Here is an 81,992-nt window from a genome sequence, read left to right as displayed (position 1 = left end):
CCCCCCCCTGGGCATGGCGCGGCGCCGGCCAGGAAAACGCCGATGGGCGACTGGCGGTATGCTTGGCCCACGCGCAGATATCCCGGTGCGCGTTGCCCATTTTTCCAATCCACGCCGCCATGATCCGACACGCCCTCGCGCTCTCCCTGCTGCTCTCTCCCGCCCTGGCACTGGGCGCCTCCACGCCGGACTACATGGGCCAGTACGACCGCTGCCTGCGCGACGCGGGCGTCACCAACAACGGCACCGTGGGCGCCTGCGCGGAAGGCGTCTCGGCGGCCGCCAAGCGGGAAATCAACGCGCTCTACGCGCGGATCCAGGCGCGCCTGGCCAGCGATTTCCCGCAAGACGCGGCCAAGCTGGAACAGACCCAGAAGGCCTGGCTGGTCTATCGCAACGGCCAGTGCGACCTGGCCGGGGCGCATGTCGGCTCGCCCATGTACGAGTACTGCCCGATGCTGCTCAATATCAGCCGCGCCGCCGAACTGCGGGAACTGGCGGGCGACTGAACGGCACGACGCGCCGGCGCTTGCCGTGTCGCGGCGGGATTGGTAACTTTGCGGTGCTCGGCCTCGCGTTCCCCGTTTTTCGCACAGGACAGCGCCCGCCATGACCATCGTCGTATACGCCGCCAACGCCCGCACCCTTTGGGAAACCATCCAGGCGGACATCGCCCCCATCAACGCCCGCACCACCACCAGCGGCAACAGCTGGCGCAAGGACGACAGCGGCCGCGCCACCAAGATCTACCGCGCCACGCCCACCGGCCAGCATGACGAACGCGCCTACTTCGTCGGCACCGTGCGCACCGGCCAACTGATGCTGCTGGACCTGCTGCCCGGCAGCGAAGCGCTGACCTGGCCGCTGTTCGGCGCCCTGCATGGCCACCTGTCCGGCATGCTGCTGGCGACGTATCCCGACGCCATCCTGTCGCTGAACCTGTTTCCCAACAAACCCACCGACGCATAAGAAACCACGCTGTGCTGCTGTTATCCGTATGTGTACTGGCCGCCGCGTCGCTGGGCGTGCTGACGTGGCGCATCGTGCGCCGGCCCGCCGGCAAGACGCGCGGCGACATGGCCCGCTCGGCCGCCGCCGGCGCCGCCCTGTTCGCCGCGCTCGGGCCGCCGATAGGCACCCTGGTCTTCGCGCTGTTCATGGCCATCTCCACGATAAGCGTCGAGGCGCTGTTCACGTCGATCTTCCTGGTGCCCTGGTCATACCTGTACGGCGGCGTGCCCGCGCTGCTGTGCGGCCTGGTGGCGGGCGCCTGCCGCCCCGCCGCCGTGTCATGGCGCTCGTATTGCTGGCCAGGGTTGCTGGGCGGTCTCTACGCCTTCGTTTTCCTGCTGGGCTTTGCGGTGCGCGACTACACCCTGCCCGAGCTGAGCTTTCCGCTGTTCCTGGGCGGCCTGCCCGGACTGATAAGCGGCGCGGCCTGCGCGCGGGTGTTTTACGGCAAGCCGCAAGCCCCCGCCACCGCCGCCACCTGATCCATGCCTGCCCCACCCTGTTCTCCAATCACCCAATGGAAACACCCATGACGATCTCCCTGCCCCGCCTGTTCGCCGCCCTGGCCGCCAGCCTCTGCGCCGGCGCCGCCCTGGCCGCTCCCGCCACCTCCGTCGCCACCGCACAGGCCAAGCTGTCCGCCATGACGCCCGCCTCGAAAATCGAGTGCCACGCCGCCGGCAGCAACGGCGCGCAATGCAGCGCCGACGGCTACACCGTGATGTACCTGGACAACTGCGGCGAAGGCGCCGCGTTCGGCTCGATCGCCGCCGACGGCGGCGTTGATTTGAATGACCGCGTCGACGGCCAGGGCAAGGTTGTGGCCCACGTGATGGATCGCCAGTTCGTCTGCATTCCCGCCATGGTGCGCAAGGGCGAGGAACAGCGCCACTACGTGATCGCCGTGCCCACCGCCAGCGTGCCCGCGTGCCGCGGCAATGACCTGTGCAAGGACGCCGACCTGCCGGTGGAATGGAAACAGGCCAAGCGCGGCCAGGCCTGCGAACGCACCAAGGCGGGCGACTACCAGGGCGACTGCGCGGCCGGCTGGGTCGACGTCGGCCAGATCGACCAGTACGAAACGCTGGCCCCCGCCAAGCCGGCCCGCTGAACGCCATGACGCGCCGCCTCGTTCCGTATGTCCTGCCGCTGCTTGCGGCGCTGTCGGCTCCGGCCTGCGCGCTGGCCGCGAACGTCGTGGCGCAGCCCGATCCGCAAGCGCGCCAGCGGGTGGACCTGAGCGTGCGCATCGAAGGCGCGCCGGGCCCCTTCGAGCGCATCGACGGCCACGCCGACTACCGGGTCGAGAATCCGGACTGCGTGCCTCTGACCGCCGTCACCGGCGCCACGGTCGTTCCGGAGCAACGCGTGCCCGTCGCGTTCGAGCCCGCCGCCGATGGCGGCTATCGCGCCGAGATCCTGCTCGACCGCTTCCGCGACGAGGACTATTACGGCCAGGGGGTATGCCATTGGGCGCTGGTCGGCGTGGCCGCCGATCTGCGCCATGGGCAGGTCGACTTCAGTCCGGCGATCCACCTGGCCGACATCGCCGCCGGCCGCGACGTGGTGAAGCACTTTTCGAACAAGTCATACGCCAACGCCGGCAACGCGCGCATCGACATCGGCGCCGACAGCGCCAGCGCCTTCAACGATCCGCAGGCGACGTTCCGCATCCGGCTGCACGCCGCGGCGCGCTAGGCCGCGCCGGCCATCATGTCCCATCAATTGCCGGCGGCGCGGCGCAGTCTGTCCAATTCGGCGCGGTTCAGGCGCTTGGCCTCGTCCTCGGCGTAATCGCGCTCGCCCACTTCGTACTTGCCGTCATACAGGCAGCTGCTGCGGCTCACCCGGCATTCGAGGCTGACGCGCGACGAATCGGGACCGGATGACGACGCCGGCGCCGACCAGACATTCAGGGGGGAGGAGGAAGAACAGCCTGCTGCGAGCCCGGCAAGCAACAACATCAATGCGCCGCGGCCAAGTGATTGAATCGACAACAATTTACCCTCGCTCGACAAGAAAAGCCTGAGGCCTCTTTATAACAAGCGAGGGAAATACGGTACAGACGCTGCGGTACAGACGCTGCGGAACAGACACGTTAGTCCGGGGCCTATCCTGCCTCTGTCGGCCGCCGTGCCGCTCCGGCGGCATTCAACCCTTCCGCCCCATCAAGATTAATCAACCGATTGATCAACCACTTGATTAATAAGGACATTCCAAAGGGAGCAAAATGAAAAAACCCCGAGACACAAGCATGTCTCGGGGTCGTGGGACAGTGTCGGCGCGGCGCCAATCACCATCCGAATAGGGTTGGTGCGAAGGAGGGGACTCGAACCCCTACGCAATCCAATGTTCATGCGGCTTTGCGGCCTCATGTTGTCCGTAAGCTGTCATTCAGGCGGGAGGGCCATGAGCCCTTCCGCCTTTTTTCGTTTGGGATCTGAGCGCCGAACCTATACTGGACCTTCCCCCTGGTCAGGAGCGCATCATGTGCGGTCGCATCGTCCAGAAGTCAGGCCCCATGGACTACGTGGAGCGCCTATTCCCCAATCCCCGCCGGATCTTCTCCGACCCGGCCGGGCCGGACTACAACATCCCGCCTGGCAGGCAGCCGCTGGCAATGCACCAGCTTGCCGGCGAGTTCGAAGTCGAACGCCTGCCATGGGGATGGCGCCCCAACAATTCCAAGTACCTGATGTCGAATGCCCGCCTGGACAAGATCCTGGCCGGCGCGTGGCCGTGGAAGATGCTTCTCGGGCGCGGGCGGATCCTCGTGCCGGCGGATGGCTGGTATGAATGGAAGCCGCTAGGTGACGGCCCCAAGCCCCCCCCCAAGCAACCCTACTTCATACACGCGAAGGACAATGCCCCCCTGTTCTTCGCTGGCCTGAGCGACTGGAAGCCAGGCGCCGAGAAAGACGAGGCTCACGGCTTCGCTATCGTCACCAACGACACCGCGGGAGGCATGGTCGACATCCACGACCGTAGAGCGGTCGCGCTCCCTTCCGACCTGGCGCTGAAATGGATCGACCCCGACCTGCCCACCGCGCAGGCGGTCGCGCTGCTCTCGCAAGCGCTGCCCGAAACCGCCTTTACCTGGCACCCAGTACGTCAGGAAGTGGGCAATTCCAAGTACAAGTTGCCCGATGCAATCGACCCCATTTAAAGCGGAATATACTGGATATAAATACAGTGTTTTCCGCTATGCCGTTCAAAGACCCCTTATCCGCCGAGCAGCTGCGCGCCATCCGTGAACGCCAGCCATGGAATCCCGATGTGATCGCCCTTCTGTGGGAGGTCAAACGGCTGCGCTCGGCCCTACTGCGTCTGCATCAGGTGTCCGGCGACCTGAAGCGGCCGGCAAGCCTCATGGGTGAGATCTACGACGACCTGATGGCAAGTCTGGCCGCAGAACCCTGTGTTATCGAGCGCGACCAGATGACGGCGGAGCTACTGGAAGAGCCGCACACACTGCGCAAGGGGTTGGGGCCACGCTAGACAAGCACTTAGTCCCTTGCGGTCGATGCCACAGGTATGGGGAAAAGTTAATGCCCGCCCGGCGCACCCCGAGCTGCCAGCAACAATGACAACAACAGAGCAAATGTGACAAAATGCGTAATTCCGCCGGTCAACATCGCGGCATTTCGCCGACCGAAACTCGCCCATGCAGCGAGGCCCCCATAGAGCAAACGATGATTTGGAAGTTGCTGAACCGCCGTCAAGCTGCGCGTCTAACTCTGCCTCGCACCTTCACTCGAGACACAATGTACTCGTTGATTGATGCGATGCTAGACCAAGGCGAGGACTGCCGACACTCACATATCCTGCTCGACTTCAGCAAGCTTGAGCAGATCCAGGTGGGTGGAGTTGCCACTCTTAGCAATATGATCGAGGCATCTCGCAAGGCAGGGGTCAAAGTCAACTTCACAGGCGTGGCGGGTTGCAAAGCCGCACCGTTCCTGGAAGGCTCCGGCTTCGTTGCCCAGTATTGTGGAGGTGCGTCAGTAGGAACGAAACGGAATGCTCCGCACGCACCATTGCGTCTTGTGGAGTACAGTCGGAGCGCGAGCTACCTACTAAGCGAATTAGTCCCTTGGTTAGGGTCGGTCCTCAAGGTGGAGGATCGGGCGCTGGCTACCATCAAGGTGTGCTTCGAAGAAATCTTCAACAACATTGAAGATCACTCTTCAGTCAACGTAGGGTGTAGTTGCGCGTACTTTGATAGGGCAGCGAAGCAAATCACTATTTGCATCTCTGACATTGGCGTCGGAATCCCAAAAAATGTCCGGTCGAAGATGGAAATTGGGACAGACCAAGGCGCGATCGCCATGGCCTGCCAGCAAGGTTTCACGACGCAGACCACACCGCGCAACATGGGTGCGGGGCTGCACGTTTTGATCACCAACGTTGTGGCTCGTAACGGCGGCTCTGTCATCATTCATTCAGGTTCGGGGATATACTCTTGCGTAAGGGAACGAGTTGGCGTCGTCAAGAGAACGGGGCGAGCCGCCAGAGGCTTCTACCCAGGAACCTTGATCTATGTCACCTTGGACACGGCTCAATTCGTACCCGATGAAACTGAGGAGAAATTCGAATGGGAACTATCCGAGTTCTAGAGCACGTCGATCAGTGCTACAACAGTGCGGATGGTCAGGTCATACATGATGTCGTCCTACGCGCCCTGCGCAGTGACGAATCGGTGACCGTTTCCTTCTATGGAGTCGACTCGGTGCCGTCTTCCTTCGTCAATTCGGCGTTGATTGCGCTGCTCAAGGATCTTCCGTTCACCACAATCAAAGGGCGCTTGCGGTTCGTTGATACGAACGCACAGATCAACGACATGATCAGGTCGCGCTTTGCATTCGAGGTTGAAAAGAGAAATCGGCCCCTCGACACGACACATTAGTTTGGACCCCAAGGCCGCATCAAATGCGGCCTTTTTCTTCCCTCCGATTGTTACGCGCGCTATTGCCCCCTACCTGGCAGCCGCCGGCTGTCGCAAAGCCGGCGCCAAGACTCGTTCCCTCTCAACACTTGGCGCCGAACAGACGCCGGCGTCTGGTCTACCTGCGCAGCGGAGTCGAAATAGATCGGCCGTGCATGGTCGCAGTACTCAACGCCCACTCTGGCCGGGGCCGCGCACCCACCCAGACTTAAGCCGATCAGAAACAGCATCATCGTCCATACGGGCCACTTCGTCCTCCACATTGCGCACCTCCTGGCGGGCTTTCGCCGCCTGTTCGTTGATTCGGTCGTTACGCTCCTGGCGCTCGTCCGCGCGGCCGGCGCTGCGCCCACGCAGGTAGACCAGCACCACTGCGGCAACTGCCGCCGCCGAGGCGATGACGTAGCCCCAGGTCCGTTGCATGAATGCAGGCATGGTCAAGCCTCCAAGGCTGCCGTGGCCTGGGCATACAGCGCCGGCCAGGTCTGCGTATGCGGGCGTCCAGGCCGCCAGGTGCGCAGGTACAGCGCCCACGCCGCGTCCGCGTCGCCGACCGGCGGCAGCGCCTTCGGATCGGTCCAGAGCAGCAGCCGCGCCACGCCGGCGGCCAGCACGTCGTCATACTCCAGCGCGCCGTAGATCGCATCCGGGTCGCCGGCCACACTGCGCGCCTTGCACAACGCCGCCAGGTGGTCCTTGCTCGCCGCGTGCAGGAACACGCCCCAGACGCCGCCGCGGCTCGCCCGCGTACCCTTCTCGAACTGCCAGAAGCCGCGGGCCGGTCCACCGATCTGGCGCCGGTGCACGAAGCGGCTTTCCTGCAGGCCGATGGCCAGCAGCATCACCCGCGCCTCGGGCGTATCCATCCGCGCCGGCAGCAGCGCCAGCCCCAGGTTGAGGGCGGTATCGGTGATCATCTTCAAATCCATTGTTCAGCCCTCCCCGCCCGACCGCAGGCCCAGCAGCTTGGCTCGCGCTTCGGCCAGCCATTCCAAAAGCCCCTTTTGACGCATGCTCGCCATCCACCGCATGTACGCGCCCAATACCCACCACGCTGGTAGACCTGCAAGCAGCATGCTCGGCCCCAGGACGTAGAACTTCGCCAGCAGCGCGTCGTCGGATCCGGCGCCATGGTGGGCCAACCAAGTCATGGCATCCATCAGGCCAGGCTTCCACGCGATGACTGCGCCGGCCAGGGCCGGCCCAAACATGAAGGAACACGCGACCGTGCAAACGGTGCGAACGGTGAACTCCCGCGCGGTGCGGGGCGGCATGATCAGCAGCCCGAGCATTGCGGCCACCGCGGCGGGAATGCCGTAAGCCATTGCGACCTTCAAGGCCGCCAAGCCACCCAAACCGGTGGAACTCGGTTCCATTCGAATACTCCCTTGATGGGTTCGCATTGCTGCCTCCCGTTGTGTGGACGAAAAAAAACCCGCCGAAGCGGGCATCTATTTGCAAATCAAGCCGATCAGAGAGAGACCGGCGGCCGAGGCTCTGCCATGAGGATGACGCCATTGGGCGTGACCCCCGCAATCTCGCCGCCACTCTCGCCCCACGCCTCGTATTCGCCTGGCGCCAGTTTCACGGCGTCGGATGGCATGCCGTCCTCGCCGTGCACCTCCAGTGAATAGAATCCCTTCTTTTCCTCGCTGTAGTACATATCCATCTTCTTCCCCTATCGCCCTATAACTCGATACCTGACCACGACATTCCACGGCGTCGACGTGGACGAATTCCCACGCCGCAGCGTCACCCCAGTGGTGGTCAATGTGTCCGTCATCACGGAGCAGCTAACCTGTGTCGGAGCAGGCGTTTCCACGGATATAGCGATACTCAGTGCATTAGCCGTGAATGCCATAGGAAAGGTCACCACCGCATCTGACGTGCTGTTCGCAGGTAACGTGACGAGCGCGACAACCCCCCACTGCTCAATGATCCCACTCGGCAGAATCTGGAATCCGTTGAACGTGGCCGAATAGTTAGTACCCTGAAATGCCGCTCTCAACGACGCGGGGCTGAGCGTCGTGTCACTACTGGTGAGCCCCTGAGCCTCCGGCGTCGTAGCGCGCCGAGAGATCCCAGAAACCAATGTTGTTGCCGGAACCGCGGCGACGCCAGCGACGACGGATTGCACAAACGCTGTGGTCGCAAGCTTCGTCGAGTTATCCGCTACGACAGGCGTTGGTGCGGTTGGCGTCCCGGTCAGCGCCGGCGACGCCGCCAGCGCGGCCACGAACTTGGCCTGCAGCGCCGTCAGGTCGCCGTTGTCCAGCACGTCCTGGCCGGCCTTGTCGGCGATGTACTGGCCGATCATGGCGGCCACGAACGAGGCCTGGCGCCAGACGGTGTTGAGTTCCTTCGATTTGGCCGTGCCGGCCGAGAAGCCGCCCAGCCTGGCGCCCAGCGCCTGGTAGTCGGGGGGGAGCAAGCACGTTGGCGCCGGAAACGGTGCCGAACGGAAGAATCTGATTGATAGCCACTGCTATCTCCTATGTTTGTATGATTTCACCCCAAACCCCGACATCGAAACCAGCGATGTACTGATTGCCGACATCGAAGCCAAATAATGGGCCATCTTCATCCGGGACAATGTAGTAATTCACTCGAACGCCTTCTGGCTTGATCGGGATGTACCCGCCAGTGAGCAGCGCAAGAAAGATGGCCGTCGGCCGTTCCCCCGACACACCGATATCGATGGACATGTCCCCGTTGTCCTGGATGAACACATAAGTGCCCGTGCCCCCAAAGATTAGGTTCAGAATGGCCGCAGACCCTTCAAGGGTGCCGCCCCAGTGATTCGCACCAATCTTTGCGCGAATTAGAAGACGGTAGGTCTCGTCGTCCAGCGACGTCACGCCACTGTCAGGGTCAAACGGCCCCTGCCATACCCCTTGATCGAAGCCCAGGCCATCCATATCGAATGAAAAATAGACCCCTTCCAGTGGTGTTCGCACGTTGCGTGAAATACCCACCCACTTCCCAACCGCATCAAGTTGGACGCCAATGGCTAGGTCGAGATCGTATGCGGCAACCATCTGCCCGTAGCTTTCCTGCGCGCTAACGAAGCACCGAGAAACCGCTTCGACCATGGCAGAGAATTTTGGTCTTCCTCGATGGAAGGCGGTAATAAGGTCCAGGTACTTTTCAACGTCTGCCATGTCAGGTCACCGTTAGCGTCACGTCGGCGGCAGTCATGCTGGCGGCTTCATTGAAAGCGAGAGCGCAATCGGGCGTTCCCGCTCCTCCAGGCCCACTCAGCGTGAGTGCGGCCAGCTTGAACGCCACACCACCCCCAACAGCGTTCGCGACAGAGAGTGCGTCACCCCACTCTACCGACCCGCTGGCGCCGCCGCCTATCTCCAAGCCATTGACATAGTCGGCGATCGCTTGCTTGATTGAATCGCCGACGGTTGTGGTGTAGCCCGTCAGGGCCTTGATCGTCACCTCGACAGTGATCGCAGCGTCCGTCGGGCGGAAGAAGCTAATCGGATGTGCGATCCCATAGATGTCCGTCACGATCTCGGTCGTGGTGCCATAGGTGCCCGTTCCCGGTGTCTTTTTGGCTGCGATAGCCTCGGCGATTTCCATGGCGCCGCCACCGTCAACCACCATCGAGATGCTGTGAGACGGGATGCCGTTCGAATCTGTCGAATTCGTATCGTTCTCGTAGGCCCTGTACCGCACTACGCCGTCCACCGATGCCACGGCACCGACGGTGCCTTCCAGCACAGTGCGCGACGGAAGCGCTACTGAAACCGCTTGGCGCTTGCGCAAGGTGGCGTCAAATTCTACGGGCTGACCTGGCGTAGCCGCCGTCGGGTTGATCACCGTCTGCCAACCTCGCGTCGGGGTGGCGATCTTCGTCAGCGAACCCGACGGCGCGCTGATTGAGCCAATCGTTGCGCACCTCGCAGTGACCGTGATCTGACCAGACAGCGGAATCGTCACAGATGCGGGCAAGTTCCATCGGTTTTGCAGCTGGGCGTCCTGCACCACGCCATCGGTGATGATGGCGCCGGCTTGGCCGACAATGTCCACGTCGCAGGACGAGAACGAAGCGGCCGCGCGCGCGATACCGTTGATCTTGACGTTGCTCGAAAGCGCAGCACCTTGGGCGCTAGACGGGCTGAACGAGGTGAAAACCTGAATGGCGGCATTGTTCGTGTCGTTGATCGCCATGGCAATGATCGACAGAAACTGGCCATCCTGGCTATCCGGCTCAAGGTAGACATCGGCACCAAAGATCGACTGATACTGCGCCTTCAAGAAATCCAAGATTTCCTGATACGACGGCGCCGAAATGCCTGTAGCGGAAATGACCGCGGCGGTGCTGGTGATCATAGTGTCGTCGTGATGGTTGTTTGGCCGTAGGCCGTGCTTATAGTCGCGGCGACAGATAGCGCGCGCGTATCTGCGTTCCTGGTGCTCGAATAAGCATCGATCTGGGTGACCCCTTGGGTGTCCAGAATTCGCGCCTGGATGACGCTGTCATAGCTGTCCTGAGTGTACTTTCCCAGCACGTCGGTGCGCCATGGCGTCCCCTCCCTGTTGTCCAGGAACCACTGCCCGGTGAAAAGCTCCAAGCGGGTCAACACTGCCTGGGCCACAGTCTCAGGCGAATCCCGGTAAAAGTCGGCCTGCTGCTGGCCAAACGAGTAATCCCCGTCGGCTGTCAGTCGTCTATATCGCATTGCTGCTCCTAGTTCACCGAGCCCGAATTGCCGCTGCCCGTCTGCACGCCGTTGTGGGTATGGCGGTCGTCGATCACCTTGCCGTTCGACGTCAGCGTGCCGATGAAGTTGATCGCCCCGCTGATGGTGGTCGCAACCCCGCTGGCGATCGATCCAATCATGCCGGCTGTCCAGGTCAACAAGCCGTTGATAGTCACGGCTCCCGAGAACGTCGCCAGCGGCGCCGTAACGTCAAGACCACCGGGCGCCACGATGCTGATCTTCTGCGTCCCCGGGTTCAATTCGAAAAAGGTTGATCCGTCATTGCTGCGCAACTGCGTCGCCGCGGTGCTGACGTTGCTGATCATCTTGGCCTGGGAGAACGGACCCACCAGGGCGAATCCGTCAGCCATGTCGTGCATGCGCGGCTCTGTCGGCGCCTGCGCCTGGCCGGATTGCCACCAGGCATCGATCGCGCGCGCCGAGAACACCACGATGCACTCGTCGCCGGCAGCGATGGGGAAGGTCAGCGTGCAGCCGCCGCCGCGCGGGAAATAGACCGGAACATCGACCAACAGCGGGTACTCCACCGCTGCCACGCCGCCGTCAGGAGCTTGCTGCACGCCCTGGATTGCCGGCTGTACAGAGACTGTCCCTTGCGCCGCATCGAAGCCCTGCACGATGCCCGGCAGAGATGTCCAAATCCCTGCGCGCGTGCCCCGGAAGGCCGCGCGCAAGGCTTCTTCGGGGTCGCTATATCGCTCTCTGCTATCCATTCACAAACCCCAATAATGCCGCATTCGGCGGTCCCGGATCGTCACGCGCGAGGCAGACGATTTCTGAATACCATTCCTGCCCCCTGGTGTCGCCTGTATGGTTCACCGACAGCACGCGGTAGAACCCGTCGGCGTCTGTCTGCGGGACGAAATTGACCGCCGTGTAGTCCACGGATATCACTGCATCCTGAATGGACGCGTTATCCAACTGAATAAGGCGTCCCGGCGCGATCGCGGGATTCAGCAAGCACCGCACACTGATTCCACCGTTCAGATTCTTCTGAGGCATGCCAACCATGCCAGTCTTGGACGTCAGAACAGTAGCCTCACCGTCGATGTAGCCGTACAGAGGCACGATGTTCAGCTTGCCGTCCTGCACATACCAGCTGCTGTTCAAAGCCTGAGCCAGCACCTGTAAGTGGTCGCGGATCATGCCAAACATCGCTTTTCCCCGCGGCGCTTCCGTGCTTGGGAACTCTGGAGCGAACCCAGCGCTAATTCCGTAAGGCCTCAGTGCCTTCAGAATCGCGTCGTACATATGTTGGATCTTCCAACCTGCCGCGAGCGTCGTGTTGATGACGCCGAAGTTGTAGGCTTTGTCCCCGTCCACTGCGGCTAGGTCCAAATAGGTGTTCAGCGTATCCTCTCGGCCCAAGCGCTTTTGCACTATGTCACCTGAAAATATGGTGCTCATCGCGCCGGGGTAGCCGGCCTGCAACTGAACGCGCGTGAATTCGTCCCTGACCCTGAATGCGGTCTGGCTGGAAAGATTGTTCACTCGAATGCTCGCGCGGTGTGGCGTGCGGATGTCCCCACGGATAACCGCGAAGCGCAGACGGAGTTCCGAAATGTCCAAGCCATTGCCGGCGTCGTCTGCCAGGATGAGGGATGCCTGGCGCAGCCACTGGTCTGCCATGCGCTACTCCGTTATGAAATACAATTTTCCCTCTGTTCCGAGGTCGGAATAGTCGGGTACTGCAACGATGTCACCGTCCACCAGCACGACCAGCCGGCCGCCAATCCCCAGGTGGCGAAACTGCCCGAGAAGGTCGGCGCCGGTCACTAGCGGGATGCCGGACACGAGCGGTACCGAATTCGCGTCAGCGACGTCCAGCACCCATCCCGTGCCACTGCGCCACATCAGCGCCAGGTTGTAGATGATGCCCGCGAGCGTGATCGTGAACCGCTGGGAATCTGCGGATAGGGGAATCTCGTAAGCAGTCATAGTCCAATCGCAGCGCCGATCGACCCGGCCTTGTACAAAATGCTCTCGTTCACCTCCTTGGGCTGCTTGACGCCAGCATTCACGGGAGGGGCCGTATCAACGGGGTAGGCCTGCGCGACTTTTGGTGGCACCCTCACCGTCGTCACCTGCACGATGATGACTTGCCGCAGCTGCGCCTGGACCAACAAGATGTCGTTGGTCTGCTGGTCCGTAGTGACCTGCAGCGACCGGATCAGCATGTTCTTGTACGCGCGGCGCTTGGTGATCACGTCGAATGGCTGCCGCTGTTCCTGCATTTCCAGCAGCCGGCGGTAGACCCCGTCAACGCTCACCAGGCCACCGTCCCGGATGATGTCGAAGATGTCGCGTGATCTGGACCACCCATACCGGATGACCAATTCCGCGGGCATCTTGAATGAGTGGTCCGAGATCGCCGCGCCTTGCTCGACCGGGTGGTCGGTAATGGCGACCTCGTCGCGGTGGACTTCCTCTAGGGAGACCTGCGGAATGACCTCACCCAATGCCCGATTCGTGCGCAAGAAGATGTCGGAAAGGATGTCGCCTATCACTGCACCGCCCCTCTTAGGTTGCGCACTAGGCGCTCATTTACCGAACCCTGCTCCCGCGCTACGGCCTGGCCGGCTGCCTGCGGATCGGATACCCCATGGATGTGGATATCCGTCTTCTGGCTCACCTGCGCGCCTGCACCGCCGACAAGCCCGGAAGAGCCGATAGCCTCGTCGATCTGATCACGGCTGTACGGGTTGTATCCGTTCTCGTGCTGGATGATCCCCCGCATCAGCATCGACAGGGCCGCCGGGTCGGTCTGTACATCAAAGCGCTCATTGGGATCTATACCCATGAAACCAGACAGAAATTGGATATAGCCCTCGGTATTGTTCTCTCCGGGCGGAGCATATTTACTGATCAAACTCCGGAGATTGTCCAGACCCCTCGACCCGTCCAATCTCAGCTGGTTGGCGAGGGCTTGCAAACCTTCGCGGGCGGTCTTCCACTTGGCGAACCGTCCCTCACCGCCCTCGCGCGTGGCGCCGCGCTGCCCGACGAAGTTCAGGTTGCCGGGGTTGTTGTTCCGGATACCGCGCGCTTCGCCAGATCCAGCATTCCGCGCGCGGCGGTCTCGGATAATCTGCATTGCGCCGGGGCCATCACCAGACAGGAACCGTTCGACGATGCCTCCGATGTCCTTGGCCTCTTGGATTGAGCTGTCGATGTACTTCTTCGTGTCATCGAAGCCCAGGAACTTCGCCAGCTTGTTCAGGGCATCCGCCAGTTTGTCGACTGCCGCGACCGCCTGGTCGATTTCCTTGGTCCAATTGCCCCAGTCGATTAGAGACTTGCCGCCGTTCTTCCAGACCTGATAATCGTCAAACAGCAGCGCCAGCGCGCTGGCCAACGCAATGACTCGACCCACAGGCGACATCGAGAATGCCAGGCTCAGCGCGCGCCAAGCCACAGCGATCAGCCCAATAGTCTTGAGCAAGTCCTTCGACGCTTGGTCTGCGCTCTGGAACCACTCCACGACCGCGCGGCCGGCATCCCAGATACGCCGTGCAATTCCCAGCAGGATTTCACCCACCTTGACCAGCACCTGCACCACTTTGACGATCCCGCCGCTGATGTCGTCGAAATTGGACACGATCCACTGGCGGAAGCGCCGAATCTCGTCTGACAAGCCGCCAGCGAGTTCCGAACCGGCTTTCTTGAACAAGATGTCGGCCGCTGCCCCGAGCGTGCGCAGCTCGACCATAAAGCCGTGCGCCGCCTTCGCCGCCTTGTCTGAATCCAGATCGGCCGCGCGGAGCATGTCCCGATACTGGCTGCTGAACTCGCCCAACTCCTGCTGCAACGCCATCAGGGTCCGTTCGTCGATGCCGAGGAAATCGGCATACGCCTTGGCCCGGTAATAGGGCATCTGCTTGAGCCGGGCGCCGAGGTCCGTCAGGATCTCGCCGGTATCCCGTAACTTGCCATTGGCCGTCTGCGTCTGCACGCCCAGGCCGTGCAGGAACGAGGCAGCGCCAGGCGACGACCGCATGAAGCGGCCCAGCGATTCCACTGCGTCGCGCGCGCCAGCGCCAAACTGGCGCGCGGCGAAGTCCAGAGCCTGGATGGTCTCGACGGACGCCTTGCTGCGCTGAGAGGCGAAATACAGCTGCTCCAGGCTGTCCGAGATCTTGGCAACGCCAGCGACGACGGCGGTCGCCGCAGCAGTGATGGCGGCGCCCAGCGCCACCGCCTGCACTGTGGCCGCGCCAATGGTGTCGACAAATCGCTTCTGACCCTTCTCGTCGATCTTGAAGCCGAGGCCAACCAGAAACTCTTTGATCACATCTGCACTGGCTGCCATATCAGGTCTCTTCCATTTGCCGCGCGTGGGCCCGGTTTTCTTCCATCACGTCCAGCGCATCGTTCATCAGCGCGATGTCGGCAAGATCGATATCGCCTGATTTCAGGCTTTCGAATTGGCACATGCCCTTAATCACGGGGCGCAGCAACCAATCCTCACCCCCTGGAAGCGATTCCCAGCGCACTCCCGAACCCGCTACTTGGCGGGAAGACTCGCGGGGAGTGCGCCGAAAATATTTCCCAGGTTGTCCTGGATCACCTTCGCGGCCAGTTGCAGCATCATGCCCAGGTCGATGTCATCGAACGTCAACTGGCCGGCACGCCACACGGGCGCCCAGGTGTTCGGCTCCGTTTGGCGGCTGACCACCCCCAGGCACGTGCCCAGCACATATTCCGCGTCCGCGTCCGCCATCTGCGCCACGGCGTCGGCCAGCGGGGCCAGCGACTTCGCGAAATCCTCTGTCGAGGGAGCCGATCCGCCCAGGGCGGACACCAGCCCCGTCAGGGCCGGCGCCACCCGGCGGGCGACGTGGAACTGCTGCATGGCGCTCAGCCGGCCGGACCGGTAATTCTGGCCTTTCAGAGAGATTTCCATCAGTTGTAGGTCCCCAGGTTGCGGTCAATCTTGATAGCGTCGAACTGCCACTCGACAATGCCGCCGTCCTTGGCGTAGGTCAGATCCGGCGCGCGCTTGAACGCGACGCCGCGCGCGATCGCGATGTCGCCCGACACCGAGTTGCGCACCGTGATCACGTTCTTCCCGTGCAGGACGCTGGATAGCGTCTGCGCGTCGTACTGGATCATCAGCGCCTGGTTGATGGGGCTGGTTTTCAGCAGCCGCACCGTGATCTGGCCGGACTTGTCGGCATGCAGGCTGTGCATGCCTTCACCATCCGCTCCGATGGTCATGGTGTTCTTGTCGGCTGCTGCCGCGATCGTGATGCCTTCTTCCGCCGTGGCGGCGCCGTACCCCATATTGACCACACCGGTCGGGCCGGCCAGCGTGGCCTGTACGTCGATGAACGAATAGGTAGCCATATTGGCGAGCTCCGATTACCGGTTGAAATTGGCGATGACGTCGACGCTGTGGATCGCGCCGGCCAGCTTGAATGCGCCCTGGATGACGGGTGCCTTGCGCGCCTCGCGATCGGCCTGGGACTGCGTGGCCACGGGCGGCGCATACAGGTAGTAGCCGCTCGACAACGTGTCGCCGCGGCTCAGATTCCCGAAGCCATCCGCATTCCACACACCGGGCGCCACCAACCCATTCGCGACCGTCTGATCGGCAGCCGCCGCGGCAGCGGTCAGCAGGTCGTTGACGCCCGCATCGGTTTGCGGGATCTTCGTCGTGCTGGTGTACAGGCGGTTGTACAGGGCTGTTTGCAGGTAGTTCTGGAACCAGTCCGTGCCGTGCACTTCGTCGAAGAAGTACCCGTTCGCCATCACGCCTTGCTCGATGATGGCGGTGTCGTTGTCGTAGTTCACGAACACGTTGCAGTTCTTGCCCTCCAGCGCGTTCACCTGGGTCGTGGTCAGCGTTTCCGCCGTCACGCCCGGCTCCTGCTTGAACTTCAGGGTGATCGTCGTGCGATTGCCCAGGAAGTTGACCGTGAACGCGCGGCCATAGATCGACGCCGACGCGTAGGGGCTGGACGACGAGTATTGGCAGAACGAGCGCTTGTACTTGGCCGCCTTCAGTCGGCTGGCGATGTCGGTGGCGACGGTCGGGTCCAGCACCGCGGTGGATTGGGTCGTCACGCCGTGAATGCGCGTGGGCGACGCCGCCTCGATATATGCCGCGACGCTCAGGTGGGCGTCGTCCGTAATCCCCGTCGCGGCGGCCTGCAGCCCATACCAGTCATTCGACATGTCGGCGAGCTTCTGGACCGCCTCGAGGTAGGTTTCGGCCGCGATGCCAGGCACCGGCACCGCCGACAGAGCCTGCGTCAGGCCCAGAAGCCCGGAAACGTCCTCGCCGGTGGTGTTCGCGGTTGCATAGCCCACCATCGAAGTCGCGCCCGTGGTGGAGCTCGTTACCACGAAACGGCCATTCACGCCATCCCAGACCATCGTGGCGCCCGTCAGCTTCGCTGTCACCTTGGACGCGACGCCGTTCAGGTTCGTCTCGGCGGACAGGTCCAGAGCGGTGACGGTCCTTTCGGTGCCGTCGATGGTGATCTTCATGGACCCCGTGGTGATATCCGTGAAGTTCGACATATCCTGGTCGCCGGGCGAGCGCACCGCGCCGCGCAGCAGGCCGGCCGTGGCCGTCTGTGCCCAGCGACCGATAAAAAGCGGGTTTGGCTGGGGAGACTGCGAAAAGAACAGCACCGCAGCGAGGTACTCCGGCGCCGTGGTGCCGAAATCGTTGGCCACGTCGTCGATGTCGGAGTATTCGCGGATCCGTTCATTGACGTCGATCACCGGCGACGAGCCAACAAGCAGAAGCGCGCCAAAATCGCGGGTGCCGGCGGCGAGCGGTGACATGACGATGTCGACCTTGACGATACGGCTGATGGAAAGCCCTTGGCTCATGGATGACTCCAGGAAAAGAAAGAGCCCGCTCGGCGGCGGGCTTGAAGTGGTTCAGTTCGGGAACTACGGGACTACGACATCCGCGCCCGGTCCCGTATCCGATTGGATAGCGGCATCGGCACCCAGCAAGTTCAGCACCGCGTAATCGCGGCGGATCACACGGCGGAAGCGCATAGGCAGGTCATAACGCTTCAGCCAACGCTGGTTGACCAGCTCTGGCGCTGCGATGGCATCCCCCGCCTCGACGAACGAAATGCCTTGCACGCTGATCTGCTCGCCGTTCTGGGGCATGTACGCACCGTCGCGCAGCAGGTCCGCATAGCGCATGGCGTTGGGCCCGTAGAACGTCGCCAGGACTTCCAGATCCTGGTGCCGCGTCAGCCTGTCGCGGCCATCGCCGGACGGGTTGTGCTGGATGGCGGGATAGTCCTGCGAGCGCGTGCGCGGCGTCACCCCCACGGCGCACCAGTCCACATTGACCTCCGGGGTCTGCGGCACCGTCGGCTGCCAGCGCGGCCTGACCAAAGCGCCCGGCAGGCCGGTGATGCCCTTTACGTAAGCTTGGAACACCAGATCCAGGTCAAGATCCTGAAGCGGAGGGGACACCACGGCCGGCGCGAGGTAGCCGCCGGTCGCCGAGGAATTAGCCATTGCCAGCCCCCTGAAGCGGAATCAGATTGCAGTAGGCTTCGACAAAGCCGTCGCCGTACCGCGAGTAGTTGTTGACGTTCGTCACCGTGTACCGCGAGCCGTCCCAGGTCACGACGTCTGCATCGATCCCTGGTGCACTCTCCAGCAATCGGAACTTCGTGACTACCAAGATCGAGCCCTTCACGCGCGAGCCGGTCGCCATGCGCACCAGCAAATCGCCGGAATCGCTTGTCACCACGCCGATGAATGGCGTGTCCGTGCCCACGTTCACCGCCAAGCCGTCATCCCCTACGGTCTGAGCATTTCGCGTACAGACGAGCGAATCGAAGAAGTCCGGGTCAAGCAGGACATCGGTTACGTCAAGGAACGGCATGGATGAACCTATTTCTTGCGGACCACATAAGTGACCGAGTTGCGGAGCTGCCCCGTATCGAGCAACGGCTTTTCACCAGTTCGGCCCCGCTTCTTGCGGTCGGCCAGCGTGCGCGGAGCCAGGGGGTCAAAGGGGCCGTCCTGAATCTTGGCCCTGACCGAGCTCTGCGCCCGCAGGCCGGCGCGCACCAGCGCGCGTTCCACGCCCGCCGCATTGCCGTCCAACGCTGCCTTGGCGCCGCCCCGGAAGTCCTCAACGATCTCCGGCTGCACGTTCTCGACCCCCGGGACCAAAAACGGGCGCGCCGGGATGTTCGCCTTGGGACTGCCGTTGTCCAGGATGTATCCAATCTGGGCGTTGGACAGCGGCGTATCTCCCTCGCGCTCGGGCGCGCTGTCGGGAATGCCCACCAGCACGTCCTTTTTCACCAGCTGCGCCATGGCGGCCAGCACTTGCGCCAACTTGTCGGTCGTGACGGTCATGCTCATAGCTGGACACCACCGGCACCGATCATGCGGGCATAGAAAAGCAGCTGCGTGCCGTAGGTCGTGGCGTTCCAGAATCCACCGTCATCAAGGGTCACCGCGCCGGCGTCATAGCTGGCGCTGACCTTGTCGACCGACTTGGCCGTCACCGGACCCGTCACAGCCCCCGGCGCGCCGCCGGCCGTGGCGGTCTTCTGACTGCGCGCGGCCAGAGCGAGCTGGTGAGCGGTGAACAAGGCCACGCCATATGGCCACAGGTTGCCCCACCGACATTCGGGCAGCAAGGATTCCGCCAGGGTGCCGAAGAACGACACCTGACCATCCGTATAGACGGTCGTGTCAGCGAATTCAGGAAAGTCCTGGCGGAACTTTGCTACGTCCATGGTCGGTCCTTACTTGGCGGTGCTCTTCCCAGAGGCTTTGCCGTCATCCTTGGGAGTGGACGGGGCATTCTGCGCGGCCTGCTCGCGGTCGGCAAGCGCCTGTTCGCGCGTCGCCAGCTCGGCTTCGCGCACCTGGATGGCCTGCTCGCGGTCGGCGATGACGGCTTCACGCGCATCAAGCGCGCCGGAGCGCGACATCAGCGCCTTTTCCTTATCAGCCAGGTCCGCCAGCAGCGCTTCAGCCGCGGCGCTGGTGTCCGGGTCCACCGTCGGTTCGTCGCCGATGTGAGCCTGCACATACCAGTGCTTCGCGGTTTCCGCATCCACGGTGTGGTTGCCGACCGTGAAATGGCGCTTTTCACCGCCGATCTGAACGGTGAATTCGCGGTTGACGTAGATCTTCGGCATGCCGTTCTCCTTAGATGCCGTCGCGGTAGCCCAGCGTTTCCGGGTAGACGAATTCCACGGCGCCCAGGCGGCCGAAGTAGGTCGTCAACTGGTAGATGCTGCGGTATTCCAGCGGCGTGCGTTGCAGCGGAACCAGCGGGAAGCGGACGCGCTGTTGGTCCTGCGTGTAGACCATCATGCGGTTGGCGTTGGCGGCGCCGCGCTGATACAGCCACTTCAGCGGCTGAATATCGAGTGGACGGCCGTTGACGCTGTTAGCCAAGCTGTTCTGGCGCAGGAACTCCAGCACGGAGATGTTGCCCGCCGAGGACACCAGCGTACCGACCAGCTTGGAATACTGGATCGGAGGCAGCAGCAGCTTGCTGGGGCAGATCGCGTAGCCGGACGCGGCCCACGTGCTGTTGATCAGCTCGTTCACGTCGTCCAGCATTTGCTGGGGCGTCGCCGTTGCCCAGTTGCCCGTCTGCGCATTGGTCGAGTTCGTGACCTTCGGGCTGTTCACCAGGCCGTACAAGCCCAGCGTGGAATCACCGATGTAGACCTGCTCATCGATGTCCATGTTGTGCTTGAGCTGCATGCCAGCGTACTTCTGCTGGTCGACGGGGCGGCCGAGCTTCTGCGCCGATTCCAGCTCGGGGATGGTCCAGCCCAGTTCCATGCCCCACAGGGTCAGCGGGCTGGCCGTCTTGCCGATGTCCAGGGCCAGGCCTTGGATGGAGTTCGCGTCCTTGCCGATCCAGCTTTTGCCGGTGGGCGAAGGACCGCCGGCGGCGGCGAAGCTGGAGTTGGTGAACGACGAGGTTTCGTCGGCGATCGAGACGTCCTCGCGCAGGTCGATGTCGCGCGACCAGGTCACGGACGCCAGCGGCGCGTGCAGCGTCTGGTCCAGGCGTTCCAATTCGCCGATCAGGAAGGCGCCGGCCGAGTCGATCGTCTGGCGATCGAAGGTGATCATGTTGTCCGTGGTGCGCGCGCGCGTCAGACGGCGAGTCGCATCCATCACGGCCGCCAGTTCGGTTTTGCTCAGGTTCATGTTTGCTCCGTAGGGGCGAAAAAAGGCCACCCGAAGGTGGCCCGTTCCCGTGATGGGGATCAGTTGCGGAAGGAGATCTCGACGTTGCCGTCCGCGTCAGCGGCCGACATGAAGATGGCGTTGATCGCAACGGTGTTGGTGCTGTCGGCAGCGCCTTCGAAGCCGCCCAGGGGCTTGCCTGCGGCGGCAGCGGCCACGCGGACGTACACCTGACCACCGTTCACCACGGTGGCGCCGCCGTTCAGCTTCACGGTGATATAGCCGCGACGCAGGACGTCACCAGGGCCGGACGTGGGCGGAGTTGCCACCCCCAGGCCGTCGGTGCCCGAATTGGTCGGGAACGGGCGGACCAGGACGCCATAAGCGTCGGTGGCCGCCTCGCCGCCGGCGAAGGGCACGAACTTGCCTGCGGCCATCTTGCCGACCAGGCCATAGGCCGAAAACGGAAGGGAAGCGTTCAGGATCTGGGTCTCAACGACCGAGTTTTCCTTGCGGCTGACATCGCCCGGGATGCCGGACGGCATGCGATAGACATATGCGACCATGATGGTGGTTCCTTATTTGTTGCCCGTCCGGGCGTCCCAGAACTTGCGGTTCTGCTCGTTGATGCTGCTGACCGTGGAGGGCCGGCCGAAATCCCGCGTGCTGATGCCGCTGCGCACGCCGGAGGTGTTGTTTTGGTGCCGGCGCAGTGCAGCCGCGCCGTTGAAGATCGTCGACACTGACGAGGCATCCATCGTGCTGAACTCCGGCGCGCGGCCGGCGAGGAAGGGGTCGATAGCCGCGCGCCCCGCGTCGGTCGCATAGGCCGTTTCCAGGGCCTTGCGCTGGCAGGCGCACACCGCATCGGCCGTCTTGGCCTTCTTGCTGTCGAAGGTCGGCAGCTTGATGCCGGGCGCCAGGATTTCGGCACCAGAGCGAACCGTGGCCATGTCGCCGGTGTAGGTTTCGCCCTTGGCTTCGGTGTTGTGCTCAGCTTCTTCGGCTTCCAACACCGTGTCCTTGGTTTCTTTGTCGTCGTCCTTCTCATCCATCTTGGCTTCCATGTCGCCGACGCGCTTGGTCAGCTTCTGGACTGCGCCCAGGATGGCATCGAGGGTGGCGCCGTCGCCGGTCTTGGCCGACTTGTCGTCGTCCTTGCCCTTGTCGTCGTCATCGTCGCCGTCGCCGTCGGCGTCCGCCGTTTCAGCGTCTTCCAGCGCCTCTTCGAGCGCGGCTTCGTCCTTGGACTTGAAGGCCGCTCGGATGCGGTCCCAGGTACTCTTTTTCTTGCTCATATCGCTTTCCTTATCTCCGATTGCGCAACGCGGGCCGCAACGGCCACGCTCTACCAGCGCCACATGGTTGCCAATGATGTTGCGCTGTACCCCGCGCCCGGGTTCAACCTGTTCGTAGTCCGCGTCGTAGCCACACGAGACCTCGCGCAGCGGCTTCTTTCCCGGCTCCTTGGGATCGAACCGCACTGCGTCGATGGCCATCCGATCGGTGATCAGCATGTCCGCAAGGACGTAATCCGCGTCCAGGCCTTCACCGCGACGGACGTTCTGGGTGATCCCGACCGCGAGCTGGCGCCACGTGTCGGGCGTCACGAACTCGGCCGGGTGGTCCATCGTCACCGGCTTGCCTTCAAAGCTGGCCAGGGTCTCGGGACGAAAAACCTCTTCAGGCGTGCGCTCAATGCGGATGATCCCGTCGCGGCCAGCCTCGACCGGCACTTCGCCCTCGGCGTACAGCAGTTCGCCAATGCGCGCGATCGGCACGCCCTCGCACAGCAGGAAGCCGTCGTTCGTGACGGACTGCCGCGCGCCTAGGCGCTCGACCGTGTAGAAGCCGCTGGCCATTCGGTCAGTGGTGTGCATGCTCATTCCTTTGCCAAGATCGGCTCCGCGTAGCAGCGGCAATTCCAGATTTCGCCCGGATGGTGCCGCATCCAGACCGGATGCTTGTCCGTGCCTTCGTTGACCATCGGCGGGTCGTTCCAAGCGCAAACCTTGCCGTTCATATGCCGGTGGCCAGACCGGACGTCGGTGTCACCGACCGTCCGCCAGATGTAATGCGTGCTGCCGATCGAAAGCGCGCGCGCCTCGGTGAGCTTTGCCGCAGTCCTGGCCACTTCGGTTCTGGCGATCAGCATGGCGCGGCTTTCGGCAACCTCGCCAGACCGGCCGATTTCCTCAGCGATCTCGGCTGCGCGCGTGCTGTCCTGCAACCCTTCGATCGTCAGCTTGTGGACGCGCTCGGCGGCCTCCAGCGGCAGGGACTTGATCAACTCGACCTGTTCGGCCAGCAGGGACTGCATGACGCGGCCGGTGTCAGCGCCGCGGATCTCATCGCGCAACGCCTGCGATATGTCCTTGCTGCGTTCCAGAAAGGCGTCACGGTCGCGCCGGTTTACCTCGGTCAGCATGCGCAGCGACGCGCCGCGCGCCCATTCGTCCAAGGCCCGGGAGTAGGACTCCAGAATCGAGGTGATGGGCGGCACGGCGGCGGGGTCACCAGCAGGGAAGCCGTCGATAATCGCCCCGATGTTGCGGGCGACCTTCTTCAACTGCGCCGAAAACTGGACCTCCGCGCGCCGGGCATTGACCGGGTCACGCCGGCGCGGCTGCTTGCGTCCCTGGTGCTTGTCCCTGGTTCTGGCCGATACCGAGCCCAGATATGTCGACCTCGCCAGGGTCTGGCGGCTCGTCGTCTGCGGCATCAATTTCTTCCTCGGTGATCGTGGTGAAGACGCCTGTCTTGTGCCCCGACTTGCGCAGCTCAGACAGCGCCGTCTTGCGGCCGATGATGCCCTTGTCGTAGGCGTCACTGACGGCGCCTTCGACGTCCTTGGCGATCGTCGCCTTCTCGGGGTCAGTCAGTTGCCAGCACGAACGGAACTCGAAACCAAATTTGTCGTCTGGCGGCCGGCCAAGCGATGACCGGTGGATCACGTCCAGCAGCACGCTCATGCCCGCGCGCAGCTGCTTGTCCTGGCCGTTTGCCACGTTGTCGTAATAGGTGCGCAGGTCTGAATCACCCGAGGCGTTCAGGCCCGCAGGGGACTGCCCAAAAAGTCGGACCAGCGGGATTTGCAGCGCACCGGAAATCTGCTGTCCGAACTGCAACAGCACATCGTCCAGTCCGGCGAACGAATACTGATGCGCCTCGAATTCGTCCTCAGCGTCCATGAGGGTCATCCCCTCGTTGGACTGAAAGCGGCGGATAAAGTCGATTTGCTTCATCAGCCCAGCCTCGGCCGGGCCACCCATGGACAGGATTTCGCGCAGCTTCTTGACCTTGTACGTGCGCAGGTGGGCCTTGTAGACCAACTGCGCTGCGCCCTCGGTGGTGCTGTCGAACGCCAGAAGGCGATCCCACAACCGTTCCAGCACCGACTGGCCCCACAGGTTCTCGGCGACGCGCTGCCAGTACGGCAGCTTCAGACCTTCCAAGCGGATCACGCGGCTGTAGTGCACGCGCTTGCCACCCAAGGCGGGCGCGGCGATCAGCACGTCGTAATACTCCGGCTTGCCCAGGTCAGGGCCGTATTCACGGACCAGATGGGTAAGCGACGGCTGCACCAGCCAGCGGTCAAGGGGCAGCAGGCCCTTGAACTGGTCCTTGGTGATGGTGTCCAGCTTGAGCGGGGTGGTCACATCCTGGCCATCGATCAGCAGCACTGCTATGGCGCCGCCATACAGCCGCGACCACTTCACTGTGTCGCACAGCGCGTCCCAGACCTGGTACTGCTCGATGGTCGACTGGATGCGCTCGACGTCGTCGGGGTCGATATCACTGGCCAGCTCGATGCCTGCACGCGTCATGTCTTCTGCGACGGCATCCACGGCCATACCGCAGATCCAGGACGAGCGATAGGCCGCCTCCATCTGAATGCGGTTGCGGCTGACTAGGTCGAACGTGTAGCGCCCTTGGGACGCCTGGTTGTTCGTCTGGATTCCGACGCGCGCTTCGATGTTGGCGAAGGAATCGCGGGCCGGCGCGGTGACTACGGCCGGAGCGTCTTTACGCGCAGCGACCTTTCCGAATGAGCGACGGCCCATGGTTTTCCTTATGCAGCGAGGCGCGCCCAGATATCGAGCGCGCGGGAGGCAGGCTGGTACGCGATCATGACCGCGTCAGCCAAGTTCGGAGACTTTGAATTGTCAGGTTGCTTGTTGACCAGGATCTTCCCGGACGGCGTCTTGCCATAGGTGGGCTGAGACAGCTCCATCACCAGCGCCGCTCGATCAGGCAGATCAGGGTCGATCGACACCAGCTCATCGGCGTTGAACTCCATTCCCTCGACGACAGCCCGGTACGTGGCCTGGAAGCGCATGCGCAACGACCACCAAGCCTGCGCCTTTGCGTTCGCGAAGAAATCACGATTGAGACGCTTGGGCACCATCTCGCCGTCCGGGTCGTGAACCTCGCCTGAACCTCGGAACGGCTCGACCATGATCTGGCGCTTCGCCGCAGCTTGGCGCTGCTCGTTGATAACACGCGAGTCGCCGCGCACCCCAGAGCCTAAACCGTCGGCGTCGTAGTCCAGCAGCTCATAGTCGTACTCGTCGCAGTAGCCCATAGCCTTGACGACGGTGTCGAAAATGTCGCTGCCCTTGCCAGACCACTGGTGCAGGTGCTGAAGCACGATGCCATGGCGCCCGGCGAAGGCGTTCTTGTCCCGGCCTTCGTCGGCCACGTCCAGCCCAGCCCGGCGGGCGCCTGACGGCGTGATTCCAAGCTTGATATGCGCTCCGACAGCTGCCTGGACCCAAGCGGACGGGATCAACACCCCTTCGACCGAGGCGGCATAGTTGATGTCAATCTCCTGTGCCACCGTCACCGGGTCAAGGTCGCGGATCTGCTTTTCGTACCACGCGTCGTCCTTCCGGGGGTCATCCCGCCAATGGAAGGTGAACACCGGAATCTTGCCGCTGTGCCGGCGCTGTGCGAACGGATTTGCTGACCCGTTCGGCGTGCTGATGTCCTGACGGCAGTTCGTGGTGGCCGCCAGAGAGGCCTCAACGAGCTGGGGACGCTCCAGAAATGCCGATTCGTCCACGATGTAAAAGCTGGCGCGATCACCGCGGCCAATGTTGTCGCCCGCCTCGCCGGTGATCACTGAGCCCGATCCCGGGAAGTGGATCCGCATATGAGCGGTGTGCAGCCGCTCGTCCCAGCCGGCCCGAAACTCCGCGGGCAGAAGCTTCAGGAATGCGCGCGCCTTCCAGAACAACGACTTGGGCGAGCCGATCTTGTCGACGTACTCTTCCTTGCGCGAGCCGAAGCCGACTGCTACGCCATCGCGAAACAGGCATACCGTGTCGGCCAGGGCAACCGTCAGCCAGGACATACCCATGTCGCGGCTTTTCTCGGTAATGCCCGGCTCCTGACGCTCCCAGCGCTCCATGAACCAGTGGACCCATTCCTCTTGCCGAGGGAACAGCAGCAGCGGAACGCTGGACGGGAGTCCGCGCTCAACGTTGCGAGGGTCAAACGTCATTCCCCAGTCAATGATGAACTGGGCCGGGTTCTGGGCGTAGAACGCCTTCAGGTGCTTCAGCTGCTCCGGCACCGCGCGAATGCGCTTCAGCCTTTCTATCCGCCATTCGAACACCGCGTTGTAGTCGGGGTTGCGGAAATCGAACGGGAAAGGCAGGGGCATCAGTTCATCAGCGCACGATAGGCGGCAGCAGCAGCGTTCGGGTCATCGGACACCACCGTCATGCCCTGCGCCGAGGCAGGCGCGGCGGGCGGCGGCGGTTCAGGGTTGTTCAAGCCGTAGATGTCACGCTCCAGGCCGACCAGCACCTTCAGCGTCTCTCCCAGCTTCTTCATGCCATCGACGCGTGCGCCGAAGGTCAGCACCTTTTCGTATACGGCGGCGCGCTTCCTTGCCCCGTCCTCGCCCTCTTCTCGTAGGAACTCGCCCAGCTGGCCGAAAAGCTCTGGCTCATTGGTGTGCGCTTCCAGTTCAGTGAAGAGCGCCATGCAGAGGTTGTGAGCGCGCGTCACGCTGCGCCGTTGCGTCAGCATCACGGAGGCCAGCTGTTCGCTGCTCTCCTTGACGACCACCGCGTCCTGCTCTTTGCGGTTACCGGAAACCTCCGTGGTAACCGCTTGCTTGGTAACCAGCGCTTCCGCCTTCGCGCGGATCTGTGCGGAGAGGTCGCGCTCCCAGCCATCGCGCTTGGCGCGCTTGGCGATCGCGACGTGCGATATGCCCTGTCGCGCCGCGATCTCGCGCACGGACAACAGGCCAGATCGGTAGTCGGCCTCGATGCGCTCCCAGTCGGGTTTCTTTTTCGCCTCGGTCATAGGATGGTTCACGGTATCGGGTTTGCCCCACATAGCTCGGCACTTGTATAAGCTCATTCGATACCCAGATCATCCATAATTAGGCGCCAGCTCGGTTGAGCGCCGGACACGAGGAAAATCATATGAGTAAGGATGGGGACTACGACGACGGAGACCTTTGCGAGGAGGATAAGGAAAAGATCGAGATCGAGGCTGAAGAATGGGAGACGATGAACGACCCCTATTCCGATGACGAAAAAGACCAAATGGGATCGGAGGAATTCTTCAGGCAAGACGCCTGAAATAAGTCGTTCTCCTGATTGTGAACGAAATTTTCACCCCACAAGATTCTCGCAAGTTATTGTTCTTTAAAGGATCGTTTATGGCCACTAAAAACCACACCGTACCCTACCCAGGCCATCTGAACACACCCGAGCAATGCGAAGCCGAACGCGCTCGCTGGGACCGAAAAGTCTCCACAGCAAAAGAGAAAGGCTGGGCTTGTCATGGCGCATGGAACGACCATCTCACCCAGATCGATCATCGGCAGCTCGACCTGCTGACCGCGGACATACCCGTTCGACCGGGATACTCGCGTGGGAAAATTTGAACGATGTTAGTTTTCTCCCACAGAGCAGAGGCCGGAGCATGACGTCTGCCAGCGGGTGCCCATGCGGCCCGGCGGACGGTTCTCTCTGGCCCCTGCTCTCTGGAAACAAAAAACCGCCCGGAGGCGGTCCATGTCCAAGATCAATGCGTTAGATTTTCTCTGCGATGGCGCGGTACAAGGCCATCCCAGCTTGGTAACGATTATTCCTTAAGCGCGATGTGTTGAGGTTGCCCGATAGAAGGCGGTGACTACTGCCGCTATGCACGACAGCTGCGCCATATTGGGCCAACTCGACGTGCCAATCTACTTCGCGCGATCTTTGTCCATTTGCTGCAACATCCGGGACAAAGACCCGGATGTTGCAGGCAAAGTCATCAGGATCGCCACCTTCTTGTGCCGCAAAAAACTTAAGGGATAGCCTCACTTCAGCGCTACCCAATGGAGTGACGAATTGTCCAATTGAAGGCAATTCACCATCAGCTTTGAACTCAAGCCGGGGGGAGTCTGGCGATTCGACTGCGAAACAATCAGCCAACTCCACCATCGCATTCTTTGCTTTCCCGATCAATTCCCTCACTGCGTCGGTGAATCGCAAATTCCCCCAGCTGGACTCATCGAACGGGTCTTTATCCACTTCAGACATGCGTCACTCCTGTCGATTGAAGAAACGCAATTGTGCCCGACCCGATTACAAATTGAAAAAGCCCCGGCTTTCGCTCGGGGCTCATTTCTTTCGGACGCACGACGCCCGCCATGGGCATCGGGTCACGTCGTTAGACGGTAGTCAAGTTGTCTTGACGCCGATTATGCACGCGGCTGGTGTATTGCGCAACAAAATCCTCGAAATTGCCGACGGCGCGCACCAGGATGTCGTCGTACTCGCGCAACCTGATGCCTTGGGCGCGGCACGTGGCCTTCCAGTAGGCCCGCTGGACATAGTGGGCCCGCAGCAGCTCGCGATGCTGGTGCAACATCCGGTAGACGGCGTTGCGCCAGGCCGCCTCGATGAACGCGCCGTCGGCCTCGTCCACCTCCATCTGCGGCTCCTCGACCTCGGCCAGCTTGCCGGCCTGCTTGGCCAGCATGCGGCAGATCTCGTAGGTGGGCGACACGCCGTAGCCGCCGCGGCTGCGCATCACCTCCCCCCCAATTCTCCAGGCGTTCGTGGAAGTCGAGCGGCAGGCGGTCCAGCAGCAGTTTGGGAATGGTCATGGCGCGGTGCGCTCCTCGTACTTCGAACAACGTTGGCCGATCTCCTCGCCCAGGGCGCAGCGCAGGACGCGCCGGCCGCCGAAGGGGTTGGTGATCAGGCGGATTTCCTTGCAGCCGGCGCAGGTGCGCGCCGGCGGGGGTTCTTGGCGGCGCTCCAGCAGCTTGGCCGGGTCGCCGCGCTCGGCTTGGTGTGTCCAGGTCATCGAAATACGCCCCGTGCGCGCGGGTAAGATGGAGAATTCAACTTCTTCACAGGTGAACCATGACTGTCCCCGTTTCCATCTTCTCCGGCGGCTCCAACAATGAAGACTTGATCAGCCGCGAACCCGGCGTCGAACATCATGTCGACGGCTACGAAGGTTTCGTCGCGCTGACGGCCCACCGCCCCGATGCGGTGCGCACCCGCAGTGTGTACACCGGTCAGGTCCGCGCCACTGAGGCCGAGGCCATGGAAGACGCCAAGCAGTTGGTGATCTCGATCGACCCGGATCAGTACGTCTAGTCCGCTCATGCTTTGCGCTCCTGCGCCACGGCGCCAAAGAGGTCGGTCTGCGGTTGCTCGACGGCCAACGGCGTGACGACTGCCACCAGCCGCGCGCCAAACTCGTCCGGCTCGGCCCGCCGGGCGCTGATCTCGCGCACCCAGGCGTCATCCTGGAAAACGACGTCCTTCAGGCTGTCCAGCACCACCTTCTGGGCGTTGTCCAGGTCCAGGCACTGCACGGTGTCATCCCAGGCCGCGCCCTCCTTGCGCATGCGCTTCTGCCAGTCCTGCGGGCGGTTCGGGTACAGGGTGAACTCGACTCGCACCCGGCCGGCGATCGGCTTGCGTACACCGGCCACCAGCGCCAGCTTCTGCACCTGCGCCTTGTAGGCCTTCGCCTCGGGCGTGACGTAGGTGCTGGTGAACGCCGGCTTGCCGCGCGGCGTTACCGTGCGGCTGGCCCAGTAGCGGTTCGCGCTGATCGGGTACGGCAGGGTCAGCAGCACACCGGCCGGCCCTTGCGCGCGCGCGAAGCTGTCCGGGGGTGGCGAAACACCACCCCCTTCCCGCGGCATGGCGCATCCGCCGCAGGCAATCGCCAAGACTTCGGCGCGCTTCGCCAGCGTGCCGGCCATCGGGTCGTAGGGGTCGGTGAGGTTCGGTGAAGCGTTCATGCGAGGGCTCCGATCATGTCGATGGGGTGGCGACGCTTGTCGCTGGTGAATTGCAGGCTGTCGGCGTGGCGCCAGAGGTTGATGCGTCCCTCCCACTCGCCGTGCCGGTTCTTGTCGCAGATGAGCATCGTGTCCGGCAGGTCGAGCGTGTCGGCGGCCACCTCGCCGTCCTTCCGCAATTCGGCCTCGGCGATACGCTCCTTGCGCTTGTTGCGCCACACTGTGAGCATCTGGTCGACCTGGTCGACGATGGCGCCGGAGCCCTTGGCGGAGAACTTGCCGGGGATGGCGTCCTCGTTCTCACCCTTCTTGGCGTGGTGCACCAGGTGGATGTGCATGCCCAGGTCGCGCGCCAGCGTGCACAGCATGTCCACGAAGTCCTTCTGGCCGTTGTAGTCGTCCTCGCCGCGGACGCACTTCATCAGGCTGTCGATCACCAGGTGGCGGACCTTCAGGCGGTCGGCGCAATAGCGCGCCACGGCGTAGAGCATGGCCGGCTTGACCGTGCCCTGCTGGTCGTACAGCCACAGGCGGTCCCGCGACCAGTCGATGAGGCGGTCGACGGCCTGCACGCTCGGGTGGCTGTTCATTGCGGTCTGGCGCAGCATGCGCTTGAGGGTCGACTGGGGCTTCATTTCGAACGAGGCGATGCACACCCGCTCGTCCTGGCAGGCGAAGCCGATGCAGGCCTGGCCCAGCAGCTCGCTTTTGCCGTGGCCGTTGATGCCCTGCCAGAGCGTCACTTCGCCCGGGCGGAAGCGCAGCAGGTCGTGCGTCTTGGCCCAGGGCAGCTTCGCGCCCGTGATCTGCTCGCCGTGCTCGACGGCGCGCGCCAGCTCGTCGCGCCAGGCCTCGGCGGCCAGCACCTTGGCCTGGGGCTCGGTTTCGGCCATGTAGGCCTCGAAGTCGACGTCGGCGGGGCTGATGATCTGGCTCATGCTGGGAATTCCTCGATGGTGGCGCCGGGCTGCCAGATGGCCAGCCCCCAGTCGCCGGACGCGATGACCTTGGCGGGCGAGCATTCGGCCAGGCGGCGCAGCACCTGCAGCGCCCGGGCCCGCGTCGGCGCCAGCAGGTGCACGACCGTGCCCACCACCGTGCGCAGGTCGAGCGTGGCCACGTTCTCGTCGTCGTGGATGTGGATCTCGGCATGACCGACCCACCGGCCATCCGTCATGCGGCCGATCATGGCCTCGGGGTGGGTGAAGCTTCCGTGGCGCTGGCCGGCTGGCACGCAGGCCACCCAAACGTCGGTCGGCCGGTAACCCGCCATGCGGGCAACGATGAGGGTCTGGTGTCCGATCACGTTGCCCCCACCCACGGCTGGTCCGCTCCATTGCCCGTCAGCAGGCTCAAGGACGCCGGCGGCATATCGTCCTCCCATCGCCGGCCGTTCAGGTACGTTGCCGGCGCTGGCTCGTAACCGCGCTTCCACTGGTCGGTTTCGCACATGGCCTCCACGTGCGCCACGATCTGGTCGGCAATCGACTCCAGGCCGTGCCGCTTCCAGCGCTTGCAGCAATCCGCCTTGTCAACTTTCCGCGGAGACCTGGGCCAGGAATTCCAGAACCGGACGAAGCCGGCGGGCACGTCGGCGACAGCCGGCAAGGGGTTTTCTTTACTCCCTTCCTTATCCACTCCACTCCCTTCCGGGGGTGAGGACTCGTCGAGCGCTCGACGAGTGGGTGCTGAATCACCTGGCTTAAACGGGGGGTGCTTGTAGGTCGGGCGCTCGATTTTCTGGTGGTGCCAGCCCGTTACGTGCAGGAAGTCTTTGTTTTCAAAGGAGTAATAGGCGATCAGACCATTCGACGACAGCTCGTCGAGCAATCCCTGAATACTCGACGACATGATGTCGTCACCAGGGAACACGTTGGCCTTGATGGTCTTCGCGCTGGCCACATGGTTGCCTGCGTCGTCGCAGAAATTCCACAGGCCGATGAACAGTAGTCGAGCCATCGGCGAGCAGTTCATCACCTGCTCACTGGTCCAGAATTCGGGTTTGATCGAGCGGATGCGGGCCATTACGCGGCCTCCTTGAACTTGTCGTTGTTGGCGGCCATCTTCTGGGCGCGCACGGGCTCCCAGCGCGTGTAGCCCCAGTCCCTGGTGGCGCGCTTGACCTCGCGGTCAATGCCGCTCTGGTCGTAAAGCGTGTGGCAGTGGTAGCAGCCGGGAACGGTGAATTTGTCGTGGACCTTCAGGCCCGTGCCCTTGCCCTCGTTCTGGTGGGCAGGCACGACCGTGGGGTCGCCTTCGTAGCTGCAGCACCCGGCGAATTGCAGGTAGCAGCGCTCGCCGCGGCACGCGGCCAGGTACTTCGGTTCGTGGCCGGGGCGCTTCTTCGGCGCGCGGCGCTTGATGGCGGCACGCTGCAGCGTGGACTGCCGCACCAGGGTGGCGCTGGAGCCGCTGGAGAGCCGGGCGCCGGTGGCGCGCAGCGGGGTCTTGCGGGTCAGGGGTGCGGAGCGCTTGAGCATCACAGACCATCCCCACGCAGCGCGTGCGCCGAGACATGGCACACAGGGTACAAGGACAGCCAGACGGAAAGGGCGACCGCACAGCGCGCGAACGTGGGCCGGCCATAGAACTCGTCCAGGTCCATCGGGGAATCGAGCCAGGCGCCGATCTGCTGCGCGCGCGGGGTGGTGTCGTCCCACATCAGCGCACCCACCCGGGAACCTCGATGGGCTCCGACCAGATGATATCGTTGTGGGCGCCCCAGGCGTTCATCAGCTCGATGAGGTCGCCCATCTTGCGCTGGCTCATGCCGCTGGTGTGTTCGCCCAGCAGCACGTCGCCGCCGTACAGCCCCCTAGCCGTGCGCTGCTCCTTGACCAGCGCGGCGGTGAAGATGTCCTTCCATGCCTCTTTAGGCAACCACTGCATGACGCCATTGACGGGCCATTGCCGCTGGCGCGCAACGTCGGCCAGCATGGCCCACATCTTGCGCTTGGTCGCATCGGAGGCGGTGGGCTCGGCCGGCGCGCCGAATATGTAGCCATCCGGCGCCGCGTCGATGTCGCGGTGCGCGCGCTGGCGCGTGCGGTGGTTCAGCGGGTAGCACATGCCTACCTCGCCCCGCAGTTGCCCAGGCTCAGCCGGGCCTTGCAGCAGCGCGAGCCAATCTCATTGCCGCGCGCCAGATAGTCCATGTAGCCGACCTCGACGATCGTCAGGCCCAGGGCCCGGCACATCGAATCCAGCTTCTCCAGCGTGATGCCGGTGGCGCCAGAACAAATCTTGGACGGCATGCTGGCGTCCCAGCCCGTCTCATCCAGCAGCTTTTGGCGCTGGGCCTGGTTGGCCATTGCCAAGCGCAAGGCCGTCTCGATGATGTGGGGACCGGACATTCCGGCCGGTTCAATGGGAATCATGGCTACTCAAAAGGAAAGGAATGCCCTGGAATTGGCCGCCGGGCACACTGGCGGCATGAAAAATCTGACCGAAACCGAAAAGCTGCTGATCACCGCCCAGGACATCGCCCGCCGGACGTTCGTTGACCCGTCCGAAGCCGCGGTGATGTCCATCTTTGAAGAGCTGCGCGCCGAGCGCGACCGCATGGCCTGGGCCACCGATGACCGCGTCGGCGCGACGGTGCATTGAGCAATGACGGCCCGAAACTGGCGAGAACCCCATCCTGCGGCTACGATCGGCGTTGCCCGGTCTGTCCGGGCGTGGCGACCAACCACAACCAACTTTTCCCACAGGAGGGGTTCTCATGAAGCATGTGCAATACTCGAGCCACAAGGAGTTCTTCATCGAAATCCTCAAGGCCCAACCCGGGCTGCTCGGAACGACCGGACACGGCGAGAAGGCCGGCCAGAAAATTGCCGAGACAGCGTGGGCCTTCATCGACGAGTTCCAGCGTCAGTACGAGGAGAAGGTGAAGGGCTGACGCCGTTCACGATCTGCCATGCAGCAACGGCCGCCTCCGCCACCTGGCGGGCGGCCTTCACCGGATCGTCTTCACCGCTACCGCGAACGGCCACCATTGCAGCTTCGACTGCCCCTGCCACCACGCTGTGCTGGATTTCTTTGGGCAGAGGGATGTGGTTCAAGTCAGACATTTCTTTCTCCTGGATAGGTCAGATATCGGTAGGACCGATGGGGATGCGGTTGTCCTTGGGATCGGGATCACGCATGGCTCGGCTCCTGCTGAGCCGGCGCGGAGTCGGCCAGCTCGGGCCAAATGCGGGCGTAATCCTCGGGCCAGTGCTCGCGACGCGTGCATTGGCCGCCAGTTGCCACTTCGATAGGGCCGCCAAACTCGACCGGAATCGGTCGTTCGCCTCTGGCCCAACGACTGACATCAGGCGCGTGCGCACCGATTGCCTTGGCCAGGGCCGCCTGGCGGCCACGCTCTTGAGATAGGTATTCGGCTAATTTCATGAGCCGATATTAGCCTTTTGCTAATTCTATCGCAAGAAGAATATGAGCCTTTTGCAAATTCCAATCGTTAGCTATTGGCTATCAAATAACGGCATGCTTATTGATGACATCCGCAGGGCCAATCTGGCTCTACTCGTGAAGGAAGCCGGAGGCGTTGGCCGACTGGCCGAGCGTTTGGAACGCGACCAATCGCAGGTCAGTCAATGGCTGAACGCGTCGAAGAATTCGGCCACCGGCACGCCGCGCGGCATGCGGGGCGCGACCTGTCGTTTCATCGAACAGAAGATGGGTAAGCCGGAAGGATGGTTAGATCTCAACCAAGGTGACAACTTGGACACCGGAGGCTGGCCATTCCCCCGACTTACAAAGGCGGATTACGATCAGCTCACGCCCGTCCAGAAGGAAGCGATCGAGGATTGGGTTATCAACCAGGTACGCGCCTTCAAGAGTGTCCCCGCCATCAAAAGCAGGGACTCAGAAAAGGCCGCCTGAACCGCGGCATCTAACTCTGGTCTCCTGCTGCGGGAAATTTTGAGAGGAATGTGACGGAATGAGAAAGACGATTCTTTATGTTCCACTGTGGGGAAGGCAATTGCCATGAGCTACGTCCAGAACAGCCTGATGCCCAGAGAGCATGTTGTCTACCAAGGACAACTGAGCATATGGTGCATGGTCCCGTCGATCATCGTTGGCACGATCTTGCTCGCGGCATACGGTCTCGGGCTACTCGTCTTTCTATTGCTGTACATCCGGTACATTTCTACGGAGCTGGCCATCACTAACCGAAGAGTGATATCCAAGACGGGTTTCATCAGTCGAAGCACTGTAGAGCTCAGCCTCCAGAAGATTGAGAGCGTGCAAGTCGACCAAGGCATCCTGGGCCGAGTTTTCAACTTTGGGTCAATCGTATTGGCGGGCGCAGGAACTCCGCGAGCCCCGATCACAGGCATATCCAATCCGATGGCATTTCGAAGGGCGTTCCTGGACGAACAGGAGTCGCCACCACCAACCGCACCTCATCCCGCGCGAGGCTTCAGCGCCTACAGTGAGCCGGATTTCTTGGATGCCGAACCTACAGTCATGCGGAATCGCCGCGGATCCGGTCGAAGGGAACCGCCCCAGTTGCGATAGCGCTCCGCTGACTTCTAGGACGCCCGCTCTATGGTGCCAGGCTGCGGGATGATGAGGCGGGGGGGGGCTGCGGTCGCGATAAGTGTCGTCGCAACCAGAACAGGGCGGGCGCAATGATGTACGGCACATGAATGGAAGCTCAACAACAGGCGCCTGATGCGTCGATAGCACTTTTTCACAGGAGAGGCAATAATGGCAACAAAACCCGGCAGCGGCGGAAATTCGAAGACGCCCACCCCCTCCCGCGACAGCGGTTTCGGGCAAGACAGGCAACCGCACTACATTCCCGGCCGAGTGCAGGAGCGCATTGAACGCGGCGACAACAACACGGTGTCACGCGTTCAGCCCCGGAGAGATGGCGGCGGTAACGGAAGCGGCTCAGGCGGATCTAACGGAAGATAGGCAAATGAGCGACACAGCCGATGACATTCAGTACGATGCAAAGTTCAGCATCAACTACCATCGCAAACGCGAGAGCTTCTTTCGTGTCTTGGATGCTTCGTCGAAGGCTGTATCCCTTATTGCCCTGGCATCCATAGGATTTGATGCGAACCTGTTTACCGTAGCCGCCGCGGTTGTCAGCAGCATATTTACGATAGCAACAATCGTTGTGGATTGCCCTGGCATGGCTGGGAGGCACGGGAGTCTAGCCAACCGTTTCAACGCGGTTCTTTCAAAGGCCGTGCTCCTGAGCGATGACCCCGACAAAGTGAGCCAGCTTCGGCACGAGTTCCACCTAGTGGAAGCAGACGAGCCTCCACAGTTACGCGGCCTAGTGCAGCTTTGCCAGGATGAGCAGGATGCTGCTGAAGGAAAAACGGTCAGCAGGGACTGCCTCTCCATGAAACGACGAATACTTGCCCAATTTGGATTCGGTCAACGCGATATAGATTTTTGTCGACCGGGCGGTACCGTGTAGTAGTCTCAGCCACCTCCGGGTGGCTTTTTTGCGACGTGGCGGCAAAGAATGTTGATTTAAATCCGCCGACGCGCTTGACGCGCATGAAGATGGAGGATCCTACCTAGGAGACCTCCATGAAGATCATCACCATCACCGGCCCAGCGCCGGGCTATACGGCGCACGAACAAGGACGCCCTATTGCTGCGTCTGAGCGGCTAGCCGATTTGCGGGCTCCCCTCCTAGCAATGCTACGCGACAGCCCCAGCAAGATTGTGTACCAGCGCCCTAGCTGGCCAGGGCGAACCAGTCCCGTGACGCTACTGGATTGCAGGCCCGGCCGCGGCTATGTCGGCGGCCCCTGGGATCGATGACACCTCTCGAAGAATAGCCAAAGTCACCAACCGCCTCCGGGCGGTATTTTTTTGCCCGGTTACAAAATAATTAGCCTTTTGCTCATATTTCGGTTGTCCTGAACATTAGCTATTGGCTAATATTCTCCCAACACCTCCCCACCCCGGGGAGAACGGGAGAAACAGCAATGCAAGTCGAGCAATCAGTTCTGAGCGTACTCAGCGCCGCCCAAGCGACCGGGAACGCTGTAGTCCTGACCGGGCAGTTGGACCGGAAGTTGTACGAGAAAACCAACAAGGTTCTGGAGGCTGCGGGCGGGAAGTGGAACAGGAAGGCCCGCGCCCATGTTTTCGACGGCGACGCCGCGGATCGTCTGGATCAGATCATCTTGACGGGCCATGTCGAAGTGCCCAAGGACGAATTCAACTTCTTCCCCACGCCTCCTGACGTCATCCGCGTTCTGCTCGATCTGGCCGACGTTCAGCCCGGCATGGCCGTCTTGGAGCCCAGCGCCGGCCATGGAGCCATTGCCAAGGCGTGCGCCGATATTGGAGCTCACGTGGATTGCATCGAACTGATGGCCGCAAACGCGGTGGTCCTGCGTTCCGACGATCGCCTCTGCGTGCGTGAGGTGGATTTCCTGTCGGTCCCCGTGGTTCAGGGTTACGACCGCGCGGTGATGAACCCGCCGTTTCTGAAGCAAGCCGACATCAAGCACGTTAGTCACGCGCACCTCTTCCTGAAGCCGGGCGGCCTGCTGGTCGCGGTCATGAGCGCGGGTGTCAGGTTCCGTGAAAACAAGCTGACCACCGACTTCCGGACGCTCGTCGAGCAGCGCGGAGGCAGCATTTCTGCGCTGCCTGACGCCTCGTTTAAGTCGTCCGGGACCATGGTCAACACCGTCGTTGTGACGATTCCGGCCTGATCCTTCCCCACCCGCCCCGGGTGCCGGGGCAAGGAGAACAGCATGGAAGCCAAGTTGATTGAGCGAATCGCGCTCGATGAGGAGTTTCAAGCCGCATGCCAGCGCTACGCGCACGGAAACGGTTCTTCGATGGCAATTGCCGGTGCGGCACTGCGCGCCGCAGGCATGCCCGAACTGTTGCAGGCCGCCGTACTCGCCCGCGACTACCTCCACCGTAATGGCACGCGTCAGGGCGATGTGCCGCTCGCCCTGACCGAAGCCATCCGCGCTACTGGCGTGGCCTAACCCCAACACCCGCCCCGGGTGCCGGGGCAAGGAGACAACCATGGAACAGCAAACCAAGCCGACGGCGACCGATGGCGAAGCCGTGCACGTCATGCGTCAGTACGGCGGCTCGTTCATCAAGCAGTTGGCGCAGTTGTGGCTTACGGCTGACCCGATCAATCAGGCCCGCGTGGCGGAGGCGTTCCGGCCGGAATTCGACCGTTACCGCGTGGATGCCGCGGCCCTGGCGCATTACCAGGGCCTGGCGCGCGAGGCTGAACTGGCGTCGAGGAACTGACCATGAACGCCCGCCAAGCCTTCGAGCGCCTGGGTGATGACCCGTCGCGCACCGCGTCGCCCTTCACGCTTGCCTACGACCCGCCCGACGAGGAAATGCTGCGCGTCACCGAGGACCAGGCCTTCCGGACTGTGCTGGCGTGTCTCTACAACCAGACGGCCGGCGCCTACGGTCAGTCCGCCGCCATCTGGGCCGAGTGCCTGATGGATCAACTGGGCAAGCTGCAAATCGGCACGTCCATCACGTTGCTGGATGGCGAAACCGTGCCGAGCGTGGGCATGAACATCCGCACGCTGCTGCGCCAGTACATCCACGCCGAGGCGAACCGCCTGCTGGCCGAGATGGACCCGGACGAAGCCGAGGACTGCCTGTGACCGCCCTCCTTCAATTCATCGCCGGCGGCCTGGCCGCGGCGTACCTGATTGGCCTGGTCGGCGACGCTGCGATGGCCCTGCACCGGAGAAATGCATGACGACGAAACGCACGCCCAATGGTTGGAATGCCCAGCCGGTGGCAGCGGCTCCCGCGATCAACGACGGCGGCCCGGCCTTCCCCGCGCTGTACGAAGGCAGCACGCGCCCCGACGCCATGGGCATGACCCTGCGCGACTACTTCGCGGCCAAGGCCATGCAGGGCGAAGTCGCGGCCTGCCACGAAAAGCGCGCCGTTCCCGAAGAGGTCGCCCGATACGCCTACGCCTACGCCGTGGCCGACGCCATGCTGGCCGCGCGAGGTGCCCAATGACCACGTACCACCTCGTCAAGGGCATCGATCTGGAAGGTCCGGCCGGCTGCACGGTAGTCGCGGCGCTTCTCATCGAGTTCACGCATCACAAGGCCGAGCCCGACGTGGGCGCGCCCGAGCATCTGACCATCGAAAACATCGACGTCCTGATTGGTGCCATAACCCACGAATTCAACGGCGATTACAGCGATGCCGACCTGGTCGCGGACTGCTGGCAGCACCTGGCCGATGAGAAGGAGCGCATCGAATGCGAGCGCGCCGACATGCAGCGCGATGAGCGAGGTGCCCAATGATCCGCAGCCTCCTGCGCGACCGCGACAACCGCGTTGCCGCCTACGTGGTGGCCGGCCTGCTCACCGCCCTGATCTTCGGCTACGGCGAGCGCCAGCAGACCGACGCCAAATCCAACCCCTACCCCACCTGCGAAGGCTGCGGCAAGACCGCTGTGGCCGCCAAGGAATAGCGCCATGGACCCGGACGACGAGGACGCAGCGCTGGCGCACCAGCAGCAACAAGAGCAGCAGCAATCCGAAGCACCACCCCCTGAAAGGAAATGACCATGAAGTTCGAAAAAGCCGTGAGAAAGAAGGCCAAGCTACGGCTGGCACTGACCGGCCCCAGCGGCTCCGGCAAGACCCTGTCGGCCCTGCTTCTCGCCAAGGGCATCGGCGCCAGCATCGCCGTCCTGGACTCGGAACGCGACAGCGCGAGCCTGTACGCCGAGCCGATCAGCCTGCCGGGCGGCGTGGTGATCGAGCCGCCCGAGTTCGATTCGCTTAGCCTGGGCGCGCCGTACACGCCCGAGCGCTACATCGAGGCCATCCGCGCCGCGGAACAGGCCGGCTACGGCACGCTCATCATCGACAGCATCACGCACGAATGGAGCGGCGTAGGCGGCTGCCTGGAGCTGGTCGACGAGATCGCCCGGGCGAAATACAAGGGCAACAGCTGGTCCGCCTGGAACGACGTCACGCCGCGCCACCGCGCGCTGCTGGACGCCATTCTGCAGAGCCCGATGCACATCATCGTCACCCTGCGCAGCAAGACCGAGACGGCCCAGCAGGAGGGCCAGAACGGCCGCAAGACCGTGGTCAAGCTGGGCATGAAGGCCGAACAGCGTGACGGCTTCGAATACGAGATGACCGTGGTGCTGGACCTCACCCACGACGGCCATTTCGCCATGGCCACGAAGGACCGCACCGGCCTGATGATGGGCCGCGATCCCTTCGTCATCGACGAATCGGTCGGCACCAGCCTGCTGGCCTGGCTCGAATCTGGCGCCTTCGTCCCACCGCCCCAAACCGGCATGACCGAGGACGCACTGGCCGCCCACCTGGCCGCTCTGGATGACGCCACCACCATGGCGGAACTGGTCGACGCCTGGAATGCCGCCCAGAAGGCCGCGCGCACCGCCAACGACGGCGCCGCGCTCGAACAACTCACCCGGCGCAAGGAAGGCCGCAAGGCCGCCCTGGCGCCTGCGCAGGAGGCCGCGTAATGGCATCGGTCAACAAAGTGATCCTGGTGGGCAATCTGGGCCGCGACCCGGACGTGCGCTACAGCCCCGACGGCGCTGCCGTCTGCAACGTATCCCTGGCCACGACGTCGAGCTGGAAGGACAAGACCAGCGGCCAGAAGCGCGAAGAAACCGAATGGCACCGCGTGGTCATGTACGGCCGACTGGCCGAGATCGCCGGCGAGTACCTGGCGAAGGGGCGCGCGGTCTACATCGAAGGCCGCCTGAAGACCCGCAAGTGGCAGGACAAGGACACCGGCGCTGACCGCTACAGCACCGAAATCGTGGCCGACCAGATGCAGATGCTGGGCGGCCGCGAAGACGGCGGCAGCGGCGGTGGCGGTTACAACGACGCCCCGGCGCGCCAGCCGCAGCAGCGCGCCCCGGCACAGCGCCCGGCGCCACAGCAGCGTCCCGCGTCCCAGCCAGCGCCCGCCGCCGGCCGGTCAGACCTGGCCGATATGGACGACGACATTCCCTTCTGACGGAGACAACCATGAATATGCCCCTCTACACGCTCGCCCAGGAGTACCGCGCGCTCGCCGTGCGCCTGGCCGAGGGCGACTTCGACGAGAAGGCCATCGCCGACACCATGGAAGCCAGCGGCCTGCCCGAGCAGATCGGCGAGAAGGCCCAGGGCTGCGAGATGGTCGCGCGCACCTTCGAAGCCGACATCCCGGCGATCGACGCCGAGATCAAGCGCCTGCAGGAGCTGAAGAAGGCGCGCCAAGCCCGCGCCGATGCGCTGCGCGACTACCTGCTGCGCAACATGATCGCCAGCGACATCCAGGTGATCGAGTGCCCGCTGTTCCGCCTCAGCGTGGCGAAGAACCCACCGGCTGTCGAGGTGTTCGACGAGAAGCAGATCCCGCAGGACTACTTCACCAGCCCGCCGGCGCCGCCGCCCCAGCTCGACAAGAAGCTGATCGGCCAGGCGCTGAAGGATGGCCACGACGTGCCGGGCGCCCGCCTGCGCCAGGGCCTGCGCCTGGCTGTCCGCTGACCCTTTCCCCAACGTAGCACCCTGGAGCCCTGCCCCATGTACAGCATCCAAGAGCAAGAGTGCCGCATGCACTTCGATTCCAACACCAAGAAGGACGACCAGCCGTCCGCCACTCTGCAATTCACGTACCGAACGAGCAACGACGTGCTGTCGGAATTCAGCCCCGACTTGAAATCGTCCCTCTACCGCCGCCCGCGCCAGGACGAAGGCGATATGGCCGACAACGCCGACCCCCGCCTCGACGACCCTGGCTATCTGCCGTGCCTGAAGTTCCCCAACATGCAGAACAAGGTAGCACTGTCGGAAAAGGTCGTCGGCGCGACCGTCATCGTGCACCACGGCATCGGCGGCAAATCCGACCTGGCCATGGAGGAATGCACCGTCAGCAAGTTCCGCCTCGATCCGCAGGAAGGCGGCACCGTGGTGGTGTCGATGGAGGTCGACTGCGTGCCCTCCAAGGAACAGGCCGGCGAGCTGCACATGAAGCAGAACCAGGATGTGGTGGTGTCCATCGTGCCGCCCGAGGCCAACGACGGCCAGCTGCCGCTCTAACCATTTCCCAACGCAGTACCCCATAGGAGCAGTCCATGACCCGAAGCATCAACGATCACGTCGTCAATCCCGCCAACGATCAGCTCACCATCACGGTGACGGATGAACCCGGCGCGGGCGGCGCCAACCACCTGTACATGATCGAGGGCTTCGACACCGAGTCGAACGCCTCCGATCCGTTCACCGCGCGCCACGGCCAGCCGGCCAAGCACGCCACCATCCTGTTCCAGAACGGCCCGATTGCCGAGGTCGACGTCAACGGCATCACGCAGGAGGTGCTGCTGGCGATCGTCGCCGACCGCCTGCGCAGCTTCCAGGCCGGCCCGTTCTCCTGCCGCGAGAACGCGCTGGCGCTGACCAAGATCGAAGAGGCCATGCACTGGCTCCAGCAGCGTACGCTGCGCCGCATGCGCGCTGGTGTGGAAGGCACGCACGCGAAGGCGACCGGCGACGGCGCGTAACCCTTTGGCCGGCCCGGCGGCGGGACTCCCTCCCCCATCCGACCGCCGCCGGTGCCCGGCCTCCATATACCGAGAAGACCATGACCGAACCTCTCAAGATCCAGGAACTGGAGAAAGTTGGCTACGTGGGCAGTTGCCAGTACAGCCCGTCCAGCTACGCCAGCCACATGGACAGCCGGTGGAGCACGCCGACGCCCGAACGAGTCGCGGCACACGCCTTGAACAAACTGGAAGAGGCGCGCCAGAAGGACGTCGCCGCGCATGAGCTGAACATCCCCCGGATTGAGATCAACAAGGCCATTCACGAGCGCGTCACGGCCATGATGGCCGAGATTGGCATGCCCAGCAGTTGGAGCGAGCCTGACCGCAAAAGCCGCTCGCGCTATCCCAAGTCCATCCGCCATGACGCCGGATACCTGCTGGACCTACGCCGCGAAGCGAAGACGAGCGACGGCTTCGAGTACGCCACCACCACCTATGAAAGCCTGAAGAAGAGGTACGAGGAATACGCCGAGGATGCGAAACGCCAGGCCGAGCTGGACCGCACCAAGGCGCAGCGCGAGCGCGAGGCCGAAGAGTCGAAGCGCCGCGAAGACATGGAACTGGCCGGCATCCTGCTGCGCTACGGCCTGGACGTCATGTCGTCGTGGGCCGATGTGCTGGAGGCGCTGCGCGCGAAGGACAAGTACCTGGACCTGGCCATCGCAGGCCAGCGCACGCGCGGCGACTGGAGCGGCGGCACGTGGCAGGTCCGCAACGCCCTGGACCGCTTCACCATCGAGAGTGACACCGACAAGGACATCGTGGTCGACCTGTCGGACTGCCTGGCCGACTTCGAGGACGGCCGCGTGTTCCGGGATACCACCTGGAACTACGACCGCCTCTTCGGCATGGTGAAGGACGAGCAGCTGCTGAAGGACGCCCAACTGGCCAACGACAAGTCGCGGGGCTACTGACCATGACCCACGCCCGCAAGCCCCGCCGCAAACAGTACCGGCCGCGCCCGGCAGTCATCCCGATGCTGGTGAAGTCGCAGTACGCCATCGGCCCGCTGGAAGACTGGTTGCGCCAGATAGAGATCCACGAAACCGTCGACTCGGTGCAGGGCGAAGCGATCCTGCGCAGCGACGGCGACGGTTTCGCCTATCCCGCCGCCGGCGCGGTGGACGGCGTCGCGGACTTCTTCGAAATGTGGGCGACGCGCCACAGCAAGACGCTGGATGTCTCCGCGCTGCGCCAGGTGGCCGTGCGCCTGGCCAACGGCGCGCCGATCGATCACCCCCTCATGGAGCGCGTGAAAGCGCTGCTGCCAACCCTACGCCGCATCGGCGCCCTCATGAACCGCGACGACGCCGAGGATCTGATCCGCCAGACCCAGATCAAGGCCGAGCTCGAAGCCGGCGCCGCGCGCGCCCAAGGAGCCTGACATGCCCAACCCCCAATCGCGTCTGCTCGCTTTGGCGGCAGAGGCCAAGCAGCAATACCTAGCTGAATGCGCAGCCGGTGGAGAGCCGGCCTACCCCGCATGGATCGAAGACGCGCTGGCCGTGTGCGGCGGTGGTCAGTACGACACGGCCGCCCCTGGCGTATCCACGGTGGAGGATGAGCGCCAGGCGTTCGAGGCTTGGGCAGAAGACCAGGGTTTCGTGCTGGACTGCGACTTCTTCGAGGTCAGCGGCCAGTACTATGACCAGGACGATACGCAGCTTGCCTACGACATCTGGCGCGCCGCCCGCGCTTCCGTTGCCGCTCCCGCTGCTGGCGATGCGCTGGAAGTGGACCCGCTGCAAGGCGCGGCGAACTGGCTGGTGCAGGCGCATAGCCAGCCATGCCCGATCGTCCTGAGCGCATGCCTGATGATCGGCTACAACCGCGCCCAACGCCTCTACGACGCCGCCATTGCAGCCCAACGTAAGGGGGGTGCGTGATGGCCATGACCAAAAAAGAGCGCGAGACGTTCGCGGCGCTTGAACAGCGCTTGCGAGTCACGGCTGCGCTGCGCTGGACCGAGCCGGTGGGTCCCGACACCAAGCCGCCCGAGGCCGGCGCTTACGCCACCGGCTTTTTCATCAACGTCCACACCCGAGAGGTTGGCGCGGGGTGGACCTCCTCGGTTGTTCATGGCCGTGGCGAGCTGCCGGCGCCCGGAACGTACCGCTCTGGCTCCCAGGGCGGCCGCAGTCTCTACAGCTCGCGCTTGCTGGCGCTGCGCGCGCTCCGGCACCAGGTCGAGACGTCCGCCGCAACCTGGCTGGCCGATATCGACCGGAAGATCGAAGCAGAGATTGACGGCCAGCAGAGCGGCCAGGGCGCGGGGAGGTGACTATGGCATCCACTGCAACCTACCGCTGCGACTGCTGCGGCGGTCCGTTCACGGCCAGGACAGCCGACCGGCGCCGGGGCTGGGCGCGCTTCTGCTCCAAGTCCTGCAATGCCAAGCGCCAAGAGGCCCGCACCGGGCAGCACCGCGCATACATCAACCGCACCAATGGCGACGACGGCGATTGCTTCCCGTCGCCTGCCGAAGGGGATATTCAATGACCAACCACCCCAACCCGAACAGCGCCGCCCAGGCGCCCGAGCAAGACGATATCGTGCAGCGCCTGCGCGACCAGGCCGATATCGACGCCGCGGAACACGCAAACCCCGACGTAGTGCAGCTTACGCATGACGCCGCCGACTCCATCCTGGAGCTGCGCGCGCAGCTCGCAACGATCCAGGGCCACGATGACGAACTGATCGGCGGCGTCGCGGGCGGCCTGCCGCGATGGCTTGTCGAGGCCTGCCGCCGGGTCGAGAACTACATGAACCAACACCATCCGGGCCCGTGGGAGGTCTGCGGCGTCATGCGGCGCCAGTACCCCGGCCAGCCCAAGCTGCGCGCCCCTGTAGCCGATGAGCGGGCAACCAAGGCGCTGAATCGCATCGAGCGACGCGCGTCGGATGACCAGCGACAGCGCGATTTGGATGATTTGACTGTCGTCCGGAACGCCCTGCAAAGCTCCCACGTATCCGATGAGCGGGAACTGCGCGCGGCAGCGCAAGCCACTTGCGACGCATTGAAAACCGTTGCGCGCTTCGCTGTGGAATCGCTCGATGATCGGGATGCGCTGGTTGCCGCAAGCATTCGCCTGCGCGCTGCCCTGGCAAGCGCCCCTGTAGCCGAAGACAAATGCCTTACGTGCAGCGGTCATGGGATGGTGGGCGGTCTGACTCCGCATTCTGGATACGACGCCAAACCGTGCCCGGATTGCGCCCCTGTAGCCGGGGGGGGGCGCAGGAGGCCGCCGCGAGCGTTGAACCCTACGGCTGGGTTTGCGAGCGGTATATCGGGGCGAGCCTCGATGGTCAGGAAATGTATTCGACCCCGAGCTTTACGCGGGAGCGGCCATATTCGACTGACCGAACGATTGTGGAGCTCTATGCCGCGCCCCAGGCCAGCGCCGAGGCGTTCGACTTCGTCGCCCATCTGGCGCGGCAAGCCGAATTCTCGGCCCACACCTTCGGCCCCGGCGCTCGCGTGGCCGGCGTCTGCGATCACATCCGAAAGGAACTGATCGAGGTCGAGACGAGCGGCGGCGACCTGAAGGAATGGGTCGACGTCATCATCCTGGGCCTGGACGGCGCATGGCGCAGTGGCGCCACACCGCAGGAAATCATCGCGGCCATCGTCGCCAAGCAGGCGAAGAACGAGGCCCGCACCTGGCCGGACTGGCGCACGGTGGACCCGAACAAGGCCATTGAACACCAGCGCACCGCCGCCCCCTGCACCTGCCCCAGCGGTGACGGCTCCCTGCGCCATCCCTGCGCAGCACATCCCGCCAAGGCCAGCGGAAACGGAGGTCAAGAATGGTCAGATTCGTGACAATCTCCCGCGCCTCGGCCATCACGGGCTATACAGAGGATGCGATCCGCTCGAAGATTCGAGACGGAATCTGGCGGGAAGACAAGGAGTGGATCCGGGCGCCGGATGAACGCATTCTCATAGACATGGAGGGCTACGAAAAATGGGTAGAGACGGGAGGGGTGTTAAAGCCGCCTCGGAAAGCAGTATCGAAATCACGTTCCAGTACAAGGGTCGCCGCTGCCGTGAGCGGATTCCTCTCAAGCCCACGCCCGCTAACCTGAAGCGGGCCGAGCAGCACCGGGCGGCAATTCTGCATGCGATTTCGACGGGCGTTTTCGACTACGCCGCCACATTTCCCAATAGCGCACGCGCCGGAACCTACGCAGACACGCCGGGACAGATCCTATCGGTTGAAAAGTATCTGGACGGATGGCTCGACGCCCGGAAGCCGACCTTGAAATCCAGCACGTACCAAGGGTATCGGAGCATTGTGCTCGGACTGCTGATCCCCAAGTTCGGCAAAGAAATGCTCGGCGACCTGAAATGGCCCGCAATTAAGTCCTGGCTCGCAGGCCTTGGCGGCGACAAGCCGGTGAGCAATAAGCGACTTTCCAACATTCAAAGCTGCCTCCGGTCGGCGCTGAATGATGCGGTCGAGGACGAGCTACTAGACGAGAACTGCATGCGGGGTCGGCACTACAGCAGGCAGGCCCAGCCGGTTGAGGAAGGCGACGACGATGAGGTCGATCCGTTCACGCCCGACGAGCAGGCGGCGATCCTGAGCGAGTTGCCGGAACAGACCCGCAACTATGCCCTCTTCGCCCTCTGGACGGGACTTCGGCCCAGTGAGCAGATAGCACTGAACTGGTCAGACGTAGATTTTGCCCGCGGCGTTGTGCTGGTGCGCAAAGCCATCACACGGGCCGCTAAGGGAGTAGCAGAGCTTCCTAAAACGAAATCCAGCCGGCGGGAGGTCAAGATATTGGCGCCGGCCCTGGCGGCGATCAACGGCCAGAAAGCGCACACCTGGGTAGGCGCAGAACCTCACGGGGAATTATTCCGGAACCCGGGAACGGGAGAGCGATGGTCGAGCAGCCAGGCGGTTCAGAAAGTCTGGGCCACGGCGCTGAAGCGCGCGAAGGTGAGATATCGACGCCCGTATCAGATGCGCCACACGTTCGCCAGCATGATGCTATCGGCGGGCGAACACCCCATGTGGGTAGCGCAGCAGATGGGCCACAAGGACTGGGCCATGATCATCCGCGTATACGGGAAATGGATGCCTTCAGCTGATCTGAACGCCGGCGGCAAGGCCGTCGATCTGTTCGGGGAAAAGCTGGCATTAAGCAGTCATTCCGGAGCCAAATCAGCCCCAAAACAGCCAAAAACAATGACAGGTTAAAAACCTAAGTCATTGTTTTTGCTGGATAAGGTTGGTGCGAAGGAGGGGACTCGAACCCCTACACCTGTTACGGCGTCAGGACCTAAACCTGGTGCGTCTACCAATTTCGCCACCTTCGCGATAGGCCAAGCCCGCTATTGTAGCTTGCTTGTTAAAATCTTGCGTCATGAATCCGCGCCTCGATGCCCTGCACCCCTACCCGTTCGAAAAACTGCGCGCCCTGCTGGCCTCGGCCAGCGCGCAGCCGGACGGCCTGACGCCCATCAACCTGTCGATCGGCGAGCCCAAACACGCCGCGCCGGAGCGCGTCGCGCAGGCCATCCGCGACAGCCTCGGCGGGCTGTCGGTGTACCCGTCGACCAAGGGCGATCCCGCGCTGCGCCAGGCCATCGCCAACTGGCTGGCGTCGCGCTACAGCATTCCGGCGCCGGACGCCGAGACCCAGGTGCTGCCGGCGCTGGGCTCGCGCGAAGCGCTGTTCGCCTTCACCCAGACGGTGATCGATCCGGCGGCCGGGTCGGTGGTGATCTGCCCCAACCCGTTCTACCAGATCTACGAGGGCGCCACGCTGCTGGCCGGCGCCACGCCCTACTACGTCAACGCCGACGCGCTGCGCAATTTCGCCTGCGACTGGAACCAGGTGCCGGACGAGGTCTGGAAAAAGACCCGCATGGTGTTCGTCTGCTCGCCCGGCAACCCGGCCGGCAACGTCATGACGCTGGACGAATGGGAAGACCTGTTCGCCCTGTCCGACCGCCACGGCTTCGTGATCGCCTCCGACGAGTGCTATTCCGAGATCTACCTGGACGAAGGCAATCCGCCGCTGGGCGGCCTGCAGGCGGCGCGCCGCCTGGGCCGCAACGACTACCGCAACCTGGTGGCGTTCTCCAGCCTGTCCAAGCGCTCGAACGTGCCGGGCCTGCGCTCGGGTTTCGTGGCGGGCGACGCCGCGCTGATCGGCCGCTTCCTGCGCTACCGCACGTATCATGGCAGCGCCATAAGCCCGCTGGTGTCGGCGGCCAGCATCGCCGCCTGGACCGACGAGGCCCACGTCAAGGACAACCGCCGCCTGTACCGCGAGAAATTCGAGGCCGTGCTGCCGATCCTGCGGAACGTGCTGGACGTGCAGCGTCCCCAGGCCTCGTTCTACCTGTGGGCGGCCACCCCGGGTTCGGATACCGCGTTCGCGCGCGACCTTTATGGCCGTACCGGTGTTACCGTGCTGCCGGGCAGTTTCCTGGCGCGCGAGGCGCACGGTGTGAATCCCGGGCAGGGGCGCATCCGCCTGGCCCTGGTGGCGCCTTTGGCCGACTGCGTGCAGGCGGCCGAACGCATCGCCCATTTCGTACATACTTCTGTTTGATCAACCTTTTTTGAAAAGCTGAGCCGCTATGACTCTCGACCTGCAGACCACCATCGAAAAAGCCTGGGACGACCGGGCCAACCTGTCGCCCTCCGACGCCAGCGCCGAAGTGCGCGAAGCCGTCGAACACACCATCGACGGGCTGGACCTGGGCCGCCTGCGCGTGGCCGAGAAAATCAACGACGACTGGGTCGTGCACCAGTGGATCAAGAAGGCCGTGCTGCTGTCGTTCCGCCTGTACGACAACGCCATCATGGGCCAGGCCCCGCTGCAGTTCTACGACAAGGTGCCGCTCAAGTTCTCGGAATACGGCGACAACGCCTTCAAGCAAGGCGGCTACCGCGTGGTGCCGCCCGCCGTCGCCCGCCGCGGCGCCTTCATCGGCCGCAACGTGGTGCTGATGCCCTCGTACGTCAACATCGGCGCCTACGTCGATGAAGGCACCATGGTCGACACCTGGGCCACCGTCGGCTCGTGCGCCCAGATCGGCAAGAACGTCCACCTGTCCGGCGGCGTCGGCATCGGCGGCGTGCTCGAGCCGCTGCAGGCCAACCCCACCATCATCGAAGACAACTGCTTCATCGGCGCCCGCTCGGAAGTCGTCGAAGGCGTGATCGTCGAAGAGAACTCGGTGCTGGCCATGGGCGTGTACCTGTCGCAAAGCACCAAGATCTATGACCGCGCCACGGGCAAGATCACCTACGGCCGCGTGCCGTCGGGCTCGGTGGTGGTGCCGGGCTCGCTGCCCTCGGCCGACGGCTCGCACAGCCTGGCCTGCGCCGTCATCGTCAAGCGTGTCGACGCGCAGACCCGCGCCAAGACCAGCATCAACGATCTGCTGAGGGCGTAAATGTCGGCCACGGTTGTTCTGGATCTGGTCAAGGACCTGATCGCCCGTCCGTCGGTCACCCCGGCGGACGCCGATTGCCAGGCGACGCTGGCGGCGCGCCTGGCGCCGCTCGGCTTCACCTGCGAAACCATCGCCCAGGGCGGCGTCACCAACCTGTGGGCGCGCCGTGGCAACACCGCGCCGCTGGTGGTCTTCGCCGGCCACACCGACGTGGTGCCGCCGGGCCCGCGCGCGAAGTGGGAAAGCGACCCGTTCGTGCCCACCGAGCGTGACGGCTACCTGTACGGCCGCGGCGCCGCCGACATGAAGAGCTCGATCGCCGCCTTCGTGGTGGCGGCCGAGGAATTCGTGGCGGCCCACCCGCAGCACGGCGGCTCGATCGCCCTCCTGATCACGTCCGACGAGGAAGGCCCGTCGATCGACGGCACCGCCATCGTCTGTGACGCGCTCAAGGCGCGCGGCGAGCAGATGGACTACTGCATCGTCGGCGAACCCACCTCGGGCGACGTGCTCGGCGACACCTGCAAGAACGGTCGCCGCGGCTCGCTGTCGGGCACGTTGACGGTCAAGGGCATCCAGGGCCACGTGGCCTATCCGCACCTGGCGCGCAACCCGGTGCACCAGCTGGCGCCGGCGCTGGCCGAGATCGTCGCGATCGAGTGGGACCAGGGCAACGAGTACTTCCCGCCGACCACGTTCCAGGTCTCGAACCTGAACTCGGGCACGGGCGCCACCAACGTGGTGCCGGGCGACGCCGTGGCGCTGTTCAACTTCCGCTTCGCCACCGCCAGCACGCCGGAAAGCCTGCAGGCGCGGGTGCACGAAGTGCTGGACCGCCATGGCCTGGAATACACGCTGGACTGGGAACTGGGCGGCGAGCCCTTCCTGACCCCGCGCGGCTCGCTGACGGATGCGCTGGTCAAGGCCATCCGCGAGGAAACCGGCGTGACGGCCGAGCTGTCGACCACCGGCGGCACGTCCGATGGCCGCTTCATCGCCAAGATCTGCCCGCAGGTCATCGAGTTCGGCCCCTGCAACGCCACGATCCACAAGGTCAACGAGCGCATCGAGCTGGCCTCGCTGGACCCGTTGAAAAACATCTATCGGCGCACGCTGGAAAACCTCCTGCCCGCCAAGTAAAAAGCCTCTCATGTATCAATCCGCCCGCCAAGAACTGCTGACCCTGCGCGACCTGATCCGCTATGGCGTATCGCGCCTGAACGCCGCCCAGGTGGCGCTGGGACACGGCAGCGACAACGCCTGGGACGAGACGGTCTATCTGGTCCTGCACGCGCTGCACCTGCCGCTGGACACGCTGGAGCCCTTCCTGGACGCCCGCGTGCTCAGCGAAGAACGCAACCGCGTGCTGGAGCTGATCGACCGCCGCGTCACCGAGCGCGTGCCGGCCGCGTATCTCACCAACGAGGCCTGGCTGCGCGGGCATCGCTTCTACGTGGACGCGCGCGTCATCGTGCCGCGCTCGCCCATCGCGGAGCTGCTGGACGAAGGCCTGTCGCCCTGGGTGCAGGACGCGCAGGCCGTCGACAGCGTGCTGGACATGTGCACGGGTTCGGGCTGCCTGGCGATCCTGTCGGCGCTGGCCTTCCCCTATGCCCAGGTCGACGCCGTCGACGTGTCGCCCGACGCGCTCGAGGTCGCCCGCCGCAACGTCGACGACTACGGCCTGGCCGACCGGCTGGCGCTGCACCAGAGCGATCTGTTCGACAACCTGCCGGAACGCCAGTACGACGTGATCGTCTGCAACCCGCCCTACGTCAACAGCGGCTCGATGGACGTGCTACCGCAGGAATATCGCCACGAGCCGCAACTGGCCCTGGCCGGCGGCACGGATGGCATGGACCTGGTGCGCCGCATCCTGCAGGCCGCGCCGCGCTACCTGTCGGAGAACGGCGTGCTGGTGCTGGAGATCGGCCACGAGCGCGATTTCTTCGAAGCCGCCTTCCCTGAGCTGTCGCCGGTGTGGCTGGATACGGAGGAAGCCTCCGACCAGTTGCTGCTGCTGACCCGCGAGCAGTTGACGACGTGATCCGCGCCTCTGGATTGACCCTGCGCCGCGGCACCAAGGTGCTGCTGGACGATGCCGAATTCGTGGTGCACCCGGGCGAGCGCGTCGGCATCGTCGGCAAGAACGGCGCCGGCAAGTCATCGCTGTTCGCGCTGCTGACCGGCGCGCTGGACCTGGACGCCGGCAACCTGGCGCTGCCGGCCGGCTGGCGCATCGCCAGCGTCGAACAGGAACTGCATGCCGACGACCGCCCCGCGCGTGAATTCGTCATCGACGGCGACACGCCGCTGCGCGCGCTGCAGGCGCGCCGCGCCGAACTCACCGACGACCAGGGCACGCAGATCGCCGAGGTCGAGGCGGCGCTGGTCGAGGCCGGCGCCTGGAGCGCGGCCTCGCGCGCCGAACAGCTGCTGGCCGGCCTGGGCTTCAAGCCGGCCGAATGGAGCCAGCCGGTGGCGAGCTTCTCCGGCGGCTGGCGCATGCGCCTGGCGCTGGCGCGCGCGCTGATGGCGCCGTCCGAGCTGCTGCTGCTGGACGAGCCCACCAACCACCTGGACCTGGACGCCATGCTGTGGCTGGAGAAATGGCTGGCCGCCTATCCCGGCACCGTCATGCTGATCTCCCACGACACCGAGTTCCTGGACGCGGTGGCCAAGTCCATCCTGCATTTCGATCACGCCAAGCTGGTGCGCTACCGCGGCGGCTACGGCGACTTCCTGACGCAGCGCGCCGAGCGCCTGCGCCAGACCAACATCGCCTACGAGCGCCAGACCCGCGAAACCGCGCGCCTGCAAGGCTTCATCGACCGCTTCAAGGCCAAGGCCTCCAAGGCCAAGCAGGCCCAGAGCCGGGTCAAGGCCCTGGCGCGCATGCAGGTGCTGGCGCCGCTTCAGGCCGAGGCCGGCATCGACATCCGCATCCCCTCGCCCGAGCAGGTGCCGGATCCGCTGCTGACGCTGGAACACCTGTCGGCCGGCTATACCGACGCGGCCGGCAACGATGTGCCGATCCTGCGCGACGTGACGCTGATGGTGCGCGCCGGCAGCCGCGTCGGCGTGCTGGGCGCCAACGGCGCCGGCAAGAGCACGCTGATCAAGACCCTGGCCGAGGAACTGCCGGTGCAGGCCGGCGAACGCCGCGCCTCGCGCGGGCTGGCGATCGGCTACCTCCACCAGCACCAGCTCGACATGCTGGACGTGGACAGCACGCCGCTGGCCCATCTGGCGCGGCTGTCGCCGGAAACGCGCGAGCAGGAGCTGCGCAATTACCTGGGCGGCTTCGGCTTCTCGGGCGACACGGTCAACAGCAAGGTCGGCCCGATGTCGGGCGGCGAAAAGGCTCGCCTGGCGCTGTCGCTGATCGTCTGGCAGAAGCCCAACCTGCTGCTGCTGGACGAACCCAGCAACCACCTGGACGTCGAGACGCGCGAGGCCCTGGCCGCCGCGCTGGCCGAGTTCGGCGGCAGCATGCTGCTGGTCTCGCACGATCGCCACCTGCTGCGCACCACCGTGGACAGCTTCTGGATCGTGGCCGACGGCGCCGTGCGCGAATTCGACGGCGACCTGGAGGACTACCGCGACTGGCTCGCCGCCCGCAACGCCGGCGAACGCGCCGAGGCCGCCCGCGAAAACGCCGAGAACGGCGAGGCCGTGGTCGACCGCAAGGCGCAACGCCGCGCCGAGGCCGAACAACGCCAACGCCTGTCGGCGCTGCGCAAGCCGCTGGAAGCCAAGCTGGCCAAGGTCGAGACCGAGATGGAGAAGCTGCGCGTCAAGCTGCAGGCGCTGGACGGCGTCATCGCCGACCCGGACCTGTATTCCGACGCGCGCCGCGCCGAACGCCAGAAGGTCATGGCCGAGCACGGCGAACACGGCAAGCGCCTGGAAACGCTGGAAGAGCAGTGGCTCGAACTGCAGGGCTCGCTGGAAGAAATCGAACAGGGCGAAGCCTGATCGACGGGCGGACGGCGCGCGCCGTCCGCGCTTTCCCACGACAGTGAAATGTGCATTAACAATAATAATTATCATTTATAATATGCAGCGAATCTGACTCTATCTGGCGCCCGCCGTCAGCGACATGTCTTCGCTTACCGATGTATTTCTCCGGCACTACCGCGAAGTGCTGGGCTTCCTGGCCATGCGCACCGGCTCGCGCGACGTGGCCCAGGACTGCGCCCAGGACACGTGGATCAAGCTGGCCGAGTTCAAGGACAGGACCCTTCCGGACAACGACCGCGCCTATGTCTTCCGGGTGGCGGCCAACATCGCCACCGACTGGCATCGCCGGCGCGGCCGTGAAATGGGCGCGGTCGCCGACTACGCCGCCGCGCAGCCGCCGGCCTTCGAGGCCGACACGCTGGAGGTCGCCTCGGCCAACCAGTTGCTGCGGCGGCTCGAAGCCGCCCTGCTGCGCCAGCCGCGCCGCAGCCTCGACGTGTTCGTCCTGCATCGCCACGAAGGCCTGACCTACCGCGCCATCGCCGAACGCTTCGCCATCTCGGTCAGCGCGGTCGAAAAGCACATGATGCGCATCCTGCTGGCCTGCGACCAGGCCCTGACCGCGTGAACAAGGCCGCCGCCCACGGCAACGCCACGGCCGCCGACGAACAGGCCTCGCGCTGGGTCATCCGCCACAGCGGCCAGCCGCTGGACGCGCAGACACAGGCCGAATTCGACACCTGGTACCACGCCGATCCCCGCCATGCCGCCGCCTACGACCGCCTGGCGCGCGTCTGGCGCCGCATGGGCGAGATCGACCGAGGCAAGCTGACCGTCCGCCCGCCGCGCAAACGCCGCGTGGTACTGGCCCTGGCGCTGGTCACTGCCGCGGGCATGGCCGCCTATACCCTGCGCGACTTCCAGCCGGGCGCCGACTACGCCAGCGGCACGCAACCGCTGCGCGTCGCCCTGCCCGACGGCTCGCGCGCCATCCTCGATGCGCATTCGGCCATCGCCGTGGACTTCGGAGCGGGCAAGCGCGAAGTGCGCCTGCTGGCCGGCCAGGCCCTGTTCGAGGCGACGCCCCGCGGCGCCGATGGCCCCGCCTTCACGGTCGTCACCGCGGACGCCAACGCCACGGCGCTGGGCACGCGCTACGCGGTCGCCCGCGATGCCGATGCGACCCGCGTCACCGTCTACCAGCATCAGGTGGCGGTGCAATGCCAGGCCTGCGCCGACGGGCAGCCACAGATCCTCGAACCGGGGCAACGCATCACGGTCTCGGCCGGCGGCATGATCCGCGACCCGGCGCCGCGCGAAACCGCCCCCGCCTGGAGCCAGGGACTGCTGGCCTTCAACGACACCGCGCTGCCCGACGCCGCCGCGCAGCTGGCGCGCTACACCGGCAAGCGCATCCTGGTGCTGGGCGAACTGGCGCGCGGCACCCGCGTGTCCGGCACGGCGAGCATCGCCGATCCCAAGCGCGCGCTCGACCTGCTGCTGGCGCAGACCAAGGTCGGCATCACCGATCTGCCCGGCCTGCTGATCCTGCGCTGAGGGATTTCTCTTGCAGGGCTGGCGGGTTCGGCGCGATCCGCATGGCCGGGCATCGCCTGCACCTCAGGCGCATCAGCTTCCCGCGACGCCGCCCTTTCACGCTCCCCGCTACTCGCGATATCCCGGACTGCGCTCGCCGTCTTCCGCTGGGATTCTCAATCAGTAAATAAGAATCAATATAAATTATTCATCAACTTTGCAATGAGGGGTTGCGTCCTACGCCGCGTCCTACGGCTGACATCAACACAGCGTAGGACGTTTTCATGCCTTTCCCTCTTGACCGCAAACGCCGGCCCAGCGCCTCGGCCGCCCTTCTTTGCGTCATGCTGGCCATTGCCGCGCCCGTCATCGCCCAGCCGCCCGCGCGCACCATTGTGTATGACATTCCGTCGCAGGCGCTGGGCGACGCCCTGCTCGCGCTCGGCCGCCAATCGGGCCTGGAGATCTCGTTCCCGCCAGCCGCCGTGGCCGGCAAGGTATCGCCCGCCCTGCAAGGCGAGTATTCCGCCCTGCTGGCGCTGGACCGCCTGCTGGCCGGTTCCGGCCTGGCCCTGCGCGCCGACGGCCCGGGCCGCTACATCGTCTTCGTCGACAAGACCCATCCCTTCTCCACCTCTCGGCTGGAGCCGGTGCGGGTCTACGGCGAGCAGGCCGGCGAACGCATCTACAGCCAGGAAGAGATCGCCGAAACGCCGTCGTCCAACCGCGACCTGAGCACGCTCGTGGCCAGCCACCCGGCGGTGCGCACCAACCCGGGCGTCAGCGGCTCGCAGAACCGCGGCTCGCTCAACGTCGAAGACATCTCCTTCCACGGCTCCAGCCCCTACCAGAACCTGTTCCAGATCGACGGCATCGACGCCACCAACCGCGTCGACCCGGCCAGCAAGAACCTCAACCTGCAGGTCGGCAACGTCCCCAGCAACCCGCAGTCGTACTTCGTCGACACCAGCCTGCTGGAGGCGGTGCGCGTGTACGACAGCTTCGTGCCGGTCGAATACGGCCGCTTCACCGGCGGCGTGGCCGATGCGCGCCTGCGTCGCTTCTCCGGCGAGAACCACCTGAAGTTCGACTACCGCTGGAACACCTCGAAGATGACGCAACAGCAGGTGTCCGAGGGCGAGGAGAACAGCTGGGCGCAGGGCCAGCCCGGCTATTCGCCCGAATGGAAGAAGCGCTTCTATTCGGCCGTGGGCGATTTCGCCTTCAACGACAAATCCGGCGTGGTGCTGGCCATGTCGCGCCGCGAATCCGACATCACGCGCTGGAACATGGGGGTGGACGACAAGGGCCAGCCGCAACAGGGCCAGGACACCTACCGCGACCGCGTCGACAACTTCCTGGGCAAGTTCAGCGTGCGCGCCAGCGCCGACACCACCGCCGACCTGACGCTCAAGTACAGCGACCGCAGCGAGACCTTGTCGAGCTACCTGTTCCGCGACACGCACTGGGACAACAACCACGGCGCCTACGGCCTGAGCGGCAACCTGGACCACCTGTTCCAGGGCGGCCGCGTCTCGCTGCAGGCCGGCTGGGACCATGCCACCAGCGATCGCCAGTCGGTCGGCGATGAACTGGTGACCTATCAACCCTACAGGCTGCCGCAATACACCGCGGGCGGCTTCGGCAAGGAGCAGACGCGGCAGGACACCTGGACCCTCAAGGGCCGCATCGATCTCGATCCCGTGCGCACCGGCATCTTCACCCACAGCCTGTACGCGGGCGCCGACCTGCAGCAGATCGACGCCGGCTTCAAGCGCTTCCAGGATTCGTATTCGTTCCGCCGCGCCTACAACAACAAGGGCACCTACCAGGACTTCAGCAAGGTCCACTACCTGCCCGGCACGGTCAACGTGAAATACAACATGGCCAGCGTGTACCTGTCCGACCGCATCGAATGGCAACGGCTGGCGCTGGATGCGGGCGTGCGCTACGACCGCGAGACCTTCCTGGGCAACACCAACCTGTCGCCGCGCACGCGCCTGGAATGGGACGTGCTGGGCTCGGGCGACACGCTGCTGAGCGCGGGCTGGTCGCGCTACTACGGCAGCGAGGTGCTGGAAACCGCGCTGGAAGCCGAGCGCAGCCGCCTGCGCCGGCAGGTGCTCGACAGCAAGGGAAGGCCCGTGACCGACGGCGGCAAGGAATACTTCGTGGACTACCGCGGCCTGCGCATGCCCTACGACGACGAATGGGCGGTCTCGCTGCGCCAGCGCATGGCGGGCATCGAGGGCCTGCTGAGCTACGTGCACCGCAATGGCCGCGACCAATGGACCAAGAGCGGCACGCAGGCCACGGGCTACACCTACAACAACGACGGCTTTTCCACCACCGACGGCGTCAGCCTGACGCTGCGCACGCTGGAACCCTGGCGCCTGGGTCCGACGCGCTGGAACATGCAGGCATCGTGGAGCTGGCAGAAGCGTAAGACCAACGGCGACCTGGTCACCGGCTACACGGCCGATGCGCGCGATCCGGATGACCGGGTGATCTACAACGGCTCGGAGATCCGCGCCATCGACCTGCCGCCCAGCACCTTCTACCAGCCCCAGGTCGCTACGCTCACGCTGATCGGCGCCTACCCGCGCGCCGGCCTGACCTGGAGCAACAAACTGAACTGGCGCAGCAAGCGCGACGCCACCATCCACGTCGGCGTCGGTCCGCGGCCGGATTACCTGGACCGCTACGAATCCGGCGAGCTGCCGTCGTACTGGACCTGGGACACCAAGCTGGCGTGGCAGCCGACCTTCGCGCGCAACCTGGAATTCACGGTGGAAGTGCTGAACCTGCTGAACCGCATGCCGGCGGTCACGGCCAGCAATCCCAACCTGAAGACCAACCGCAGCACGTTCCAGTCGGGACGCGAGCTGTGGTTGCAGGTGGGGTATCGGTTCTGAAGCAAGACTTGGCTCGACACGTCGCCTTCCTTCAGTCTTAGTTCGTCGCCCCCCCCATCGCTCATTCGCTGAGGGGTATGGGCTGCCAACACGTCCTATGACCAGCTTCACTCAGTCAAGGACGCTTACATGCCCATCCCCCTCGAACGCCGCCCGCGCCGCCGGTCCGATGTGTCGGCAGCACTCTTTTGCACGGTGCTGGCGCTTGCCGCGCCTGCCCTGGCGACGCCAACCGCCCGCGCCAATCTCTATGACCTGCCCGCACAGCCGCTGAGCGACGCCTTGCTCGCGCTGGGCCTTCAATCCGGCCTGGAAATCTCATTCCCGCCGGCCGCCGTGGCCGGCAAGACCGCCCCCGCCCTGCGGGGCGAGTATTCCGCCCTGACGGCCCTGAACCACCTGCTGACCGGCTCCGGACTGACGCTGCGCGCCGACGGGTCGGGTCGCTACGTCGTCTTCGTCGACAAGACCAACCCGTTCTCGGCATCACGGCTGGAACCGGTGCGCATCTACGGCGAACAGATCGGCGAACGCATCTATGGCCGCGAGGAGATCGCGCAAACGCCATCATCCAACCGCGACTTGAGCACATTGATGGCGACCCATCCGGCGGTGCGCACGAATCCGGGCGCGGCCGGGTCGCAGAATCGCGGATCACTGGATGTCGAGGATATTTCGTTTTACGGAGCGAGCCCGTATCAGAATCTGTTCCAGGTCGATGGCATGGATGCGTCCAATCGGGTGGACCCGGCCAGCAAGAACCTCAACCTTAAAACCAACAACATTGCCAGCAATTCACAATCGTATTTCGTTGACACCAGCCTACTGGAAGACGTGCGCGTCTACGACAATTCCATACCCGTCGAATATGGCCGCTTCACTGGTGGCGTGGTGGACGCCCGGCTACGCCGCTTCTCCGGCGAAAATCACTTGAAGCTGGATTACCGTTGGAACACTTCCAATATGACGCAGCAGCGCGTCGCGCAAGGTGACGCCAGCAAATGGGCGCAAGGCCGACCCGGCTATTCACCCATATGGCAAAAGCGCTTTTATACCGCTGTCGGCGATATTGCCTTCAACGACAAGGCCGGTGCTGTACTGACCTTGTCCCATCGCCAATCCGACATCACCCGCGCGAACATGGGTGTGGACGATGCCGGACAGCCGCTGCCCGGCCAAGCCACCTATCGTGACCGTATCGACAATTTCCTCGGCAAATTCAGTTTGCGCGCCGGCGCCGACACCGTGATCGACTTGGCGCTGAAATACAGCGACCGCAGCGAGACCTTGTCGAGCTATCTGTTCCGCGACACCCGCTGGGACAACAATCATGGAGCGCGAGGCGTCAGCCTCAACCTGGAACACCGGTTTACCCAAGGGCGCTTCTCTCTGCAAGGCGGTTGGGATACTGCGATGAGCAATCGCTATTCGTCAGACAATGAGTTAGTGACCCAAAGACCATTCGGGCTACCCAAATACACCACGGGCGGCCTGGGACGGGAGCAGACGCAGCAAGACACTTGGACCCTCAAAAGCCGCGTTGACCTCGCCCCCTTGCATACGGGCGTGCTCACGCATGGTTTATATGCCGGCGTGGACTTGCAGCGCGTCGATGCGGGATTCAAACGCTACCAGCAGTCGGCGTCCCTTCAACGCACCTATGGCCGTTCCGGCACTTACCGCGATTCGAGCAAAGACGTGTACCTTCCTGGCACGGTAGCCACGCGGTACGCCATGGCGAGCCTGTATCTGAACGACCGAATCGAATGGCGCCGTCTGGCCCTGGACTCGGGACTGCGCTACGACTACGAAACATTCCTCGGCAATAGCAATGTTTCGCCACGCACACGGCTGGAATGGGATATGTTCGGCTCGGGCAATACGCTGCTGAGCACCAGTTGGTCACGCTATGTCGGAGCAGGAATGCTGAATACCGCGCTGGAAGCTGAACGTGGCCGCCTGCGCAGGCGAGTGCTGGACAAAAGCGGCGCCCCTGTGGCCGATGGGGACCAGGAATATTTCGTCGATTACCGCGGATTACGCATGCCGTACGACGACGAATGGGCGGTGTCGCTGCGCCAACGCATGGCGGGTTTGCAAGGCGTTCTGGGTTACGTACGTCGCAATGGCCGCGATCAATGGGCCAAAAGCCAGACCGGCCGCGTCTTCGAGGATCGCTACCGGTACCGCAATAGCGGCCATTCCATCACCGACAGCGTGAGTCTGACCTTGAGTACGCTCGAACCCTGGCGCGCAGGCGAAACACGCTGGAACATGCGCACCAGCTGGAGTTGGCAACGCCGCAAGGCCAACAACGATCTTGCCAAGGGATACGGCGGAAGCTCGACGGATACCGACGAATTGGTCATCTATAACGATGTTCCGATTCGCGCCTTTGAACTTCCGGATATCACCTTCTATCAGCCACAGACTGCTAACCTGACATTGATCGGCGCATATCCACGCATGGGGCTGACCTGGAGCAATATGCTGAACTGGCGCAGCAAGCGCAATGCAATTATCTATGTAGGAAGAGGGCCGGCGCCAGCCCAGCTGGAGAAATACAAGTCGGGGGGCTTGGCATCCTTTTGGACCTGGGACACCAAGCTGACTTGGCAGCCCCCGTCGCTGCGCAACATGGAATTGACCGTCGAAGTACTCAATCTGCTGAATCGCATGCCCGCGCTCACCGCGAGCAATCCCAATTTCAAGGCCGACAACAGCCTATATCAATCGGGCCGCGAATTCTGGTTGCAGGTCGGCTACCGGTTCTAAGGCGGTCGATTGAGAAATCAGACCTCATACCGTAGAGCCTCAAGCCAGTTGTTCCTACGATGCTTCACAGCATTCCGCGAAACGCATCGGGCGTTCCGGTCGGACATGCTGCGTCGCGATGCGACGTCACGCTGGAGCATGAGAAATGGAACTCAGCCGATCCCAAGCCGAAACCAAAGCCGCCATCGTCGAGTATGGCGAGCAGCACGGATTCACCGACGACCTAATCCAGATAGCATCGGACTTTGCATATATCGAAACGTCGTTTGGATCATCCCTAAGGAATTCCAAATCGACCGCGTCGGGCTTATTCCAGTACACCGATGGCACCTGGAACGACTTCCACAGCGCACTGGGTGTCAAGAATGATCCAATGAACCAGATCGCTGCCTTGTACGACGATCTCGCCACCTACTCGTCCTGGTTCAACGACCCGGCCTCTAACGGCAACATTCCCGATGATTTGTCATTCGAAGAATATGCCTACATCAAGCACCATGATGGCCGGTCTACCGTCGACTTCAGCAACGCTCCCGGCCGTAAGATCTATCAGGACAGCATGGACGCCCTGCCTTCCGAAATCAGAAACGCCAATCCCGGGCCCTATCCAGGCGCACTGGCCATGGATGCGGATGCATACATCGGCTACGAGCCACCGGAGGACAGCGCAGGATGCATAAAACTAGGAGCCGATGGCAATTGGCATATCGACTACAACTTGGAGCCTTTGCTCGATGACGTAGAGAGGCAGAGCATTGTGGACCGAGATCCGACAGGCGCTTTCTATATCTACAGGTAACGCCCGACTCGGCAGGTACGCCGGCCCGCTCTGTATAAGATGAAGACTCACTGGAAGCACGTGAGGTCCGTCGGGCTTTGCGTAAATCAGACGACTCGCTCAAACATTTTATCCACACAACACTGAGGTCGACCCCACAAAGCCACGTCCCACCGTTGAAACCAACCAACGGTAGAACGCGCCCATGCCATTCGACTCCTATGACTACACCACACGCCCGTTAACCGCCAACGCCCTTATCCTTACCATAGTCTTGGCATATGTATGTCCCGCTCCCGCGGCCAGCCAGCCGTTGAACGATGCCGTCCGTCTATGCATCCCCGCTCTCCCCCTGGGCGACGCGCTGATCGAGCTGGGCCGTCAATCCGGCCTGGAGATCTCGTTCCCGCCCGCAGCGGTTGCGGGCAAAGTCTCTCCCGTCGTGCGCGGCAGGTTTCCCGCCCGGTTGGCGCTCGACCAGATGCTGGAAGGCTCCGGCCTGGCATTGCGCGCGGAGGGCGCGAACCGCTACCTCATCTACGTCGACCAGCCAGACCCGACCCACGCCTCGCGGCTCGATCCCGTGCGGGTCTATGGCGAACAGCTTGGCGAACGCGTCTACAGCCGCCAGGAGATCGCCACGACACCCTCGTCCAACCGTGATCTGAGCACCTTGGTGGCGACGCATCCCGCGGTGCGTACCAACCCCGGCGCCCACGGCGCGCAGAATCGCGGCTCGCTCGATATCGAGGACATTTCCTTCTACGGCGCCAGTCCCTACCAGAACCTGTTCCAGATCGATGGCATCGATGCCACCAACCGCGTCGATCCGGCCAACAAGAACCTGGCCCAGGTAGGCGGCAATGTCCCCAGCAATCCACAGTCGTATTTCATCGACGCCAGCCTGCTGGAAGCCGTGCACGTGCACGACAGTTTCGTGCCGGTGGAATACGGAAGATTCAATGGCGGCGTGGTGGACGCGCGCCTGCGCCGCTTTGCCGGCGAGAACCACCTGAAGTTCGACTATCGGTGGAACACCTCGAACATGACTCGCCAGCGCGTCTCGCCGGGCCAGGAGAACAAATGGACCCAAGGCGAGCCGGGCTTCACGCCTCGATGGCAAAAGCGCTTCTACTCGGTGGTGGCGGACATTGCCGTCAACGACAAGGCGGGCATGGTGCTGGCCATGTCGCATCGGCAATCCCGGATAGCGCGCTGGGGCCTGAGCGCGGATGACGCAGGCAAGTCGCTGCGCACGCCGAACAACTATCGCGACCGCATCGACAACTTCCTGGGCAAGTTCAGCGTGCGCCCCGACGCCGACACCCTGGTCGATCTGACGCTGAAATACAGCGATCGCAGCGAAGCGCTGACCAGCAACACGGCCCGCGACACGCAATACGCCAACAACCATGGCGCGTATGGCCTGGCCGCCCGCCTGGAACACCGATTGCCGGCGGCGCGCCTGACCCTGCAGGCCGGCTGGGACCATGCCATGAGCAACCGCCGTTCGACGAGCCGCGAATGGGTGACGACACGCCCCTACAGGCTGCCCGTGTACTTCAAGGGCGGCTTCGGCCGGGAACAAAAACAGCAGGACACCGTGCTGCTCAAGGGGCGGATCGATCTGGATCCGCTACGCGCCCGGGCATTCACGCACAACGTCTACGCGGGCATCGACGCGCAGCGGATCGACGCGGCCTTCAAGCGGCCGAAGCTATCGACCGCCTACACGCGCACCTACGGCAGCACGGGCGGCTACACAGACAGCAATAGGTACCTGTGGCGGCCGGGAACGGTGCGGGCGCGCAGCCAGACGGCGGCGCTGTATCTCTCTGATCGCGTCGAGTGGCGGCGCCTGGCGCTGGATGCCGGGCTGCGCTATGACCACGAGAGCCTGTTCGGCAGCCACAGTGTCGCGCCGCGCACGCGCCTGGATTGGGATGTGCTCGGATCAGGCGCCACCGTGCTGAGCGGAGGATGGTCCCGCTACTTCGGCGGCGCCGTGCTGGAAACCGCCCTGGAAGCCCGGCGCCTGCGCCTGCTGCAACAGTTGACCGACTTCCGCGGCAATCCCGTGCCCGCCGGCAAACAGGATTTTGCCGTGGACTACAGCGGGCTGCGCATGCCCTATGACGACGAATGGGCATTCTCGCTGCGCCAACGCATGGCGGGCCTGGAAGGCCTGCTGGGCTATGTCCGCCGCGACGGCCGGCGGCAGTGGATCAAGAGCGGCAAGATCAACACCGGTTTCACCTACCGCAACGGCGGCAACTCCACGACCGACGCCGTCAGCCTGACGCTACGCACGCTGGAACCCTGGCGAGCCGGTCCGACCCGTTGGCACCTGCAGGTCTCATGGAGCTGGCAGAAGCGCAAGACCAACACCGACCTGGCCAAGGGTTATGACGACAACGCGCGCGGCCCCAACGACAGGGTGATCTACAACGGCGCACCCATCCGCACCATCGACCTGCCGCCGCGAAGTTTCCACCAGCCCCAATTGGCCGCGCTCACGCTGACCGGCGCCTATCCGCGCGCCGGACTGACCTGGACCCATACGCTGAACTGGCGCGGCAGGCGCGACGACATCATCTATGTCGGCAGAGGCCCGGGCCCGTCCTTCCTCGATCGCTATCAATCCGGCGGCCTGCCCTCGTACTGGACCTGGGACACCCGGCTCTCGTGGCAGCCCCCCCCCGTCATGCCCAGGCTCGAACTGACCATCGACATCCTCAATCTGCTCAACCGCATGCCCGCGATCGTGGCCGGTAATCCCACGCTGGCAAGCAACAACGCCACCTATCAATCCGGCCGCGAACTCTGGCTGCAGGTCGGCTACCGCTTCTGACCGCAAATCAGACCAGGCACCATGGAGCGCCGGCGGCCTTGCCCCTACCATGCTTCGTGGCCATCCCGGCCATGGCGCATCAGCCTCGCCGCTGGAACCCGCGGGCCGCGCCACCACGCAGGAACACGCGCATGGCATTGAACCGAGCCCAAACCAGAATCAAAGCCGCCATCGTGGCCCACGGCAGGCGGCATGGCGTCAACGCCCCGACCATCCAGATCGCGGCGGACGTCGCCTATCTCGAATCATCGTTCGGCGCAGACTCTCACAGCGCCAGTCCCGGTTCGACCGCGTCCGGACTGTTCCGATACACCGACGAGGCCTGGCGCGAGCATCACTACACGCTGGGCAGCAAGGACGATCCGTCCAACCAGACCGCCGCCTTCTACAACGACTTGGCGCGCTACGTGTCCTGGTACACCAGCCCCGCCACCAATCGCCATATCCCCGACGACATGTCGCTGGGGGAATTCGTCTTCATCATGCACCACGGCGGCCGCGGCAGCATTCCATTGCCCAAGGACGTGGCCCTGGAACGCTACCGCAAAGAGGTCAACGACAAGACGCGGGCATTGACCGCCACCCACCCCGATCCCTACCCCGGCGCGCTGGTGATCAACGCCAACGCCTACACCGGCTACCGCGTCGAGGCGGACAGCGCGGGCTGCATCAAGCTGGCGCCCGATGGCGTGGCCTACATCGACTACATCCTGGAACCGCTGCTCTCCCAGGAAGAAAAACGGGCCATCGTCGCACGCGATCCGGACGGCGCATTCCATATTCTCGATGCCTGAGGCCGTGGCAAGCACGTTCCCGATGCCGGCGGCCTCGGCCGGCATGGGCTCGCGGGCGCGACGATGGTGGCGATACGGACTCCCGATGCCGGACCGTTCGCGCCCCAGGGCCCAACTTCAGGGCCCAACCTCAGCGCTCAATCGACAGATCGAGATCCATATAGATTATTCATCGCTTGGGCACTGAGGTATCGCCACCGTCGTTGCGTCCTACGTCTGACATCAACGCAACCCGGAACGTATCCATGCCCCTGCGTGGCAGCGCCAGGCCCCGGACGGGCGCCCTGACCGTCCCTCTTGGCGCCTCCCGTCTTGGCGCCACCAGTCTTGGCGCCTCCTATCTTCGCGCCTCTTTCCTTTGCGCCTCCTTTCTTTGCGCCCCGCCTCTTTACGCCGCCCATCCCGGTGCCGCCCCTCCTAGCGCCGTCCTGGCGCTGGCCGATACAGCCACCGCCGCCGACCAGGCCGATGCGCCCGCCTGCCACACGCAGGCGGGCTGGGACCTCGCCTGCCTGCGTGCGCGCTATGTCGGCCCCGCCGCCGGATGGCCCGCACCCACCATCGACGCCGGCGTGCACTGGGCCGAATGGGCGGCCGTCCCGCCGGCTTCCAGCCCGCCGCTGCAATGGACCGCCGCGAATGCCGGCCAGGCGGAACTGGCGGCCGACGTGGCCAGGCCAGCGGTCGTGACGCTCGGACAGATGCTGTTCTTCGATGCTCGCCTGTCGCGCAAGGGCCAGGTCTCCTGCGCCTCCTGTCACCAGCCGCAGCGCGCCTTCACCGACGGCCTGCCGCTGGCGGTGGGCGAGGACAAGCTGATGGGGCGGCGCCGCTCCACGCCGCTGTATGCCGCGCCCTTCGCGCCGCGCCTGTTCTGGGACGGCCGCGCGGCCAGCCTCAAGGAACAGGTGATGGGACCGCTGCACGACCCGCGGGAAATGAACCATGACGCTGTCGGGGCGGTGACTCGGTTGCGGGAGAACGACATGTATCCCGCGCGCTTCCTCGAGGCGTTCGGCGGCGCGCCGGCAGCGTCTTCTTCAACGGTTGCATCGGCTTCATCAGCGGCCGCCTCGACAGCATCGGCAACGGCAGCTACGACACCGGTGGCTCAGGCGCCAGCGGCATCGACACCGACATCCGCAGTCGACGCCGACCGCCTGGCGCGCGCGCTGGCCGCCTACGTGGCCTCGCTGCGGCCGGAGAAGACACGCTTCGACGATTTCCTGGCGGGCCGCGCCGATGCGCTGGACGACACCGAGCTGCTGGGCCTGCACCTGTTCCGCACCCAGGCGCGCTGCATGAATTGCCACAACGGCCCGCTGCTGAGCGACCACCAGTTCCACAACATCGGCCTGTCGTTCTACGGCCGCCGCAACCAGGACCTGGGGCGCTATGAGGCCACGCGCGATCCCGCCGATCTGGGCAAATTCCGCACGCCGAGCCTGCGCAACGTGGCGCAGGCCGGCCCGTGGATGCACAACGGCCTGTTTCCGGACCTGCGGGGGCTGCTGCGGATGTACAACGCCGGCATGGGCCGCGAAGCGCCGCCGGCCGATCCCCCGGACCCGTATGCGCCACGCAAGTCGGAGCACATCAAGCCGCTCGACCTGAGCCCGGCCGAGATCGACGCCCTGCTGGCGTTCCTGAAGACCTTGTAGCGCGCCGCGCCGGGCTGAAAAAAGAATGGCCGCGGCAATGCCGCGGCCATGGGCCTTTCGCTGCGCTGACGGCCGCGCCCTCGCGGAAGGCGGTCGTCAGGCGCGCGTCACGAGTAGGGACGCTCGCGCAACCGGGTGTGATGATCGACCACCGTGTCGATCACTTCGCGCAGGATGGTTTCGGCCAGGGCCGGCGGCACGCCGGCCTCTTCGGCCAGGCGCCGGATGCGCTGGACCTGCTGGTCTTCGCGCACCGGATCCACCAGATCCATGTCGTTGGCCTGCTTGAGTTCACCGATCATGTCCGTGCAGCGAAAGCGCACGCCGAGCAGCAGGATGATCTGCTGGTCGATCTCGTCGATTTCGGCGCGCAGCGATGCCAGTTCGGCTTTCGGGGAGTCTTGATTGGCCATGTCTTTCAACCTTGAACGATATCCAGCTTGGCGATGCCCAGCGCCAGCGTCTTGGCGCCGACATCGCGGAAATGGATTTCCGCCTGGGCATCCTGTCCCGCGCCGCTCAGGCTGACGATGGTGCCGTCGCCGAAACGCGCGTGGTGCACACCCTGTCCCACACGATACTGCTTGTCGCCCACCGTGACGCCGGAGGCCGTGCCGCGCGGTTGACGCGGCGCAATGGTGTTGGTCGGCTTGCGGCCAAACGCGTCGCCGCGGTTGCCGTTCCAGCCGCCGCCGGCGCTCAGGGCGGGCGCCAGCCCGGCCTTGGGCGACAGCCACTTCAGGTGCTGCTCGGGGATTTCGTCGAGGAAGCGCGACCGCATGGCGTAGCGCGTCTGGCCATGCAGCATGCGGCTTTGCGCCAGGCTGATGTACAGGCGCTGGCGCGCGCGGGTGATCGCCACGTACATGAGGCGGCGCTCTTCCTCCAGGCCGGACTGTTCCAGGATGCTGTTCTCGTGCGGGAACAGGCCTTCCTCGAGGCCGGTGATGAAGACGGCGTCGAACTCCAGGCCCTTGGCCGCGTGCACGGTCATGAGCTGCACGGCGTCCTGGCCCTGCTGCGCCTGGTTGTCGCCGGCTTCGAGCGCGGCATGCGACAGGAAGGCGGCCAGCGGCGTCAGGCCATCGGAAACCACCGGCGGCGCATCGACCACGCCGGGCATCAGCGTGCTGGAGGTGTCCTGGTCGGGCACCACGCCGGCGGGCATGCCGTCGTAGTTTTCCTCGGACGCGAACACCGCCGCGGCGGTGATCAGTTCGTTCAGGTTTTCGAGGCGCTCGGCGCCTTCGCGCTCGGCCTTGTAGTGCGCGTTCAGGCCGCTGGCCTCGAGCATGTGCTCGACCATTTCGGGCAGCGGCAGGTCGCGCGTTTCCTCGATCAGGCGATGGATCAGCTGGGCGAACTGGGCCAGGTTGGAGCCGCCCTTGCCCGCCACCAGCGCCACGGCCGCATACAGGCTGGAATCATGCGCGCGGGCCGCGTCGGCCAGCTGCTCCAGCGTGCGCGCGCCGATGCCGCGCGTCGGGAAGTTGACCACCCGCATCCACGAGGTGTCGTCGTGCGGATTGGACATCAGGCGCAGGTAGGCCAGCGCGTGCTTGATTTCCTGGCGCTCGAAGAAGCGCAGGCCGCCGTAGACCTTGTACGGAATGCCGGCCGAGAAGATGGCGTGCTCGATCACGCGCGACTGCGCGTTGCTGCGGTAGAGCACGGCGATCTCGCGGCGCAGGCTGCCTTCGTGGATCAGCGAGCGGATCTCGTCGACGATCCATTGCGCTTCCATGCCGTCCGAGGGCTGCTCGATGACGCGCACCGGCTCGCCCTCGCCCTGGTCGGTCCAGAGGTTCTTGCCCAGGCGGCCGCTGTTGTGGCCGATGAGCGCATTGGCGGAATCCAGGATGTGGCCGTACGAGCGGTAGTTCTGCTCCAGGCGGATGACGGTGCCGTGCGCGTAGTCGCGCTCGAAGTCGGACATGTTGCCGACGTTGGCGCCGCGGAACGCGTAGATGGACTGGTCGTCATCGCCCACGGCGAAGATCGCCGCGCCGCCGCCGGCCAGCAGCCGCAGCCACTTGTACTGCAGCGTGTTGGTGTCCTGGAACTCGTCGACCAGGATGTGGCGGAAACGGCGCTGGTAGTGCTCGCGCACCGGCGCGTTGCGCGACAGCAGTTCGTAGGCGCGCAGCAGCAGCTCGGCGAAGTCGACCACGCCTTCGCGTTGGCACTGGGCTTCGTAGAGCTGGTAGATCTCGATCAGGCGGCGGCGGTGCGCGTCATAGGCTTCGACGTCAGCGGGGCGCAGGCCCTCTTCCTTGGCGCCGTTGATGAAACGCTGCACGTCGCGCGGCGGATACTTCTCGTCGTCGACGCCGTTGGCCTTCATCAGCCGCTTGATGGCGGCGAGCTGGTCGGTGACGTCGAGGATCTGGAAGGTCTGCGGCAGGCCGGCGTCGCGATGGTGCGCGCGCAGCATGCGGTTGCACAGGCCGTGGAAGGTGCCGATCCAGAGGCCGCGCGTATCGATCGGCAGGATGGCCGACATGCGCGCCAGCATCTCGCGGGCGGCCTTGTTGGTGAACGTGACGGCCAGCAGCCCAAAAGGCGAGGCCTGGCCGGTTTGAATCAGCCAGGCCATGCGGGTGGTGAGCACCCGGGTCTTGCCGCTGCCCGCCCCGGCCAGGACCAGGGCGTGCTGCGGTTCTAACGTTACTGCGGCGCGTTGTTCAGGATTGAGCTTCTCTAGCATCATGCCGCGTAGCGGCGCAGACGTTGAGCGAATTGCTCGAGCCCGGCGATGCCGCTTTGCTGGGCGCGCTGGCACCAGGCCTGCAGGTCATGGAGGAGCTGTTCGCTGCTGGCGCTGGAGCTTTCCCAGATACGGCCGAGTTCGCGGCGCATCTGCACCAGCGTCGACAGCGACTGGTTCTGGGCGATGGCCTTGTCCACGGCTTCGAGCTGTTCCGGCTGGAGGATGTCCTCGTTGCGGTGGATGGCGCGGCGCACCTTGTGCAGCTTGTTCCAGCCGCAATCGGCGTTGCCGTCCTGGCGCGAGGCCTTCAGCTTGGCGAGTTCTTCGCGGGCGGCGCTCTTGATCACGTCCGCGTAGCGGGCCATGACTTCGTAGCGGTGCGTGATCACGCCCTGCAGCGTGCGCAGGTCGATGCCGGTCTTGGAATCATCCAGCTTGAGCTTGGGCGCGACCTTCTTGATCTTGGCCAGGCCCAGGAACTTCAGGATGTTGATGTAGCACCAGCCGATGTCGAATTCGTACCACTTGGCCGAGAACTTGGCCGACGTGCCGTGGGCGTGATGGTTGTTGTGCAGCTCTTCGCCGCCGATCACGATGCCCCAGGGGAACACGTTGGTGCTGGTGTCCGGGCTATTGTAGTTGCGGTAGCCCCAGTAGTGGCCGATGCCGTTGACGACGCCGGCCGCCCAGAAGGGGATCCAGGCCATCTGCACCGCCCACACCGTGACGCCGATCGCGCCGAACAGGGCGATGTCGATGGCGAGCATGGTCAGCACGCCCCACAGGCTGTGCTTGCTGTAGACGTTGCGTTCGAGCCAGTCGTCAGGCGTGCCGTGGCCGAACTTGGCCATGGTTTCCTTGTTGTTGGATTCTTCGCGGTAGAGCTCGGCGCCGCGGAACAACACCTTCCAGATGCCGAACAGGATGGGCGAATGGGGATCGCCTTCCTTTTCGCACTTGGCGTGGTGCTTGCGGTGGATGGCAACCCATTCCTTGGTGACCATGCCGGTCGTCATCCAGAGCCAGAACCGGAAGAAGTGCATCACGGCCGGATGCAGATCCAGGCCCCGGTGCGCCTGGCTGCGGTGCAGGAAGACGGTAACGGACACGATCGTGATGTGCGTCACGACCAGGGTGAAAACGACGACCTGCCACCAAGTCGCTTGGGTCAGACCGCCGGCAATGAAGGAGAGGATGTAATCCATAAAGCTGTAATGAGCCTCGCTTGAAGAGTGCCTGAAGTTTAGCTTACCTTTGCCGCGTTATGACAATGGAGTTTCAAAATAGTTTTTGAGGGAAATCAAGGACTAAGCCCTACTTTTGACCACACTGCGGCAGGCGCGCGACCGAGTCGGCGACCCTTGGCGACGATGACGGCGTGTCCCGGGCCGGGAAGCGCCCACGTCGGGCACTTCGTTTTGGCTACATTCCGTGATTAAAGTTCCTGTCAGGCTGGGGCGCTGTCTTGCGGGCGCCACGCGTCTGGCGCACACTTCGGTCCGCCATCACCGTCACCGCCGTTCCCCTCCCGCGATGTTCCTCGAAAAAATCCGTCCCCATTTTGTCGCCCTTCTGACCATCACCGGCCTGGCCGCCATGGCGCCCGCCAGCGCCCAGTCGCTGAAAACCGGGGACGTAGCTGTGCTGGCGTCCTATTACGAGATCCGCGGCTCGGATTGCCTGGCGCTGCGCGCGCCACGCGTCACCATCACGCTGCAGCCGCGCCTGGGCGTCGCCAGCATCGTCCAGACGCGGGGCCAGTCCGGCGACTCGGGCCGTTGCGCATATAAGACAGTGCCGATCGCGCAACTGGTCTACCAGGCCAACCAACCCGGGTCGGATTCGCTGGCCTGGGAGGTGAAGTACCAGAACAAGACCATCGGAACCCGCCGCTACAGCGCCACGCTGGGCATCACGCCGGCTCCCTGAGCCGGCGCGAGGACCGGCCCGCTCAGGCGGCGGGCTTGTCCTGAGCAGCCTCGGCCGGGGCATCGGCCGTCACCGGCTCCCCCGCTTCCTGCGCCGCGGGCGTCTCGGCGTCCGCTTGCGCCAGCGCGGCGACTTCCTCCGGCGCTTCGGCGCCCGCTTCCGTCAGCTCGGCCGCTGCCGCCGGCGCTTCGGCCTGGGCTTCGCCTTCCGCGGCGGCCTCGCCCTTCTTGCGGCGCTCGAAGACGGCCGCGAAGAACCCGTCGGTGCCATGCACGTCGGGACGCAGCTGGACGTAGGGTCCTTCCAGCTTCAGGTTGTCGCAGCGGGCCGCCAGGATCTCGGCCGCATCCACGCGCTCGAAATCCGGGTGGCTGGCCAGGAAGCGATCGGCCTGCACCTCGTTTTCCTCGGCCAGCAGGCTGCAGGTGGCGTACACCAGCCGGCCGCCGGGCGCCACGCAGCGCGCGGCGCTGTTGAGGATGCGTTCCTGCAGCTGGCCCAGTTCGGCCAGCGACTCGGGGTGCTGGCGCCACTTCAGGTCGGGGTTGCGGCGCAAGGTGCCGATGCCGCTGCAAGGCGCGTCGACCAGCACGCGCTGGGCCTTGCCGGCCAGGCGCTTGACGCGGGCGTCGTTCTCGCTGTCGATCGCCACCGGCACCACGTTCGACAGGCCGCTGCGGGCAAAGCGCGGCTTGGCGCGCGCCAGGCGGGCGGCCGAGACGTCGAAGGCATAGAGGCGGCCGGTCGAACGCATCAGCGCGCCCAGCAGCAGGGTCTTGCCGCCGGCGCCGGCGCAGAAATCGATGATCATTTCGCCGCGGCGCGGGGCCACCAGCAGGGCCAGCAACTGGCTGCCCTCGTCCTGCACCTCGATGCTGCCGTTCTCGAACTGCGGCCAGCGGTTGATGGCCGGACGGCCTTCCATGCGGATACCCCAGGGCGAGTACGGCATGCCCACGGGTTCGTAGCGGCCGGCGCTCTGCTGCAGTTCGGTAAGCATGGCGTCGCGCTCGACCTTGAGCGGATTGACGCGCAGGTCCAGGCTGGCCTGGCGGTTGAGCGCCTCGATCAGGGTTTCCGGGCTCTCCATGGCGCCCAGGCGCTCATCGAGCCAGTCGGGGATGCTGCCGCGCACGGCGCGGGGCAGCGTCGCCAGGTTGATCTGCAGCACGCGTTGCAGCCATTCGGCCTCGGCCGCGTCCAGGCCTTCCTGCAGCGCTTCCGCGCCCAGGGTGGCGGCCAGGCCGAGGATGGCCAGGCGGCGCGAAGCCGGGCCGACGCCGCTTTCGCCGAACTGGCGGTAGCGGCGCAGGTGGCGCAGCACGTCGTAGACGGCTTCGGCGACCTCGGAACGGTCGCGCGCGCCCAGGCCGGGGTGGCCGCGCAGCCAGTGCGACAGGGCGGCGTCGGCCGGGTAGGTCCATTGCAGGATCTCGCCCAGCACACGCTGCACCTGGTCGATGCGGCTGGCGGCGTAGGACAGGCGCGGACGGTTGAACTGCGGCTTTTGCGGCGCGGCGTCGCGCGGGCCGTGGCCTTCGCGGCGGTCGGAGCGGTCGGAGCCGTAGGCGCCGCGCTCGCCGTCACGGCCTTCGCCGCGCTGGGAGCCGTAGGACGGACGCGAATCCGGGCGGCCATAGCCTTCACGGCGGTCCGAGCCGAAGGAGCCACGCTCGCCGCCACGGCCTTCGCCGCGTTGGGAACCGTAGGACGGACGCGAATCCGGACGGCCCTGGCCCTCACGGCGGTCCGAACCGAAGGAGCCGCGTTCACCGCCACGGCCTTCGCCGCGTTGGGAGCCGTAGGACGGGCGCGAATCCGGGCGGCCATAGCCTTCACGGCGGTCCGAACCGAAGGAGCCGCGTTCGCCGCCACGGCCTTCGCCACGCTCTGAGCCGTAGGACGGGCGCGAATCCGGGCGGCCATAGCCTTCACGGCGGTCCGAACCGAAGGAGCCGCGTTCACCGCCACGACCTTCACCCCGCTGGGAGCCGTACGACGGGCGCGAATCCGGACGGCCCTGGCCTTCACGGCGATCCGAATTGAAGGAACCGCGTTCGCCGCCACGGCCTTCACCCCGCTGGGAACCGTAGGACGGACGCGAGTCCGGGCGGCCCTGGCCTTCGCGGCGGTCCGAATTGAAGGAACCGCGTTCGCCGCCACGGCCTTCACCGCGCGGGGAGCCGTAGGACGGCCGCGAATCCGGGCGGCCCTGGCCTTCGCGGCGGTCCGAATTGAAGGAACCGCGTTCGCCGCCCCGGCCCTGGCCTTCACGACGCTCCGAACCATACGAGCCACGCTCGCCACGGCCCTCGCCGCGGCCGCCCTCGTAGGAGGGACGAGGCGTCGGGCGCCCCGAGCCTTCGCGACGGTCGCCGAAGGAAGCGCGTTCGCCGCGACCTTCGCCGCGCGGCGCGTCATAGGACGGGCGCGGGGTCGGACGGCTGTCGCGGCGTTCGTCCGGACGGCCTTCGCGGTCACCGGCGGCGCGCTCGGCACGGGGCGCGCGTTCCTGCGCGCCGCGGGCCTCGCCCTTGGGGCGCGAGAAGAAGGACCGGCCGTCGCGGCCTTCGGCAGCCGGACGGGAACGCGGAGATTGGGGTTTGCTCATGGTGTATTCCAGTGGGGCGGCCAGGCGCCGCCCGATAAAAGCGATTCAGGGACCGTCAGGCGGCCCGCGGTGCGCAACGGCGGCGCTCAAGCCGCCGCGGACCAGGTGAACAGGCGGTCAGGATCGCCCTGCACGTCCACCCGGTGGTCATTCGTCAGGGTAACCCGGCCTTCGGCCAGCCAGCGCACGGCGGTCGGAAAAGCCTGGTGTTCGACTTCCAGCACGCGCTCGGCCAGCATTTCGGGCGTGTCGCCGGCCAGGACCGGCACGCAGCCCTGGGCGATGATGGGACCGTGGTCCAGCACCGGCGTCACGAAATGCACGGTGCAACCATGCACCCGCACGCCGGTGGCCAGCGCCTGGGCGTGCGTGTGCAGGCCGGGGAACGCCGGCAGCAGCGACGGGTGGATGTTGACCAGGCGGCCGCTGTAGCGGTTGACGAAGCCGGGGGTCAGCACCCGCATGAAGCCGGCCAGGATGACGTAATCCGGCGCGTGCAGGTCGATTTCAGCGGCCAGCGCGGCGTCGAAGGCTTCGCGGCTGGCATAGTCCTTGTGGTACAGCGCCGCGGTGGCGATGCCCTGGGCGGCGGCCCATTCCAGGCCGGCGGCGTCCGGGCGGCTGGCGATCACGGCGGCGATGCTGGCCGGCCAGCCCTGTTGGCGACAGGCCTCGACCAGGGCCTGCATGTTGCTGCCGCGTCCCGAGATCAGGATGACGATGCGGCGCGTTGTAGTAGAGGTTTCCGGCAAGATGAGCGATCCAAATTGGGGATGACGAACAATCCCGTAATCCAAAATTGTAAACTCTCGCTCGTGAAACCACCGCTGCGCATCTACCGATCCCTTCCGCCGCCCGCCCAGCGCGCTCCCAGCGCGCTGACCATCGGCAATTTCGACGGCGTCCACCGCGGACACCAGGCCATGCTGGCGCGGGTCTGCCAGGTCGCGCGCGACCGGGGCCTGACCCCGGCCGTGATGACCTTCGAGCCGCACCCGCGCGAGTACTTCGCCACGCTGAACCAGCGCCCCGAGCTGGCGCCGACCCGCATTTCCGGGCTGCGCGACAAGCTGGCGGCGCTGGCGCGCTACGGCGTGTCCCAGGTGGTGGTCGAGCGCTTCAACGCCCGCCTGGCCGAAATGTCGGCCAACGCCTTCATCGAGAACCTGCTGGTTCACGGCCTGGACACCAAATGGCTGCTGGTGGGCGAGGACTTCCGCTTCGGCCACAAGCGCAGCGGCGACATCGACCTGCTGCGCGAAGCCGGCCTGCGCCACGGCTTCGAGGTGCAGACCCTGGCCGACGTCACCGACCGCCACGGCCACCGCATTTCCAGTTCCGAGGTGCGCACCGCCCTGGCGGTGGGCGACCTGGACCGGGCCCGCCACCTGCTGGGCCACCCCTTCCATATCAGCGGCCACGTGATCCACGGCCAGAAGCTGGGCCGCACCCTGGGCTTTCCGACCATGAACCTGCGGGTGGCCGAGCGCTGCGCGGCCCGTTCCGGCATCTACGTGGTGCAGGTCTATGGCCTGGCCGAGCGCGCCCTGCCGGCGGTGGCCAGCCTGGGCGTGCGCCCGACGGTCGAGGACCGCGGACGCGTGCTGCTGGAAGCACACCTGCTCGACGAGACCGTCAACGCATACGGTAAACTCGTGCGTATCGAATTCCTGCAAAAGCTGCGGGACGAAGAAAAATTTCCTGACCTCCCTTCCCTGACTGCCGCCATCGCCGAAGACGCGCGAAACGCGCGCGCCTATTTTGCCGTTCATGGACTATAAAAAGACCCTCAACCTGCCCGATACCCCCTTCCCCATGCGGGGCGACCTCGCCAAGCGCGAGCCCGCCTGGATTGCGCAGTGGGAGGAAAACCACGTCTACCAGGCGATCCGCGCCGCCAGCCGCAGCCGTCCGCGCTTCGTGCTGCACGACGGTCCGCCCTACGCCAACGGTGACATCCACATCGGCCACGCGGTCAACAAGATCCTGAAGGACATCATCGTCAAGAGCCGCAACATGGCCGGCTATGACGCGCACTACGTGCCGGGCTGGGATTGCCACGGCATGCCGATCGAGATCCAGATCGAGAAGAAATACGGCAAGCACCTGCCCGTGGCCGAAGTGCAGTCCAAGGCACGCGCCTACGCGCTCGAGCAGATCGACCGCCAGCGCAAGGACTTCAAGCGCCTGGGCGTGCTGGGCGAGTGGGATCGTCCCTACATGACGATGAACTTCAGCAATGAAGCCGACGAGATCCGCGTGCTGGGCCGCATCCTGGACAAGGGTTACGTGTTCCGCGGCCTCAAGCCCGTGAACTGGTGTTTCGACTGTGGTTCGGCGCTGGCCGAGGCCGAGGTCGAGTACGCCGACCGCGTCGACCCGGCGGTGGACGTGGCCTTCCCGTTCGCCGAGCACGACAAGCTGGCCAAGGCCTTCGGCCTGGACAAGGTCGACGACGGCGCCATCGTCATCTGGACCACCACGCCCTGGACCATCCCGTCCAACCAGGCGCTGAACCTGCACCCCGAAATCGAATACGCGCTGGTGCGCGTGTCGCCCGCGCCCAAGTTCGGCCCGCTGCTGCTGATCGCGCGCGACCGCGTCGAGGCCTGCCTGAAGGCCTGGAACCTGGAAGGCGAAGTCATCGCCACCGCGCCGGGCGCGGCGCTGTCGGGTATCGAGTTCCGCCATCCGCTGGCGCAGTTCGAAGCCGCCTACGACCGCAAGGCCCCCGTCTACCTGGGCGACTACGTCACGGCCGACTCGGGCACCGGCGTAGTGCACTCGGCCCCCGCCTACGGTATCGAAGACTTCATCTCGTGCAAAGAGCACGGCATGAAGGACACCGACTTCATCAGCCCGGTCATGGGCGACGGCAAGTACGTCGACAGCCTGGCGCTGTTCGGCGGCCTGTCGATCTGGGACGCCAACCCCAAGATCGTCGAGGCCCTGAAGGAAGCCGGCGCGCTGATGCACGTCGAAAAGCACAAGCACAGCTACATGCACTGCTGGCGCCACAAGACGCCGATCATCTACCGCGCCACCAGCCAGTGGTTCGCCGGCATGGACGTGCGGCCCAAGGACGGCGGCCCGACCCTGCGTGAATCGGCGCTGGCCGGCATCGACGCCACGGCCTTCTACCCGGCCTGGGGCCGCGCCCGCCTGCACGCGATGATCGCCAACCGTCCGGACTGGACCCTGTCGCGCCAGCGCCAGTGGGGCACGCCGATGGCCTTCTTCGTGCACAAGGAAACCGGCGCGCTGCACCCGCGCACGGCCGAGCTGCTGGAACAGGTCGCGCAACGCGTCGAGCAAGGCGGCATCGAGGCCTGGCAGACGCTGGACCCGCGCGAGCTGCTGGGCGATGAAGCCGACCAATACGAAAAGAACCGCGACACGCTGGACGTGTGGTTCGACTCGGGCAGCACCCACGCCACCGTGCTGGGCGGCAAGGACGGCGATTTCGCCGGCTCGCACGGCGCCGAACTGGGCTGGCCCGCCGACCTCTACCTGGAAGGCTCCGACCAGCACCGCGGCTGGTTCCATTCGTCGCTGCTGACCGGCTGCATGCTGTACGGCCAGCCGCCCTACAAGGCCCTGCTGACGCACGGCTTCGTGGTGGACGGCCAGGGCCGCAAGATGAGCAAGTCGGTCGGCAACGTGATCGCGCCGCAGAAGGTGTCCGATTCGCTGGGCGCCGAAATCCTGCGCCTGTGGGTCGCCTCCACCGACTACTCGGGCGAGCTGTCGATCTCCGACGAGATCCTCAAGCGCGTGGTCGAAGGCTACCGCCGCATCCGCAACACGCTGCGCTTCCTGCTGGCCAACCTGGCCGACTTCGACGCCGTGTCGCAGTCCGTGCCCTACGGCGAGCTGTTCGAGATCGACCGCTATGCGCTGGCCATGACGGCGCAGATGCAGGCCGAGGTGCAGGGCCACTACGAACGCTACGACTTCCACCCGGCGGTCTCGCGCCTGCAGACGTTCTGCTCGGAAGACCTGGGCGCGTTCTACCTGGACATCCTGAAGGACCGCCTGTACACCTCGAAGGTGGACAGCGTGGCCCGCCGCTCGGCTCAGACCGCGCTGCTGGACATCACCCAGACGCTGCTCAAGCTGATGGCGCCGATCCTGTCGTTCACGGCCGAAGAGGCCTGGAAGGAACTGGTCGGCTCGGCCCTGAAGCACCAGGCCGACGCCGCCCGCGTCACCATCTTCACCGAGGTCTACCACGCGCTGCCGCCGTTCGCCGATGCCGAGGCCCTGTCGGCCAAGTGGACGCGCCTGCGCGCCATCCGCGCCGAGGTCCAGCGCAAGCTGGAGGAAGTGCGCACGGCCGGCGACATCGGTTCGTCGCTGCAGGCCGAGGTCGACCTGTACGCCAGCGGCGAAGACCAGCAGCTGCTGGCCAGCCTGGGCGACGACCTGCGCTTCGTGCTGATCGTCTCGCGCGCCACCGTGCACGCCGGCGAAGGCGAGACCCGCATCGAGGTGACGCCGTCCAAGCACAAGAAGTGCGAGCGCTGCTGGCACTGGCGCCTGGACGTGGGCCAGGATCCGGATCACCCCGAGATCTGCGGCCGCTGCGTGTCCAACCTGTTCGGCTCGGGCGAAGCCCGCGACAAGGCCTGAGCATGGCGGGCCCCCACGGCAACGCCGCCGCGGCGCCCGCCAGCGCCCCGCCCGCACGGGTGGGACGCTGGCTGGCGCTGGCCCTCGCCATCATCGTCCTGGACCAGCTGACCAAGGTGTACTTCAACACCTCGTACCAGTACGGCGAACGTCTGAACCTGCTGCCGTTCTTCGACTTCACGCTGCTGTACAACCGCGGCGCGGCATTCAGCTTCCTGGCGTCCGAGGAAGGCTGGCAGCGCTGGCTGTTCACCGGCCTGGGCATCGTCGCCGCCGTGGTCATCACCGTGATCCTGCGCCGCACCCGCGGCCAGCCGCGCTTCTGCCTGGCGCTGACCCTGATCCTGGGCGGCGCCATCGGCAACGTGATCGACCGGGTGGTGTATGGCCACGTGGTGGACTTCCTGCTGTTCTACTGGCGCGACTGGTATTTCCCGGCCTTCAACCTGGCGGACGTCGGCATCAGCTGCGGCGCCGTGCTGCTGGTGCTGGACGAGCTGCTGCGGGCCCGCAAGCCGCGCGCCTGACGCCCTCCCCGCCCCCTTCGAAACCCGGCCCTCGGCCGGGTTTTTGTCTATTTGAGCCCCCCCCTGCATGCATGGCGAACGGCGCGATGCGGCAATGCGGAATAAAATCACTGTCCGTTCCCTGATTTGACGGCATTCAAACCGCCGTCCGACACCCATGCTCGACCTCGCCCGCAAACGCATCGTCCTCGGCCTGACCGGCGGCATCGCCTGCTACAAAATCGCCGAGCTGGTGCGGCGCATGACCGAACAAGGCGCCGTCGTCGACGTGGTGATGACCGAAGCGGCCACGCACTTCATCACGCCGGTGACGATGCAGGCCCTGTCCGGCCGCCCGGTGTTCGTCGATGCCTGGGACCCGCGGGTGCCCAACAACATGGCGCACATCGACCTGACGCGCGGCGCCGACGCCGTGCTGATCGCGCCGGCCAGCACCGACTTCATGGCCAAGCTGGCCCACGGCATGGCCGACGACCTGCTGTCGACGCTGTGCGTGGCGCGCGCCTGCCCGCTGCTGGTGGCGCCCGCCATGAACCGCGAGATGTGGGCCAACCCGGCCACCCAGCGCAACGTGGCGCAACTGCGCGCCGACGGCATCAGCATCCTGGGCCCGTCGGCCGGCGAACAGGCCTGTGGCGAGACCGGCGACGGGCGCATGCTCGAAGCCCATGAAATCCTGACCGACCTGATCGCCTTCTTCCAGCCCAAGCTGCTGGCCGGCCGCCACGTGCTGCTGACCGCCGGCCCCACGTCCGAGCCGGTCGACCCGGTGCGCGTGCTGAGCAACCGCTCGTCGGGCAAGACCGGCTACGCCCTGGCGCGGGCCGCGCGCGAGGCCGGCGCCCGCGTCACGCTGATCACCGGCGCCACCGCCCTGCCCGTGCCGCGCGGCGTCACCGCCCTGTCGGTGATGACGGCGCGGCAGATGCACGACGCGGTGATGGCCAGCGCCGCCGATGCCGACATCTTCATCGCCGTGGCGGCCGTGGCCGACTGGCGCGTCAAGAACGTCAGCAACCAGAAGCTGAAGAAGACCAGCGAAGGCGGCGGCGCGCCGCAGATGGAATTCGAACCCAACCCCGACATCCTGGCCGAAGTGGCCAAGCTGCCGGACGGCCCGTGGTGCGTGGGCTTTGCCGCCGAGACCGAGAAGCTGGCCGAGCACGCCGAGGCCAAGCGCCAGCGCAAGGGCATCCCGCTCCTGGTGGGCAACCTGGCGCACAAGGTGATGGACGCCGACACCACCGAACTGGTGCTGTTCGACGCGCAGGGCGCGCACCCGCTGCCGGCCGCCGACAAGCTCGATGCCGCGCGCCGCCTGATCGCCGAGATCGCGGCCCGGCTGCCGGCCTGACACGCCCGCGTTCGTCCGGGCCAAAAAAAACGCCAGACGCGAGTCTGGCGTTTTTGTTTGCGGCGCCCGCCAAGGCCGGCGCGCGCGGTGGCCTTATTGTTCCAGGCTGATGTTGGCGGCGCGCACGATGTCGGCCCATTGCTTGCGGTCGTTCTCCAGGAACTGGCCGAACTTCTCGGGCGTCATGCCGCTGACCGGTTCCGAACCCAGGCCGGCCATCTTCTCGATCACCGACGGCTGCTTGAGCACGTCCTGCAGCGCCGCGTAGTAGGCGGCCAGCACGTCCGCCGGCAGGCCGGCCGGGGCGAACACGCCCTGCCAGGTCGGCATGTCGAAGCCCTTCAGGCCCTGCTCGTCGAGCGTGGGCACGTTGGGCAATTGCGGCGAGCGCTTGAGCGAGGCCACGCCAATGGCCTTGACCTTGCCCTGCAGCGCCAGCGGCGCGGCAGTGGAGATGTTGTCCATCGTCATCGCGATGTGGCCGCCCAGCAGGTCGGTGATGACCGGGGCCGCGCCACGGTAGGCCGCGTGCGGCACCTTCACGCCCAGCTTATACAGCATGGTCTCGGCGATCAGGTGGTTGGAAATGCCCACACCGGCGGTGCCGTAGGTGGCGGTCGGCGTCTTCTGGAAGTAGTCCTTCAGCTCGGCCAGGTTGTTGGCCGGCACGTCCTTGTTGACGATGACCACGTTGGGCTGCACCGCGGCCAGCGTGATGGGCGTGAAGTCGGTCGGCTTGTAGCTGGTGCCCTTGGCGTTGAGCACGTGGGTGATGGCCATGGAGCCGGCCGCGGCGATGCCGATGGTGTAGCCATCGGGCTGTGATTGC

General features: G+C 64.7%; 103 protein-coding genes and 1 tRNA gene (1 of these 104 running past the window's edge). 54 read left to right on the top strand and 50 right to left on the bottom strand.

The genetic code is table 11. From position 1 onward, the window contains the following. Nucleotides 1-119 precede the first annotated feature (119 nt). The 5 genes from AOZ49_RS12295 (at nucleotide 120) to AOZ49_RS12275 (ending at nucleotide 2,709) form a co-directional block, all read left to right on the top strand. On the top strand, nucleotides 120-509 hold the full coding sequence (locus AOZ49_RS12295; RefSeq protein ID WP_054429990.1) for a lysozyme inhibitor LprI family protein: 390 nt from the start codon (nucleotides 120-122) through the stop codon (nucleotides 507-509). 100 nt (nucleotides 510-609) lie between these two features. Beyond that, entirely contained in the window at nucleotides 610-969 is a 360-nt protein-coding gene (locus AOZ49_RS12290) for a hypothetical protein (RefSeq protein ID WP_054429992.1), read from the top strand. Nucleotides 970-980: 11 nt separating this feature from the next. Further along, nucleotides 981-1,493 carry a hypothetical protein gene (locus AOZ49_RS12285; protein WP_054475605.1) on the top strand — a complete coding sequence of 171 codons (513 nt, stop codon included), beginning with the start codon at nucleotides 981-983 and terminating at the stop codon, nucleotides 1,491-1,493. Nucleotides 1,494-1,540: 47 nt separating this feature from the next. Further along, a complete protein-coding gene (locus AOZ49_RS12280) occupies nucleotides 1,541-2,122 on the top strand; it encodes a hypothetical protein (protein ID WP_054475603.1) in 582 nt (193 codons plus the stop codon). Between the two features lie 5 nt (nucleotides 2,123-2,127). After that, nucleotides 2,128-2,709 (top strand): hypothetical protein, encoded by a 582-nt coding sequence (locus AOZ49_RS12275; protein ID WP_054475601.1) that lies wholly within the window; start codon nucleotides 2,128-2,130, stop codon nucleotides 2,707-2,709. A gap of 23 nt (nucleotides 2,710-2,732) precedes the next feature. On the opposite strand, the gene AOZ49_RS33960 is transcribed toward AOZ49_RS12275, so the two are convergent. Further along, nucleotides 2,733-2,858 (bottom strand): hypothetical protein, encoded by a 126-nt coding sequence (locus AOZ49_RS33960; protein ID WP_006395902.1) that lies wholly within the window; start codon nucleotides 2,856-2,858, stop codon nucleotides 2,733-2,735. A 641-nt stretch (nucleotides 2,859-3,499) separates the two neighbouring features. Here AOZ49_RS33960 and AOZ49_RS12265 point away from each other — a divergent pair. From AOZ49_RS12265 to AOZ49_RS12255, 4 genes are all read left to right on the top strand, one after another. Next, nucleotides 3,500-4,177 carry an SOS response-associated peptidase gene (locus AOZ49_RS12265; RefSeq protein WP_054475598.1) on the top strand — a complete coding sequence of 226 codons (678 nt, stop codon included), beginning with the start codon at nucleotides 3,500-3,502 and terminating at the stop codon, nucleotides 4,175-4,177. A 38-nt stretch (nucleotides 4,178-4,215) separates the two neighbouring features. Next, nucleotides 4,216-4,509: a hypothetical protein gene (locus AOZ49_RS12260; RefSeq protein WP_054475596.1), complete on the top strand. Its 294-nt coding sequence runs from the start codon at nucleotides 4,216-4,218 to the stop codon at nucleotides 4,507-4,509. Nucleotides 4,510-4,622: 113 nt separating this feature from the next. Beyond that, a complete protein-coding gene (locus AOZ49_RS32505; RefSeq protein WP_156355646.1) occupies nucleotides 4,623-5,627 on the top strand; it encodes an ATP-binding protein in 1,005 nt (334 codons plus the stop codon). Continuing rightward, nucleotides 5,606-5,917 carry an STAS-like domain-containing protein gene (locus AOZ49_RS12255; RefSeq protein WP_054475594.1) on the top strand — a complete coding sequence of 104 codons (312 nt, stop codon included), beginning with the start codon at nucleotides 5,606-5,608 and terminating at the stop codon, nucleotides 5,915-5,917. The genes AOZ49_RS32505 and AOZ49_RS12255 overlap by 22 nt, the downstream gene beginning before the upstream one ends. A gap of 207 nt (nucleotides 5,918-6,124) precedes the next feature. Here the strand turns inward: AOZ49_RS12255 and AOZ49_RS12250 are convergent, their stop codons facing one another. From AOZ49_RS12250 to AOZ49_RS12115, 29 genes are all read right to left on the bottom strand, one after another. Then, complete coding sequence (locus AOZ49_RS12250) at nucleotides 6,125-6,391, bottom strand: hypothetical protein (protein ID WP_054475592.1); 267 nt, start codon at nucleotides 6,389-6,391, stop codon at nucleotides 6,125-6,127. Nucleotides 6,392-6,393: 2 nt separating this feature from the next. Then, nucleotides 6,394-6,885, bottom strand: coding sequence for a hypothetical protein (locus tag AOZ49_RS12245; RefSeq protein ID WP_054475590.1), 492 nt, complete (start codon nucleotides 6,883-6,885; stop codon nucleotides 6,394-6,396). Between the two features lie 3 nt (nucleotides 6,886-6,888). Then, complete coding sequence (locus AOZ49_RS12240; protein ID WP_054435073.1) at nucleotides 6,889-7,332, bottom strand: hypothetical protein; 444 nt, start codon at nucleotides 7,330-7,332, stop codon at nucleotides 6,889-6,891. A gap of 95 nt (nucleotides 7,333-7,427) precedes the next feature. Beyond that, nucleotides 7,428-7,625 carry a hypothetical protein gene (locus AOZ49_RS12235; RefSeq protein WP_156355645.1) on the bottom strand — a complete coding sequence of 66 codons (198 nt, stop codon included), beginning with the start codon at nucleotides 7,623-7,625 and terminating at the stop codon, nucleotides 7,428-7,430. A 9-nt stretch (nucleotides 7,626-7,634) separates the two neighbouring features. Beyond that, the gene (locus AOZ49_RS32965; RefSeq protein ID WP_054475586.1) at nucleotides 7,635-8,387 is read right to left on the bottom strand and encodes a gp53-like domain-containing protein; all 753 of its coding nucleotides are present in this window, start codon (nucleotides 8,385-8,387) and stop codon (nucleotides 7,635-7,637) included. 61 nt (nucleotides 8,388-8,448) lie between these two features. Then, nucleotides 8,449-9,117 (bottom strand): DUF2612 domain-containing protein, encoded by a 669-nt coding sequence (locus AOZ49_RS12225; protein WP_054475584.1) that lies wholly within the window; start codon nucleotides 9,115-9,117, stop codon nucleotides 8,449-8,451. A gap of 1 nt (nucleotide 9,118) precedes the next feature. Beyond that, nucleotides 9,119-10,300 (bottom strand): baseplate J/gp47 family protein, encoded by a 1,182-nt coding sequence (locus tag AOZ49_RS12220; protein WP_054475582.1) that lies wholly within the window; start codon nucleotides 10,298-10,300, stop codon nucleotides 9,119-9,121. Continuing rightward, nucleotides 10,297-10,650 (bottom strand): contractile injection system sheath initiator, encoded by a 354-nt coding sequence (locus tag AOZ49_RS12215; protein ID WP_054475580.1) that lies wholly within the window; start codon nucleotides 10,648-10,650, stop codon nucleotides 10,297-10,299. The genes AOZ49_RS12220 and AOZ49_RS12215 overlap by 4 nt, the downstream gene beginning before the upstream one ends. Nucleotides 10,651-10,658: 8 nt before the next feature. Then, on the bottom strand, nucleotides 10,659-11,405 hold the full coding sequence (locus AOZ49_RS12210) for a Gp138 family membrane-puncturing spike protein (RefSeq protein ID WP_082380417.1): 747 nt from the start codon (nucleotides 11,403-11,405) through the stop codon (nucleotides 10,659-10,661). Beyond that, nucleotides 11,398-12,321: a phage protein gene (locus tag AOZ49_RS12205; RefSeq protein ID WP_054475577.1), complete on the bottom strand. Its 924-nt coding sequence runs from the start codon at nucleotides 12,319-12,321 to the stop codon at nucleotides 11,398-11,400. The genes AOZ49_RS12210 and AOZ49_RS12205 overlap by 8 nt, the downstream gene beginning before the upstream one ends. A gap of 3 nt (nucleotides 12,322-12,324) precedes the next feature. Beyond that, nucleotides 12,325-12,630: a phage baseplate plug family protein gene (locus AOZ49_RS12200; protein WP_054475575.1), complete on the bottom strand. Its 306-nt coding sequence runs from the start codon at nucleotides 12,628-12,630 to the stop codon at nucleotides 12,325-12,327. Then, on the bottom strand, nucleotides 12,627-13,199 hold the full coding sequence (locus AOZ49_RS12195; RefSeq protein ID WP_054475572.1) for a phage baseplate protein: 573 nt from the start codon (nucleotides 13,197-13,199) through the stop codon (nucleotides 12,627-12,629). Before AOZ49_RS12195 ends, AOZ49_RS12200 begins: the two co-directional genes overlap by 4 nt. Beyond that, nucleotides 13,196-15,001, bottom strand: coding sequence for a hypothetical protein (locus AOZ49_RS12190; protein WP_054475570.1), 1,806 nt, complete (start codon nucleotides 14,999-15,001; stop codon nucleotides 13,196-13,198). Before AOZ49_RS12190 ends, AOZ49_RS12195 begins: the two co-directional genes overlap by 4 nt. A gap of 1 nt (nucleotide 15,002) precedes the next feature. After that, nucleotides 15,003-15,149 carry a DUF6889 family protein gene (locus AOZ49_RS32495; protein ID WP_156355644.1) on the bottom strand — a complete coding sequence of 49 codons (147 nt, stop codon included), beginning with the start codon at nucleotides 15,147-15,149 and terminating at the stop codon, nucleotides 15,003-15,005. Between the two features lie 47 nt (nucleotides 15,150-15,196). Further along, nucleotides 15,197-15,595 (bottom strand): phage tail assembly chaperone, encoded by a 399-nt coding sequence (locus AOZ49_RS12185; protein ID WP_082380416.1) that lies wholly within the window; start codon nucleotides 15,593-15,595, stop codon nucleotides 15,197-15,199. After that, entirely contained in the window at nucleotides 15,595-16,038 is a 444-nt protein-coding gene (locus AOZ49_RS12180) for a phage structural protein (protein WP_054475565.1), read from the bottom strand. Before AOZ49_RS12180 ends, AOZ49_RS12185 begins: the two co-directional genes overlap by 1 nt. Nucleotides 16,039-16,053: 15 nt before the next feature. Then, nucleotides 16,054-17,535, bottom strand: coding sequence for a DUF3383 domain-containing protein (locus tag AOZ49_RS12175; RefSeq protein WP_054475563.1), 1,482 nt, complete (start codon nucleotides 17,533-17,535; stop codon nucleotides 16,054-16,056). Nucleotides 17,536-17,598: 63 nt separating this feature from the next. Then, entirely contained in the window at nucleotides 17,599-18,186 is a 588-nt protein-coding gene (locus AOZ49_RS12170; protein ID WP_054475559.1) for a phage neck terminator protein, read from the bottom strand. Next, the gene (locus AOZ49_RS12165; protein WP_054475557.1) at nucleotides 18,179-18,559 is read right to left on the bottom strand and encodes a hypothetical protein; all 381 of its coding nucleotides are present in this window, start codon (nucleotides 18,557-18,559) and stop codon (nucleotides 18,179-18,181) included. Before AOZ49_RS12165 ends, AOZ49_RS12170 begins: the two co-directional genes overlap by 8 nt. 8 nt (nucleotides 18,560-18,567) lie before the next feature. Beyond that, nucleotides 18,568-19,047 (bottom strand): hypothetical protein, encoded by a 480-nt coding sequence (locus AOZ49_RS12160; RefSeq protein WP_082380415.1) that lies wholly within the window; start codon nucleotides 19,045-19,047, stop codon nucleotides 18,568-18,570. Continuing rightward, the gene (locus tag AOZ49_RS12155) at nucleotides 19,044-19,427 is read right to left on the bottom strand and encodes a DUF4054 domain-containing protein (protein WP_054475555.1); all 384 of its coding nucleotides are present in this window, start codon (nucleotides 19,425-19,427) and stop codon (nucleotides 19,044-19,046) included. The genes AOZ49_RS12160 and AOZ49_RS12155 overlap by 4 nt, the downstream gene beginning before the upstream one ends. 9 nt (nucleotides 19,428-19,436) lie before the next feature. Then, nucleotides 19,437-19,835, bottom strand: coding sequence for an STY1053 family phage-associated protein (locus AOZ49_RS12150; RefSeq protein WP_054475553.1), 399 nt, complete (start codon nucleotides 19,833-19,835; stop codon nucleotides 19,437-19,439). Nucleotides 19,836-19,845: 10 nt separating this feature from the next. After that, entirely contained in the window at nucleotides 19,846-20,868 is a 1,023-nt protein-coding gene (locus AOZ49_RS12145; protein WP_054475551.1) for a DUF2184 domain-containing protein, read from the bottom strand. Nucleotides 20,869-20,927: 59 nt separating this feature from the next. Then, nucleotides 20,928-21,413, bottom strand: a complete 486-nt coding sequence (locus AOZ49_RS12140; RefSeq protein ID WP_054475549.1) for a structural cement protein Gp24 — start codon at nucleotides 21,411-21,413, stop codon at nucleotides 20,928-20,930. A 12-nt stretch (nucleotides 21,414-21,425) separates the two neighbouring features. Next, nucleotides 21,426-22,727, bottom strand: coding sequence for a DUF2213 domain-containing protein (locus AOZ49_RS12135; RefSeq protein ID WP_231690319.1), 1,302 nt, complete (start codon nucleotides 22,725-22,727; stop codon nucleotides 21,426-21,428). A 2-nt stretch (nucleotides 22,728-22,729) separates the two neighbouring features. Further along, nucleotides 22,730-23,416 (bottom strand): phage head morphogenesis protein, encoded by a 687-nt coding sequence (locus tag AOZ49_RS12130; RefSeq protein ID WP_231690318.1) that lies wholly within the window; start codon nucleotides 23,414-23,416, stop codon nucleotides 22,730-22,732. Nucleotides 23,417-23,459: 43 nt separating this feature from the next. Beyond that, nucleotides 23,460-24,911, bottom strand: coding sequence for a DUF1073 domain-containing protein (locus AOZ49_RS12125; RefSeq protein WP_082380413.1), 1,452 nt, complete (start codon nucleotides 24,909-24,911; stop codon nucleotides 23,460-23,462). An 8-nt stretch (nucleotides 24,912-24,919) separates the two neighbouring features. Continuing rightward, nucleotides 24,920-26,515, bottom strand: coding sequence for a TerL protein (locus AOZ49_RS12120; RefSeq protein WP_054475544.1), 1,596 nt, complete (start codon nucleotides 26,513-26,515; stop codon nucleotides 24,920-24,922). Next, the gene (locus tag AOZ49_RS12115; RefSeq protein WP_054475542.1) at nucleotides 26,515-27,168 is read right to left on the bottom strand and encodes a hypothetical protein; all 654 of its coding nucleotides are present in this window, start codon (nucleotides 27,166-27,168) and stop codon (nucleotides 26,515-26,517) included. The genes AOZ49_RS12120 and AOZ49_RS12115 overlap by 1 nt, the downstream gene beginning before the upstream one ends. A 122-nt stretch (nucleotides 27,169-27,290) precedes the next feature. On the opposite strand from AOZ49_RS12115, the gene AOZ49_RS32490 reads away from it, so the two are divergent. Then, a complete protein-coding gene (locus AOZ49_RS32490; protein ID WP_156355642.1) occupies nucleotides 27,291-27,449 on the top strand; it encodes a hypothetical protein in 159 nt (52 codons plus the stop codon). An 80-nt stretch (nucleotides 27,450-27,529) separates the two neighbouring features. Then, the gene (locus tag AOZ49_RS32485) at nucleotides 27,530-27,757 is read left to right on the top strand and encodes a hypothetical protein (protein ID WP_156355641.1); all 228 of its coding nucleotides are present in this window, start codon (nucleotides 27,530-27,532) and stop codon (nucleotides 27,755-27,757) included. Between the two features lie 148 nt (nucleotides 27,758-27,905). Here AOZ49_RS32485 and AOZ49_RS32480 read toward each other — a convergent pair whose 3' ends face one another. The 3 genes from AOZ49_RS32480 to AOZ49_RS12105 all read right to left on the bottom strand — a co-directional run bounded on the left by AOZ49_RS32480 (nucleotide 27,906) and on the right by AOZ49_RS12105 (nucleotide 29,172). After that, entirely contained in the window at nucleotides 27,906-28,400 is a 495-nt protein-coding gene (locus AOZ49_RS32480) for a hypothetical protein (RefSeq protein ID WP_156355640.1), read from the bottom strand. A gap of 130 nt (nucleotides 28,401-28,530) precedes the next feature. Next, nucleotides 28,531-28,896 carry a hypothetical protein gene (locus AOZ49_RS12110; protein WP_231690317.1) on the bottom strand — a complete coding sequence of 122 codons (366 nt, stop codon included), beginning with the start codon at nucleotides 28,894-28,896 and terminating at the stop codon, nucleotides 28,531-28,533. Between the two features lie 69 nt (nucleotides 28,897-28,965). Beyond that, a complete protein-coding gene (locus AOZ49_RS12105; protein ID WP_054475541.1) occupies nucleotides 28,966-29,172 on the bottom strand; it encodes a hypothetical protein in 207 nt (68 codons plus the stop codon). 59 nt (nucleotides 29,173-29,231) lie between these two features. On the opposite strand from AOZ49_RS12105, the gene AOZ49_RS12100 reads away from it, so the two are divergent. After that, the gene (locus AOZ49_RS12100; RefSeq protein ID WP_054475539.1) at nucleotides 29,232-29,471 is read left to right on the top strand and encodes a hypothetical protein; all 240 of its coding nucleotides are present in this window, start codon (nucleotides 29,232-29,234) and stop codon (nucleotides 29,469-29,471) included. Between the two features lie 5 nt (nucleotides 29,472-29,476). On the opposite strand, the gene AOZ49_RS12095 is transcribed toward AOZ49_RS12100, so the two are convergent. From AOZ49_RS12095 to AOZ49_RS32470, 8 genes are read right to left on the bottom strand one after another with little or no spacing between them, the layout of a single operon-like run. Further along, complete coding sequence (locus tag AOZ49_RS12095) at nucleotides 29,477-30,127, bottom strand: RusA family crossover junction endodeoxyribonuclease (protein WP_231690316.1); 651 nt, start codon at nucleotides 30,125-30,127, stop codon at nucleotides 29,477-29,479. Then, nucleotides 30,124-31,065, bottom strand: a complete 942-nt coding sequence (locus AOZ49_RS12090; RefSeq protein WP_054475537.1) for an AAA family ATPase — start codon at nucleotides 31,063-31,065, stop codon at nucleotides 30,124-30,126. Before AOZ49_RS12090 ends, AOZ49_RS12095 begins: the two co-directional genes overlap by 4 nt. Then, entirely contained in the window at nucleotides 31,062-31,433 is a 372-nt protein-coding gene (locus AOZ49_RS12085) for a hypothetical protein (RefSeq protein WP_054475535.1), read from the bottom strand. Before AOZ49_RS12085 ends, AOZ49_RS12090 begins: the two co-directional genes overlap by 4 nt. Then, entirely contained in the window at nucleotides 31,430-32,152 is a 723-nt protein-coding gene (locus AOZ49_RS32960) for a hypothetical protein (protein ID WP_054475533.1), read from the bottom strand. The genes AOZ49_RS12085 and AOZ49_RS32960 overlap by 4 nt, the downstream gene beginning before the upstream one ends. Then, nucleotides 32,152-32,607 carry a DUF1364 family protein gene (locus AOZ49_RS12075; RefSeq protein WP_054475532.1) on the bottom strand — a complete coding sequence of 152 codons (456 nt, stop codon included), beginning with the start codon at nucleotides 32,605-32,607 and terminating at the stop codon, nucleotides 32,152-32,154. The genes AOZ49_RS32960 and AOZ49_RS12075 overlap by 1 nt, the downstream gene beginning before the upstream one ends. Continuing rightward, nucleotides 32,607-32,789: a hypothetical protein gene (locus AOZ49_RS12070; protein WP_054475530.1), complete on the bottom strand. Its 183-nt coding sequence runs from the start codon at nucleotides 32,787-32,789 to the stop codon at nucleotides 32,607-32,609. Before AOZ49_RS12070 ends, AOZ49_RS12075 begins: the two co-directional genes overlap by 1 nt. Then, complete coding sequence (locus tag AOZ49_RS12065) at nucleotides 32,789-33,196, bottom strand: recombination protein NinB (RefSeq protein ID WP_054475529.1); 408 nt, start codon at nucleotides 33,194-33,196, stop codon at nucleotides 32,789-32,791. The genes AOZ49_RS12070 and AOZ49_RS12065 overlap by 1 nt, the downstream gene beginning before the upstream one ends. A gap of 2 nt (nucleotides 33,197-33,198) precedes the next feature. Further along, on the bottom strand, nucleotides 33,199-33,381 hold the full coding sequence (locus AOZ49_RS32470; RefSeq protein WP_156355639.1) for a hypothetical protein: 183 nt from the start codon (nucleotides 33,379-33,381) through the stop codon (nucleotides 33,199-33,201). Here AOZ49_RS32470 and AOZ49_RS32465 point away from each other — a divergent pair. Further along, nucleotides 33,371-33,733 carry a hypothetical protein gene (locus AOZ49_RS32465; protein ID WP_156355638.1) on the top strand — a complete coding sequence of 121 codons (363 nt, stop codon included), beginning with the start codon at nucleotides 33,371-33,373 and terminating at the stop codon, nucleotides 33,731-33,733. The two genes, AOZ49_RS32470 and AOZ49_RS32465, sit on opposite strands and share 11 nt — an antisense overlap. 115 nt (nucleotides 33,734-33,848) lie before the next feature. Then, a complete protein-coding gene (locus AOZ49_RS32460) occupies nucleotides 33,849-34,025 on the top strand; it encodes a hypothetical protein (protein WP_156355637.1) in 177 nt (58 codons plus the stop codon). A 239-nt stretch (nucleotides 34,026-34,264) separates the two neighbouring features. Here the strand turns inward: AOZ49_RS32460 and AOZ49_RS31715 are convergent, their stop codons facing one another. Then, nucleotides 34,265-34,519 (bottom strand): transcriptional regulator, encoded by a 255-nt coding sequence (locus AOZ49_RS31715; RefSeq protein WP_082380411.1) that lies wholly within the window; start codon nucleotides 34,517-34,519, stop codon nucleotides 34,265-34,267. A 42-nt stretch (nucleotides 34,520-34,561) separates the two neighbouring features. Between AOZ49_RS31715 and AOZ49_RS12055 the strand changes: the two genes are divergently transcribed. The 20 genes from AOZ49_RS12055 to AOZ49_RS32445 all read left to right on the top strand — a co-directional run bounded on the left by AOZ49_RS12055 (nucleotide 34,562) and on the right by AOZ49_RS32445 (nucleotide 45,206). Beyond that, the gene (locus tag AOZ49_RS12055; RefSeq protein WP_054475527.1) at nucleotides 34,562-35,011 is read left to right on the top strand and encodes a helix-turn-helix domain-containing protein; all 450 of its coding nucleotides are present in this window, start codon (nucleotides 34,562-34,564) and stop codon (nucleotides 35,009-35,011) included. 105 nt (nucleotides 35,012-35,116) lie between these two features. Next, nucleotides 35,117-35,650: a PH domain-containing protein gene (locus tag AOZ49_RS12050; protein ID WP_082380410.1), complete on the top strand. Its 534-nt coding sequence runs from the start codon at nucleotides 35,117-35,119 to the stop codon at nucleotides 35,648-35,650. 406 nt (nucleotides 35,651-36,056) lie between these two features. Continuing rightward, complete coding sequence (locus AOZ49_RS32455; protein WP_156355636.1) at nucleotides 36,057-36,569, top strand: hypothetical protein; 513 nt, start codon at nucleotides 36,057-36,059, stop codon at nucleotides 36,567-36,569. Nucleotides 36,570-37,089: 520 nt separating this feature from the next. Continuing rightward, nucleotides 37,090-37,827 (top strand): restriction endonuclease subunit M, encoded by a 738-nt coding sequence (locus AOZ49_RS12045; protein ID WP_054475525.1) that lies wholly within the window; start codon nucleotides 37,090-37,092, stop codon nucleotides 37,825-37,827. A gap of 42 nt (nucleotides 37,828-37,869) precedes the next feature. Further along, nucleotides 37,870-38,112, top strand: coding sequence for a hypothetical protein (locus tag AOZ49_RS12040; RefSeq protein ID WP_054475523.1), 243 nt, complete (start codon nucleotides 37,870-37,872; stop codon nucleotides 38,110-38,112). A gap of 40 nt (nucleotides 38,113-38,152) precedes the next feature. Further along, nucleotides 38,153-38,389 (top strand): hypothetical protein, encoded by a 237-nt coding sequence (locus tag AOZ49_RS12035; RefSeq protein ID WP_054475521.1) that lies wholly within the window; start codon nucleotides 38,153-38,155, stop codon nucleotides 38,387-38,389. Between the two features lie 2 nt (nucleotides 38,390-38,391). Continuing rightward, on the top strand, nucleotides 38,392-38,763 hold the full coding sequence (locus AOZ49_RS12030; RefSeq protein ID WP_054475519.1) for a hypothetical protein: 372 nt from the start codon (nucleotides 38,392-38,394) through the stop codon (nucleotides 38,761-38,763). 94 nt (nucleotides 38,764-38,857) lie between these two features. Further along, nucleotides 38,858-39,133 carry a hypothetical protein gene (locus tag AOZ49_RS12025; protein ID WP_054475516.1) on the top strand — a complete coding sequence of 92 codons (276 nt, stop codon included), beginning with the start codon at nucleotides 38,858-38,860 and terminating at the stop codon, nucleotides 39,131-39,133. Further along, nucleotides 39,130-39,426 carry a hypothetical protein gene (locus AOZ49_RS12020; protein WP_054475514.1) on the top strand — a complete coding sequence of 99 codons (297 nt, stop codon included), beginning with the start codon at nucleotides 39,130-39,132 and terminating at the stop codon, nucleotides 39,424-39,426. Before AOZ49_RS12025 ends, AOZ49_RS12020 begins: the two co-directional genes overlap by 4 nt. Further along, complete coding sequence (locus AOZ49_RS32450; RefSeq protein WP_156355635.1) at nucleotides 39,423-39,596, top strand: hypothetical protein; 174 nt, start codon at nucleotides 39,423-39,425, stop codon at nucleotides 39,594-39,596. Before AOZ49_RS12020 ends, AOZ49_RS32450 begins: the two co-directional genes overlap by 4 nt. Before the next feature lie 96 nt (nucleotides 39,597-39,692). After that, nucleotides 39,693-40,631, top strand: coding sequence for an ATP-binding protein (locus AOZ49_RS12015; protein ID WP_054475512.1), 939 nt, complete (start codon nucleotides 39,693-39,695; stop codon nucleotides 40,629-40,631). Next, the gene (gene ssb, locus AOZ49_RS12010; RefSeq protein ID WP_054475510.1) at nucleotides 40,631-41,134 is read left to right on the top strand and encodes a single-stranded DNA-binding protein; all 504 of its coding nucleotides are present in this window, start codon (nucleotides 40,631-40,633) and stop codon (nucleotides 41,132-41,134) included. Before AOZ49_RS12015 ends, ssb begins: the two co-directional genes overlap by 1 nt. 11 nt (nucleotides 41,135-41,145) lie before the next feature. Continuing rightward, nucleotides 41,146-41,652 (top strand): siphovirus Gp157 family protein, encoded by a 507-nt coding sequence (locus AOZ49_RS12005; RefSeq protein ID WP_054475507.1) that lies wholly within the window; start codon nucleotides 41,146-41,148, stop codon nucleotides 41,650-41,652. A gap of 36 nt (nucleotides 41,653-41,688) precedes the next feature. Beyond that, a complete protein-coding gene (locus tag AOZ49_RS12000) occupies nucleotides 41,689-42,204 on the top strand; it encodes a hypothetical protein (protein WP_054475505.1) in 516 nt (171 codons plus the stop codon). Between the two features lie 35 nt (nucleotides 42,205-42,239). Then, nucleotides 42,240-42,665 (top strand): Acb2/Tad1 domain-containing protein, encoded by a 426-nt coding sequence (locus AOZ49_RS11995; protein WP_054475503.1) that lies wholly within the window; start codon nucleotides 42,240-42,242, stop codon nucleotides 42,663-42,665. 80 nt (nucleotides 42,666-42,745) lie between these two features. Beyond that, entirely contained in the window at nucleotides 42,746-43,621 is an 876-nt protein-coding gene (locus AOZ49_RS11990) for a hypothetical protein (protein WP_054475501.1), read from the top strand. A 2-nt stretch (nucleotides 43,622-43,623) separates the two neighbouring features. Further along, nucleotides 43,624-44,091 (top strand): hypothetical protein, encoded by a 468-nt coding sequence (locus tag AOZ49_RS11985; protein WP_054475498.1) that lies wholly within the window; start codon nucleotides 43,624-43,626, stop codon nucleotides 44,089-44,091. Between the two features lies 1 nt (nucleotide 44,092). Then, nucleotides 44,093-44,593, top strand: a complete 501-nt coding sequence (locus tag AOZ49_RS11980; RefSeq protein WP_054475496.1) for a hypothetical protein — start codon at nucleotides 44,093-44,095, stop codon at nucleotides 44,591-44,593. Then, entirely contained in the window at nucleotides 44,593-44,988 is a 396-nt protein-coding gene (locus AOZ49_RS11975; RefSeq protein ID WP_054475495.1) for a hypothetical protein, read from the top strand. Before AOZ49_RS11980 ends, AOZ49_RS11975 begins: the two co-directional genes overlap by 1 nt. A gap of 2 nt (nucleotides 44,989-44,990) precedes the next feature. After that, a complete protein-coding gene (locus AOZ49_RS32445; RefSeq protein WP_156355634.1) occupies nucleotides 44,991-45,206 on the top strand; it encodes a hypothetical protein in 216 nt (71 codons plus the stop codon). Here the strand turns inward: AOZ49_RS32445 and AOZ49_RS11970 are convergent. After that, on the bottom strand, nucleotides 45,200-45,859 hold the full coding sequence (locus AOZ49_RS11970; protein ID WP_054475493.1) for a hypothetical protein: 660 nt from the start codon (nucleotides 45,857-45,859) through the stop codon (nucleotides 45,200-45,202). The genes AOZ49_RS32445 and AOZ49_RS11970 overlap by 7 nt on opposite strands. A 218-nt stretch (nucleotides 45,860-46,077) precedes the next feature. On the opposite strand from AOZ49_RS11970, the gene AOZ49_RS11965 reads away from it, so the two are divergent. Continuing rightward, nucleotides 46,078-46,530: a dATP/dGTP pyrophosphohydrolase domain-containing protein gene (locus tag AOZ49_RS11965; RefSeq protein ID WP_231690315.1), complete on the top strand. Its 453-nt coding sequence runs from the start codon at nucleotides 46,078-46,080 to the stop codon at nucleotides 46,528-46,530. A gap of 142 nt (nucleotides 46,531-46,672) precedes the next feature. Further along, on the top strand, nucleotides 46,673-47,914 hold the full coding sequence (locus AOZ49_RS11960) for an Arm DNA-binding domain-containing protein (protein WP_054475491.1): 1,242 nt from the start codon (nucleotides 46,673-46,675) through the stop codon (nucleotides 47,912-47,914). 32 nt (nucleotides 47,915-47,946) lie between these two features. Here the strand turns inward: AOZ49_RS11960 and AOZ49_RS11955 are convergent. Continuing rightward, nucleotides 47,947-48,033: transfer RNA gene (locus AOZ49_RS11955), tRNA-Leu, on the bottom strand. A 47-nt stretch (nucleotides 48,034-48,080) separates the two neighbouring features. On the opposite strand from AOZ49_RS11955, the gene dapC reads away from it, so the two are divergent. The 13 genes from dapC to AOZ49_RS11890 all read left to right on the top strand — a co-directional run bounded on the left by dapC (nucleotide 48,081) and on the right by AOZ49_RS11890 (nucleotide 67,400). Continuing rightward, nucleotides 48,081-49,277, top strand: a complete 1,197-nt coding sequence (dapC, locus tag AOZ49_RS11950; RefSeq protein WP_054475489.1) for a succinyldiaminopimelate transaminase — start codon at nucleotides 48,081-48,083, stop codon at nucleotides 49,275-49,277. Between the two features lie 28 nt (nucleotides 49,278-49,305). Beyond that, a complete protein-coding gene (gene dapD, locus AOZ49_RS11945) occupies nucleotides 49,306-50,127 on the top strand; it encodes a 2,3,4,5-tetrahydropyridine-2,6-dicarboxylate N-succinyltransferase (RefSeq protein WP_054430001.1) in 822 nt (273 codons plus the stop codon). Next, entirely contained in the window at nucleotides 50,128-51,267 is a 1,140-nt protein-coding gene (dapE, locus tag AOZ49_RS11940; protein WP_054475487.1) for a succinyl-diaminopimelate desuccinylase, read from the top strand. A gap of 10 nt (nucleotides 51,268-51,277) precedes the next feature. Then, nucleotides 51,278-52,174 (top strand): 50S ribosomal protein L3 N(5)-glutamine methyltransferase, encoded by an 897-nt coding sequence (gene prmB / locus AOZ49_RS11935; RefSeq protein WP_054430006.1) that lies wholly within the window; start codon nucleotides 51,278-51,280, stop codon nucleotides 52,172-52,174. After that, a complete protein-coding gene (locus AOZ49_RS11930) occupies nucleotides 52,171-54,105 on the top strand; it encodes an ABC-F family ATP-binding cassette domain-containing protein (RefSeq protein ID WP_156355632.1) in 1,935 nt (644 codons plus the stop codon). Before prmB ends, AOZ49_RS11930 begins: the two co-directional genes overlap by 4 nt. Before the next feature lie 124 nt (nucleotides 54,106-54,229). Beyond that, nucleotides 54,230-54,718 carry an RNA polymerase sigma factor gene (locus AOZ49_RS11925; RefSeq protein WP_054430009.1) on the top strand — a complete coding sequence of 163 codons (489 nt, stop codon included), beginning with the start codon at nucleotides 54,230-54,232 and terminating at the stop codon, nucleotides 54,716-54,718. Next, nucleotides 54,715-55,647, top strand: coding sequence for a FecR family protein (locus AOZ49_RS11920; protein WP_054475484.1), 933 nt, complete (start codon nucleotides 54,715-54,717; stop codon nucleotides 55,645-55,647). Before AOZ49_RS11925 ends, AOZ49_RS11920 begins: the two co-directional genes overlap by 4 nt. 263 nt (nucleotides 55,648-55,910) lie before the next feature. Then, complete coding sequence (locus AOZ49_RS11915; protein WP_054475482.1) at nucleotides 55,911-58,541, top strand: TonB-dependent receptor plug domain-containing protein; 2,631 nt, start codon at nucleotides 55,911-55,913, stop codon at nucleotides 58,539-58,541. A gap of 129 nt (nucleotides 58,542-58,670) precedes the next feature. After that, complete coding sequence (locus AOZ49_RS11910) at nucleotides 58,671-61,316, top strand: TonB-dependent receptor (protein ID WP_054475480.1); 2,646 nt, start codon at nucleotides 58,671-58,673, stop codon at nucleotides 61,314-61,316. Between the two features lie 145 nt (nucleotides 61,317-61,461). Beyond that, on the top strand, nucleotides 61,462-62,115 hold the full coding sequence (locus AOZ49_RS11905) for a hypothetical protein (protein ID WP_054475478.1): 654 nt from the start codon (nucleotides 61,462-61,464) through the stop codon (nucleotides 62,113-62,115). Nucleotides 62,116-62,407: 292 nt separating this feature from the next. After that, complete coding sequence (locus tag AOZ49_RS11900; RefSeq protein ID WP_369815794.1) at nucleotides 62,408-64,945, top strand: TonB-dependent receptor; 2,538 nt, start codon at nucleotides 62,408-62,410, stop codon at nucleotides 64,943-64,945. A gap of 131 nt (nucleotides 64,946-65,076) precedes the next feature. Further along, nucleotides 65,077-65,739, top strand: a complete 663-nt coding sequence (locus tag AOZ49_RS11895; RefSeq protein ID WP_054475474.1) for a hypothetical protein — start codon at nucleotides 65,077-65,079, stop codon at nucleotides 65,737-65,739. A gap of 572 nt (nucleotides 65,740-66,311) precedes the next feature. After that, nucleotides 66,312-67,400: a cytochrome-c peroxidase gene (locus tag AOZ49_RS11890; RefSeq protein ID WP_231690314.1), complete on the top strand. Its 1,089-nt coding sequence runs from the start codon at nucleotides 66,312-66,314 to the stop codon at nucleotides 67,398-67,400. Between the two features lie 107 nt (nucleotides 67,401-67,507). On the opposite strand, the gene AOZ49_RS11885 is transcribed toward AOZ49_RS11890, so the two are convergent. The 3 genes from AOZ49_RS11885 to AOZ49_RS11875 are packed head-to-tail and all read right to left on the bottom strand — an operon-like array spanning nucleotide 67,508 to nucleotide 71,315. Then, complete coding sequence (locus AOZ49_RS11885) at nucleotides 67,508-67,813, bottom strand: chorismate mutase (RefSeq protein WP_054430021.1); 306 nt, start codon at nucleotides 67,811-67,813, stop codon at nucleotides 67,508-67,510. A gap of 5 nt (nucleotides 67,814-67,818) precedes the next feature. Further along, on the bottom strand, nucleotides 67,819-70,110 hold the full coding sequence (locus tag AOZ49_RS11880) for a UvrD-helicase domain-containing protein (RefSeq protein WP_054430023.1): 2,292 nt from the start codon (nucleotides 70,108-70,110) through the stop codon (nucleotides 67,819-67,821). Next, nucleotides 70,107-71,315 (bottom strand): DesA family fatty acid desaturase, encoded by a 1,209-nt coding sequence (locus tag AOZ49_RS11875; protein ID WP_006395975.1) that lies wholly within the window; start codon nucleotides 71,313-71,315, stop codon nucleotides 70,107-70,109. The genes AOZ49_RS11880 and AOZ49_RS11875 overlap by 4 nt, the downstream gene beginning before the upstream one ends. Before the next feature lie 328 nt (nucleotides 71,316-71,643). On the opposite strand from AOZ49_RS11875, the gene AOZ49_RS11870 reads away from it, so the two are divergent. Further along, a complete protein-coding gene (locus tag AOZ49_RS11870) occupies nucleotides 71,644-72,039 on the top strand; it encodes a hypothetical protein (RefSeq protein ID WP_054430025.1) in 396 nt (131 codons plus the stop codon). A gap of 22 nt (nucleotides 72,040-72,061) precedes the next feature. Here AOZ49_RS11870 and AOZ49_RS33955 read toward each other — a convergent pair whose 3' ends face one another. Continuing rightward, nucleotides 72,062-73,483: an RsmB/NOP family class I SAM-dependent RNA methyltransferase gene (locus AOZ49_RS33955; RefSeq protein ID WP_054475614.1), complete on the bottom strand. Its 1,422-nt coding sequence runs from the start codon at nucleotides 73,481-73,483 to the stop codon at nucleotides 72,062-72,064. Nucleotides 73,484-74,736: 1,253 nt separating this feature from the next. Beyond that, nucleotides 74,737-75,402, bottom strand: a complete 666-nt coding sequence (gene purN / locus AOZ49_RS11860; protein WP_054430027.1) for a phosphoribosylglycinamide formyltransferase — start codon at nucleotides 75,400-75,402, stop codon at nucleotides 74,737-74,739. 63 nt (nucleotides 75,403-75,465) lie between these two features. Here purN and AOZ49_RS11855 point away from each other — a divergent pair, with 63 nt between their 5' ends. The 4 genes from AOZ49_RS11855 (at nucleotide 75,466) to coaBC (ending at nucleotide 81,163) form a co-directional block, all read left to right on the top strand. Further along, nucleotides 75,466-76,431, top strand: coding sequence for a bifunctional riboflavin kinase/FAD synthetase (locus AOZ49_RS11855; protein ID WP_054430028.1), 966 nt, complete (start codon nucleotides 75,466-75,468; stop codon nucleotides 76,429-76,431). Next, nucleotides 76,421-79,282 (top strand): isoleucine--tRNA ligase, encoded by a 2,862-nt coding sequence (gene ileS, locus AOZ49_RS11850; RefSeq protein ID WP_054475472.1) that lies wholly within the window; start codon nucleotides 76,421-76,423, stop codon nucleotides 79,280-79,282. Before AOZ49_RS11855 ends, ileS begins: the two co-directional genes overlap by 11 nt. Nucleotides 79,283-79,284: 2 nt before the next feature. Continuing rightward, nucleotides 79,285-79,809, top strand: coding sequence for a signal peptidase II (gene lspA, locus AOZ49_RS11845; RefSeq protein WP_054430031.1), 525 nt, complete (start codon nucleotides 79,285-79,287; stop codon nucleotides 79,807-79,809). A gap of 157 nt (nucleotides 79,810-79,966) precedes the next feature. Further along, a complete protein-coding gene (gene coaBC / locus AOZ49_RS11840) occupies nucleotides 79,967-81,163 on the top strand; it encodes a bifunctional phosphopantothenoylcysteine decarboxylase/phosphopantothenate--cysteine ligase CoaBC (RefSeq protein WP_054475470.1) in 1,197 nt (398 codons plus the stop codon). 93 nt (nucleotides 81,164-81,256) lie between these two features. On the opposite strand, the gene AOZ49_RS11835 is transcribed toward coaBC, so the two are convergent. After that, nucleotides 81,257-81,992: the 3' portion of a Bug family tripartite tricarboxylate transporter substrate binding protein gene (locus AOZ49_RS11835; protein ID WP_054430035.1), read on the bottom strand. 254 nt of this gene lie beyond the right edge of the window; 736 of the gene's 990 nt are visible here — the last part of the coding sequence; its start codon lies beyond the right edge, outside the window; the stop codon is at nucleotides 81,257-81,259.

It is taken from the genome of Achromobacter sp. 2789STDY5608615 (assembly GCF_001298995.1).
GTDB lineage: Bacteria > Pseudomonadota > Gammaproteobacteria > Burkholderiales > Burkholderiaceae_B > Achromobacter > Achromobacter insuavis.
Note: the sequence above shows the minus strand (reverse complement) of the source record. Positions and strands in the feature narration are given on the sequence as shown.

Coding starts and splice junctions, on each gene's coding strand:
- AOZ49_RS12295 (WP_054429990.1), top strand. CDS start 120: ATGATCCGACACGCCCTCGCGCTCTCCCTGCTGCTCTCTCCCGCCCTG.
- AOZ49_RS12290 (WP_054429992.1), top strand. CDS start 610: ATGACCATCGTCGTATACGCCGCCAACGCCCGCACCCTTTGGGAAACC.
- AOZ49_RS12280 (WP_054475603.1), top strand. CDS start 1,541: ATGACGATCTCCCTGCCCCGCCTGTTCGCCGCCCTGGCCGCCAGCCTC.
- AOZ49_RS12275 (WP_054475601.1), top strand. CDS start 2,128: ATGACGCGCCGCCTCGTTCCGTATGTCCTGCCGCTGCTTGCGGCGCTG.
- AOZ49_RS12265 (WP_054475598.1), top strand. CDS start 3,500: ATGTGCGGTCGCATCGTCCAGAAGTCAGGCCCCATGGACTACGTGGAG.
- AOZ49_RS12260 (WP_054475596.1), top strand. CDS start 4,216: ATGCCGTTCAAAGACCCCTTATCCGCCGAGCAGCTGCGCGCCATCCGT.
- AOZ49_RS32505 (WP_156355646.1), top strand. CDS start 4,623: ATGCGTAATTCCGCCGGTCAACATCGCGGCATTTCGCCGACCGAAACT.
- AOZ49_RS12255 (WP_054475594.1), top strand. CDS start 5,606: ATGGGAACTATCCGAGTTCTAGAGCACGTCGATCAGTGCTACAACAGT.
- AOZ49_RS12250 (WP_054475592.1), bottom strand. CDS start 6,391: ATGCCTGCATTCATGCAACGGACCTGGGGCTACGTCATCGCCTCGGCG.
- AOZ49_RS12245 (WP_054475590.1), bottom strand. CDS start 6,885: ATGGATTTGAAGATGATCACCGATACCGCCCTCAACCTGGGGCTGGCG.
- AOZ49_RS12240 (WP_054435073.1), bottom strand. CDS start 7,332: ATGGAACCGAGTTCCACCGGTTTGGGTGGCTTGGCGGCCTTGAAGGTC.
- AOZ49_RS12235 (WP_156355645.1), bottom strand. CDS start 7,625: ATGGATATGTACTACAGCGAGGAAAAGAAGGGATTCTATTCACTGGAG.
- AOZ49_RS12225 (WP_054475584.1), bottom strand. CDS start 9,117: ATGGCAGACGTTGAAAAGTACCTGGACCTTATTACCGCCTTCCATCGA.
- AOZ49_RS12220 (WP_054475582.1), bottom strand. CDS start 10,300: ATGATCACCAGCACCGCCGCGGTCATTTCCGCTACAGGCATTTCGGCG.
- AOZ49_RS12215 (WP_054475580.1), bottom strand. CDS start 10,650: ATGCGATATAGACGACTGACAGCCGACGGGGATTACTCGTTTGGCCAG.
- AOZ49_RS12210 (WP_082380417.1), bottom strand. CDS start 11,405: ATGGATAGCAGAGAGCGATATAGCGACCCCGAAGAAGCCTTGCGCGCG.
- AOZ49_RS12205 (WP_054475577.1), bottom strand. CDS start 12,321: ATGGCAGACCAGTGGCTGCGCCAGGCATCCCTCATCCTGGCAGACGAC.
- AOZ49_RS12200 (WP_054475575.1), bottom strand. CDS start 12,630: ATGACTGCTTACGAGATTCCCCTATCCGCAGATTCCCAGCGGTTCACG.
- AOZ49_RS12190 (WP_054475570.1), bottom strand. CDS start 15,001: ATGGCAGCCAGTGCAGATGTGATCAAAGAGTTTCTGGTTGGCCTCGGC.
- AOZ49_RS12185 (WP_082380416.1), bottom strand. CDS start 15,595: ATGGAAATCTCTCTGAAAGGCCAGAATTACCGGTCCGGCCGGCTGAGC.
- AOZ49_RS12180 (WP_054475565.1), bottom strand. CDS start 16,038: ATGGCTACCTATTCGTTCATCGACGTACAGGCCACGCTGGCCGGCCCG.
- AOZ49_RS12175 (WP_054475563.1), bottom strand. CDS start 17,535: ATGAGCCAAGGGCTTTCCATCAGCCGTATCGTCAAGGTCGACATCGTC.
- AOZ49_RS12170 (WP_054475559.1), bottom strand. CDS start 18,186: ATGGCTAATTCCTCGGCGACCGGCGGCTACCTCGCGCCGGCCGTGGTG.
- AOZ49_RS12165 (WP_054475557.1), bottom strand. CDS start 18,559: ATGCCGTTCCTTGACGTAACCGATGTCCTGCTTGACCCGGACTTCTTC.
- AOZ49_RS12160 (WP_082380415.1), bottom strand. CDS start 19,047: ATGAGCATGACCGTCACGACCGACAAGTTGGCGCAAGTGCTGGCCGCC.
- AOZ49_RS12155 (WP_054475555.1), bottom strand. CDS start 19,427: ATGGACGTAGCAAAGTTCCGCCAGGACTTTCCTGAATTCGCTGACACG.
- AOZ49_RS12150 (WP_054475553.1), bottom strand. CDS start 19,835: ATGCCGAAGATCTACGTCAACCGCGAATTCACCGTTCAGATCGGCGGT.
- AOZ49_RS12145 (WP_054475551.1), bottom strand. CDS start 20,868: ATGAACCTGAGCAAAACCGAACTGGCGGCCGTGATGGATGCGACTCGC.
- AOZ49_RS12140 (WP_054475549.1), bottom strand. CDS start 21,413: ATGGTCGCATATGTCTATCGCATGCCGTCCGGCATCCCGGGCGATGTC.
- AOZ49_RS12135 (WP_231690319.1), bottom strand. CDS start 22,727: ATGCACACCACTGACCGAATGGCCAGCGGCTTCTACACGGTCGAGCGC.
- AOZ49_RS12125 (WP_082380413.1), bottom strand. CDS start 24,911: ATGGGCCGTCGCTCATTCGGAAAGGTCGCTGCGCGTAAAGACGCTCCG.
- AOZ49_RS12120 (WP_054475544.1), bottom strand. CDS start 26,515: ATGCCCCTGCCTTTCCCGTTCGATTTCCGCAACCCCGACTACAACGCG.
- AOZ49_RS12115 (WP_054475542.1), bottom strand. CDS start 27,168: ATGACCGAGGCGAAAAAGAAACCCGACTGGGAGCGCATCGAGGCCGAC.
- AOZ49_RS32490 (WP_156355642.1), top strand. CDS start 27,291: ATGAGTAAGGATGGGGACTACGACGACGGAGACCTTTGCGAGGAGGAT.
- AOZ49_RS32485 (WP_156355641.1), top strand. CDS start 27,530: ATGGCCACTAAAAACCACACCGTACCCTACCCAGGCCATCTGAACACA.
- AOZ49_RS32480 (WP_156355640.1), bottom strand. CDS start 28,400: ATGTCTGAAGTGGATAAAGACCCGTTCGATGAGTCCAGCTGGGGGAAT.
- AOZ49_RS12105 (WP_054475541.1), bottom strand. CDS start 29,172: ATGACCTGGACACACCAAGCCGAGCGCGGCGACCCGGCCAAGCTGCTG.
- AOZ49_RS12100 (WP_054475539.1), top strand. CDS start 29,232: ATGACTGTCCCCGTTTCCATCTTCTCCGGCGGCTCCAACAATGAAGAC.
- AOZ49_RS12095 (WP_231690316.1), bottom strand. CDS start 30,127: ATGAACGCTTCACCGAACCTCACCGACCCCTACGACCCGATGGCCGGC.
- AOZ49_RS12090 (WP_054475537.1), bottom strand. CDS start 31,065: ATGAGCCAGATCATCAGCCCCGCCGACGTCGACTTCGAGGCCTACATG.
- AOZ49_RS32960 (WP_054475533.1), bottom strand. CDS start 32,152: ATGGCCCGCATCCGCTCGATCAAACCCGAATTCTGGACCAGTGAGCAG.
- AOZ49_RS12075 (WP_054475532.1), bottom strand. CDS start 32,607: ATGCTCAAGCGCTCCGCACCCCTGACCCGCAAGACCCCGCTGCGCGCC.
- AOZ49_RS12070 (WP_054475530.1), bottom strand. CDS start 32,789: ATGTGGGACGACACCACCCCGCGCGCGCAGCAGATCGGCGCCTGGCTC.
- AOZ49_RS12065 (WP_054475529.1), bottom strand. CDS start 33,196: ATGTGCTACCCGCTGAACCACCGCACGCGCCAGCGCGCGCACCGCGAC.
- AOZ49_RS32470 (WP_156355639.1), bottom strand. CDS start 33,381: ATGCCGTCCAAGATTTGTTCTGGCGCCACCGGCATCACGCTGGAGAAG.
- AOZ49_RS32460 (WP_156355637.1), top strand. CDS start 33,849: ATGAAGCATGTGCAATACTCGAGCCACAAGGAGTTCTTCATCGAAATC.
- AOZ49_RS31715 (WP_082380411.1), bottom strand. CDS start 34,519: ATGAAATTAGCCGAATACCTATCTCAAGAGCGTGGCCGCCAGGCGGCC.
- AOZ49_RS12055 (WP_054475527.1), top strand. CDS start 34,562: ATGAGCCTTTTGCAAATTCCAATCGTTAGCTATTGGCTATCAAATAAC.
- AOZ49_RS12050 (WP_082380410.1), top strand. CDS start 35,117: ATGAGCTACGTCCAGAACAGCCTGATGCCCAGAGAGCATGTTGTCTAC.
- AOZ49_RS32455 (WP_156355636.1), top strand. CDS start 36,057: ATGAGCGACACAGCCGATGACATTCAGTACGATGCAAAGTTCAGCATC.
- AOZ49_RS12045 (WP_054475525.1), top strand. CDS start 37,090: ATGCAAGTCGAGCAATCAGTTCTGAGCGTACTCAGCGCCGCCCAAGCG.
- AOZ49_RS12040 (WP_054475523.1), top strand. CDS start 37,870: ATGGAAGCCAAGTTGATTGAGCGAATCGCGCTCGATGAGGAGTTTCAA.
- AOZ49_RS12035 (WP_054475521.1), top strand. CDS start 38,153: ATGGAACAGCAAACCAAGCCGACGGCGACCGATGGCGAAGCCGTGCAC.
- AOZ49_RS12030 (WP_054475519.1), top strand. CDS start 38,392: ATGAACGCCCGCCAAGCCTTCGAGCGCCTGGGTGATGACCCGTCGCGC.
- AOZ49_RS12025 (WP_054475516.1), top strand. CDS start 38,858: ATGACGACGAAACGCACGCCCAATGGTTGGAATGCCCAGCCGGTGGCA.
- AOZ49_RS12020 (WP_054475514.1), top strand. CDS start 39,130: ATGACCACGTACCACCTCGTCAAGGGCATCGATCTGGAAGGTCCGGCC.
- AOZ49_RS32450 (WP_156355635.1), top strand. CDS start 39,423: ATGATCCGCAGCCTCCTGCGCGACCGCGACAACCGCGTTGCCGCCTAC.
- AOZ49_RS12015 (WP_054475512.1), top strand. CDS start 39,693: ATGAAGTTCGAAAAAGCCGTGAGAAAGAAGGCCAAGCTACGGCTGGCA.
- ssb (WP_054475510.1), top strand. CDS start 40,631: ATGGCATCGGTCAACAAAGTGATCCTGGTGGGCAATCTGGGCCGCGAC.
- AOZ49_RS12005 (WP_054475507.1), top strand. CDS start 41,146: ATGAATATGCCCCTCTACACGCTCGCCCAGGAGTACCGCGCGCTCGCC.
- AOZ49_RS12000 (WP_054475505.1), top strand. CDS start 41,689: ATGTACAGCATCCAAGAGCAAGAGTGCCGCATGCACTTCGATTCCAAC.
- AOZ49_RS11995 (WP_054475503.1), top strand. CDS start 42,240: ATGACCCGAAGCATCAACGATCACGTCGTCAATCCCGCCAACGATCAG.
- AOZ49_RS11990 (WP_054475501.1), top strand. CDS start 42,746: ATGACCGAACCTCTCAAGATCCAGGAACTGGAGAAAGTTGGCTACGTG.
- AOZ49_RS11985 (WP_054475498.1), top strand. CDS start 43,624: ATGACCCACGCCCGCAAGCCCCGCCGCAAACAGTACCGGCCGCGCCCG.
- AOZ49_RS11980 (WP_054475496.1), top strand. CDS start 44,093: ATGCCCAACCCCCAATCGCGTCTGCTCGCTTTGGCGGCAGAGGCCAAG.
- AOZ49_RS11975 (WP_054475495.1), top strand. CDS start 44,593: ATGGCCATGACCAAAAAAGAGCGCGAGACGTTCGCGGCGCTTGAACAG.
- AOZ49_RS32445 (WP_156355634.1), top strand. CDS start 44,991: ATGGCATCCACTGCAACCTACCGCTGCGACTGCTGCGGCGGTCCGTTC.
- AOZ49_RS11970 (WP_054475493.1), bottom strand. CDS start 45,859: ATGACCGCTGCACGTAAGGCATTTGTCTTCGGCTACAGGGGCGCTTGC.
- AOZ49_RS11960 (WP_054475491.1), top strand. CDS start 46,673: ATGGGTAGAGACGGGAGGGGTGTTAAAGCCGCCTCGGAAAGCAGTATC.
- dapC (WP_054475489.1), top strand. CDS start 48,081: ATGAATCCGCGCCTCGATGCCCTGCACCCCTACCCGTTCGAAAAACTG.
- dapD (WP_054430001.1), top strand. CDS start 49,306: ATGACTCTCGACCTGCAGACCACCATCGAAAAAGCCTGGGACGACCGG.
- dapE (WP_054475487.1), top strand. CDS start 50,128: ATGTCGGCCACGGTTGTTCTGGATCTGGTCAAGGACCTGATCGCCCGT.
- prmB (WP_054430006.1), top strand. CDS start 51,278: ATGTATCAATCCGCCCGCCAAGAACTGCTGACCCTGCGCGACCTGATC.
- AOZ49_RS11925 (WP_054430009.1), top strand. CDS start 54,230: ATGTCTTCGCTTACCGATGTATTTCTCCGGCACTACCGCGAAGTGCTG.
- AOZ49_RS11915 (WP_054475482.1), top strand. CDS start 55,911: ATGCCTTTCCCTCTTGACCGCAAACGCCGGCCCAGCGCCTCGGCCGCC.
- AOZ49_RS11910 (WP_054475480.1), top strand. CDS start 58,671: ATGCCCATCCCCCTCGAACGCCGCCCGCGCCGCCGGTCCGATGTGTCG.
- AOZ49_RS11905 (WP_054475478.1), top strand. CDS start 61,462: ATGGAACTCAGCCGATCCCAAGCCGAAACCAAAGCCGCCATCGTCGAG.
- AOZ49_RS11895 (WP_054475474.1), top strand. CDS start 65,077: ATGGCATTGAACCGAGCCCAAACCAGAATCAAAGCCGCCATCGTGGCC.
- AOZ49_RS11885 (WP_054430021.1), bottom strand. CDS start 67,813: ATGGCCAATCAAGACTCCCCGAAAGCCGAACTGGCATCGCTGCGCGCC.
- AOZ49_RS11880 (WP_054430023.1), bottom strand. CDS start 70,110: ATGATGCTAGAGAAGCTCAATCCTGAACAACGCGCCGCAGTAACGTTA.
- AOZ49_RS11875 (WP_006395975.1), bottom strand. CDS start 71,315: ATGGATTACATCCTCTCCTTCATTGCCGGCGGTCTGACCCAAGCGACT.
- AOZ49_RS11870 (WP_054430025.1), top strand. CDS start 71,644: ATGTTCCTCGAAAAAATCCGTCCCCATTTTGTCGCCCTTCTGACCATC.
- ileS (WP_054475472.1), top strand. CDS start 76,421: ATGGACTATAAAAAGACCCTCAACCTGCCCGATACCCCCTTCCCCATG.
- lspA (WP_054430031.1), top strand. CDS start 79,285: ATGGCGGGCCCCCACGGCAACGCCGCCGCGGCGCCCGCCAGCGCCCCG.
- coaBC (WP_054475470.1), top strand. CDS start 79,967: ATGCTCGACCTCGCCCGCAAACGCATCGTCCTCGGCCTGACCGGCGGC.